The organism is Rhodococcus sp. PSi06, from assembly GCF_054960675.1.
Window position 1 is genome coordinate 1 of sequence record NZ_JBHNYO010000003.1, and the last position, 112,055, is coordinate 112,055.

Below are 112,055 nucleotides of genomic sequence, written 5' to 3' on the forward strand. Positions count from 1 at the left end.
AACCCCAAATTTGGTGACCCCCCCGCGACCGACCGGGCTAGGGCTGCAAAGTTCGGTAGACGAGGCCGCCGCGGATTCGCCCCAGAGCCACACCGATCAGCAGTCCACGCTCTTCGGATGCGAGTCCGCGTTTGGTGCCGAGCCACACGATCTCACCGAGCAAGCGGATGAGGCTTTGCTTGGAGATGCCGCTGTCCGGAAAATTCAGCCCGAGTCGAGCGAATCCGATTCCACGGGGAATGCCCTGTTGGAAACCTGAACGAAAACCGACTCGGTAGCGATAGGCCACCAGTGCCTCGGGTAAGTACTCCACACGGTAACCGGCGTTGAATGCCCGCCACCCCAATTCGACCTCTTCGTTAGCTCGATATGTTTCGTCCATACCGCCGAGGGCGGAGTACGCCTGCGCTGTGCACCCGAAACTGCATCCCACGACGATCGGAGCGAAGAACTGTGGTGCCTGGAATTTGTCAGGGGGAGCGATTTCGGCTATTTTCCTGCGACCGTTCGGATTGAGTGTCATACCTTCTACCGCTGAAGTGATCACATCAAAATTGCCGCTGGCCTGGAAGTCGGCCATCTTGCGGACCCAGTCGGGATGCACCGCGTCGTCTGCGTCGCAGAACAGGAGTAGTTGCCCGGATGCGACGCGGGCACCGGCGTTGCGCGCGTAGGCCGGTCCGACCCCGTCGTTGGCTCGCACGATGCGTAGATCGAAGCGAGAGTAGAGCGAGGTGTCGAGATCCTCGATCGCGCCATCGGTCGAATTGTTGTCGACCAGGACGACTTCGAAATCTCGGTCGATATCTTGTCTCGTCAGAGCAGCAAGTTGAACAGCCAAGTAGTCCCCGGCGTTGTGCACCGGAATCACTACGGTGATTTCAGCAGTAGCGGGCATCGTAGCCTTTCTCCTGGTCGCACGCGTCCAGCGGGCGCTTCAACGGGCCAGCACCGACTGCGGTGCTAAGCGCAGGGAGCCGGGTGATCGCGCCCGTACTGGGCATCGAGTCCCGAAAGCACCATATACACCGGTTCGGGGTCTGCGACCAAGCCGAGGTGGCTGGTCGTCGCACCGGGACATACATCCTGAACCCAGACGTTGTGCACTGAAGATCTATCGGTGGACTGGAGAAAGGTCAGCTCGGGAGGCGTGGATATCTGATCGTCACGGGTAGCGATCACGGTGTAGTCGACGCCGGGCAGAACGTCGCCGCCAGCGTTCAAGTTGACCAACACCGGGGAAGCGATGAGCTGCTGAGCTCCTGCCATGTTCCAAGCAAGAGGGGTGATGGCGTCGCCAGGGAGACCGAGCGAGGTAACTACCTTTGCCAATTCCTGAAGCCCACCGAATGTCGTTCCGTGGTTGGTTGCACCCAAGGTGATGAGACTGTGGACCTTGTTTCGGGCCGGGTCGGCCGGGTCGGTGCCGCCGTCGAACTTCATGTACTGCCGAGCAACGATTCCGCCCTGCGAGTGTCCGACGATATCGACCTGAGAGGATCCCGTCTCGGTCAGAACTCGATCGATGAAGTCGCCGACTTCACGTGCCGATTGCGGAATGTCGCCCGAGCCCCACACAACTTTGCCGGGCTCGAACAGCAGCCCGACGGCACCGTAGTTGGGTGCGAACACGCAGTAGCCCTGTTCGATGAGCTGCGGGGCCAGCACAGACCACGTGGTGGAGTCCATTTTTGTGCCATGTATCAACACCACCGGACGAGGGTGCTCGGGGCTGGGAACACAACTGAAGTCGTTCGTCCCCTCGACGGTTGGGATAGCAGGTTGGGGAGCGGCAGGGTCAGCGGAAGCGACAGAGCTCCCGGTGAAAATCACGGCGGACATTGCTAGGAGCGCGCAGAAGATACCCGCAACTCGGGTGGTAATCGCCATGGCCTCTTTCCGGTCGGCTCACCGCGTCGTTCGACGCCGGCGACAGCATGTGGTTGACATGACCGTAACATTTTTGCGGCGAGAAGCCTTTTGGGCAAATGCGGAACTACAGCGCCAGTAGTTGTGCGGGACCGTCCCGTGTGGCAATCCTCACGTCGACCGGCAATTCGGATACCAGCAGAGCGTGCAACGTCCGGCGCCACCGCTTTCACTGCCTCGGATCAAGAAAACGCGTAGCAGTTGGCCGATCACCCGGTCGAAGATGCCTTCTTGTACCCCCGGATGGCAGGGATCAGAAACACCACTGCCATACCGAGTGACCACGCAAAGGTCCGCAAGACCGGCGTCAGCACCGGACCACCCTCGGCAAGATTGCGCATCGCATTGACCGCGACCGACATGGGCTGTGCCGCGACGACAGGTTGAAGCCACGGCGGGTACGCCAGTACTGGAACAAAGCCGGCGTTGAAGAACATCAGTAGCGTCGCAAAGATCGACACGACTTCGACCAGGGGTGCGTCGCCGGCGACCGTTGCCAGGAATGTGATCATCACCGCGAACCCGATACCGAATACGACGGGCAACAAGATCAGCAAGATACCGGCCGGAATTCCCTGGGTGAATCTGAACCCCAGTGCCACACCGGCGCAGGTGATGACGATGGTGGTGACGAGCACCCGGACGGCTTCCGCGATGATTCTTCCCAGCAGACCGGCCGCGCGGTGAGTCGGCGTCGTCCAGAACCGCGACAGTAAACCCGTCTTTCTTTCGCCCTTGAGGCCGACAGCGCTGACGATGGACCCGAACATGGCCCCGACCAGAGCGATCATCGGCACCTGTCCGTAGATCGCCGGCGAGCCGGTGGCCGCGGAAATCGAGTTTCCGAGTACGACACGGAACATGACCAGCATCAATGCGGGGTACAGCAGCGCTTGAATCATTGTCGACGGATCGCGCATCCAGCGCGTCAGCAGCCGCTTCGCTTGAATCAGACTATGAGTCCCGAGCGCACGAATCGACCCTTCTCGCAGGACCATGTTGGGTTCGGGGAAGGTCAGGTTGGATACGCGCGTGGTGTTCACCGACGCCTCTGACATCGTCATTTCGGCCTCGTCATTCCGGTCTCGAGCTCGCCCAGATTGCGAGCGGGACGAAGAACAGGATCAGGCCGACCACCCACGCGAGCGACGGCCACAACACCTGGAAGCTGACTCCGCCTTCGGCCATATCCCGCATCGCGAAGGAGAACTGCGAAATCGGCTGGTTGCGTACGAACGGTCGGATCAGTTCCGGAAAACCACTTTCCGGAACGAACCCGCACGACGCCATACCGAGAATGAGCTGGGGGAGAGTCAACACCTGACTGGTCGCTTCGGGACTCTTCGAGAGTGTGCCGATCGCATCGGCACCGATCGACAGCGTCGTGCTGATCAGCATGGCGAGTGCGCAGAACAGCAAGGCTTGACCGAATCCAGCAGTGAAGCGAAAACCGATGATGTAACCGAAGCCGAGCGCCGATACCAACGACACCAACGAACGGACCACACCGCTCGAGATTCGCGAGACCAGCGGGACACCGCGTACGACGGGCATCGTTTTCAACCGAGAATTGAGTCCACTCATCGACTCCGTCGAGGCCCTCTGCGCGGCGGATATAGCAGTGAACGCCATTGCCTGCAGCACGATGATCGGCATCAAGAATTGGGCGTAATTGATCCCCTGTAAGCCCATCACGAACTTGAGTGGAAGGTAGAAGCCGACAGTGAAGATCAGCGGAGCGATGACTGCGATCAGTAACTCGCCCTGGGTGAGCATGGTCCAGAGCGAGCGACCGGTGAGCGCCTGCCATTGAACGAAGCCGGAGGGTTTGGTCCTCGACCGCCGCTTGGGCTGCTGTGTTGTGGTACCGGCACCGGTCCGCTCGACAAACCTCGGCTGCGTCTTGGATACCCCCCGCGTCGTGGCCGTCATGACGTCGAACTCGTCGCCTGCGAGTGGCCCGTGAGAGTGAGGAACACATCGTCCAACGAGGGACGACGCAGTGCGATGTCGGCCAAGACGATTCCCTCCGCGTCGACGCGGCGCAGGATCTCGGACAGCGTCGCTGCGCCGTCGGGTGCCGGCACCGAAAGTCGGTCCGATGTAGCGGTGATCTCGGCGTGCACGGCCGACGGGACCATGTCGCCCAGTGCGCGGGCGGCCGCTCGGAGCTGACCGGGATCGAGCGGCACCACTTCGCAGTAGCTGCCACCGGTCATGGCCTTGAGCTGATCCGACGTGCCCTCGGCGATGACGGTGCCCTTGTCGATGACGATGATGTTGTCGCTGAGGACGTCCGCCTCTTCGAGGTACTGCGTCGTCAACAGCACGGTGATGCCCTGCGCCTTGAGTGCTTCGACGAGCGACCACACGCCCTGCCGGCTACGAGGGTCGAGTCCGGTCGTCGGCTCGTCGAGGAACACGACCTCGGGTCGCACGACCAAGCCGCAAGCGATGTCGATACGGCGTCGCATACCGCCGGAGTACCCGCGTACGGGCCGCTTGCCGGTATCCGAGAGATCGAACTCGTCGAGCAGGGCTTTGGCGCGGGCTTTGGCGGCCTTCTTGTCCAGCCCCATCAAACGGCCGAACAACTCGATGTTCTCGCGGCCGGAGAGCGTGTCGTCGAGTGCCGCGTACTGCCCGGTCATCATGATCGAGCGTCGTACCGCCGGGGCGTCGGCCGCAACATCGTGTCCGGCGACGAATGCTTTGCCACTGTCCGGTGCGATCAGGGTGGAGAGCACCTTGACCGTGGTGGTCTTGCCGGCACCGTTGGGACCGAGAATGCCCAGGACGGTTCCGCGCTCCGCGGAAAAGCTGATGCCGCGCAGCGCATGCACATCACCGAAGGACTTGTGTACGTCCTCCACGTGTACGGCTGCGTGTTGAGCTGACGACATCGAGTCTCCGAGCTGTCGGGGTGGATGGTGGGACCGGACCCCTGGAGTCGAGGGCCACTACTTGATACCGGAATTCCCCGAGAATGTTACCTGCGGGTCGACGCCGGGTGACCTCCGCAGTCAGCCCCAATCGATATCGATGCTGTCCTCGACGTCGAGTTTCCGACACAGCGACCGAAGCCCGCTGTAATCCTGAACCAACGCACGGCGACTCTTGTCCTGCTCGACGTCTGCCAGCATCTCCTCGGCACCGCGGACGCCCTCGAGTTCGAGGATGCGCCGCCACGTAGAGAAATCGCTGCTCGAGAACGCGTCCATCCCATCTACGAGGCCGTCGAGGAACTTCTGTCGGTCGTTGGCTCCGAGCCGATCGAAGACGATCGCGGCCATGTCGTCGGCGATCGACGCATGGCAGTACTCGTCACGGTTGTGCAGTTTCACCGTCGCCCGATTGATGGGCTGAATGATGTCGTCGTCCTCTATCAGGTCCAAGTAGGAAGTGATGGAAATCTCTGCGACCGTCATGAAGGCGAGAGAACTGATTGCCGCGGACCACGAGTCCTCGCTGCCTGCTTGGGCAGTACGTTGCCTACGCACAGTGGAGCTGAACGGCAACGAGCGCTCGGACAGCGCCCATCCACGTCCCCTGCGAGTCGCTGCGCTCGCGTTGAGGTGCATCAGCGTGTGGTACTGCTCGTCCACCATGGCCTGAGTGACCGCCACTGCGAGCGTGTCTCCCATTCCGGTCTCGAACACGTCCTGTGCCAGCAGCGCGAAACCGGGGTGTACGACGTGCTGTTCGACATCCATCACGTTCTTGTTGAACGCGATCCAACCCCACGCGCGGAGCCGATTCTGCTGCTCCGGTGTGGCGCCTGCGAACGTGTCGTGCTCGCCGAAGGGGATCAGAGCGTCGGGGAAGTCCTGCTTGGCCGTGTCGAACAAGTCGTCGAGTTCGGGCTCGGGCTTCTTCACCGTCGCGCGCTGCGACCAGTTCTTCGCCAGCCTCGAGACGACCGCGCTCTCCACGACGTCGTCGGCGTCGAATTCCGGCAAGGACGGCTGTTCCAGCATTGCGTGCCTCGCCTTCGCGATGTTGTGAGTGGTCATCGGTTACTACTATTACCTCGAACGATACCGAACATCTCTGCACAGACGGTGCGATACCGATCGCCGCTGCCGCTCAGGGCGGACCCGGCTTCGGTCAGCAGTCGAGCGAACTCGGACTCCGAACCGGAATCGACTGCCTCGTTCAATGTCTTCGTCGCCCGACGCAAGGCCGATCTGGCCTCGCCGGCGTGTGGATTGCCGGCCTGGACATCCCAGTAGACCTCGGGTTCGCCGCCCGTGATGCGCGCGAGCAGCGCCAGCAACGTGGTGTGTGGAGGAGGCGCAACGGCGTCGATGTCGCCGAACGGCAAACCGAGTTCGGCCAGTGCCAACCCGAATGCCAGCACACTGGCGTGCGTGAGAGCCTGCGTCGCGGCGGCGAGGCGATCGTGGCGTTCGGCGTCGAGAGGTACGACGCGGCCACCCCACCGCGCGATTCTGTCGAGGAAGGCGTCCACGGCGATGCCTTCGCGGTGTACGACAGCGGCTACCGGACGCCCGGCCATACCCAGGGACGGGGCGAACATGGGATTGATACCGACAACGGCACCGAGGCGGTCGGTGGCAGCCACGTGGCGAGCGAAGCCAGACTTGACCGACAGGGTCTCCACCAGTAGCGCCTCGGGCCGTACTGCCGTCAAGTCTGCTGCCAACGCCACTGATTCGGGCACCGCCAGGATCACCGTCGCGGCACGCCCCAGCGCCGCTTCGAGATCGTTGTCGGGCGAGGTGATGTCTCCGACCGTGACGGGCAAGGCTGCGTCGGGACCGGCATTGACGTCGACGACCGTCACGGCTACGCCGTCGTTGCGCAACAGATCGACCATCAGGCGGCCGACAGCCCCCGACCCGCCGACCACTACTACCGAGTCATCGGACTCCGACTGCATCTCCCGGTTCATGGCTCGAGTATGTCAACGGGACGCGGCGGACACCCAGATGGTGATGTCCGCGTGCACCACTTCGACACTTGCGGTGTCGCGTATCGACACCGGCACGACGAGTTCGAGCCCGTCGGTCACGGTGGAGAAATCCGGGATCGAGTCGAGTTCGGCAACGGCGCGGAGCGAGGTGGTCGCCTTCGTCAGATACGCGACATTCATCGATTTGGGGATCCAGCGATGCGACGTCGGCACCGTCGCCTCGGCGAGCATTCCCATCGCAACCTCCGCGAGATTGCACGCTGCGATGGCGTGGAACGTGCCCAAATGATTCCGAATGCCGAACCATTTCGGAGCCGTCACCTCGCAGCGCCCCGGTTCGAGCGCCACTACCCGCGGCAGCACAGACGCGAAGTAGGGGACCCGAAGACACATGCCGACGGAGAACACGGCGGACCCGATAGTGTTGTGTGGGAGCTTGGACCAGGCGCGATAGGTGATGCCGGTGGTGCTCTCGACTGCGGTCATGGCGCTACCTTACTGCTCGGTAAGGTAGCGCGGTGGACATCGTCGGACCCCGAGTTGATCTGTCGCCCTGTCTGCGGCATACTGGTCGGGTTGCCTGGACACGGGACGCGCATGCGTGCGGCCTGAAACAGGTGAGTCTGCCGAGAGGCCGGCTGAGCAAGACATGAGACCAGCGCTCCACGTGAGCGCGTCCGGAACACCAGCTCGATCGGTGCGGGTTTCCCTCGGTACGGATGGTTGAAGCGAAAGTTTCAGCGCAGAAGTATGAGCGGGATCGCGACACGCCCGACCGCGTGGACCGGAGAACCATGACAGATGAAGAGCGGCAACGGATGCAGGCCACGCCTGGGTCGTCAACGTTTTTCACTGTCGTGTGTGCACGAAGGCAGTTCGGGTCGGTGGGTTCCACCGGCTCGGGGACTGTGCAGACGAGGTGGAGCAGGCCGAACGGCCCGTTCTACGACCAAGCGGCAAGAAAAGGACACTAAGCGTGGCGGGACAAAAGATCCGCATCAGGCTCAAGGCCTACGACCATGAGGCGATCGACGCGTCAGCGCGCAAGATCGTCGAAACGGTCACCCGTACGGGTGCCCGCGTCGTCGGACCGGTGCCGTTGCCGACAGAGAAGAACGTGTACTGCGTCATCCGTTCGCCGCACAAGTACAAGGACTCGCGCGAACACTTCGAGATGCGTACTCACAAGCGGCTCATTGACATCCTCGACCCGACACCGAAGACGGTGGACGCGCTCATGCGCATCGACCTCCCGGCCAGTGTCGACGTCAACATCCAGTGAGCGCGGAGACAACGATGACTGATAACAAGAACCGGCCTGCGACAGGAATTCTGGGCACCAAGCTCGGAATGACCCAGGTCTTCGACGAGAACAACCGCGTCGTTCCGGTGACCGTGATCAAGGCAGGCCCCAACGTGGTCACCCAGATCCGCACCCAGGAACGTGACGGCTACAGCGCCGTCCAGGTCGCATTCGGTGCGATCGACCCGCGCAAGGTGAACAAGCCCACCACCGGCCAGTTCGAGAAGGCAGGTGTCACGCCGCGTCGCCACATCGTGGAGATTCGCGTTGCCGACGCCTCGCAGTTCGAGGTCGGCCAGGAGCTCACGGCTGCAGTGTTCGAGGACGGCGCATACGTCGACGTCACCGGCACCAGCAAGGGCAAGGGCTTCGCCGGAACCATGAAGCGTCACGGCTTCAAGGGACAGGGCGCGAGCCACGGTGCACAGGCTGTGCACCGTCGTCCCGGATCCATCGGTGGCTGCGCAACTCCGGGCCGCGTGTTCAAGGGAATGCGCATGTCCGGACGTATGGGTGGCGACCGTGTCACGACGCAGAACCTCTCGGTCCACAAGGTGGACAGCGAGAACGGTCTGCTGCTGATCAAGGGAGCGATCCCGGGCCGTCGCGGCAACGTCGTGATCGTCAAGTCTGCATTGAAGGGTGGTGCACGAGCATGACCAGCCTCGAGAAGAACACCGAGACCAAGCTGACGCTCGATGTCAAGGAAGCCGGCGGCAAGACCAACGGCACCGTCGATCTCCCCGCGGAGATCTTCGACGCACCGGCGAACATCGCGCTGCTGCACCAGGTCGTCATCGCACAGCTGGCTGCTGCTCGTCAGGGAACCCACTCCACGAAGACTCGTGGCGAGGTTCGCGGCGGCGGCAAGAAGCCGTACCGGCAGAAGGGCACCGGCCGCGCCCGTCAGGGCTCGACTCGCGCTCCTCAGTTCGTCGGCGGTGGCACAGTCCACGGACCGCAGCCGCGCGACTACAGCCAGCGGACCCCCAAGAAGATGAAGGCCGCCGCTCTGCGCGGAGCCCTCTCCGATCGGGCCCGCAGCGAGCGCTTGCACGTCATCACCGAATTGGTTGCCGGACAGGTTCCGTCCACCAAGGGTGCGAAGACGTTCCTCGCCGAGATCTCGGACCGCAAGAAGGTCCTGCTCGTCGTCGGCCGCGAGGACATCGCAGCCTGGAAGAGCGTTCAGAACCTGGACGGCGTGCACCCGATTGCACCCGACCAGCTCAACACGTACGACGTGCTCAACGCCGATGATGTCGTCTTCAGCGTGGAAGCGCTGAACACCTTCATCGCTGGGCCTGCAAAGAACGAGGAGGCAAGCAAGTGACCACGATCGCCGATCCCCGCGACATCTTGCTGGCACCGGTCATCTCCGAGAAGTCCTACGGACTGATCGAAGAAGGCACGTACACGTTCCTGGTGCACCCGGACTCGAACAAGACGCAGATCAAGATTGCCGTCGAGAAGATCTTCGACGTCACCGTGACCAGCGTCAACACGATGAACCGTCAGGGCAAGCGTAAGCGGACCCGGTTCGGTTACGGCAAGCGCAAGGACACCAAGCGCGCGCTCGTAACGCTCTCCGCCGACAGCAAGCCCATCGAGATCTTCGGAGGTCCGGTCGCGTAAGCGACTGGGACTCTTCGGATATAGAGGACGAGAAGACTCATGGCAATCCGTAAATACAAGCCGACAACCCCGGGCCGTCGTGGCTCCAGCGTGTCCGACTTCGCTGAGATCACGCGTTCGACCCCCGAGAAGTCGCTGATCCGCCCGCTGCACGGCCGCGGTGGACGTAACGCACACGGTCGTATCACCACCCGGCACAAGGGTGGCGGTCACAAGCGTGCGTACCGTCTCATCGACTTCCGTCGCAACGACAAGGACGGCGTGCCGGCCAAGGTCGCTCACATCGAGTACGACCCCAACCGCACCGCGAACATCGCCCTGCTGCACTTCGCCGATGGCGAGAAGCGCTACATCGTCGCACCCAAGGGCATCGCCCAGGGATCGCCGATCGAGCAGGGTGCCAATGCCGACATCAAGCCCGGCAACAACCTGCCCTTGCGCAACATCCCCACGGGTACGACCATCCACGCGGTCGAACTCCGTCCGGGTGGTGGCGCGAAGATGGCCCGCTCCGCCGGAGCGAGCATCCAGCTCCTCGGTAAGGAAGGCCCCTACGCCACGCTGCGTATGCCGTCCGGTGAAATCCGTCGCGTCGACGTGCGCTGCCGCGCAACCGTCGGCGAGGTCGGTAACGCCGAGCAGTCGAACATCAACTGGGGTAAGGCCGGCCGCATGCGGTGGAAGGGCAAGCGCCCGACCGTCCGTGGTGTCGTGATGAACCCGGTCGACCACCCGCACGGTGGCGGCGAGGGCAAGACCTCCGGTGGACGCCACCCGGTCAGCCCTTGGGGACAGCCTGAGGGCCGTACCCGCAAGAACAAGGCGAGCGACAAGCTCATCGTCCGTCGTCGTCGTACCGGCAAGAACAAGCGCTAGGAGGGAGTTCAGAATGCCACGCAGCCTGAAGAAAGGCCCGTTCGTAGACGATCACCTCCTCGCGAAGGTTGACGTCCAGAACGACAAGGGAACCAAGCAGGTCATCAAGACCTGGTCCCGTCGATCGACAATTCTCCCCGACTTCATCGGTCACACTTTCGCCGTCCACGACGGTCGCAAGCACGTGCCGGTGTTCGTGTCCGACTCCATGGTCGGCCACAAGCTCGGAGAGTTCGCACCGACCCGCACGTTCAAGGGTCACATCAAGGACGACCGGAAGGCGAAGAGGCGATGACCAACTTCACCCCCACCGCCAATCCGACTGCCAAGGCCGTAGCGAAGCACGTTCGCGTCACGCCGATGAAGGCACGTCGCGTCGTGGATCTGGTTCGAGGGCGCTCCGTCGAGGACGCGCTCAACATCCTCAAGTTCGCGCCGCAGGCAGCGAGCGAGCCGGTCGCCAAGGTGATCGCGTCCGCAGCGGCCAACGCCGAGAACAACCTGGATCTCGATCCCAGCACGCTGATCGTCGCCACTGCTTTCGTCGACGAGGGTGCAACCCTCAAGCGATTCCAGCCGCGCGCTCAGGGCCGGGCTTTCCGGATCCGCAAGCGCACCAGCCACATCACGGTGATCGTCGAAAGCCTGCCCAAGACCGGCGGAACGTCTCGTAACCGTCGTAAGGGCCAGGCGTCCAAGGAAGGGGCTCAGTAGTGGGTCAGAAAATCAACCCGCACGGCTTCCGCTTGGGTATCACCACTGACTGGAAGTCGCGCTGGTACGCAGACAAGCAGTACTCGGAGTACGTCAAGGAAGACGTCGAGATCCGCAAGCTCCTCGCCACCGGCATGGAGCGAGCGGGTATCGCCAAGGTCGAGATCGAGCGCACTCGTGACCGTGTTCGCGTGGACATCCACACGGCGCGTCCGGGCATCGTCATCGGTCGCCGTGGTGCCGAGGCCGACCGCATCCGCGGAGCTCTCGAGAAGCTGACCGGCAAGCAGGTTCAGCTCAACATCCTCGAGGTCAAGAACGCCGAGTCCGAGGCTCAGCTCGTGGCTCAGGGTGTTGCCGAGCAGCTCAGCAACCGCGTCGCATTCCGTCGCGCCATGCGTAAGGCCATTCAGTCGGCCATGCGTCAGCCGAACGTCAAGGGCATTCGTGTTCAGTGCTCGGGCCGTCTCGGTGGCGCAGAAATGTCTCGCTCGGAGTTCTACCGCGAGGGACGCGTTCCCCTGCACACGCTCCGTGCCGACATCGACTACGGGCTGTACGAGGCCAAGACCACCTTCGGCCGCATCGGCGTCAAGGTCTGGATCTACAAGGGCGACATCGTCGGCGGACGGCGTGAACTCGCTGCCGCAGCGGCTCCGGCCGCCGGTGCAGACCGTCCCCGTCGTGAGCGTCCCACTCGGCCGCGTCGCAGCGGTGCCTCGGGCACCACGGCGACCAGCACCGAGGCCGGCCGCGCGGCATCCGCAACCGAGGCCCCGGCCTCGACCGAGCCCACTCAGGAGGGCTGACGCATGTTGATCCCCCGCCGGGTCAAGCACCGCAAGCAGCACCACCCGAAGCGTTCGGGTGCCGCCAAAGGCGGAACTCAGGTGACATTCGGTGACTACGGCATTCAGGCCCTCGAGCCCGCCTACATCACCAACCGTCAGATCGAGTCCGCTCGTATCGCGATCACTCGCCACATCAAGCGTGGCGGCAAGGTCTGGATCAACATCTTCCCGGACCGCCCGCTCACCAAGAAGCCTGCCGAGACCCGCATGGGTTCCGGTAAGGGTTCGCCCGAGTGGTGGATCGCGAACGTCAAGCCGGGTCGTGTGCTCTTCGAGCTGTCGTACCCCGACGAGACCATCGCGCGTGAGGCACTGACTCGCGCCATCCACAAGCTGCCCATCAAGGCACGCATCATCACCAGGGAGGAGCAGTTCTGATGGCTACCGGAACCCCAGCCGCAGAGCTCCGCGAGCTCACCGGTGAAGAGCTGGTCACCAAGCTGCGTGAGTCGAAGGAAGAGCTGTTCAACCTTCGTTTCCAGATGGCTACCGGCCAGTTGGACAACAACCGTCGACTGCGCGTGGTGCGCCACGAGATCGCGCGTATCTACACGGTGCTCCGCGAACGTGAGCTCGGCTTGGCCTCTGGTCCTTCCGAGGACACAGCAGGTGACGCAGCATGAGCGAGGAAAACACTGTGACTGAAGAGCGCAACAACCGTAAGGTCCGGATCGGCTACGTCGTATCCGACAAGATGGAAAAGACGATCGTGGTCGAGCTCGAGGACAGGGTCAAGCACCCCCTCTACAGCAAGATCATCCGTCGTACCACCAAGGTCAAGGCACATGACGAGAAGGGCGACGCCGGCGTAGGCGATCGCGTTCAGCTCATGGAGACCCGCCCCCTGTCCGCCACGAAGCACTGGCGACTGGTCGAGGTTCTCGAAAAGGCCAAGTAAAATCTGCACGAAAATGCCCGCCCCCATTCTGGGGGCGGGCATTTGTGCGTTCTGGTCGCGGGCTTATCGGCCCAGCAAGCCGCCCAGTGCCCCGCCGACTCCGGCCTGCTCGCCACTACCGCTGCCGCCGATCAGTCCGCCCGGTGGCTGTTCCGACGGCTGTACGACGACGAACCCCTGGCCGGCGAACTCCAGGGTGAAGCGTTCACCGGTCGAACGTCCGATCAGTGTCCCGAGTCCGAACGAATCGTTCTTCTTCACTCGTGTCTGCAACGAGGACGACCATGCAACGGCAGCTTGCGGGTCTGCGAAGGTCGGCTGATCGACGTTCAGCACCACAGGGACGCCGTCGGTCGTGATGGCGATGCGTCCGCGCCCGGTGAACACGCAGTTGAAAAAGCCTGCGTTCCCGCCTGCTGCCGCTCCCTGGACTCGCTTGATGTCGTAGCTCAGCGAGGACTCGAAAGCCAGGACGTTCGCACCGTTGATCGTCAGTCCGTCTGAGCCGTCGAGGTCTATCAGATGAACGTCTTGGGCAGCGTTCGCGAGAAAGAGGTCGCCCTGACCCGTGACCTTCATCAGCGGGACACCCTCTCCGGACAGAGCTTGCTTGAGGGCTCGACCTATACCCCCTGAGCCCTTTGCCTCGAACTGCAGATTGCCCTGGTACGCAACCATCGAACCGGCCCGAGCCATGATCTCGCCGCTCATGCCGACCCGGCACATCTTGCTGCCCTGTTTCTGAATGCCGGACCCGGGAACCTCGGCGTGGGCGGGTGCGAACAGCTCACTTCTCATGGCCAGAACTCCTTGGTGGGCAGGGGATTGCACGGGCGGTGCGGTCTCGAACGATGGGACCTGCGTCGGGACGTCGGGTGGCGGCTGCTCGTCGTCTTCGATACTGATACCGAAAGCGGTTGCAAGACCGCCCAATCCGTCCGCGTACCCCTGGCCGACGGCGCGGATTTTCCAAAGCTCGCCCCGCCGGTAGAACTCCAGGACGACAAGAGCGCTCTCGTCACCGAGAGCGTCGGCCGCGAACCCGACCAGTGCCGTGCCGGACCCGTCGGACACTATCGCCGAAGTAGATCCCGCGGCGGCAAACGTGGCCGGACCGCTGCCGTCCAGCGAGGCCGCAATGACGACGGTCTCGACGTCCTGCGGAATGGCCGACGAATCAACGCGGACGAGATGGCCGGACGGGGCACGCTGGTACTCCACGCCCGCACCCATGGGTTGGTTGTAGAACACCAGATCCGCGTCCGACCGTACAAGACCGTCCGGCCCCAGCAGCAGGGCGGATACGTCGACGGAGGCCGAGGCGGCGAGCGTCACCGTCAGGGGACCGGGCGGAGCGGGGCAGTTCTCCCCGCGAGCGAGGCTTTTCATCGGATCCAGTGTGCCAGTGTCCGCCGCCCGCTGTCAGGAACGTGCGAGTTCGATGACTTCTTCCTCGGTCGGTGGGCTTTTCGGGTGGTAGGACAGGCACAAGGGAGTGGCGGTGCGCCGGAACTCCGCGCCCTCCACCGCGGCGTAGAACTGTCCCGCAGGCAGACGCCCTACATCGGGAACCGAACCGCCCTTGACTCGCGCCATCTCCTTGGCTGCGTCGACCTGCGACGGGCTGTTCAGCAGTCCATAGAACTGAGTGGACGCGTTGCCGGCGATGCGATTGTGCAGGCCCTTGGGAGCCTGGGTGGCGAACACCAGCCCGAGCCCGTACTTGCGTGCCTGCGACGCGAGAGCAAGCGTGCTGTGTGTCGCCGCGGTCGTCCTGTCCGACGGCGCAAAGTTCTGCGCCTCGTCCATCACGAACAGTCCGCCCAGGGGCCGGTCGCCCGCTGGGTTCTTCTTTATCCAGGCGAACAAACCCATCTGCAGTTGGTTGACGAAACTCTGCTTCTGCTCGTCGGTGGTCAGACCGGCCAGGTTGATCACCGACACCCTGGCCTTCTTGCCCTCGGCCGGCGTCAGTAGAACAGCTGGATCGACCGGCGTACCTGCCCCGGCGAACATCGGGTCGTTCGCGGCAGCGGCTTTGAGATTCTCGGCCAGGCCGGCTGCGATTCGTACGGCGTCGCGCATCTCGCTGGCATCCTCGGGGAATTCTTCGAGTAGGTCGATGAAGTCGGTGAGATGTCCACCGTGCGGCCGTCGACCGAAGAGATCGAGTGCCGACTTCAGCACGGCCCGACCATGTTTGGCCTTCTGGGACGTACCGAGAACGCCGGCGGCCGGTTCGAGCGATGCCAGAGCGGACTCGACGGAGGCCTCGAACTCGTCGGCGTCGCCGAGGACGCTGACGAAATCGGGGAGTGGTTGGAAACTGAGCGGGCGACCAGCAGACTTACGCGGCGTCCAGACCACGACATCGGTATCGCGCAGGTATGCCGTTGCTTTGGCTTCGTCTCCGGGCGGCCAGGTTCGCTCGTCCTCCGGCCAGGCGGTTCCGAGCCGAGCCAGGTCGTTGTTGACATCCAGCACGATTGCCGAAACACCCTGCAGCGCACACTCTTCCACCAGGCAACGGATGAGTACCGTCTTGCCCGAGCCGGAGCCGGCAAAGATGGCCGTGTGCTTACGCAGCGCCTCGAGTGGAACCGCGACGTCTGCACCGGTGCTCAATTCCGCACCGACCACGATGGACGGCCGACGCGTGGCCGCAGGTGCCGAGGCGGAGACCGTGGTTTCGGGTTCGATGAGCGCCGTGTCGTCGTCGACGACACTCACGGCAGGCAGCACCGTCCTGAACAGTTCGACGGCGTGTGCCGGCTTGCGCGCGAGTAGCCAAGACGTGAGCGCAGGGGAGTTCTCACTCAGCAGGGTCGACAGTGCTGCCAGTGCCCGACGGTCCTCGTCGCTCAAGGGCACCACGACGCCACCGGCGCGACGCAGGGCCGCGATGGTCTGCTCGGTCTTCGCTCCGTTGGGCCACGGGTCGTTCCTGATCAGAATCAGCCGTCGTTTGGGCATGTCGACACGCAAGCCCGCCGTGGTCACAGCGCGCTCCACTCTGGCCAGTGCGGCCCGCGCGTTGCCGGACGTCACCGCACGGAAGCACCAGTGCTCTTCGTCGTCGGTATCGGTGTCGACGGTGTGGCGTAGCCGGGCGTGCAGAGCAGGCTTGCCACTGGGCGGCGGGTCCTGTGCCAGGCTGTCGTCGGAAGACTGGTGCTCGTGAATCCACGCGGTCAGGCCCGCGGACAGCAGAGCGGGAGCGATCGAGTCCTCGCTGTCGGGTCGGAGCGGAACAGAGACGTCCACCTGTTCGCGCAGTTGCCGGTAGCGCTCGTCGAGCGTGTCGAGTTCGTTCACCCGCGCCGTGGGAAGTTCCGGTACATCCGCAGGCCCGGACTTGTCCGTGAAACTCGCAAGCTCCGAAGCGACGCCGGTGTCGAGGCAGTGCCTGATGTGACGGTCGACGGCGATGAGCAGCTGTCGCGGAGTGAAGTCAGGGGCTTGCTCGAACGCGTCGGGGGCCACCGGCCACGTCGGGTGCGGGGGAGTAAATCCGGCTTCGAGGAAGCATGCGGCCAGGCGTCGCCCGAGCAACAGGCGGCCGACGTCCGACGATGGAATCGGCTTGAGCGACTGCGTGACTCGGAAGCGGTCGCGCATGGGAGCCACTCCACGGGCGGCGATCAATTCCCATGCACTCGACAGAGCCGACAGGACCGAGGCAGTGCGGGGGAGTGTTTCGCGGAGCGACATCAGCCCGTGCGCGAGCTGTTCGACGACCTTGTCCTCCTGCGCGTCCGCGAACTCCTGATCGGATCCGGTGCGTGACTGGGCGACGAGTGTGTCGATCTGGTCGATCGCGAGGATCGTGGGGCCGGTGATCGCGAGCAGGCGGGAAATGTTCTCGGCGATGCCCTGATGTCCGAGTTCGGCGCGGCGAATTCCCCACCCCGAGAATTCCTCGGGATCGACGTCGTCGATGGACTGCAGGTAGGCGTCACCCAAGTCCTGCACTGCCGAGTCGGGGGCAATGGACAGCACCAGCGCGCGCAACGTGTGCTGCGACGTCCGGCGGTGGCGAGGGTGGACCTTGTAGACCGCCGTGACGAAGGCATCGAGCGTCTCGGCATCGATCATGTTCTCGCCCATGACCTTTGCGCGCTGATCCTCGGAGATGTCGCCGATCTCGCACAGGCGTCGGAGTAGCAGACCGAGCTGACTGTCCGATCCTCGACCGGACGGCCGCATCAAGTCGTCGAGCATCCCCATCAGCGTCGAACGCCAGAATCCAGCGGCGTCGAGGAGCCGGATCAGGAAGAAGTAGCCCCCCTTGAGTTGTACCTCCTCGCGCACCTGGCCCAACAGGTGTGTCTTGCCCGAGCCGGCGGGGCCCCGCACGACAACCCCGAGGGGGCTGGCGTCGTCGGACGCGTCGGCGTCGTCGTACGCACTCATCACTTCGAGGAACACCCGCTCGTGCATCCCCGGCACGTGCACGTTGGATTGGGAGCGCCACACGTCGTCGGGTGTCGGTGCCCAGCTCAGCCGCACCGACTCGAGTGCTCGGATCTGCTCGCTGTCCGTCATCGTCGACTCAACGCCCATCATGCTTCGATCGAAAGAAGGTGGTTGTGCTGATTACCTACGACGACGGCTGCAGCCCGTTCCTCGTCGGTGAGTGTTTTCTGATTTTCTTCGGGGATCAGTGAAACGTCCGAGGCTCGTCGGAGGCGTGCGAGAGCATCGTCGAGATCGGTTCTGGGTATGTCTCGCAACTCGTTTCGCAGTCGCGAGAGTCGGACCGTGCTGCCGGGTTCACGTGCGAGCCGCGCGTAGGCACCGCGAATGCTGGCTTCGATGTCGGCGCTGTCGTTGGTCTGGTCGGGCTTTTCTTCCGCAGCAGGTTCGTCACCGCGGGGCGAGAACACATCCGCCGGACGACTGTCGGAGCGATCGAGCCATCGACGTAATCCAGCCAACACGGTGAACATCGCTTTACCGGCTCCGGTGGATCGAGCCGGGGGTTCACCACCGATGAGTTCGCCGCAGGTGCGCCATCCCTTGTCGGTCAGTTCGAGTGTCATCGGGCGTACCGAGGAGTTCACCTCGATCAGACCGGCGTTCTTCAGCCTGTCGCGAGAAGGCTTCGCCAATTCGGGGCCCATCGACTTGAGCTCGGAATTCTTGACCGGACTCGCTTCGGCCATCAGAACCAGCAGGACTGCTGCTTCGGTTCCGTTCAGGTCTTCGGTACTCATCGAGGATCCCCCTTAGATCGTCTTCTCGATACTGCCTCGCGGATGGTAGCGACAGCGCGGTGCGGGTCGTCCAGCACCTGAGCGTTGGTGAACCGCAACACCATGTAGCCGTCTGTCTGCAGCTGGTTGTCGCGCACTCGGTCCTCGGCGAAACGCTCGGGAGCCCGGTGTTCGCTACCGTCGATTTCCACGACAACTTTCTCGGTGCGCCAGAGTACGTCGACTGTGAACGGTCGGCTGAGCTCGCCGAGCCGGATCGCGCGATTGTGTTCTCGCCCGGTGGCCCACTCGTGCACGTCCAGCGCTCGATACAGACGCTTTTCCGGATCACTGGCCGGGTGCGGATGTCCGGCGATCGGCGGGTAGCTCAGAGGGCGAAATCGGTCGAGGACGGTGCTGACGCCGATGGGCACTGCGGGTGCACGAACCGACACCGACGGGAACCGATCCATGGCGGACGCTCCGTCACCGGTGACCCACACCGCCGTCCCGGCGTGCGTGCACAGCCACTCCGATGCGGTCGCGGCAACACCGGCATCGACGCCCTCGGGTACGACCAACACCAGTGCGGTCGAACTGCGTTGTTGAGCAGCAGCGAGTACTCGCGCCGAACCCGCGGCCCTGGTTTCGACGGTGAACGCTGCTCGGCGAGATGGTCGCCCGGCGACGGCGGCGTCGGCGAGGGCTCCGATGTAGGGGCCGAAGTGCACGGTGTCGGCGGCCAATCGCACAGCTGCCGTGCGCGCCGCGCGCCGATCCAACGTGGACGTACCTGCCCGGTGGTCGAATTCCGGAAGCCATAGCTCAGCCGAGTCCGCCGCCGCGTTCTCCATTTCGCCGACCACGGCATCCACGAGCTCGGCCGTCCGTTTCGCAGACGTAGGCTCGATTGCGTAGAACACGATCGCGGGAGCAGCGGCGGGCAGTGGATTCACCGAATCGGCCAGCTCTCGTGCGGTGGCACCGTGTATTCGAACAGCTCGATCGGTGGGCAGACCGGACCACCAGCCGGCCGCAACATCGTTCGACGTCATCGCGGTGCCTCGCCGATTCGGAGATGTCCCATCTCCGAAACCGTACCGAGAGTCTCGGGTCCGCAGGCAGCAGCCGGAGCGCGGGCGACCGCGATTTGGATCCGACGAACCTGTTCCCCTACACTTGACCGGTTGCCTGTGGCAGCGGTGTGCCCTCGTGCGCCCGCACCCGGCAGCCGACCGCGCGTGTCGGGACGGAAATCCGGCACGTACGTACATCCAGGTCAAGGAGAAGTGAGTGATTCAGCAGGAGTCGCGAGTACGCGTCGCTGACAACACCGGCGCGAAGGAAATCCTTTGCATCCGCGTTCTCGGTGGCTCGTCACGTCGCTACGCCGGAATCGGCGACATCATCGTAGCTACGGTGAAAGACGCCATCCCCGGTGGAAACATCAAGAAGGGTGAGGTCGTCAAGGCCGTCATCGTCCGCACAGTCAAGGAGCGCCGCCGTCCGGATGGCTCGTACATCCGCTTCGACGAGAACGCTGCTGTGCTGATCAAGCCGGACAACGATCCCCGTGGAACCCGCATCTTCGGCCCGGTCGGCCGTGAGCTGCGTGAGAAGAAGTTCATGAAGATCGTCTCGCTCGCCCCGGAGGTGCTGTAAATGAAGGTGCACAAGGGCGACACCGTTCTCGTGATCGCAGGCAAGGACAAGGGTGCCAAGGGCAAGGTCATTCAGGCCTACCCCGCTGACTCCAAGGTTCTGGTCGAGGGTGTGAACCGCATCAAGAAGCACACCGCGGTCTCCGCCAACCAGCGCGGCGCATCCTCGGGCGGCATCGTCACACAGGAAGCCCCGATCCACGTATCGAACGTTGCAGTGGTCGACTCGGACGGCAACCCCACTCGCGTGGGCTACCGGACCGACGAAGAATCCGGCAAGCGCGTTCGTGTTTCCCGGAAGAACGGGAAGGACATCTGAGATGACTACCACCGAAAACATCGCGGGCGAACAGCCCCGCCTCAAGGCGCGCTACCGCGCCGAGATCAAAGACGCCCTGAACACCGAATTTGCATACGAGAACGTCATGCAGATCCCCGGCATCGTCAAGGTCGTCGTCAACATGGGTGTCGGCGACGCCGCCCGTGACGCCAAGCTGATCAACGGTGCAGTTGCCGACCTCGCTGCCATCACCGGCCAGAAGCCGGAGATCCGCAAGGCTCGCAAGTCCATCGCACAGTTCAAGCTGCGCGAAGGAATGCCCATCGGCGCCCGCGTCACCCTCCGTGGCGACCGCATGTGGGAGTTCCTCGACCGTCTGGTCTCCATTGCCCTGCCCCGAATCAGGGACTTCCGCGGCCTGTCGGGCACGCAGTTCGACGGCAACGGAAACTACACGTTCGGCCTCAATGAGCAGTCGATGTTCCACGAGATCGACGTGGACAAGATCGACCGTCCGCGCGGCATGGACATCACCGTAGTAACCACCGCAACCAACAACGAAGAAGGCCGCGCGCTGCTCAAGCACCTCGGCTTCCCGTTCAAGGAGAACTGAGTCCATGGCGAAGAAGGCATTGGTCAACAAGGCCAACAAGAAGCCGAAGTTCGCGGTGCGTGCATACACTCGCTGCAACCGCTGCGGCCGTCCCCATTCCGTGTTCCGCAAGTTCGGCCTCTGCCGTATCTGCGTGCGCGAGATGGCACACGCCGGAGAGCTTCCCGGAGTTCGCAAGAGCTCCTGGTGATCTGAAGCCCCCGGGCTTCACCACACCATGCTGATGAGCGTGGGTTCCGAAGGGAACCCACGCTCATTTTGCATTGCTCGAGTCCTGATGGTCACACCGACCACACGTCGTGTCGAAGCTCCAGCGAGCGGACCAGACGTATAGCCGAAGGACGATCCTGCCTGTCGACGATCAGCAGCAGGCCACGCTCGGACATCGCCGACGCGACAGCGTCGGTCGAGACGGTTCGACATCCGGGCGGCATGTCCGGGCCCCCGAGTTCCCGATAGGTGTCACCGATCGCTATCACGTCCGCGATCGGGTCGAATCCCCAAACGGTCACGAAATGTCCGACGTTCCACTCGAATTCGGTCAGCTTCCCGGTATGCACATTCGCCACCAGGCCGAATCGGAACGGCCTGTCGCCGAGGCAGTCGAGAAGTGCGCGCAGTCCGTCGGTAGCGGGTCCCATGACCGGAACCACGGCGACGCGATAATCGGTTGCAGTCTCGATGCCTTCCGCGAGACCTGCCGCAGTGGTGCCGGCCGAATCGATCGATGCGGCCCTCGGCAGTACATCCCACCCGTCGGTGAGTCGAGGGGTTCCGGGAGGGCGGCCCGAGTCGATCTCGCCCGGCCAGATCGCAGACCTCGATGCGACCGCGAGTGCCGTCACGTCCGGTGCGTCGTCGTCCATAACTGCCGTCAGTGCCACCGAAGCCGAGAACGGCCCGCAGAGTTGATCCGGTTGCGGCAGAACATGATCGAGAGTCGAAACGATGTCGCTTGCCCCGGCAAACCGTCGCAGCATCTCAGTAGATCCAGCGCAACGATTCGAGCAGTTCGTCCTCGGTGTGGCTTGCCGCCCACGCGGCGTCGGCGTCCCGGCAGGCAACGAACGCACCCCGAAGTTCCTCGCCCAACACGTCTCGTACCAGTACGGACGACAGTAGGTTGTCGCGCTGCTGGGCGTGGGTCGTTGCGAGAGGCGAGATCCCGGCGGCCTCGCGACGAGCATCGTCCCAGCCGCCTACATCCTCCTGAACCGGTGACGGCAACTGCGCCGAATCTGCCACTCCCGACAAGCCGGCCGCGATCGTGACGGCCAGCGCCAGATAGGGATTGGCGGACGCGTCGCATGCCTTCAACTCGACGTTCGTGTGTTCGGGGCCGAGAAGGGGTGTGGACGGTACGAGTCGCACTGCAGCCTCCCGGTTCTCGACGCCCCAGAATCCGAAGGCACCCGCCCAATACCCCGGTCGACGACGCAGCAGCGATCCCGAACTCGGTGCCGTGATGGCAGTGAGTCCCGGGAGTTCTCGAACGAGGCCCGCGATGTACGCCCGCCCGGTGTCGGACAGTCCGTACTCTCCGTCCCCGGTCAATGCGTTGTGACCGTCACGAACCAACGACGTGTGCAGGTGCCACCCGTTACCCGCACTGCTCGACGAGGGCAGGGGAGCGAAGCTTGCCCGCAGGCCCTGAGCTTTGGCCGCTGAGTGGATGGTCTGCCGTGCGAGTACTTGCGCATCGGCTGCAGAAAGTGGATCGAGTGGACTCAATGCGATCTCCAGCTGGGTGCCGCCGTACTCGGCATGAATCTGACCGATGTCGAGGCCGTTCGCAGACAGCGCCTCGAGCAGCAGGACCACGAATTCGTCGACATCGCGAAGTGCATTGGCGGAGTACGCAGGGCCGCGATGAGCGGACAGTCCGTCCGATTCTCGGGTCAGGGCGAACTCGATCTCGAATCCGGCCCGCACCTCGAAACCGGCATCGGACGCCTTCTGCACCTGCTGTTCGAGAACAGCACGCTGATCGTAGGGCCACGGTGTGCCGTCCGCCGAGACCTGTCGTCCGTGTGCCCACGCAAGCCCCGGCTGTCCGGACAGGGCGACCACGCTCGACGCGCTCTCGACCACCGGAATCAACCGCACATCGCCGGATGGCGTCGACAGTCCTTCGTGGGCAAACGTGATCCCGTCGTGCGAATCGAACACCGCGAACACCGCGGTGACTCCTACTCCGCGTCGTGCGACGGCGGTCAGTTCCGCTGTGGGTACGGTGCGCGATCGGACAATGCCGTTGTTGTCGACCCAGCCGATGGTCACCCCGGCGATGTTGCGGTCGCGCAGAGTGTGGGTGAGGTGGTCGATATCGACTGCCTTCGAGTCCGTCATGGTCCGACGTTAGCGAAGAAGTGGGAGTTCGGGTGCCAACTGGGTCTGCGGATTGCGAAACGACTGGGCTACGCGTGTGCCGCGCCGAACTGAGCGGTTGCCCGCGCTTCATCGTCTCTGCGGTTGAGCCCAGGGCGGCGTCAATGCGGCGAGGAGTATTGCGCGCGACATCGGTACAGAGTTTTGAACGTGATTTTCGTAAAAGGTCTGTACGCAAACCTCTTGGGCCGCGTCAGGCCGCGTTGTGGCGGGGGTTCTCCTTGGATCAGTCCGCGAAGAGGCCTACGAAGTAGGTGCAGTCGAAGTCGATCAAGAACTCGACATCGATATATGGCGCGAACTTTGCCAAGCCCGCGGGCGCGACCTCATGCATTGCGGCTTCAACTGGTCCGTATCCTTCGTCTACTTCGATCAACTCTTTAATGATCCTGGTGGTAGCACCCCGAAGCGGGTAGCTCTTGGTAAGAAGCTCGGATTTTTTCTCGTACGCGTCCAGGTACCACATTTGTCATCTCCGTGGTTTTCGGCCGGGCACCGGCGCTTTTGTCATATCGCCGGTGACTGGGTCGAACTTGTCGAGGCGGTGCCCGTTCCTCGTGTGCATTCGGACCCCCGTGTCGGTAAGTGCATACGAATAGATATCTTCTGCTGCCTGTCCGATGTGGCCGATCGTCCGGTGGACGTTCATCGCTGAGGTGCGGACACTGAGATTGAGATCCGACCAGAGCGATGACGATACCGAGGTCGACGCTGTAGGACGTGTTGTTGGTGATCGTCAATCTGAAGAATAGCCAACTTTGTACTCGCATTCTCGTCCAGAGTGAAGGCTTCGTTCAGGAAAGCTGCAAACTCTGACGCCTTGGACAGCGGAACGTCGTGTTGACGAATCCCAATGGGAAGTTCGTTCTCTTCGTCTGCTATTCCGAGAATCCTCCCGATTATCGTGGCTGACATGTCGTGAAGGACATATTCGCCCATAAGGAGATGGGTAGTCTTATCGAATTTCTCTAGGTGCCACATCTTAGTTTTCAGAAGTTAGTGAGAGCAAGCGCGTGCCGTGTGACCGGTAATCGCTCGATCAGTCGATAGATTCTGGTATCACGTGTGCTCCACTCTTGAGCAGTCCGCCTCCCACGTATCGCATTGCCCATTCCTCAGTCGGTGAACAGGCCGATGAAGTATTCAAAATCGGAACTGATTCTCAAATTGCCATCTATGTACTTCGCGAATTTCGGTACGTCGGCCAATGTGACGGGGTACGGTCCCATCTCTAACGGATGTTCACTTTCGTCGACGTCCATTATCTCTCTGATTTTGTCTCCCGTAATAGCGAGCAGAAGATAGCTGTCCGCGATCGAATCGGTTCGGCCATTGTACGATTCCAAATACCACATGCCGTCTCTTGGTTCCTGATGCGATCGATCTGGTAGGTCTTCGTCTTCCCTCGACCGCAAACGCTCGGCCATGGACGCGGAGTGTGAAGCCTCATTTCGGTTCGGCGCGGAACGAGACTTCGTACGAGTGTCCTTCTTTGGCTTGGAACGGGATTTGTATGAACTGAGCAAAGTCGGGTACCTTCTCCGCCGGTACGTCGTTCTGGCCGACTGCAACGGGTAGGTCGAAGTCGCTGTCGTCGATCTGTAGCGTGTGTTTGACGAATTCGACCGTCATATCGTGCAAGAGGTATATCTCTGTTGCCAATTCGGTTTCATCATTGAATTCTTGCAGATACCACACTGGATTTTCCTCTCATGCCACAGTCTTAAGTGTTATGGATTGGCGTAAACGAAGGTGGACAATTCCAAAGTCTTCACTCGGCGAGGAATGAAACCTCGTACGAATGTCCTTCCTTCGCTTCGAACGGTATTTGCATGAACCGAGCAAAGTCGGGTACCTTCTCCGCTGGAACGTCGTTCTGTCCGACTGCAACGGGTAGGTCGAAGTCACTGTCATCGATCTGCAGCGTATTCTTGACAAAGTCGACCGTAATACCGTGCAGAGGGTGGATCTCTGTTTCCAATTCGGTTTCGTCATCGAATTCTTGCAGGTACCACATGGCGTTCTCCTTTCGAGTGTATATTCTACTGTTGTGGTTCATTTCGGAGCTGTTGTGACCCAGCGTCATGTCAGGTTCGAGCAATCCAGATGTCGGAGCCGATTAGTCATCGACCTGGCCTTCTGGTTGGATCTGGGGGTTTCGTCTGAACGCCAGTATTGGGGTCGTATTCCCCCAAATGTTTACCGCTCTTGCTGTACTTTTCGACCGCGCCGTGCTGATAATCCCACTCGTAGATGTTTCCTTTCTCGTCGACCCAACGCGTCCGCCGGTTCATTCTTTTTGCTAATTTTGCGTTAGGTATGCCTGGAAGATCCCTTGTTGGCGGAGGATTGTAATGCCAACTACCTCCACCAGTATTCGCGTTGAAAGTCGTCGGACTTGCTTGTAGGAGCGGTTGCACGTCCGATGCGATTCCAATGGCCGCCGCCCCGGTTGCCACGGTGACACCGACGGCAATTGCCGACGCCGCTTCCACTCCGGTGAGGACGGCGATGACACTTCCGGCGATGACGCTGCCCGTCGCGCCGGTAACGGCGACCGTTCCCACGCCGAGTGTGAAGAAGCCGGCAACTGCACCGGCGATCGTGCCGGCAACGATGGCCGTCCCCACGATATCGATGACGCTCTGGTGAGCCTCCTGAATGGTGGTGGCCCATTCGCCGCAAGCGCTCGCAAGGGTGTCGAATTGGTCGGCGGTGTTCTGCGCAGCGATGTAGACGCCGTCCATCTGGGCGAGGACCTGCGGAATTTCGTCGGAGGAAAGGTCCTCGATGTCGGTCCATGCGGAGTTCGTGGCGTCGCTCGCTCGGCGTAGCCCCTCGGCGGCGGTGCGCCACGCGCTTCCGAGACCCCGGAGCTTGTCCGGATCGCCGTTGGCCCACATGTGGCCCTGTAGCCATCGCGTGATCAGGCCCCACCCCATCGGAGCGTCGGTGTCGCCGCCGTAGGAACCGTCGAAGCGCGGTGTATCCGTATGAGGAAGTTGTGGGGGAGCGGGTAGCGGTGGGGGCGGCGGAACGGTGTTCGCATTCTCCGCGTTGGCGTGGTTGACGCCGGTTGCCGCCAGCAGATCATGAAGTTTGCCGAACGCATTGGTGATGTCGGTCCCCGCGGTGACTGCGTCGAATGCCGCGGAATCGTAACTGTCTGCCCAAGACTTTCCGGCGTTGTCGGTGCCTGCGCAGCCCCAGTTGCGGTCGAGTTCCGCGGCGAGTGCCGCTATCGCGCCGCTGGATATGGTCTTGGCGCTGCCGTACCGGGAAGCCGCATCGGCAAGGATGTCCGGGTCGACGCTGATCGGGGCCATCAGGGCCACATTCGCTTGTTGTGGTCCACGGCTGCGCGGTAGCGATCATGGGCGCCTCGTGCCAGCGAGCCGAGTTGGGCGAGCGCGGTTCGCATATCGTTCAGTTCCTGCCGGAGTAGCTCGTGCTTCGAGCGGTGCGCCTCGGCCGCTTCGCCCTCCCATTCGATGCCGAGATCGTTGACCTCCCGCTCGACACCTGCGATAGCGGATTCGATCGTGGCTCCAACTACATGCGCGCGATCGACGAGAGCGAGAATCCGCTCGACATCGGCGACATAGCGTGCCATCAACGGTCCAACCGCAGGCCGGAATCCATCAGGTGCGCGTCGATCTTCTTGTCCGCTGCGGCGTAGTCGATTGCAACGCGATCGAGCAGCGCAGCGTCCTCGGTCAGCGCGCCACACATCTTCCGAGCCGAATCGACCCACTCCGCCCACAGAACTGCATGGGAATCGGCCGCATTGCCCGTCCAGGAGGACTCCATCAACTCGTCGGCGTCTCGGCGGATGAGGTCGATGTCGTCCCAGAGCGCATCGGCGAGACCGGACATTCGGGCTGCGGCTCGACGGATGCGGTCCGGATCGGCTCTCACAGCGTCGTGCGGGACGAACCCGGCAATGGTCGGACGCCGACCGTCTCGGCACTGGAATCAGTTGTACGCATCGAACCCCCCGGAGCGATGGAATGATGTCGGAAGGCTACTGCATCGAACCCACGAACTCGTCCGTGTCTGCGCGGGGTGCTCCTCGAGCACTACCACGATCGATTTTGAGAATGGCACCCGGTTCCCTACACTAGAGCGGTTGCCCGGGCTTCGTCGTGCCTGCACGCGAGTCCTTGCTACAACAAACGCAACCTCGAGTTCTCCGTACGTCAGCATTGAACATGCGGAAGCTCGTAACACCTGGCAGTGCAGCGATGCATTGCTTGGAGCGCAACCCCTGACCGGCAACAGTCGGTCAGGACATGTTCACTTCGCTGTAGGCCCACGATGTGACGAGCCAGGCCCGACGGGTTCTCCGGAACCCACAGGCACCAGCCCGCGCGTGCTGCATGGGAACCGCTGCGAGAAAGGTGCACAGGTCACACCATGACGATGACCGATCCAATTGCAGACTTCTTGACTCGTCTGCGCAACGCCAACTCGGCGTACCACGACGAGGTGAAGCTTCCCCACTCGAAGCTCAAGGCGAACATCGCCGAGATCCTCAAGCGCGAGGGCTACATCTCCGATTACCGCACGGAAGACGCCGAGGTGGGCAAGACCCTCATCGTCGATCTGAAGTACGGCCCGAGCCGTGAGCGCAGCCTCGCCGGCGTGCGACGCGTCTCCAAGCCCGGTCTCCGGGTGTACGCAAAATCCACCAATCTGCCCAAGGTTCTCGGCGGCCTGGGCGTGGCGATCATCTCCACGTCCACCGGTCTGCTCACGGAGCGTCAGGCTGCCAAGCAGGGTGTGGGCGGAGAAGTCCTCGCCTACGTCTGGTAGGGGAGGCCACACCATGTCACGTATTGGAAAATTGCCGGTCGCAGTCCCCGCTGGCGTCGATATCACCATCGACGGCCAGGACGTAGCGGTCAAGGGCCCCAAGGGTGCCCTGAGCCTCACAGTCGCCGAGCCCATCAAGATCGCTCGCGCCGACGACGGCACCATTGCCGTCACCCGGCCGGACGACGAGCGTAAGAGCCGCTCGCTGCATGGCCTCTCGCGCACACTCGTTGCGAACCTCATCACCGGTGTCACCAACGGTTACACCACCAAGATGGAGATTCACGGCGTCGGTTACCGCGTCGTACTCAAGGGCAAAGACCTCGAGTTCGCACTCGGTTACAGCCATCCCGTGCTGATCGAAGCACCCGAGGGCATCACGTTCACGGTCGAGTCGCCCACGCGATTCACCGTTGTCGGCATCGACAAGCAGAAGGTCGGTCAGATCTCTGCCAACATTCGTCGTCTGCGGCGTCCGGACCCGTACAAGGGCAAGGGCATCCGCTACGAGGGTGAAGTGATCCGCCGCAAGGTCGGAAAGACGGGTAAGTGATATGAGCCAGCAAACAGCAGACAAGGCGAACGTCGTCAAGCGCACCCCGCGCGGCACCGACGTCTCGACGAAGCGTCGCCTGTCGAAGGCACGTCGTCACTTCCGCCTTCGCAAGAAGATCTCCGGAACGCCCGAGCGTCCGCGCTTGGTCGTCAACCGGTCCTCGCGTCACATCCACGTGCAGTTGATCGACGATCTCGCGGGCCACACGTTGGCCAGCGCGTCGAGCATCGAAGCCGATGTGCGCGCACTCGAGGGCGACAAGAAGGCCGTCAGCGCGAAGGTAGGCGAGCTCATCGCCAGCCGTGCGAAGGCAGCCGGCGTCGAGGCAGTCGTGTTCGACCGCGGCGGCAACAACTACAGCGGCCGCATCGCGGCACTCGCAGACGCTGCCCGCGAAGGCGGGTTGACGTTCTGATGATGACAATGACTGACAACGGAAGGACAGCCTGATGCCGGGACGTCAACGGCGTGACGGCGGAAGCGGCCCCGCCGGACAGAACAGTGGCCCCAACGCAGGTGGCGACAACAACCAGCGCGGCGACAACCGCGGTGGCGGGGGTCGTGACCGTCGTGACAACGGCCGTGGCGGAAACGCTGCGGACAAGTCGAACTTCATCGAGAAGGTCGTCACGATCAACCGTGTCTCCAAGGTGGTCAAGGGTGGTCGACGCTTCAGCTTCACCGCCCTGGTCATCGTCGGTGACGGCAACGGACTGGTCGGCGTCGGCTACGGCAAGGCCAAGGAAGTTCCCGCGGCCATCCAGAAGGGTGTCGAGGAAGCACGCAAGAGCTTCTTCCGCGTCCCGATGATCGCCGGCACCATCACGCACCCCATTCAGGGCGAAGCCGCAGCCGGCGTCGTCATGTTGCGTCCGGCCAGCGCCGGTACCGGCGTCATCGCCGGTGGCGCTGTGCGCGCAGTGCTGGAGTGCGCCGGTGTCCACGATGTGCTGTCGAAGTCGCTCGGTAGCGACAACGCCATCAACGTCGTGCACGCGACCGTCGCAGCCCTCAAGGGTCTGCAGCGTCCAGAGGAAGTCGCGGCTCGCCGCGGCCTGACCCTCGAAGAGGTTGCACCCGCCGGAATGCTGCGCGCACGCGCACAGGCAGGAGCGGTGAAGTAATGGCTCAGCTGAAGGTCACTCAGATCAAGAGCACCATCGGCCAGAAGGCGAACCAGCGTGACAGCCTGCGTACTCTCGGGCTCAAGGGCATCCGTCAGACGGTCGTCCGCGAGGACAACCCGCAGAACCGCGGACTGGTCAACACGGTGCGCCACCTCGTAACTGTTGAGGAGGTCTAACCATGACCATCAAACTGCACCACCTGCGCCCCGCAGCCGGATCCAAGTCGACGAAGATTCGCGTCGGCCGTGGTGAAGGTGGCAAGCGCGGCAAGACCGCAGGTCGCGGTACCAAGGGAACCGGCGCACGCAAGAACGTGCCGGCACGCTTCGAGGGTGGCCAGATGCCCCTCCACATGCGGCTCCCGAAGCTCAAGGGCTTCACCAACCGCAACCGCGTCGTGTTTCAGGTCGTCAACCTGCGCGACATCGAGCGCCTGTTCCCCGAGGGTGGTCAGATCGGCATCCCCGAGCTGATCGCCAAGGGAGCTGTTCGTAAGAACGAGCTCGTCAAGGTTCTCGGAGACGGAAACCTCACCGTGAAGGTCGATATCTCGGCCAACAAGTTCACGGGCTCGGCCAAGGAAAAGATCGCCGCTGCCGGCGGTTCTGCAACCGAGGTATGAGCACTGCTTCGATGCATTGAGTATTCGATGTACTGAGTAACAGCGCATCGAGCAACAGTTCGTGACGATGGCCGCAGCCACAGCTCTCGCAGCTGAGCTGCGGCCATCGTTGCCTACACGCAATGTCGTGTGTGCCGACCGAACGGCCAGGGTCCAACACTGACCGTCGGGCCGTTCGATACGCACTGTTAGAGTTCTAGAGTTCCGAGAAGTTCGTATCGATGCGGTCGACGCATGTCGTCCGCAGTCCATGCTCGTGAGGCTCACGGGAGCGCCTGTCGCTCTCGGTGAAGCACTTGCGGCGTCAACGCAGTCGTGCCAGGAGGATCTTTGCTTTCCGCCTTCGTGTCGGCCCTCAGGACTCCTGACCTGAGACGGAAGATCCTCTTCACGCTCGGTCTGGTGGCCCTGTATCGCTTCGGTGCAACGCTGCCGTCGCCGGGTGTCGACTACGCCAATGTCCGAGCATGCATCGACCAGGTCTCCGGTGGAGATTCGGCGGGCATCTACTCGCTGATCAACCTGTTCTCCGGTGGAGCGCTCCTTCAGCTCTCGGTGTTCGCGATCGGCATCATGCCGTACATCACCGCCAGCATCATCGTGCAGCTGCTCACCGTCGTCATCCCCAAGTTCGAAGAACTCCGCAAGGAGGGTCAGTCGGGCCAGGCCAAGATGACGCAGTACACGCGCTACCTGTCGATCGCACTGGCCATCCTGCAGGCGACCGGCCTGGTGGCCCTCGCCTCGCGGGGCCAGCTGCTTCAGGGATGCCAGCAGGACATCATCGCCGACCAGTCGATCTTCGGCCTCGTCATCATCGTGCTGGTCATGACTGCCGGCGCAGCTGTGGTGATGTGGTTCGGCGAGGTCATCACCGAGCGCGGTGTCGGCAACGGAATGTCGCTGCTCATCTTCGCCGGTATCGCCTCGCGTATCCCATCCGAAGGCAACTCGATCCTCGAGAGCCGCGGTGGATTGGTGTTCGGGTTCGTCTGCCTCGCAGCGTTCCTCATCATCACCGGTGTCGTCTTCGTCGAGCAGGGCCAGCGTCGTATTCCGGTTCAATACGCCAAGCGCATGGTGGGCCGGAAGATGTACGGCGGCTCCTCGACCTACCTTCCACTCAAGGTCAACCAGGCCGGTGTCATCCCGGTGATCTTCGCTTCCTCGTTGCTCTACCTGCCGAATCTGATCGCACAGCTCACCTCTGCGAGCACCGCGGCGGATCCCAGCTGGTGGCAGCGCATCATCAACGAGTACCTGGTGAACCCGGCCAACCCCGTCTATATCGCGATCTTCTTCGGGCTCATCGTCTTCTTCACGTACTTCTACGTGGCGATCACGTTCAACCCCGAGGAACGCGCCGACGAAATGAAGAAGTTCGGCGGATTCATTCCTGGCATCCGTCCGGGCAAGCCGACAGCCGATTACCTGAACTACGTCCTCAGTCGCATCACGTTGCCCGGCTCCATATATCTGGGCACCATCGCCGTGCTTCCGAATCTGTTCCTCGACATCGGCAGCTCGGGCGGAGGCCAGAACCTTCCGTTCGGCGGAACTGCCGTACTGATCATGGTCAGCGTCGGCCTGGACACCGTCAAGCAGATCGAAAGCCAGCTGATGCAGCGTAACTACGAAGGGTTCCTCAAGTGAGACTTGTTCTGCTCGGTCCCCCCGGTGCCGGCAAAGGCACTCAGGCCGTCCTCCTCTCCGAGAAGCTGGGCGTGCCGCACATCTCGACGGGCGATCTCTTTCGCGCGAACATCGGGGAGAAGACGCCGCTCGGGCTGGAAGCGAAGAAGTATCTCGACGCCGGCGATCTGGTTCCCAGTGAGCTGACTGTCGACATGGTCCGCAGTCGCCTCGCCGAGCCCGACGCTGTCAACGGTTTTCTACTCGACGGATTTCCGCGTTCGGTCGGTCAGGCCGAAGCACTCGTGGAGATCCTGTCCGATCTGAACGCGAAGCTCGACGCCGTACTGTCGTTCGTCGTAGACGAGGACGTCGTTGTCGAACGGATGCTGGCGCGCGGTCGTGAGGACGACAAAGAGGACGTCATCCGTAACCGCCTCAAGGTGTACCGGGACGAGACGGCACCGTTGCTCGATTACTACGCCGACGAGCTGGTCACGGTCGACGCCATCGGTGAGGTAGACGAGGTCAATGCTCGCGCGCTGAAGTCCATCGAGGATCACGGCAAGTAATGGCGTTCGGCCGTAAACGCAAAGTCGTTCCGTTCCGCAGCGCGGGTGAGCTGGACGCCATGGCGGCCGCCGGCGCGGTCGTGGGTGCTGCGTTGGTTGCTGTGCGAAACGCAGCGGTTCCGGGTGTGTCGACACTCGAGCTCGATCGAGTTGCCGAAGCCGTGATTCGCGATGCCGGGGCAGTTCCGTCGTTTCTGGGTTACCACGGCTTCACCGGGAGCATCTGCTCCTCGGTGAACGATCGAGTGGTGCACGGCATCCCGTCCGCTGACGAGGTTCTGGTTGCAGGCGACCTGGTGTCGATCGATTGCGGTGCCGTGCTCGAGGGGTGGCACGGCGACTCGGCATGGACATTCGGTGTCGGAGACATCATCGAGGCCGATGCGATGCTGAGCGAGGCGACGAGGCTGTCGATGGAAGCCGGTATCGCGGCAATGCTTCCCGGTAACCGGTTGACCGACGTGTCGCACGCCATCGAGTCCGGAACCCATGCGGCGGAGAAGGCGCACGGCCGCAAGTACGGAATCGTCGACGGTTACGGCGGCCACGGCATCGGCCGTGAGATGCACATGGATCCGTTCCTGGCGAACGAGGGTGCGCCGGGCAAGGGTCCTGAGTTGGTGGTCGGATCGACCCTCGCGATCGAGCCGATGTTGACTCTCGGGACCTACGACACCGACATCCTGGAAGACGGATGGACTGTCGTCACGACCGACGGGTCGCGCTCTGCGCATTGGGAGCACACGGTTGCTGTCACCGAGGACGGGCCGCGGATCCTCACACTGCGCCCCTAGGATCTCGGGTTCGCCTTGACCATCGGTACGGTCGCTGCGCTGCGACGCAGGTCAAGGCCTGCGCAGCGCATCCATTTGGCCACCCGGGGCTTTGCCGGTAACATTGACCGACGGTGCGTGCTGCGTACCGGATGTTTGCGTGCCTCAGTGGCCCGCGAGCTGTCCGGCGACACGCCGTCTCGTTCACGCGAGCCGGTCAGTAGGCATCACGGTAACGGAAACAGATGCAATCAACCAGGTGTGAGAGCCAGGATCGCGGAGGATATGGCCAAGAAAGACGGTGCTATCGAGGTAGAGGGCCGAGTAGTCGAACCACTGCCCAATGCGATGTTCCGCATTGAGCTCGAGAACGGCCACAAGGTACTCGCTCACATCAGCGGAAAGATGCGTCAGCACTACATCCGCATCCTTCCCGAGGATCGCGTCGTCGTGGAGCTTTCGCCCTACGACCTCACGCGTGGACGCATCGTTTACCGCTACAAGTAAGAGCTTCCCCGGCCACGTCCGGTCGGGGGGAACCATGCTGGGAACCGCTGTCCGCAGCGGAGCCGAGCTACACACAGGAGATCAACGACGTGAAGGTTCAGCCGAGCGTCAAGAAGATCTGCGAAAAGTGCAAGGTGATTCGTCGTAACGGACGCGTCATGGTGATCTGCGACAACCTGCGTCACAAGCAGCGTCAGGGATAACCACCGAGCTTTTCGCACGTCGGCTTGGCAACAGCTAGAAGATGACCTCCCAGCACCAACCGCGACACACGCGTTGCGGCATACCCCCGGCACGGAGGCCGGGGCCCCACTGAGTTTGTTGAAAGACGCTTGTCACCCCTGCGGTGAGAAGGACACAGGGGACGGACTGGGAGCAGACCTCCGGACAAGAAAAGGAATGCCACATGGCACGTCTCGCAGGTGTGGATCTGCCGCGCGAAAAGCGCATGGAGATCGCACTGACTTACATCTACGGCGTCGGCCGTACCCGCTCCAAGGAAATTCTCGCAGCAACCGGCGTCAGCGCCGACCTGCGCAGCAAGGATCTCGGCGACGACGATCTGCGCAAGCTCAGCGATTACATCAACGAGTCCCTCAAGGTCGAGGGCGACCTGCGCCGCGAGGTTCAGGCCGACATCCGACGCAAGATCGAAATCGGCTGCTACCAGGGTCTTCGCCACCGTCGTGGTCTGCCCGTCCGTGGACAGCGCACCAAGACCAATGCGCGTACCCGTAAGGGACCCAAGCGCACCATTGCCGGCAAGAAGAAGGCGAAGTAATGCCCCCCAAAGCACGCGGTACCGGTCCGAAGAAGACGCAGAAGACGCGTCGCAGGGACAAGAAGAACGTCCCGCACGGATCTGCGCACATCAAGAGCACGTTCAACAACACGATCGTGTCGATCACCGACCCCGCCGGCAACGTCATCTCGTGGGCGTCCTCGGGACACGTGGGCTTCAAGGGCTCGCGTAAGTCGACTCCGTTCGCCGCACAGCTCGCAGCCGAGAACGCTGCGCGTAAGGCTCAGGAGCACGGCGTCAAGAAGGTCGACGTCTTCGTCAAGGGTCCCGGCTCCGGCCGCGAGACCGCTATCCGCTCGCTTCAGGCCGCTGGCCTCGAGGTCGGCACCATCTCCGATGTCACCCCTCAGCCGCACAACGGCTGCCGTCCGCCCAAGCGGCGTCGGGTCTAGCGGGAAGGAAAGGTTTAGAAAATGGCACGTTATACCGGTCCTATCACCCGCAAGTCGCGTCGTCTGCGCGTCGACCTCGTCGGAGGCGACCAAGCGTTCGAGCGTCGTCCCTACCCGCCGGGCCAGCACGGCCGCGCGCGTATCAAGGAGAGCGAGTACCTGCTCCAGCTGCAGGAGAAGCAGAAGGCCCGCTTCACCTACGGCGTCATGGAGAAGCAGTTCCGTCTGTACTACAAGGAAGCCAACAAGACCGTCGGCAAGACCGGCGAGAACCTGTTGACCATCCTCGAGAGTCGCCTCGACAACGTCGTCTACCGCGCTGGACTGGCACGGACACGTCGTCAGGCCCGTCAGCTGGTCACGCACGGTCACTTCCTGGTGAACAACAAGCGCGTCGACATTCCCAGCTACCGCGTCTCGCAGTACGACATCATCGATGTCCGTGAGAAGTCCGCGCAGACCCTGCCGATCCAGATCGCCCGTGAGAGCTACGGCGATCGTCCGGTCGCACCGTGGCTGCAGGTCGTTCCCAACCGTCTTCGCATCCTGGTGCACAGGTTGCCGGAGCGCGCACAGATCGATGTGCCGCTCCAGGAGCAGCTCATCGTCGAGTACTACTCGAAGTAAGGCGCAGCACGCATGTGAGTCTCCCCGCGAGGCTCACATGCGTCTTCGCCTCCACACGTGGGCGTCAAATAGCGGACGCCCGTACAGGAGGAATACACAATGCTCATTTCACAGCGCCCGACGCTGACCGAAGAGGTCATCGCCGACAACCGCTCGAAATTCGTCATCGAGCCGCTCGAGCCCGGCTTCGGTTACACACTCGGCAACTCGCTCCGCCGCACCCTGCTCTCGTCGATCCCCGGCGCTGCTGTCACCAGCATCCGTATCGACGGCGTTCTCCACGAATTCACTACGGTCCCCGGTGTGAAGGAAGATGTCACCGACATCATCCTGAACCTCAAGGGCCTCGTCGTGAGCTCCGAAGAAGACGAACCGGTCACCATGTATGTCCGCAAGCAGGGCCCCGGCGCTGTCACCGCAGGCGACATCGTTCCCCCGGCCGGCGTGACGGTGAACAACCCTGATCTGCACATTGCGACCCTGAACGACAAGGGCAAGTTGGAGATCGAGCTCGTCGTCGAGCGCGGTCGCGGCTACGTCCCCGCCGTCCAGAACAAGGCGTCGGGTGCCGAGATCGGCCGTATTCCGGTCGACTCGATCTACTCACCCGTGCTCAAGGTCACCTACAAGGTGGAAGCCACCCGCGTCGAACAGCGCACCGACTTCGATCGGCTCGTTCTCGATGTGGAAACCAAGAATTCCATCACCGCGCGGGACGCGCTCGCTTCGGCGGGCAAGACCCTGGTTGAGCTCTTCGGCCTCGCCCGTGAGCTGAACGTCGAAGCAGAAGGCATCGAGATCGGACCCTCGCCAGCCGAGGCCGATCACATCGCTTCGTTCGGACTCCCCATCGAGGATCTGGACCTCACAGTCCGCTCCTACAACTGCCTCAAGCGCGAAGGTGTTCACACCGTCGGTGAGCTGGTTGGTCGTACCGAGTCCGATCTGCTCGACATCCGTAACTTCGGGCAGAAGTCCATCGACGAGGTGAAGGTCAAGCTGCATTCGCTCGGCCTCTCTCTCAAGGACAGCCCCGCGTCGTTCGATCCGACCACCGTGCCTGGCTACGACGCCACCACGGGTACGTGGAGTGACACCGACGCCGGCTCCTTCAGCGACACCGAAGGTGCCGAGCAGGACTACGCCGAGACAGAACAGCTGTAATCAGCTCGCTGGAGCTCTTACTAGGAGATTCATCATGCCCAAGCCCACCAAGGGCCGCCGTCTCGGCGGGTCGGCGTCGCACCAGAAGGCCATCCTGGCCAACCTGGCGACGTCACTCTTCGAGCACGGCCGCATCACCACCACCGAGTCGAAGGCCAAGCGCCTTCGTCCCCACGCCGAGAAGCTCGTCACCCACGCCAAAAAGGGTGATCTGGCGCATCGTCGTGAGGTTCTCAAGACGATCAACAACAAAGATGTCGTGCACAAGCTCTTCGCCGAGATCGGGCCTTTCTTCGCCGATCGCGACGGTGGCTACACGCGCATCATCAAGACCGTCCCCCGCAAGGGTGACAACTCGCCGATGGCCATCATCGAGCTCGTCAACGAGCAGACGGTGTCCAACGAAGCTGACCGCGCACGTCGCGTGAAGGCATCGAAGGCTGCTCCCGCCGCCGAGTCGTCCGCGGACAACGTCGTCGAGGCTGTCGAAGCCGACGCAACGGATGCCCAGGTCGCCAACGCCGACGCAGTGGTCGACGGTATCGAGGACAAGGACGCGCATGCGTCCAACGCCGAGGATGCTGCCGGCAGCCACGCTGTACTCGAAGATGGTAGCCAGCCCGAGGGGTTCCCGATCAAGGGCAACGCCGACTCGATGCTGTACCACGCTCCCGGAAGTCGTTTCTACGAGTCGACTGTTCCCGAGATCTGGTTCGCCACCGAGGCTGACGCCGAAGCAGCGGGTTACTCGCTGCCCAAGTCACAGCAGAAGTCCCACGACGCCTGATTCAGGTGCCCGAGGAACAACGTTCCACGCACGAGCCCGTCACCCCTAGGGGTGACGGGCTCGTGCGTCTGTCACCAGGGTCCACCGGGGTCGTCCGTGTGCGACTCGATATCTCCTACGACGGCACGAACTTCTCGGGCTGGGCACGACAACCGGGTATCCGCACGGTCTGCGGAGTGCTGGAAGAAGCGTTCTCGACTGTGCTTCGCCAGCCGATCGAGCTGACGGTCGCCGGCCGAACCGACGCGGGTGTGCACGCGAGCGGTCAGGTGGCACATTTCGACGCAGTCGGTGTGCCGGACGAACACGACCGGCTGATCCGAAGAATGGCGCGCTTCCTGCCCTCGGACGTCCGGGTTCGATCCATCACCGAGGTCTCGCCGGACTTCGACGCACGTTTCTCTGCCTACCGCCGTCACTACGAGTACCGGTTCGGCACAGCGCTCTACGGAGTCGACCCATTGGATGTTGCCGGGGTCGTGTCCTGGTCGCGGCCCATCGACCTGGAGGCGATTCGCGAAGCATCATCGGCGCTGCTGGGGCTGCACGACTTCGCGGCTTTCTGCAAGCGGCGCGAGGGTGCCACCACGGTGCGGGAATTGCAGCGTTTCGACTGGGAGCGCGACGGCGATCGGCTCACTGCGTACGTGAGCGCCGATGCATTCTGTTGGTCGATGGTTCGCAGCCTCGTCGGTGCCATGCAGGCAGTAGGAGAAGGACGTCGCACAGCGGATTGGGCGCGCTCTCTGCTGAGTCGACGTGAACGCTCCAGCGAGGTGACGGTGGCCCCGGCACACGGGCTCTCGTTGGTTCGCGTCGACTATCCGCCGTCCGACATGCTGGCCGCGCGAAACCTGGCCACTCGAGAGACGCGCACAGCGATTTCGGCCGACGGATGCTGCGGGGGAGAGGGCTGACACATCGCGACCCGGGCTACTGTCGGACCGATGCAGCCGATACTACTAGCGGTCGTCGTCGGTAGCGTCCGCGCCGGGCGCGTAGGCCCTACCGTCGCGGCCTGGGTCCGCAGCGTTGCAGCGCAGCGCTCGACGATCGAGGTGGTCGAGGTGGACTTGGCCGATTTCGATTTGCCCGCCGGCCTGATCGCGAACGACGACACCGAGCGCTTCACCAGGACGATCGGGGCGTGCGACGCGTTCGTGCTAGTGACACCCGAATACAACCACGGCGTTCCTGGATCGCTGAAGACGGCACTCGACACCGTGAAGTACGAGTGGCGCGCCAAGCCGGTGGGTTTCGTGTCCTACGGAGGGCTCGGCGGTGGCATCAGAGCGACCGAGCAGCTGCGACAGATCACTGCGGAATTGCACATGGTGTCCGTTCGCGACGCCGTATCGCTGCATCGTGTACGGAAGCGGTTCGACGACCAGGGTGGTATCGACGACGCCGCTGCCGTCGACGCCTTGGGGCGACTACTCGATCAAGTCGAGTGGTGGGCCGGCGCAGTGGGCGACGCACGACAGCACAGCGACTATCCAGGTTGAGGATCCGTCAGGCGCGCACGGCCGAACGCAGACTTCGCGGTCGACCGATGAACGCCGTTTCCTCAGGAATTGTCACCAGGGTCAGCTCTACGTCGAGCTGACCCGAGAGCACCCGGATCCGATCGCCCGACGCATGAGGTTGAACTATCGACACGTCCCATTGCGGGCGCAGCAGGCCCGGTGCACGTTCGGTTTCGTCGTCGCGCGGCACGTGCTCGAACAACGACACGACGGTCACCCCCGGGAGTGCCTGCTGGTCGGTCGGTTCCGATTCGTTCGCGAAGTCGATCAGAACCACGTCGTACGACGAGCGTGAACGGATCGTGTGGCCGTCGACCGATAGGCGATCGGGGGCACCTATCGAGTCGACGAGCGACCTCCACGCGTGCGGACGGTCGGTGCGAACGAGTGCCTTGGCTCCGGTAGCGATCGCGCGAAACAGTAGTTGCTGAGCCAGATAGAGTTCCCCGGCAATCCGGACTCGGACGAGACCTGGTCCGAACAGTCGCATCGCAACACCGTGTCCGGCTGCGTCGGAACCCAGAAGCTGGCCGCAACCGCTCACCGGAAGGTGCAAGGCGTCGAGCCGCGAAACGTCGAGTGTTCTGTTGGGAGACAAGAACTTCAGTCCGGGTACGGCCAGCGGTAGTTGTGCGAACATGCCGTCCCGTTGGCTTCCGCTCATGGAGGTCATTCTGCGGACGGGAGGTTTCGCGACTGAGGCTCGGGCGGCGAACCGGCACGATCCACTGACGCGAAGCTTTCCGATATCGCGGGTCGGCTCCAGATGGAAAGTCAACGTCGTTCCCAGAGACCGAGTCGACCACAGAAGGGCGATGTCCTCGGCAGTTGTCGAGCTGAAGTCGATTCCGAATCCAACGCTGGACACGCCCGGCAACGGTGCCGTCGTCCACGTCTGGGTCAGATCGTCCGTACCCACGCTCCGACATAGGTGCAATACCGCCGACCGAAGTTCTGCACTCGAGAGCAGTCGCGAGTTCGAACCTTCGGCCTGCAGAGCGCGCGCGACGCGTGTCGTGGCCACGACGGCGGTGCGTGCCGCCCCCGCCCGATCTCCTCCTCGGGCCTCCACTGCCCGGGCATTGGCCCGCACGTCGAGAGTCACTGCCACCCATACCGTCCGCGTCGCCACAGCGGGGAGCGGACCGATGAGGCTCTCGTACACCTCGGTGGCGGCATGACCCTGAGAGCTGCGGAACCCGAGTGCGGTGATGTCGATCGACGAGACAACGATGTCGTGTTGGTGCAGACACGACGCCAGCGTCTCGATGGGAACCGAGTACGGCGTGTCTGCGCTCGCTCTGCCGAGGACCGTCGTCACGTGCTGGGGCGGGTGGATCTCGATGACACAGGTGACCGTGTTGCGCTGCCAGTGAACACCGACGGATCGGCCCGCGAGGTCGTCGTGATCGGTCGTCACACCGATATCGGGGAAGCGGTTCGCGAGAAATCTCCACAGGACCCGGAACCAGTCGATGATCGGTCTGCGACGAACGGTCGCGAACGGAACGAGCGCCACCGCGGCGGCAGCGACCAATGCCCACAGGGGCCGCACCTGCGCTGCGAGCAGCACCAGAGACGTTGCTACGGCAGCGATCTCGGCGATGATCACGCGCCGGAGCGCGGGCACTGCGACAGGCGTCGCCATTCGGCCGATCCCCACCGAACCCGAACGTGCCATCTCGAACCCTCCCCCCGAAGGTGCACACCGATCGATCGCCGCCGATGCGGTCGCCGAGGTGTGCGGACGAACTGTACTGTGTCGCCTGACCCGAATGGGGATCGGGTCCGATCGATCCTGGGGAGGAACTGTGGCGTCCACGCCCACAACGAAGTGGCAGGTTGGCGGCTACCGCTTTCTCGTTCGCCGCATGGAACATGCTCTGATCAGACGTGACGCCCGAATGCTGCACGATCCGATGAAGTCGCAGTCCCGTGCGCTGCTGGTCGGTGTCGTCGTCGCATGTATCGGTTTGGCGGGATGTGCTGCGCTTGCATTGTTTCGGCCGCAGGACAAGATCGGTGACGCCTCGATCGTGGTCGGCAAGGATTCGGCTGCCATGTTCGTGAAGGTGGACGACGTGTTCCATCCGGTCCTCAATCTCGCGTCGGCCAGGCTTGTGGTCGGCAAGCCCGACGACCCGCTGACGGTCAAGGAATCCGAGCTTGCGTCCAGGCCCCGCGGAGCGCTGGTCGGCATTCCCGGTGCACCGTCTGCGCTGCCACACGATGCCGACGGCCGAGCCGAACTATGGACTGTGTGCGACACACTCGATCCGATCGCCGGGGTCACCTCCACCACGGTCGTCGCGGGCGACCTTCGGTACGGCGACACTGCAACCGCACTTGCCGACAACGAGGCATTTCTGTGGACCTCGAACGGAATGGCATACCTCGTCCACGACGGCACGAAGTCTCCGGTCGATCTGTCCGATCGGGCAGTGGTTCGTGCACTCGGGTTGGAGGACGCCACACCGTCGCCGGTGAGTGCCGGTCTACTCAATTCGGTGCCGCAGGCACCGGCCGTCGCGGCACCGTTCATTCCCCGAGCAGGCGAGCTTGCGCAGTTCCCGTTCGACGGTCGACCGATCGGTTCGGTCGTGAAAGTCGCCGGTCGCGACGTCCAGTACTACGTGGTGCTCGAGGACGGAATTCAAGCAATCAGCGAAACTGCTGCCCTGCTCATCAAGTTCACCGACTCGCAGGGAAGTCCTGATATCGCGGCGATCAACCCCGATGTTCTCCGCGCTGCGCCGAAAACATCGGTGGGACTGTCGGTTTCGACCTTTCCGCCGACTACTCCCGTGATCGTCGACATCGGTGAGCGGCCCGTGAACTGTCTGACCTGGGAACCGCTCGCGGTGGCCGACGGTGGGCCGTCGGCTCGACTCGTGGAGTCCGCCGGCCGCGGGCTGCCGCTCGAGTCCGGCGCGCAGCCGGTCACCCTGGCTCAAGCCGATGGCGGCGGCGACGCAGTGGACCAGGTCTTCCTGCCACCGGGCAGCGGCGGGTTCGTCCGCGGCACCGGAATCTCGACATCGAGTACCCGTCAGGACAGTTTGTTCTTCGTGGCCGACACCGGGGTTCGCTACGGAATCGACGGTAGCGAAGCCGCGTCGGCGCTGGGGTTCGGGCCACCCGCCCCCGCGCCGTGGCCGATCCTGCAACTACTCGGCACCGGTCCTACTCTCGGGCGCGGCCAGGCTCTGACGATGCACGACGGGATTGCTCCCGACCCACAGGCCGCAGCACTTCCGTCGAAGTAGCGACACTCAGTCCGGCGGACTCCGTCGTCGCAGAGGTACCGACAGCGCCAGACCGACCGCCAGAATTACCGCGACCATTATCGAACCTGTCGCCGCGATAGTCCGCGGGCGATGATCCGGTACAGGGGGTGGGAGTGGCGCGCTCATAGCGACACTCTCGGCAGGCACGGCCGGGGGAGCCGGCACCACGAGATCGGTCACTGCGGCCAGTGGATCGACGACGCCGTGACCGACCGACGGGTTCCATCCCTCGGCCGGCGCGTGGGCCGTTCGCTCGATTCGGTCCATCACTTCGAGCGCCGTCAGTTCGGGGCGGTGGGCACGCACCAGAGCAGCGACGGCAGCTACCAGCGGTGCCGCGAAACTCGTTCCGGACATAGGGTTTACGCCGTCGTTGCCCGCAGTGCCGTTCGCCAATCCGCTGCCCGTCGGCGAGAGCGACGTCATGTTCGAGCCCGGTGCGGCGACGTCGACCCATGGACCCGCGAGACTGAACGAGGACGGCGTGCCATCCGCTTCGACAGAACCGACCGTGAGAACGTCGTCGAACCAGGCCGGGGTCGCGATCGTTGCAAAGCCGTTCCATGGATCTGCGTCGGGCCGAAGGGGGTCGGTGCGCGGATTCTGCGCCTGGCAGGCTGCGCTGCCCAGGTTGCCCGCTGCGGCAACGACGACTCTGTTCATCTCACGGACGGCGTACTGCACCGCGGCCCCGAGCGAACCATCGGCCACACCGCCTCCGGCGGGTACGCAGGCCACCTCCGATATGTTGATGACCGATGCCCCGGAGTCCACCGCGGTTCTGATTGCCATGGCCATCGTGCGCACGTTCCCGTAGCCCGCGGCGTTCTCCGGTTCGGCGGACTTCTCCTCCTCGGGGCGGTTGTCGAAAATTTGAAACACATTGCTGGACTGGCGAATCGACAGAATGCGTGCGTCCGGCGCGCCGCCGGCAAATCCGCTGCCCGGCGAGGTCTGCGCGGCGATCAGACCTGCGACCATGGTGCCGTGCGCATCGCAGTCGAACAATCCGTCGCCCGCACTGACGTAGTCGCCACCCGGAATCAGGCCGGGCAACCGCGGATGCGCCGTGACGCCGGTGTCGATGACGGCAACCAGCTGACCGGCACCGCGGGTGATGGGCCAGACCGAAGCGAAGTCGAGCGCCTTCTGTGCGGTCGGCACTTCTTGCGCGTCGGATGTCTCGGACGGAAGGGTGCAGGCGTTCTTCTGCTCCGTGGGCTCGAGCGGGGCGGGAGCGCTCGGTTCGGGTAATTGAGCGGGATCGATCACGGGGCGTTCGGCACGAGCTGGAGACAAGCCGAAAACTGCGTTCGACAACACAGCCAGAGTGGTCAGCACAGCGAGGGCGATGGTGTGCCGCATACGCGGCGTCACAGACCGCGGACGACGCTGTACAGCCCACACACCCACACGGCGATCGGGATGACCAGGGCAATGACGGCGTACTCGAGAAGCTCGGCCGATCGGCGCATCACGGGCGAGTAGGTCCTTGTCGGCACGAATGCGCCGAAGATCGATGCCGTCGCGGCTCCGGCCACGGTCACTCCGAACAACGTGAGTCCGTGTTCGGGCAGCGCGATCACTGCGCCGACGAGCAGTGACAGACCGATGGTCGTTCCGCCTGCGACCAGCGGAACAGCATGTGCCACAACTGCATACGTGCGACCGCGCAGTAGCAGGACGAGAGCGCACAGGGCCGCGAGCGCAATTGCAGGCCACTGGGTGCCGCCGGTCTCGTCGGCCGCTGCAGCGAGCACACCCGCGACGACGACGACGGTGAACGCCATCAGCAGACCGGTCAGGTATTTTCTGGCTCGCGCTGCGGACTCCTGCAGATCCTCGAACGAGATCGCGTCGAGTTCGGCTTCCTCCACGGTGTCCAACGGTGCACCCGCAGTGGGAACCGGTGGGAGCGGTAGTTTGGCCTGCATCATCGACACGCGCGCGGAAAAAGCAATTCCCGCGAGACCGATGAGGGCCGCTGCGGTACCGATCGACGGTTGCGGAAGCGTGGTGAACAGCGTGCACACCGCCGCGAGGAACGTCAGCAACGCCAGCACGACAGCGGCGGTGAACAACGCGAAGCCGGTTCCGCCGATGCGCAGGGACAGCAAGGCAGTGGCGCCAGCCATGGCCGAACCCAACATCACCTGCGCCGCACCGAACTGTCCAGGCACGAGCAGAGTTCCGCCGGTGAACATCAGCGCAACGGCGCACCCGCCCAACAGCACCGCCACCGCGTCCTGCCGATACACCCGCCCCAGAATCACCCCTGCGATCGCGAAGAGAATCGACACGGTGATCACCGCCAGTCCTGCCACGAGATCGCCGACGTTCTCGGCGCCCGCGCTGATCGGCGCGCGCAACACCACTGCGCACGCCAACAACACCATCGCTGCGGTGATGACCGAACCCACGGTGCGCGCAGTGTTCGCAGTCCAGTGCGGCACGTCGTCACTGCCCGCGCTGGCAACGGAATACATCAAATCGTCGAACAGCGGAACCGGCACAGGCCGATCGGCGACGCCCAAGACGAGTAACTCACCGTCGCGGACCGACAGCTCGGCCAACGTCGCCGTCGGTGCCAGCGGAGGCCGGCCGATACGCGCAAGCGTCCACGCCACGGGCATGCCCTCGGACCCGGGATCCCCAGACCTCGAGCTAGGTTCCGCAGGCTCCACACCGGCTCTTCGGGGTCGTTCCGCAGGCTCCACTCCGGCTCTTCGGGGTCGTTCCGCAGGCTCCACTCCGGCTCTTCGGGGTCGTTCCGCAGGCTCCACACCGTGCAACCCGCGTCGTTCCGCAGGCTCCACTCCGGCTCTTCGGGGTCGTTCCGCAGGCTCCACTCCGGCAATCATGTCGATGATTCCCGGGACCAGCAGGGAGACCGGAACGTCGACAGGCAGCGCCATGTCCACCTGAGTGGATCGGGCCAATACCGTCACCCGGCACACTTCCTGCGCGAACACCGGATGAGTACCCGATGCTCGACGGTTCACCTCTGGTGCGGTGGTCGACGGCAGTGGGCCGACCGATGGACGGATGTCGGCGCGTGTCATGAAGATCCCCCCGGATGCCTGCTGTTGGTGTGCAGATGCCCGCCCCACCGTGCATCTGCGTGCACACCTTACGACATCACGATGACACGCAACGGCCCGTTGCGCCGCTCGCCGAGGACGTCGGCGTCATGCCGGAACGAGGTTGCTCACCTGTGCCAGCAACTCGAAGGAGCGGAGCCAGGATGCGCGGTCGGACATCCCGGAGGCGACGATCAGCTCGTCGGCACCCGTGCGCTCGGCGAATCGATCGAGATAATCCTTGACCATGTCCGGCGTACCGACTGCCGAGTATTTGGTCATCTTCGTGATCTGTTGTCCGGCGGGCGCTTCGAGAACCATGTCGGCTTCTTCGTCGGTGAAGGTCCGGCCGCGGCCGAGCAGAAGGCTGACTCGGCTTCGCTTGGTGCGGAGGAACTGCGCCTGCGCATCGGCGAGCGTATCGGCCGCGATCACGTTGACACCGACGATAAGGTGCGGCTCGGCCAGCTGTGCCGACGGCCGGAAATCCCGTCGGTAGATCGTGACAGCCTGTTCGAGCGCATCGGGTGCGAAGTGCGAGGCGAAGGCGAAAGGCAATCCGAGTGCAGCAGCGAGTTGAGCACCGAACAGTGACGATCCCAGAATGTAGAGCGGCACTTCGGTGCCGGCACCGGGCGTGGCGCTCACACCGGGTACCAACGACTCGGTCGACAGGTATCCCTGCAATTCCTGGACGTCTTGAGGAAAACGATCGGCGGACTCGGGATTACGGCGCATCGCGCGCATGGTCACCTGATCGCTTCCTGGGGCGCGGCCCAGGCCCAGGTCGATCCGGCCCGGGTACAGGGTCGCCAGCGTGCCGAATTGCTCTGCGATGGTCAGCGGCGCGTGATTGGGGAGCATGATGCCGCCGGAGCCGAGCCGGATCTTTTCGGTGTGGGCAGCGACGTGGGCAATGAGTACCGACGTGGCGGACGATGCGATCGTCTTCATGTTGTGGTGCTCGGCGTACCAGATGCGTCGGTACCCCCAGTTCTCGGCGTGCTGAGCGAGCGTGACGCTCGCGTCGAAGCTGTCGCGGACTGATTCGCCCTCGGCCACGTGTGCGAGATCGAGGATGGACAGGGGTACGGACACGGTAGGAGCCAGCCTTTCGTTCGTCGAGCGTGCGGCAAGAGAAGCCGCTTCTACTGCAACGGTGTCGTGCGGTGTTCTATTTCTCGAGTCCTCGACGCGCAGTTCAGCCCCTTCGGCGGTGCGAAATCGCGCAAGCGTGGACCACTCGATCTTTCATGCGTTAGCCTGTCGTCCACGTGGCCTCGGGGGGAGGTCGCAGCGAGTGCAGTTGTGGGGGCGCAGCCGTGGGGGCGGATCGATGAGTACCGTGCGCTTCGTTCGCGGTGCGCGCAGACAAGTGCCGCGGTCGCCGGGCGGTGAGCTGGATCTTCAGCCGCCACCCGCGATTCCGCGCGCGGTTCCCGGCAACCTGCTGATGAAGTTGATGCCGTTGGTGATGGTCGCTGCGATGGTCGGGATGGTCGCGCTGATGTTCACCTCGGGTGCGGCAGCCAATCCGATGATGCTGATGTTTCCCGCCATGATGCTGATGTCGATGGTGGGAATGCTGGCGGGCGGCGGCAAGTCCGGTGGGGCACGGACCGCCGAGGCGAACGAGGACCGCAAGGACTACCTTCGATATCTCGATCAGCTGCGTCGCGACGTCGCCGATACCGAACGTGCGCAGCGTAAGGCCCTCGAATGGAGCCACCCGGCACCCGAGACTCTGTGGTCGGTTGCCGGTACGGATCGGATGTGGGAACGGCGGCAATCGGATCCCGATTTCGCTCACGTCCGCGTCGGCTGCGGTGACCAAAGACTGGCCACCCGTCTCGTGCCGCCCGAGACAGGGCCCGTGGAGGAGCTCGAGCCAGTCTCGGCGGTGTCGCTGCGCCGCTTCGTTCGGGCTCACTCGGTGGTGTCTGCACTGCCTACCGCGGTATCGCTGAGGGGGTTCGCAGCGCTGTCGATCACAGGTGATCGCGACTGTGCCCGAGCGATGGTGCGCGCAATGTTGGCCTCTCTGTGCAGCTTCCACGGTCCCGACCATGTTGCGCTCGCGATAGTGTGCGGTCCGGACACGGTGGCACAGTGGGAGTGGACGAAGTGGCTTCCACACACTCAGCACGACGCGATGCGTGATGTCGCCGGCTCGTCTCGGATGATCTTCGGGAGCGTCCTCGAACTCGAGGGTGCGCTGGGCGATGTCCTCGCACTGAGAAACCGGTTCGCCCGCGGGGTGATCCCGGTTGCCGGTGTCGTCCAGTTGGTGATCGTGGTGGACGGCGGACTTCTCGACAACCGGTCGACCGATCTCACCGATACCGGCCTGGATTCCGTGACGATCATCGACTTGTCCGGTCTTTGCCCCCGACTCGCTGCATCACGCGGTCTTCAGTTGTTCGCCGAGAACGGATCGATCGGCGCGGTGAGCGGGACCACGGTCGAGGTGTTCGCCGTCGCAGATTCGATGAGTACCACTCAGGCGGACGCCGTTGCGCGACGCCTGTCGCCGTTTCGCGCTCCGTCCGCGTCGTCGGTGGTCGATGCCGTGGACGACGACGGGATCCGAGTCTCGGGATGGAACAGTCTGGTGGGTATCGCCGATGTGGGTGCTCTCGACACCGACCGGGCCTGGACGATGCGTCGCGGCCGCGACAGGCTGCGGGTGCCGATAGGTGTTGCGCCCGACGGTAGCGCAGTGGAGATCGACTTGAAGGAGTCGGCCGAGAACGGTATGGGTCCGCACGGATTGTGCATCGGTGCAACGGGTTCCGGGAAATCGGAGTTCCTGCGTACGTTGGTGCTCGGATTGGTGGCGACACATTCGCCCGAGCAATTGAACTTGGTGCTCGTCGACTTCAAGGGTGGCGCGACGTTCGCGGGCCTCGAGTCCGCACCCCACGTCGCCGCGGTGATCACCAACCTCTCGGAAGATTTGGCCTTGGTGGACCGCATGCGCGACGCCTTGGCCGGCGAGATGAACCGCCGGCAGGAGTTGTTGCGCTCGGCCGGAAACTTCGCGAACGTCACCGACTACGAGAAGGCGCGCGCCGCGGGCGCGGATCTGGCACCGATGCCCGCTCTGTTCGTGGTGGTCGACGAATTCTCCGAGTTGCTCAGTCAGCAGCCGGAATTCGCCGAGTTGTTCGTGGCGATCGGCAGGCTCGGACGGTCCCTGCACATGCACTTGCTCCTCGCCAGCCAAAGACTGGAAGAGGGTAAGCTGCGCGGACTGGACAGTCACTTGTCCTACCGCATCGGCCTGAAGACGTTCTCCGCGAACGAGTCTCGCTCGGTGCTCGGCGTTCCCGACGCCTACCACCTTCCTGCGCAACCCGGTGCGGGCTACCTCAAGTGCGATTCATCCGAAATCGTCAGGTTCGCTGCCGCGTACGTCTCCGGTCCCTACACACCACCGCGCGCGAGTTCCGGCGCGCGAGCCGTGCTGGGAGCCGACGTCAGACCGAGGCCCTTCACCGCCTATGCGGTGCCACTCGATTCCGTCGATGTGGGTCGTATCGCGGCCGCAGAGGTACCGGTGGACGAACCGGAGCCGGTCGACACCACCGGTGACACGGTGCTCGATGTGGTCGTCGGAAGAATCCGCGGGCGCGGGACGCCGGCCCACGAAGTGTGGTTGCCACCGCTCGACACCGCCCCCACGTTGACTCAGCTGCTGCCCCGGTCGGTCCTGACCGATCGCCTCGATCCGCGGACCACTCTGCGTGCCCCGATCGGCATCATCGACCGGCCTTTCGACCAGCGTCGCGATCTGCTGACCGTCGATCTCTCGGGCGCAGCAGGTCACGTTGCTATCGTCGGAGCGCCGCAATCGGGCAAGTCGACGGCACTGCGATCATTGATCCTGGCGCTGGCCATGACGCACTCACCGGCGCAGATTCAGTTCTACTGCTTGGATTTCGGTGGCGGAACACTGGCCGGTCTGGCCGGTCTGCCGCACGTCGGATCGGTGGCCAACAGGCTGGACGTCGATCGAGTTCGGCGGACCGTGGCCGAGGTTGCGAGCGTGGTGCGACAGCGAGAGAAGACCTTTCGTGATCGAGGAATCGATTCGATGGCCGAGTTTCGGCGTCGCCGTGCCACGCAACCCGTCGACCCCGTCGATCGCTTCGGGGACGTCTTTCTCGTCATCGACGGGTGGCCGTCCATCCGGTCCGACTTCGAGAGCCTGGAACAGTCGATCGCGACGCTGGCCACCCAGGGCCTTGCCTTCGGTCTGCATCTCGTCCTCACTGCGTCGCGATGGGCCGAAGTTCGGCCTGCGACGAAAGATCTGATCGGCACCCGGTTGGAATTGCGGCTCGGCGATTCGTCCGATTCGGACATCGGGCGTGCGAAGGCGGCGAGCGTGCCGGAAGGTCGGCCCGGGCGAGGAATGACCAGGGAAGGGCTGCACATGTCGATTGCCCTTCCTCGAGTGGACCAGCGCGCGTCCGTCGACGATCTGTCCCGTGCTGTCGGTGAATCGGTCGCTGCAATCGCCGCCGCGTCCACGGGAACCCCAGCGCCGCCGGTGCGGATGCTGCCCGAGATGCTCGATCGGTCGGCAATTCTCGCCCAGCTCGGCGATGCGTGGCCTCGAAGCCGTGGCGGCACTCCCGAACTCGGAGTTCCCATCGGAATCGACGAGGCCGAGTTGGCACCGGTGGTGCTCGATTTTGCAGAGAATCCGCACTTCGTGGTGTTCGGTGACAGTGAGTGCGGCAAGACGTCCCTGTTGCGCGGTATCTGTCGCTCACTGGCCCAGGCCAATTCGTCCGATCGGGTCAAGATCATCGTTGCCGACTATCGCAGAACGCTGCTCGGTACAGTCGATTCCGATCATCTTGCCGGCTACGCAGCCTCACAGGCGGCCTTGACCAGCATGATCGTCGATCTCGCCGGTCGTATGAGCGACCGCATGCCCGGATCCGATGTGACCCAACAACAGCTTCGCGACCGATCTTGGTGGGACGGACCCGAGGTGTTCGTCATCGTCGACGACTACGACCTGGTGGCCACGTCGTCGGGAAACCCGTTGGCACCGTTGGTGGAACACCTGCCGCACGCACGAGACATCGGGCTGCACCTCGTTGTGGCGCGTCGCTCGGGCGGTGCCGGCCGGGCGTTGTTCGACCCGGTCATCGGACGGCTGCGGGATCTGGTGACGCCGGGTCTGGTGATGAGCGGTAACCGCGACGAGGGGAACCTGCTCGGGACGGTACGGCCGAGCGGAATGCCGCCCGGACGAGGTGTGTTCGTCGATCGATCGGGTCAGGCTCTCGTTCAACTCGGGCATTCCAGTTGACCGACTCGTGGCGCTATGCGGCAGTACATCTGGGGTACACCGAGGTCTCGGTCGTCGCCACGAGCAACCCGCTCGAAGGGCCGAGAGAGCACACCGGGTCGGCATTCGCCACGGCAGAGGGTGGCCGTCTCGTGTTCGGTCGACACGACGTAGCGGGCGAGATACCTCCTCTGCTGTGTATCGACGACCCGTACATCGCAGTGGGAGCCTCGGTGTGGAACCGAGGCGAAGTGCTGCACGGAATCGTGTGGGCGGCACTGCAGAGCGCCGGGGTGCACGACCGACTCGACGTACTCGAGATCGCATATCCGTCCGCCTGGGGTGACGAGCGCACGGCTGTCCTGCGCACAACGTTCGCGGCGTCGGCGAACGAGGTCGTGCTCGTGGAAACGGCCGCAGCCGCGATCGAGACTTCGGGTGAACGCGCGCCGACTGCCGCGGTCGTCGTCGAAGTGGGTGCGCTCGACACGTCCGTGTTCGTCGTCGACGCATCGGGGTTGCACGGTGGTGACACCGGCGCCGTCGTCCGCTTCGGTGCCGGCGATGACGATGATTGGCGTCGAGCGGTCGGTGACTACGTTCGTTCGTCGGTCTCACCCTGCCCGGACGCGGTGTTCGTGGTGGCGTCGATCAATGGCGGAGCGGACCCCGTCTTCGATCGCCACACGAGGTGGCTGACCGGACTCGATGTCGCGAGGTCGCTGTACAGGCGGGCCGGGGCGGATCTCGAACCGGCACCGTCGGTTCCCGCCGCGACGACTCGGTCGGCGGCATGGCTCGACGACGTCACGGTGGTGCCTCCTCGACGGAATCCGTTCTCGTCTTCGATCGCAGTCGCGGCCGTTGCCACGGTCGCCGTCGTATCGGTCTGTGTAGGTGTGTATTTCACTTCTGTGTCGTCGGATGAGATCGACACCGCGGTGGCACAGCCCTTTTCGCCGGCCGTTGCGCCGAGCAGCAGTGCGTCGACGCCTCCCGCCGATGGACAACAGTCGGCGCAATCGACGGCGGAGTCGACGGCGGAGTCGACGGAGGCACCTCCGCCGGTCCGAACGGTGACGTTCGTATCGGGACGGGCGTCGATGCGGCTGCCGGCCACCTGGGCGAGGCTGGACGACCCGGACCGCATGGTGTTGATTCCGCCGACACCTCCGGAACGACGCATCGTCGTCACGGTGGCGGACCTGACGCCGGGTTCGACTCAGGAACAGGTAGCTGCCGAGCTTCGGTCGGCAGTCGATGCCCGCGGCCCGCAATCGACGATCGGATCGCTCGAAGCCGTCCGTGATTTCGGTGGTCGGGTCGGGATCGCCTACACCGAGACACCCGTCGACGACTCGACCGTGCTCTGGCGCGTGTTCGTCGAGTCCGATCTGCAGGTCAGTATCGGTTGCCAATTCGAGGGCGTCGATTCGGCCGTGATCGACGCCGAATGCGACCAGGCGACCCAAAGCCTGGAGATCGTCCCGGCCACGAGATGACGGACCAGAGTTTCTCGCGTGCAACCGGAACCGAAACGAGGGGTTGCTGCGTCCAAGGAGATGTAGGGGAGTGAGCAGGCCGATCACGGCCTCTCGGTCGAACAGCACGTGCGCCGCGGGTTCGCGTGATTCGAGTAACGAGTACAAGGAGTCGAAGTGGGATATCCAGGGGGACCGGAATCTACGGGTTCGTCGAACGGCGTCACAGTCACACCGCAGGAGCTCGTCGCTGCCGGAGCCACGATCGAGGGGCTGAGCGCGTCGATCAACGCCTCCAATTCGGCGGTTCGCTCCATCGTCGAACAGACCGCCGAAGCCTGGGTCGGCAAGGCGGGCAAATCGTTTCAGGACGTCATGGCGCAGTGGGACACCAGCGCGCAGAAGATGCGCAGCGCACTGGAACAGATCTCCGCGGACATCAAGACCAACGGCCACGGCTACTCCGACGCCGACGACGACAACGTGTCGGCCGTCAACCAGGTGGCCGGGTCCCTCGGCTCGGGCCTGTCCTCTTTCAAGTAGACCGTCGCATCCGGTGACCACGAGGCAAACCCATACAACCGAGCTCGACCAAGGAGAATGATCCGACATGAAATACGACTTCGCGCAGATCGCGGCGTTGACCGAGGCGATGAACAAGCAGGCGAACGTGACCAAGGACCTCCTCGGGGACGTGGACAGCACTGCGAAGCGGCTCTACGAATCGTGGGAGGGTGACGCGATGACGTCCTACTACGAGCTGCAGCGCCAGTGGAACTCTGCATCCGACGAACTCAATCTCATCTTGTCGAGCCTCGTTGCGGCCGCCCGAACCGGTGGCGAGACCATGCACGGCGTCGAGATGGCCAACAAGGCGCGAATGGCTCGCTGACGATTTCGCGGACCATGTCTGCCCCGACCGAAAGCTCGGTCGGGGCAGATGCCGTTTCCGGGGCATCCGAGCTCACCTCGGGGTCTACTGGAGCGATGACGGAGTTCGGGGGAGCACTCGAGGCCGAGTGGTCTCGCTCCGAACATCGACTCCAATCTCTGCGGGAAGAATTGGCATCGGTGATCGAAGGATCGCGCTGGACCACCGACGACGACGAGCACGATCCGGAAGGATCGACGATCGCGTTCGAGCGAGCGAAGATCGCGGCCCTGATCGGCGATGCGGAATCCGAGCTACGCGAGCTCGACGCGGCTGCTGCGCGGCTCGCCGCCGGGACGTACGGTGTCTGTGACCGGTGTGGCACCGCGATTCCGGCGATCAGGCTCGAGGCGCTGCCGGCCGCCCGCCGGTGCGTGCAGTGCGTTCGTCTGCGCTGAGGCGTTTTGACCTGGGGGACCACTGCCGGTATCGTCTCCCGTTGGCGTGTATGGGCTCGCCGCGCTTTCGAGCGCGGGTCGAGCTCTTGTCCTCGGGTCTCAACTGGCCGCCGAGGGCATCCACTCGTCTTGGCCAGCAGCGACATCATGAAGACAGGAATTTTCTGTGTCTACTTACGCCCCGAAGGCCGGGGACACCACCCGGACGTGGCATGTGATCGACGCCACGGACGTCGTGCTGGGACGCCTCGCCGTCCAGGCCGCGACTCTGCTCCGCGGTAAGCACAAGCCCACCTACGCACCCAACGTCGACGGTGGCGACTTCGTCGTCATCATCAACGCCGAGAAGGTTGCCATCAGCGGCAACAAGCTCGACGGCAAGTTCCACCACCACCACTCCGGCCACCCGGGCGGTCTGAAGTCGCGCTCGACTCGCCAGGTGCTCGAGAACAATCCCGATCGTCTCGTGGAGAAGGCCGTCGTCGGCATGATCCCCAAGAACAAGCTCGGTAATGCCATCGCGAGCAAGCTGAAGGTCTACGCGGGCCCGAACCACCCGCACGCCGCCCAGCAGCCCGTTCCGTTCGAGATCAAGCAGGTGTCCCAGTGACGGCGCCGGAGGGAAATGACGTGACGTCGCAGGAGAACATCGAAGAGATCGCCGCCGACGAGTTCGTGGCCGTCGAAGAGCCCGAGGTGACCTCGGACATCGAAGCCGCTGCTGCTGCTCCGGCCCCGATCGTGTTCGACCGCCCGATCCAGACCGTCGGTCGCCGTAAGGAAGCCGTCGCTCGTGTCCGGATGTCCTCGGGCTCCGGCGGATTCAAGCTCAACGGCCGCACCCTCGAGGATTACTTCCCCAACAAGGTGCACCAGCAGCTGATCAAGGCTCCTCTGGTCCTCGTCGATCGCGCAGAGTCCTTCGACATCGTCGCGCTGCTGCACGGCGGCGGACCGTCGGGACAGGCAGGCGCATTGCGCTTGGCCATCTCGCGCGCACTGATCGAGCTCACTCCTGATGATCGTCCGGCGCTCAAGGCAGCCGGCTTCCTCACCCGTGACGCCCGTGCAGTCGAGCGTAAGAAGTACGGCCTGAAGAAGGCCCGTAAGGCGTCGCAGTACTCCAAGCGCTGACGCGTCTCACCCGTTTCATCCTCGAGGGCAGGCCTCCCGCAGTATCGGACGCCTGCCCTCGAGGCATTTCCCACGACATTCTCTCCGCTCGAAGGAGTTCTTGTTTCATGGCGCGATTGTTCGGCACCGACGGGGTCCGGGGACTGGCGGGCGGGCTTCTGACCGCCGAGCTGGCATTGCAGATCGCACGAGCTGCGGCCACCGTGTTGGCACCGAACGTCGACGGCGACAGGCGCGTGGCGGTCGTAGGTCGCGATCCCCGCATCAGCGGAGCAATGCTGGGTGCCGCCGTGTCGGCCGGGCTCTCCGCCTCGGGTGTCGACGTGATCGACGTAGGGGTCCTACCCACGCCTGCGCTTGCCTACCTGACCGCCGAATACGGCGCAGCGCTCGGGGTGATGATCTCGGCGTCCCATAATGCGATGCCCGACAACGGAATCAAGATCTTTGCTGCGGGCGGGCACAAGCTGGACGACGACGTGGAAGACCGCATCGAGGCCGCGCTCGGCGACGGCACCGGAAGCGACGAACGCCCGCTGGACGCGACCGGTGCCGCGATCGGTCGAATCGAGCTCGCCCGAGACGCGGCCACCCGGTACATCGAGCACCTGGCTGCGTCGGTTTCGCATCGACTCGACGGTGTCAAGGTCGTGGTCGACTGCTCGCACGGCGCGGCCTCGGTCGTCGGGCCCGAGATCTATCGCCGGGCCGGCGCGACGGTCGTGGCCATCAATGCCGAGCCCAATGGACTCAACATCAACGACGGCTGCGGTTCCACTCATCTGGAAGGCCTGCAGAAGGCCGTCGTCGAACACGGGGCGGACCTCGGAATCGCGCACGACGGTGACGCGGACCGCTGCCTTGCGGTCGATGCGTCCGGTGCGGTGGTGGACGGGGACGCGATCATGGCCGTGCTGGCCATTGCCATGCGTGACGCGAATCAATTGACCGACAACACCTTGGTGGCCACGGTCATGAGCAATCTGGGTCTGCACATTGCGATGCGTGAAGCCGGAATCACGTTGCGCACCACGGCAGTCGGAGATCGCTACGTGCTCGAGGAATTGCGTCGTGGTGGATTCGCGTTGGGCGGTGAGCAGAGCGGACACGTGGTTCTTCCTGCCGTCGGCACCACGGGCGACGGCATCGCGACTGCGCTGCGACTGATGGAACGGATGGCGCAGACCGGCAGCAGTCTCGCGGACCTGGCGTCGGCGATGCGGACCCTGCCGCAGGTGCTCATCAACGTGCGAGTGACGGACAAAGCAGCAGTGGCGTCGGCCCCGTCGGTATCGGACGCCGTCGCCGTGGCCGAGCGCGAACTCGGCGAGTCGGGCCGAGTTCTGTTGCGGCCCAGCGGTACCGAGCAGCTGGTGCGAGTGATGGTCGAGGCGTCCGAGCTGGACGTGGCGACCCGGCTCGCAGAAGAGCTCGCGGGCCGGGTCGCATCGGTCTGAGGTCTCAGGCGGTGAGTTCGCGCAGCGCTGTCAACTGCGCGACGCGTCCCGCGGTGTTCTCGGCCAGCGGCGCGACGTTGAGAGTGGTGACGCCCGCTTCGGCGAAGGCAGCGACCCGCTCCTTGACGTAGCTTTCCGGGCCGATCAGGTTCACTGCGCGAGCCAGTTCGTCGGGGACCGCAGCGGCCGCTTCTTCTTTCTTGCCCGCGAGATACAGATCCTGGATCTTCTCGGCTTCGGCCTCGTAGCCGTAACGCTGAGCCAGCGAATTGTAGAAGTTCTTGCCCTTGGCACCCATGCCGCCGATGTACAGCGCAAGGTGTGGCTTGACCCAGGGTAGGTACTTCTCGGCGTCCTCGCCGATGGCCAGGGTGGGACTTGCGAACACCTGTAGTTCGCCGAGCGACGGATCACGCTTGGCCTTGCCCGCTGCAAGCGATTCACCCCAGACGTCGGCTGCCTTCTCGGGGAAGTAGAAGATGGGCTGCCAGCCCTCGGCGATCTCGGCAGTGAGCTCGACGTTCTTGGGTCCCAGAGCTGCAATGACCACTGGAATACGATCGCGCACAGGGTGATTGATCAGCTTGAGGGGTTTACCGAGGCCGGTGCCCTGGTCGGCCGGCAGGGGAATCTGGTAGTGCTTGCCCTGGTACTGCACCTTCTCGCGACGCCAGACCTGACGGCAGATCTCGATGACCTCGCGGGTTCGGGCGATCGGTGCGTCATATTTGACGCCGTGAAAGCCTTCGACGACCTGCGGCCCGGATGCGCCGAGCCCGAGTACGAAACGGCCGTCCGATACGTAGTCGAGACCGGCGGCGGTCATGGCGGTCAGTGACGGTGTCCTGGTGTAGATCTGAAAGATGCCGGACGCGATCTTGATCGTGCTCGTCTTTGCGGCGAGGAACCCGAGTTGGCTGACGGCGTCGAACGAGTAGGCCTCGGGCACGAAAATGATGTCGAGACCTGCCTTCTCCAGCTCGGCGACCTCGGCAACGGTCTCGTTGAAGCCACCGCTGTAGTTCAGCATCGTTCCGATGTGCATAGGACTCCTCGTTCGGTGAGCAGCTGGTGCAGCTACTTCAGGTACCTGTTACTGACATTTCACATCGGGACGTTACCGCTCGCTGGGGAACCGATGTGCGTCGGCGCACGTCATAGTGAGAAAGGGGCACATCGAGGGCGAGACGGGGACGTATGAGTGAGGGATTCTGGGTGGACGCGGTCCGCGTTCGCAGCGTTGCAGAAGCCTTGGCGGTATCGGCAGACGCACTCGCCGACGCGACAGAGACGCTGGCCGAACCCGGCTTCGGTGCGGCGGGAGCCGGACGGAACTACGGCGACCTCGGCTCTGCGTACACCGAGGCTCACCATGGCCTCGCACGGGCTGTCGAATCGTGGAGGACCTCGGTCGAGGACGTCTCCGATGCGATCTTCGCTGCTATCGACGACTACGAAGGCCAGGACGACAGCACAGCGGACGCTATCGAGTCGCCTCGATGACTACTCCTTCCGTGTCGCCGGGGCAGAGCTCGTCCATAGACGAAATACTCGATGCGAAGGCGATGGGGCTGCTGTACTTCGAGCGCTTCCTGCCACTCGTCGCACGGGTACGGAGCAGTCAGGAGTTCCCGACGTACGAGCAGGTCTGCGCGAGGTACGACGAGCAACGTGGCTTGAATCTCGGTGCGCTGAGCCGAGATGCTGACGCCCTCGAAGCGTTGACGGTGACACTCGGCGATCAACACGAAGAACAGGTCCAATTGCGCCGAGTTCTGCAGATGCGGTGGTTCGGCGAGGCAGGCGACGCCGTACAGACCTATCTCTCGTCCGAAGAGCAGGCAGTGGCCGAGTTCCTGACATCGATCGAGGGTGCCCACCAAACGATGTCCGCGTGCGTCGATGTTCTTCGCGACGCGGTCACCGACAAGGCAGAACTGGTCGGGAGTCTCGACATCGAGGCCGTGGACGGGAAGAGCGCCGACGAGATCGACGCCATCGTGCTCGCGTCGGGAATCGAATGCGTTCCGATCGATCGAGGGTCGGTGTTTCCTCGGTTGGCGACAGCATTCGAGGAGCTGGCCGAACGCGCGCGTAGTACAGACGTATCGGACGAGTTCGCGGCCGAGGCGGGACAGCAATGCAGGGACTGGATCGCCCAGCAGTTCGTCCCGAGAATGAAGGCCACCTGCGATGCTGTGCTCGACGCGTGCGCAGCGACGGACACGGCTGTGAGAGACAGCATGGCGTTGCTGGTCGAGGGTGTGGGCGGAGTACACGACTTGTCGTTCGGAGATCTCGACGAGCGTCGTTGGATGATCGCAACCGGGCCAGCGGTTTCCGATCCGTGGCCACCGTCCTACGGCCCGTGGTCACCGCCTGCCGCCACGCAACCTGCTCCTGCGGAACCGGCAGCCATCGACGCGCCGGGGAATGCGGATCCGATCACCGGCGCACCCAAGGCCCACGGCGGGACGGATTCGTCGGATCCACGCCGAAGAGAAGATGCACCCGCCAGGGAGGCGGGCGATCCGCTGGGCGCACTCGTGGACCGGGTGGTTGCCGAGATCGTCGATCGCGTCGACGAAGCGTTGAGTGGTGCAGTCCCGGACGAGGACAATGCAGACGAGGAAAATGCAGACGAGGACTACGCAGATGAGCGAGGTGCTGACGATCGGTCTGCAGATGAGCGCGGTCCTGATGACTCGCGTGCCGACCATCGCAGTGTCGGCGACGCGACGGCTCCGCCCGCTGCAGAACCGGAGGGTGGACCGGCACCGCGCGACGATTCTGTCGGCTCGCGAACGGAGCCGATGCCAACGTCGCCGCCGGAGCTGTCGACTTCGGCCGATCCGATGGTGCCCGGGGCCACCGCCGAGCGCGGCCACCTCGAGGCCGAGCTCGATGGGCATCGCGCCCGCATCGCACTCGAACACGACGGTGCGCTCTCGCTCCAACTCGACACCCCGGGGCTCGGGGTTCGGTCGTTCCAGTTGAGAATCGGTCCGTTCGGGCTGCCCGAGATCGTCGAGATACCCGGTGCTGCAGACAATGTGGATGCGGACCAGTCATCGATGCAGGCTGTTCTACCGCCGGACCGACCCGCACCGCCGGCCGACTCTCCTCCTGCCGATCCTCCTCCTGCCGACCCTGCTTCGACCGACCCTGCTCCGACCGACTCGGCTGGATCCGGTTCGACACCGCCCGAGCCACCAGCACCTGGCCCCGCGCCGAGCGAGCCCGCACCCAGCGAGCCTGCACCGAGCGAACCTGCACCGACCCAGCCTGCACCGCCCGGGCCAGTACCGACGGAGGGATCGTCCGGCGCACACTCGGACGAAGTGCAGGCGCAGTGTGAGCCGGAATCGTCGACGGTCGACTCGCCCCCTAGCCAGAACCCGAAGGAGGACCCGAATGAAGGCCGTCTATCTCCCGCCCAGCACCCCGTGTCGGCGGACCTCCCGCGTCCTCCGGCCGTATCGCCAGATCCGGCCACCGGTGCCGGCTTGAGTGAGGCGGGAACACTGTGAGCGCGGACAGCGGTTGGCGGCGCGAGTTGCACCGAATTCGCGACGAACATCGCGACGCCATGGCACGCGCGTCAGAGGCGGTGCGGCAGGCTCAGACCCCCACTATCGGTTCCGAGCAGCCTCGTGCACACCCTCTGGCCACGTCGGATCCGGAGGCCGAGCCGGAGCCGGGCCCGGTGTTGCAGCCTGCTCATCTCGACCGGCGAGAACCCGTCCCGCATGTCGAGACCGAGCCCGAAGAACGGCCGCGAACCTGGCTGGTCTGATCCGGGACGGCGTCGAACAGAAGTCGAGCAGAATCAGCCCCGGCCGAGCAAGGCCTTGATGGAAGCGGACGCCTTGGGCTTGGGCTGGGCGTCGAGGGGCGCATGCGGATCGACCGCGCGGGTGCCATCGATCTCACCGGTGGATCCGGCCAGCTCCTCGTAATCGGAGTCGCCCGTCAGGTGGAACAGCAAGAACGCGGTGAGGACCGCACGGGTGCGTTGCTGGGTCTTGCGATCGGGCTTGTTGATGCCCAGTGCGCCCAGAATCCGCCGGCCCTCGACGAATCCGTCTGCCGTCGAACCGTCGACCCGTCGGAGAACGGACGGTCCGTGCCACGCCTGGGCGAGCGCGAGAGAATTATCGGTGAGGGAATCGGCGTTCGAGTTGTCTCCGACGACGAGCCCGGGAACGGTCAGTCCGGCCGCGGCGTGCTCGGACGACGGTGCCGTCGGTGCCGGGAACAGTGCGGCGACGGCTTTGATGTCCGAGCGTCGCTCGGCAGCGAGCACGGCGGTCCCGGCTCCCATCGCGTGACCGACAGTGGCGAGTTTCTCCGGATGCACGCTGATGTTGCCTGCGCCCAGGCGCACGCCGGTCATGATGTCGAGCACAGTGCCCAGGTCGGTGGCGAGTCCGCGGTGCGAAGGTACGGGGCCACGCTCGGTGTCCGGCGCCGCCACGACTAGTCCCCAGGACGCCAGGTGCTTCAGTGTCTCGGTGTAATTGCCGGGTCGGAGCATCCAGCCGTGCGCGAACGTCACCCCGGGCAGGCCGAAGCCCTCGGCAGGGGTGTAGACGACGCCGGGTTGCCCGGCCAGGGCAAGATTGCCTCGGAGCACCTTGTGCGGGCCACGCTTGGAGAGAGCAGATGCCAGCTTCTTCGGTTTCGCCACGAGAGAAGACGCTACCGAACGCGAGCCGGTGAGGGGTACGGGGACACGTGGACCCGAGCGAATGGGTCGTGCACGCCCAGCCGAGTACCCTGAATCACCATGTGCGGAATCGTGGGTTACGTCGGACACCGCCCAGCTCTGGGTGTGGTGGTCGAAGCGCTTCGGCGTATGGAATATCGGGGTTACGACTCCGCGGGTATTGCAATTCTCGACGGTGCGGGAACCACTGCCGTCGAACGCAAGGCGGGTCGGCTGGCAAATCTGGAAGCCGAACTGGACGACATCGGTACCGACACGTTCGTCGGCACAACCGGAATGGGTCACACCCGGTGGGCGACGCACGGCCGTCCTACCGACCGCAACGCGCATCCCCACCAGGACGTTTCGGGCACCGTCGCCGTGGTGCACAACGGCATCATCGAGAACTTCGGTCCGCTCCGGGCAGAACTGGAAGCTGTCGGGGTGGAGTTTCTGTCCGATACCGACACCGAGGTGGCCGTGCATCTCGTGTCGCGGGCCTACGCGGACGGCCCGACCGCGGGCGATTTCGTGGCCAGCGCCAAAGCTGTTCTGCGTCGACTCGAGGGCGCATTCACCCTGGTGTTCACGCACTCCGATCACGCCGACACGATCGTTGCGGCACGCCGGTCCACGCCGCTGGTGCTGGGCGTCGGAGCGGGCGAGATGTTCCTCGGTTCCGACGTCGCGGCATTCATCGAGCACACGCGGGACGCCGTCGAACTCGGTCAGGATCAAGTTGTCGTCATCACCGCGGACGGATACGAGATCAGTGATTTCGACGGCAACGAGGCGCAGGGACGCCCGTTCCGAATCGACTGGGATCTGGCGGCCGCCGAAAAGGGCGGTCATGACTACTTCATGCTCAAGGAGATCCAGGAGCAGCCGGCCGCAGTAGCCGATACTCTGCTCGGCCACTTCGACAACGGGCGCATCGTGCTCGACGAACAGCGACTGTCCGATCAGGAACTGCGCGACGTCGACAAAGTGTTCGTCGTGGCCTGCGGCAGCGCGTACCACTCCGGTCTGCTCGCCAAGTACGCGATCGAGCACTGGACAAGGCTGCCGGTCGAAGTGGAACTGGCGAGCGAATTCCGCTACCGCGACCCAGTTCTGGATTCATCGACTCTGGTGGTGGCCATCTCCCAGTCGGGAGAGACGGCGGACACCCTCGAAGCCGTTCGGCACGCGAAGGATCAGAAGGCACGTGTGCTGGCGGTGTGCAACACCAACGGCTCCCAGATCCCTCGCGAGGCCGACGCCGTCCTGTACACCCGGGCAGGTCCGGAGATCGGCGTCGCGTCGACCAAGGCTTTTCTCGCTCAGGTGACCGCGAACTACTTGGTCGGCCTCGCTCTGGCGCAGGCCCGCGGCACCAAGTACCCGGACGAGGTCGCCCGTGAATTCGCCGAACTCGAGGCGATGCCCGAGCTGGTGCAGCGGGTTCTCGAGACGGTCGAGCCGGTTCGGGCGCTCGCCCGAGAGCTTTCGACCGCGACGACCATTCTGTTCCTCGGTCGACACGTGGGGTACCCGGTTGCTCTGGAGGGCGCGCTCAAGCTCAAGGAGCTCGCGTACATGCACGCGGAAGGGTTCGCGGCGGGCGAGCTCAAGCACGGACCGATCGCGCTGATCGAGGACGGTGTCCCGGTCATCATCGTGATGCCCTCACCCAAGGGCCGTGCGGTGTTGCACTCGAAGATGTTGAGCAACATTCGCGAGATCCAAGCGCGTGGCGCGCGAACCGTCGTGATCGCCGAGGAGGGCGACGAGGCAGTGCGGCCGTTCGCCGACAACCTGATCGAGATACCGGCCGCGTCGACGTTGTTGCAGCCGTTGTTGTCGACGATTCCGTTGCAGGTGTTCGCCGCCGAGGTCGCCCAGGCGCGTGGTTACGACGTGGACAAGCCGCGCAACCTGGCCAAGTCCGTCACCGTCGAGTAGCGGCCGGTATGCGCGGCTACTACACACCCGAGCAGATTCGGAATGCGGAAGCGCCGCTACTGAATTCGTTGCCGGACGGTGTTCTCATGCGGCGCGCCGCCTACGGCTTGGCCACCGTGGTGGCAGCCGAACTCGCCTCCCGCACAGGCGGCGTCGCCGGGCGGCGCGTCACTGTTCTGGTGGGCTCCGGTGACAACGGCGGCGACGGTCTGTGGGCGGGCGCGTACCTACGTCGTCGGGGCGTGTCCGTGTCTGCGGTACTCGTCGACCCGGCGCGGGTGCACGCCGAAGGGCTTGCAGCCCTGCGCTCGTCGGGTGGGCGGGTGGTGACGCAGTGTGGCACGGCCGACATCGTCATCGACGCCATCGTCGGTATCTCCGGTAGCGGGCCGTTGCGACCCGCCGCAGCGGCGATCGTTCGGCAGATCACCGCCCCCGTCGTGGCCGTGGACGTGCCCAGTGGTGTGGACCCCGAGACCGGTGCGGTGTCCGGTCCGGCCGTCACCGCGGACGTGACCGTCACCTTCGGCGGCCGTAAGCCGGTACACGTTCTGGCCGTACCTCGTTGTGGCCGAATCGAATCGATCGATATCGGGCTGGCGCTTCCCGAGCCGGCGATGACGTCGTTCGAGCCGGTCGACGTCGGCCGGCTCTGGCCGATTCCGACAGCGTCGGACGACAAGTACTCGCAGGGCGTGGTGGGCATCCTGGCGGGCAGTGAAACGTATCCCGGTGCTGCGCTGCTCTGCGTCCGCGCTGCAGTGGCGGCTACCTCGGGAATGGTCAGATATGTGGGAAGTGCCGGCCCGCAGGTGGTTTCACACAGCCCCGAGGTCGTCGTCGCCCCGGATCTCGACGCAGCCGGGAGAGTTCAGGCGTGGGTGATCGGTCCAGGGTTCGGCACCGACGAGCACTCGACGGAGATCGTGCGTCTGGTCCTCGAGTCGGATCTCCCGGTCGTGTTGGACGCCGATGCTCTGACGATCCTCGCCGGTCACCGGCAGTGGGCCATCGAGCGCTCCGCACCGACGCTGCTCACCCCACACGCCGGGGAGTTCGAGCGCCTGACCGGATCACCCCCCGACCCCGACAGGGTCGCCGCGGTTCGAGACCTGGCGTCTAGCTGGGGTGTCACCGTTCTTCTCAAGGGTCGCGCGACGATCATCGCCGATCCGGACGGCACCACCGTGGTCAGCGACGCCGGGGGATCGGCTGCGTCGACGGCCGGATCCGGCGACGTTCTGTCCGGCATCCTCGGGGCCTTGCTCGCGTCGGGAATGTCGCCGTCCACCGCGGCTGCCTGCGGGGCGAGGGTCCATGCGCTCGCCGCTGCGCGTGCGGCACACGGGCCCGGCGGGGAGTTCGCCGCACCGGTGTCGGCAAGCCCGCTGTGCGCGTCCATTCCGGACGCGATCCGTACGGTGCGCTCGCTCACGGACGAATCGGGGTAGTTCTGGCTCGAGGGAACCGGGTGTGTCACGAGTTGTGCCACCCTGATCCGTCGTATCGCCGGTTCGGATGGCACTATCGGATGTTGTGAGTATCGGCTGTGGAGACGAGAGGACCGATTCGGGCGCGGTCGCGTCCGTCGACCTCGACGCCGTAGGCCACAACGTCGACGTGCTGCGGCAGTTCGCCGGCGACTCGGCTGTGATGGCGGTGATCAAGGCCGACGGATACAACCACGGTGCCGTCGAGGTCGCACGAGCTGCAATCGCTGCAGGAGCGCTGGAAATCGGCGTCACCACTATCGGCGAGGCCCTCGAACTCCGCGCAGCGGGCATCGACGTTCCCATTCTGGCGTGGCTGCATCGAACGGATTCCGATTACGACTCGGCGATTTCTGCGCGGGTGGGGATCGGGGTGTCGACGGCAGCCCAGCTCGACGCGGTGGTGGCTGCGGCGCGCCGCGTCGGTCGCGCCGCGGACCTCTCGCTCAAGATCGATACCGGACTCAACCGCAACGGGGTCGCGGAAGCAGATCTCGATCTGGTTCTCGACGCGACGGCGTCCGCCGTCGCGGAGGAAGCTGTCCGGTTGAGGGGCATGTTCTCCCACCTGGCCTGCGCCGACGAACCGGAGCATCCTGCCAACGACGCTCAAGCTCAGCGATTACGCGACGCGGTCGGCCGGGCCACCCGACGCGGAACGCCCCCCGCTGCGGTGCATTTGTCGAACTCGGCCGCCACCTTGACCAGACCCGATCTCGGTTTCGACATGGTCCGCCCGGGTATAGCCCTCTATGGTTTGTCGCCCGTGCCCCAGTTGGGGAAGTTCGATTTGCAGCCGGTGATGACCTTGTCGGCGCAGGTGGCGAACATCAAGAAGGTGAGTGCAGGTGAGTCGGTCTCGTACGGATACACCTGGACCGCCCAGGCCGACACTATGGTCGCGCTCATCGCTCTCGGATATGCCGACGGCGTTGTCCGTCGGCTCAGTGGGCGGTTCGAGGTGACGATTGCAGGTCGGCGTTTTCCTTCGGTGGGACGAGTGTGCATGGACCAGTTCGTCGTCGACCTCGGCGGCGACGGTTCGGGTGTCGCGGTCGGCGACGAGGCGTTACTCTTCGGGCCGGGGGACAGGGGAGAAGCGCACGCCCAGGATTGGGCCGATGCGCTCGACACGATCAGCTACGAGGTCGTCACCGGCATTCGTGGACGTGTTCGACGACAGTTCGTCGGCGCGCGCTCAGGGGAGGCGACGGAATAGATCATGCTGGGACTGCTGGAAAGTATTGCAATTGTGGTGCGCGAGACGGCGTTTCGGTCCAACAAGGACCCGCTGGCCACCGAGAACCTCGATCTCATGGATGCGGACCGCGGCAGTATCGTCATCGCGGACGACGGGGTTCCGTTGGCGGTACGCGAAGTCGGCCCGACCGACGCCGAGCTGACCGTGGTCTTCGTGCACGGCTACTGCCTGCGCACGTCTTCCTGGCATTTTCAACGCCGTGCGCTCGAACAGCACTGGGGTTCGATGGTTCGGATGGTCTTCTACGACCAGCGCGGCCACGGTCGTTCGGGGGTTCCGAGCCCGGAGAGTTGCACCATCGGCCAACTCGGCCTCGACCTCGATGCCGTCGTTCGCTCGGTGGTTCCCAAGGGGCGCATCGTTCTGGTCGGTCACTCGATGGGCGGAATGTCGATTCTGTCCATGGCGCGGCAACGGTCGGACATGTTGCGTCAGAGAGTCATCGGCGCTGTTCTGATTTCGACGACGGCTGCCGGCCTCGCGCAATCCGGGGTCGGTCGCAGTCTGCAGAATCCGGCGGTCGACGCATTCCGCCTCGCGGTGCGGACGTCGCCCGGTGTCGTCCAGTTCGGCCGTGGTGCCGTGCGCGCACTCATCTCGCCGGTTCTGCGAGCGGCGTCGTACGGGACCAGGGTGTCTCCACGTTTGGTGGCATTCTCCCAATCGATGATCGACGACACATCCGTTGTCACGATCGTCAACTTCCTCGAGACACTCGAGTTGCACGACGAGTCCGAGGCGCTTGTCGAATTCGAGAACATCCCGGTATCGGTGGTGTGTGGGGACGAGGATTGGATCATCCCGTTCGCCAGTTCCGAGGCGCTCGCGCAGGCTCTGCCACGTTCGGAGACAGTGCGCGTCCGGCAAGGCGGACACCTGGTGCAACTCGAGTTTCCGGAGCAGGTCAACGGCGCAATTCTGCGGCTCGTGACCCGAGCTACGGAAGCCGCAGGCAAGAAGCGGCGGTGGGGCGTTGTCTGACGAGCCGCTCGTCTTGCCTGTTTCTGCCGAGTTGGTCACTGCTGCAGACACTGCCGAGTTCGGCGCCCGGCTGGCGGGAGTTCTGGTGGCAGGCGATCTGGTGATTCTCGACGGTCCTCTGGGCGCGGGGAAGACCGCGATGACACAGGGTATTGCGGCGGGACTCGGGGTGCAGGGCCGCGTGACGTCGCCTACCTTCGTCATCGCCCGTGAGCATCGGCCCGGGCCGCGGCCGCACGGCCTACCGCCGGTTACCCTCGTGCACGTCGATGCCTACAGACTCGGCATGACCGGACAGTCGGCACTCGACGAACTCGATGCCTTGGACTTGGACACCGACCTCACCGATGCGGTGGTCGTGGTCGAGTGGGGCGAAGGGTTGGTCGAGAAGCTGACCGATGGACACATCTCCGTTCGCTTGACGCGCGATCCGGAATCCGATGTTCGACGCGTGAGCGTCCGCCGTGTCGGCGACGTGCCGGTCAGCCCGCTGCCGGCGTGAGCAGAGCCACCAACTGTGCTCGCCCCCGGCTGATTCGGCTCTTGACCGTCTGAATCCCCACCCGCTGGTGGGTGGCGATCTCCGAATACGACAGATCGGCGAACTCTCTCAGCACGATTGCTTCGCGGAAGTCTTCCGGAAGCTGGGCCAGGGCCGATCGAACAGCGTCGACGTCTGCTACCCGGTCGGCCGTGGGCGACGAGAGATCGGGCAGGTCGATTCCCTCCGGCGAATAGTCGAGCACTTCTTTGCGACGCCGGATCAACGAGAGCGACGCGTTGGCCGCGATGCGATGCAGCCACGTGCTGAACTTGGCGTCACCGCGGAATCGGTGCAGATTCTGCCAGGCCGAGGTGAGAGTGTCCTGAAGTGCATCCTCGGCGTCGTGTCGATTTCCGGTGATCTGCAGGCAGACTGCCCAGGCATGAGTGCGATGTCGACCGACCAGCTCGCCGAACGCAGCACTATCGCCCTCCCGGCACAAGGCCAACAAAGCACCGTCGTTCATACATGCTCCCCCAAACACAGGACTAGTCGGTCTGTTTGTGTTCCTGAGCTAATGGTATCGCCCGTCGGACACATCGTCTCGCCGCCCCCTGAGGCAGATCGACTCGATCGATCACAGTCCGAAACCGGAGCCGTCGCCCATGTCGATGTCGTCCGCGTCCCAGTGCCCGTCGTGGTCGGACTCGTGATCGTGCGCCGGGGTGTGATGATCACTGCCGTCCAGGTGCAATGACGAATGATCCGGCAGACCGTCGTCCGAGGGGTCGTGGCCCCCTGAGGTATCGGAATCGTCGTCGTCCGTGTCGAGCAGCAGCGCGTCCTCGGCATCGAAAACCATATCCGTGTCGTCCATGATCGGGACCATCACGTCGTCGACGGGGGGAGCCTCGGGATCGAGCGCGTGCGCCAGTGCCGCCGACCAGACATCGGCAGGTGGTGCCGGCAGGACGGCCGACCGATCGAGGCCGAGAATGTCGAAGACGCTGTCGCCGTCGCTGCTCACTTCACAATCCCTTCGTCCCTCACGAGTATGCACTCATATTCAGACAATCAGGTCAGCGGGATGAGGGCCCACGGCTTGGGGGCCAGGGCTGCGAGATCGGGATCGACCGTGGTGGTGTCGGCGAGATCCGGATCGGTCGCGTCCGCCACCAGCATTTCGTGATCGGAGTCCGCCCACGCGTTGTCGAACTCGTCGATGGAGATCTCGAATTGGTTTCCGTCCGGATTGCCCGGATCGGAGAGAATCACCACACCTCGGTCCTCGTCGATGCCGGCAACGACCAATGCGTGATCGGGCGTGTTGTCCTCGTAGGTTTCGGTACCGGGGTACCAAATCTCACCCGAGTCGACCATGGCGATGACGCCGTACCCCTCGGACAGCTTTGCTTCCAGGTCCTGCATCGAACTGTTTTCCAGATGGCACGGAACTCCCTGATCCTCCATCAGGATCTCCATGTCCGCGGACGTCATACCCATGGACGGATCGTTGTTGGGGAACAGGCCAAGTTCGAGGGCTCGATCGACCAGCTGCTGGGGGTCGGTGATGTTCAGTCCGGTGTACTCGGACACCACCTGAGCGATGGACGAGGGGCCGCAGTAGCCGTCCACCTCCTGGAAGAACCAATCGGCAGTCCACGCCGTGGGAGTGCCGTAGGAGCCGTCCTCGGGTACCGGAACACCGTCTGCGGGCGGCGGAACGTCGGCGGGCTCGGGCGCAGGAGGCGGGACATCGGCCGGCTCGGGCACGAGTGTCGGATCCGGATCGGTAGTGGGCTCGGGAACCACTGCAGGCGAGGGTGATTCCGTCGGAGGTTCGCTCAGGTCCGGGACCGAGGGATCGGGCACCCCAGGTGCGGCGTCCGGGGTCATCGTGGGCATGTCGGGCATGTCGGGTGCCGACACCGCACTCGGCGAATCGTCGTAGTCCATCGAGGGCATGGTGGGCATCGACGGTGCTGCCAGGCTGTCGCCGAGCGCGTGGTCGACGTTGTCCGAGTAGTCGTCGGTGTCCGTGACCGATGCTGCGTCGTGGTCCACGGAGGTGTCGGTGAAATCGAAGTGCTCGTTCATCTCGGTCTCTTTCGTCTGGGATCAGGAACGAACGTGGGGAATCAGGCCAGATCCGGCGTGGGATTGAAATCGCCGGACTGATCGGTGTCGATGTAGACCTCGTCCGCGTATCCGTCGCCGTCGGTGTCGACTCCGAGGTAATCGAGGGTGCCGTCGCCGTTGGTGTCGAGAAAGACGGTGTCGATCACGCCGTCCCCGTCGGTGTCGAGATCCACCTCGTCCGCCGTGCCGTCGCCGCCCAGATCGAAGATGGCGGTATCGGCTTTGCCGTCGCCGTCGGTGTCCATGCGGGTCTCGTCGGTGACACCGTCACCGTCGAGATCGGTGTCCACGATGTCGAAGCGACCATCGCCTGCACTCGACGTCTCGACTACGTCGGCCACTCCGTCTCCGTCGTAGTCGTGCAGGATCTGATCGACGGTTCCGTTGCCGTCCAGGTCGATCTGCGTGGTGTCGACGACGCCGTCGCCGTCGAGATCACGATGCGAGACATACGAATTGCTGTCGGCTGCTTCGGGTGCCGAGCTCGCGGGCTCCGGGTTCGTAGGCTCCGATTTCGCAGGTTCTGGGCTCGTGGGTTCTGGGGCAGTGGCCTCCGGCGCAGTGTCGGGGGCAGTGGCCGGTGCCGCTGGAGCCGGGGTGGAGGGCTCGGGGACGGTTGCGGCCGGCTCGTCGGTGCTCGGCTTCGCCGGCACCGTGCCCGGTTCTACGAACTTGGCGTCGTCCGGGTTGCCGGTCACCTGAGGGTTGTTCGAGGCGGGTGTGGTGGGTTCGCTCGAGGTGGGTTCCTGGGGAGGCATGGCCTGCTCCTGTTCCGTGGTGGTCTTCGCGGGCAATCGGTAGTGAGATGCGCCGATCGATCGCAATGTTCCCGCCGCGTTCGACATTCGTTCGCGACCGGCGGTTTATCGGAGCAGACCGATTGCCCGCAGAAATTCGAGCGCGTTGTCGTCGGTGGTGAAATTCGGGAATCGTGCGGACAGTCCGGTGTTCGGGTCGAAGTACTCTGCCGTACTCGTCGACGCGCCGTAACTCTTTCCGTAGACGATCTTGGAATTGCTTGCTGCGCCGTCTATTACGGTGTCACCGGGGGCGAGCGGGTAGTCGCGGATGCCTGCGAGTCGGCGCTTGACCTGTTTGACGTCGACGTACGACGTGAATGTGGGAGCGTCTCCGTAGGTTGGGTCGAACAACGGGGCGAACGTGCTCGGCGATGCGAGGGTGCAGGATGCGATCAGTCCGCCTGTGTCGGTGAAGTCGGAGTTGACGCACTTGTCGACCGCACTGTTCAGTGCGCTCGGCAGTGCCGAGCGGATGGCATCCACATCCGATGCGAACGCGGCGGCCCCACTCGAAGTGGTGGTGGTTCCGCCGGAATCCGCTGTGCTCGAGCTGTCTGCATCGTTGCCGAAGACGATGAACCCTGCGATCAGGGCTGCGATCACCACCACTGCTGCGATTGTCGAGGCCACCACGGTGCGGGCTGCCGGCCTTCGCCGGGCACCCGGCGCCGATGCCGTCTCGGCGACCGGTCTGATGGCGGGTGCTGGTTCGGTGCGGTTCGGTGCAGTTCGGTGCGCGGTGGCGATCAGTGCACCCTGCGCGACAACTGTTTTGGGGTCGTCGAGAGTGGCGATGGGGCCGAGCGCGGCGAGCCGGTCGTGCACTATCGGGACCCGTGACGACCCGCCGGTGAGGTACAGCGCAGAGAGGCGGTTGCCGACGTCGACACCGGCGTCGACCAGGGTTTGACGCGTCAGCTGCACCGCCCGCTCCACATCGTCGGCGATGAGTTCGTCGAACTCGTCGCGGGTGATGTACAGCGTTTCCTGTTGACCGTTGCCTGCAACGGTCACCGATGCCGATGGGGTCGACGACAGCAGCTCCTTGGCCCGCCGAATGGAGTCCTCGAGGCTGCGGGCCACGTGCATGGGCGCACTGCGGCGGATGAAGTCGAGTAATTCCGGGTTGCGGTCGAGTAATTGTTCGTCCACCCAACGGCGCAGCCTCGAGTCCAGCGACTTTCCGCCCAACGTGTTGTCTCCCCGCGCGGCGATCACCTCGAACGAGTGCTCGGTGGCTCGCAGAACGGCGACATCGAGTGTGCCGCCACCGAAATCGAATACCGCGATCTCGGTTCCGGGCGGCATCGCGCTCGATCGTGAGTAATAGTGCGCTGCTGCTCTGGGCTCGGACACGGTTGCAACCCTGTCGCGCGAGTAGCCCACGCGGGCCGCCGCGTCGAGCAGTATGTCGATCTCGCGGGGCGACCACGCCTCCGGATGAGTGAGGATCAAGCGATCCGGTGGAACTCCGCGCCGTATCGTGGTCGCGGCCGTGATGACCGAATGCAGTACAGCGGCTGCAGGCAGAGCCGACGGAATGTCGTAGCCGTTGACGTTGAGTACCTGTTGGCCGATGACGCGCTTGGGCGACGGCACGAATGCCGCGGGGTTGGTCTGCGCTCGGTTGATCGCCACGTCGCCGACTTCGATCGACTGCGGGGACTCGACGAACACCGCCGACGGCATCAGGTTTCCCTGGTGCGTCAACGGCACGACCTCCGCCGCGTCCGAGCCGTTGTCGGCATGTGCCGCAGCGGTATTGGAAGTACCGAAGTCGACGCTGAGCATCCAACCGGCCATTATGTGCTTACCTCGAATTCGTCTGTGGTCGATGCGGCTGCGTCGACGGAAGTCACTGGATCGTCTGTCGGCAGATGCGCCATTGGCCCTCTTCTCGACCGAAGTCGAAAGCCAGGATCTCGCCGTCCCCTTCTTCTGTACTCGGCTGACCGTCGACCGTCGCCTGCAGTCGGATCCTGGTGCTGGCCTTGTCCCCGTAGATCGACGTCCCGATGAATTCGGCGGCCGTCAGTTCGAGGTCGCCGCTCGCGCCGGTCGGGGTGGGGGAGGGAGTTGTACTCGCGCGCTTCTCCCTGTTCGCCGCGCACCAGAACGATGTCATCGCCGCATCATCGTGGGCGGCAACGGCATCGAGGTAATCGTTGGTCACCGATTCGAGTGCGGCTGTGTCGTCTTGCCCGCTCGCAGTGCTGGGCTCCGGGTCGGACGAGTCCCACGGTGCGAGGAACACTGCGGCGATCACGACAGCCACCACCGCGACCACGCCCACTGCGGCGGCCACCAGCCGACCACGACTGCGCGCTGGTGGCGTAGGGGAGGGCCTGTCGGCGACGACGGGAGCCGGTTGGGTACCCGGCGCGCGGTGAAAGTCGTGGGATCTCTCCACCGGTGCGGCTGCGCGCCGGTCCGACAGTGCCAGCAACGCTCCCTGTGCCACCACGGTCTTGGGATCGTCGAGTGTCGCGATCGGGCGACCGAGGGACCCGAGGGCGCGGTGCACCAGAGGTATTCGAGACGATCCTCCGGTGAGGTAGAGCGCGTGGACCGCAGTGCCCGTCAGCGCATGTGCTTCCGCGAGGGTGGCATGTGTCAGAGCGACCGCACGTTCGATCTCGCGCGTGATGATCGTCTCGAATTCTCCACGTGTGAGAGTCAGTATGTGTTGGCGATCGGTCCGACTGTCACCGATGGCGATGGTCGCCGACTCGGTGGACGACAGCAACTCCTTCGCGCGACGGATCGAATCGTCGAGAGTTCGGAGCGTGTGCAGTGCCGCGTCCGAACGCAGAAAGCTCAGCAATTCCGGGTTCTCGTCGTCGAGTCGACGATCGACCCACCGACGAACGGACGCATCGAGATTCTTGCCACCCAAACCGTTGTCGCCTCGGGCGGCGACGACGTCGAAGGTGCCGCGAGTCGTAGCAGACAGGACGGCGACATCGACGGTTCCGCCGCCGAAATCGAACACGGCGATCGATGTACCCGGCTCCAGAATCTCACTGCGACTGTAGAAGTGGGCAGCAGCGCGCGGCTCCGACAGTGTGGACACCGAACCCGGGCCGTAGCCGGCGCGGCTCGCAGCCTCCTCCAGTACCGCGACTTCGCGGGGAGACCACGCCTCCGGGTGGGTCAGAATCAAGTCCGATGGAGGTTGTCCTCGACGGTAGGCAGTCGCCCGATCGATCACCGACCGCAGAACGGCGGCGATCGGGACGGCGATCGGCAGCTCGAGGCCTGCAGCCCGAACGCTGCCCTGCCCAACCAGTCTCTTGGGGGAGGCGATGAAGGAAGCCGGGGCCGTCTGTGCCCGGTTGAGCGCTACATCACCGACGTCGATTCGATCCGGACCATCGACGAACACCGACGACGACATCAGGTTTCCCTGATGGGTCAGTGCCACGGCCTCGACTCCGGTGCGTCGTGCGGAGCGTTGGGCCGCAGCGGTATTCGATGTACCGAAGTCGATCGACAGAGTCCAGCCCGGAGTGGGTGCGGGGTGCGTAGGGTCGTTCATGCCGTACTCCGAATCGTGGTGTAGAGACGTAACAGTTCCCCCAGGGCGGCATCCTCGGCGGCGGTTCCGGCCGAGATGGAGCGCCCTGCAGCCCAGTCGATGCGCTCGCTCGCCACCGCGACAACCTGTGCTCGCTGGGCGTGGACGTCGAGTCCGAGACGTTCGGAATCGTTCCGCCCGGTGAGTACGCGCATCAACTCGCCCACCACCGGTGAGGAATCGTCGGCGAGAAGCATGCCGCGCAGCGCCTGGAACAGCAGTACCGGCTGCAGGGCCGGATCGCGTCGAACGGTGTCGGTGATCGCCCTGATCCGGTCCCTGAAGGTGTGCGTGAACGCCAGTGAATCCAGCTCGGTGAGAACACGACTCGCTCTGTGCAGGGTCGCGAAGTCGCGCAGCGCAGTGTGCAGCACGCCTCTGAGCGGGTCCACCCCCGACCGCGAGATCAGCCACTGGCTCAGTGCGTAGGCACCCCCCGCCGCGGCGGCTCGTCCACCGACCATGCCGTACTCGCCGATCAGGTCGAGTAGTCGATCTCTGGTCGGTGGATCGAGGGGAGCGGGGTCGTCGGATTCCAACAGGTCGAACAGTTCGAGCGCATTCAGGTGCGCCAGGCGGTGCAGTGCACGCGCATCCGCTTCGGTGACTCGACCGGTGTGGGACGTCTCGGCCAGCAGTCCGGAAATCGGAATGACGGTCGCGACGGAGGAGGCCAACGTGGCCGCCAACGTCACCGAGTGCGCCCTGGCGTGCTCTATGGGATCGACCCGGCCGAGAGCGCCCTCGCCGAAACCGTCGGCTCGGGACAGAACGCCCAGCGTGTTCAGCGGTGTGAACCCCAACTGCTGCAGGAACTTCATCTCGTCGGCGCGCGGGGTCGAGTCGAACAGAAAGATTGCGGCGTCGGCGTCGACACTGGCGGCTCGGGTCTGCTCGTAACCGTCGATGAGCGCCCGGTGTGTGGCCTTTTCGTTCTCCACAGTCAGAGTTGCCAGCCCCGGTGTGTCGATGAGCGTGACATCGGACAACGCTTCCGACGGAAGGTACCGATGCACGTACGCCACATCGGCTGCCGGAATTCCCAGGTCCGCTCGATATCCCTGTCTCAGTTCCACCGCCCGACGCTGTCCGTCCGGGGTCACGACGTCTGCGCGCGAGGGCATTCCGTTCTCGTACACGGTGACCACATTGGTGGCTTCGAGCGCCGCGGTCTCCGCGATCGGTGCACCGATGAGCGCATTGACCAAGGTCGACTTGCCGGCCTTGAGCCGGCCCACCACCACGATGCGCGGCGGACCCCACAGAATGGCACCTATCCGGTTGGCCTCCTGCACCAGATCCGGTGCCAACGCGGCAAGGCCGTGCAGTCCGCGGTCCAGCGCGGAACGCATCTCGATGTTGCGCGCGGCCAACGGTGTCGCGGACGGTTGTGGCACGTTCACCTATGCACCTGCCGACGCTGGTCCGTACACCGATACCTCGGTGTATCGAATGATGCCGCCGGGACCGGTCCACCCCGGCCGAACTGCCTCTGCGATCGTGCCCACCCGATCGGGAGTCGGCGCAGCGAGGCTGTGCACGGCTTTCTGTGAGCTCGAATCGAACGGTGTTCCGGGCTGTGCGTCCAACCGGACGACACCCACCCGGTGTAGTTCCTCGCAGATGCGATCGGTCGCCGACACCCCGTCACCCAGGTCGTGCACACCGATGAGCGCGTCGACCAGGCGGCGGTCCGGCATTCCGTCGGGAGCAGCCGAATCAGGCAGAGCGACTGCGGGATTGGATGCCGGGGAGCCGGGTACCGGTCCGCGGTCGGGGCGGGCAGACATCGAGCGAGCAAGCCAGCCGCCGAGCCCACCGAGGAGCAGGGCGGCGACGATCAGCGCCGAGGCGATCGACATGTTCACGAGTTCGTCTCGCTTTCGGTGGCGTCGAGCGTGGGCGATGCAGGGGATACCGATTCGGGGCTACGACCGGCCGACCGAACGAGCGCATTGTCTATCTCGGACATCGTGGCAGTGACGACTCTGAGGTTGTTGGACAGGCGCTTGAGAGTGGCGTCTCGTCCGGCGGCATCCAGACGCGCCGCGTCCTTGGCGTCGGACATCTGTTGTTGCACAGCATCTATGGAGGTTCGGATGTAGTCGCGATAGCGTACGACGATCTCCGGCCGCCCCAGCGCGAGCGCGGCCTCGAGCATGCGTGCGGTGCTGGCCTTGGCGCTTCCGGTCGTTTCTCGCAGCCAGTTCAACAGGTTCTGTTTGCCGGTACGCATCGCCTTGTATCCCAGGTTGACGCCGATCCAGACCACTCCGGCCACGGCTCCGACGCCGATGAGTGCGCCGAGCATCGAGGTGCCGATCATGCCCATCGACAAGATGCTGGGATCGAGCAGGCCCTGACGCTTGCTCGCCACCTCACCGGTGGTGAGCGATTCTCCGGACATCGACGCGGCGATGTTGTGCTCGATCTGTTCCCAGATTCGAGGTGACTCGAACAACGGTTCCGCGACACGGCGCAATTCGTCGAGGAACAGCCGAACCGTGCCGGTCATGGCGGCCAGGAGGTCGGCTTCGATCTCGGCGGTGAACACCTGCGGGTTCTTCCGCAGCACTTCCATTCCGGACTTGTTGATCCGTGTCGTCCACTTCGTCCGGACACGATCGAGTTCACCGTCCAGATGTGTCAGCGCTCGCTGGCGCGCCAGCGTGAGGTCGCGTCCGAGCCACTGCTCCCACTGCGCACTGGTGTCCTTGAGTTCTTGTAGCCGGTCTCGCTGAGCGGTCAACTCGGGCAACGCATTCGAGCCCTGTTTGGTGATGTCGATGTCCGCGGTGATCTTGGCGTGGACCTTGCGCAGACCTTCGAGTGCCGTACGCAAGCCGTCTCGGACGCCGCGTTCGGTGCCGTCGCCCAACCCGGCCGAGATCATCTGCCTCAGCTCGACGATTCCCGAGGACACTTCCCCGCGGTGTCGCGCCTGCTCGTCGGCCATTTCCTGCGCCACCAGCGCACGGACACTGGACACGCCGATCACGGGAACCGAACGTCGAAGGTGCTTCTGGAGCAGGCGCTTGTTCTCATCGGCCACCGCCCGCCAGCGGCGTAGGTTCTTGTCGGTCTTGCTGACGACGACGATGACGGAGTCGACCGTCGAGGCCACGTCCCGAACGAAATCCATCTCGGGTGCGGTGAGCGTGGTGCTGGCGTCGCTGACCACGACCAGAACGCTGGCCTGCTGCGCCGACTGAACGGACAGCTGTGCGGCCAGCGAATCCAATCCTCCGGACCCCGGCGTGTCGACGACGACCACATCGCCCATCGGTGAGTTCGCGACCGGGACGAGCGCGCGGGTGGGTAGCGACTGAGTCGCCGGATCCCGCACGTGCGAGCCGTTCACGGTCACCCATTCGGGTAGTTCCTCGATGCTCACTCGGCGAGTTCCACCGGGAAAGACCAGTTCGGCCGTCCCCGGCCCCCGTTCGGGTTCGGTGGGGACCAAGACCAGTGACGCGGACGTGGTCGCTTCGACTCCGACCGGTGAGACACGGCTCGACACGAGGGCATTGACCAGCGAGCTCTTGCCGCGCTTGATCTCCCCGACGACGACCACGCTCTGGCGTCGATCGACCGTGGAGGACTTCTCCTCGGCCAGCGCAGCCGTGGCCTCGAATCCGTACATCCTCAATATCTTGGTGGCCCCGGCCAGTGTCTTGGCGGTGGCAGCATCCGAGCCGGCACCGGTGCGACGCTCGGGCGATAGCGGTGTAGCGGTCTCGGGCACGTATCGGCGCTCCGTTCTTTCTCTGCGTTCGTGTGCGGTTGTCGTGCGGCGAACGACCGACGCGCATTGGACGCTCGGGGTGGTGGCTTTGTTCCCGGGCAGCTCGAAATGTGCCCAGCGGGAACAATGACACGATTCCCGGCGTCGGATCGCCGACTTCGACTCTCTCGAGAAGGGCTTACCATGCGTTCGATGTGGACACGATCGGTACTGGCGACGCTGACGGTGGTGACGCTGGTGACGGGTTGCTCCTCCGGTGGCGACGGCCCGTCGAACGGCTCGGGTCCGACGACCAGCGAAGCCGCTGCTCCCGGGGAGATCGACCCGGGTAACTTTCGCACGACACCTCAGGCACCGTTCGGGACGGTCAGCGACGAGAAACAAGGGCAAGTGATCGAGGGCCAACGGCTCGCGGAATTCGTCGTCCTGCCCAGCGAAGTAGATCCCCGTCTGTTGAACAACTACAGGCTTTCTACTGGAGCGTTCGCGGGAGCGAACTCCGTCCGAGGAGTTCTGTACACCGACGGTCAGGTCGATGTACTGGCTCGCGAGAACATGATGTTGGGTTTCTCGTCCGACGCCAGCTACCGAGTCGATGAGCCGGGGGTCGATCCGGGTACCCGAAATGCGTTGCATGTCATCGTCATGCGGTTTCCGGACCCGGAGTCCGCCGGACGCGCCGCGCAGGGGTTGATCGAGCAGTCCTACCTCCCGACCGAGTACAGCCCGGCGGCGGAGGCCACCCCCATCGACGTTCTGCCCGATACCCTCGTCTCGTCCAAGCCCACCGCACTGGGCGGTGTGTCGAGTGACTCGTTCACCGCACGGGGTGACTACGTGATCTCGGTCGACGCCGTTGCGCCCGCGGGCCAGCAGGATTGGGTGGCGCGCTCGATCGCGATCGCCGTCGACCGGCAGGGAACGTTGCTGGACCGATTTTCTCCGACCCCGTCGGACCGGTTCACCGAACTGCAGATCGACCAGGACGGAGTGTTGGTTCTGACTCTGGAACAGGACGATGACGATCGCGATCGCGACCGGCGCGCGGTGTACGGCGCTCGTGGTGCCGCGCACACGTCGACCGATTCGACGAAGACGCTCGAGGAGTTCGAGAAGTCGAACAGCGATCGGATGGCCACCGACGGAACCAACGTCTACCGATCCGCCGACGCATCCGGGGCCGCCGTCATGTACGACATGCTCAAGCAGGAATATCTCCGCATGGGGTTCGAGCCCTCGGCCGGATCACCCGGTGTACCGGACTCCAGCTGCTTCTCCAAGGACACAACGGTCGGGGTGCAGACGGCATGTCTTCTGCACAAGGATCGCTACACCGCCGAGCTGTCCACGCTCGAGGACGAGACGAAGGCCCATCGGATGACGGCGGCACAGTATCTGGTTCTCGAGACCGCAACCGGATCCTGACTTCGATCCCGCGGTAGCGCGCCACGGCAGCCCCTCGCAACGTCATCGATGCAGAACGGCCCCGGATCTGTCGATCCGGGGCTGTTCGTCGTCGAGAGTGAGGTCCGGGTGCCTACTGCGGATCGACGCGGCACACCTTCCACGTTCCATCTTCCCTCAGGTAGTCCAGGCCGAGGATGGTGCCGTCGCCGCCGCCCAGGCTGGGTGCGCCGTCGACGGTGGCACCGACCACCACTCGTGCGGTGGCGTGATCGGGCCCGTAGAAATTCTGTGTCAGCTTCTCCGCGACCACCATGTCCACCCCATCCGGGAACGGAGGGCCCGGCGGTGACTTTTCGGCCCGCTCGATCGCCTGGGCGCACCGCACGGGGGCCAGCCCTTCTCGTCCGCCGTTCGATCCGAGGATGCTCAGGTACTGCGAGGTCAGGGCATCGATGTCCTGCGCGTCTTTGTCCTGGTCGACCACGGCCGAGGGGGCGGCGGCGGTATCGACGTTCCCGGACTCGGAATCGGACAGACCAGGAATTACGATCGCCGCGGCCACGGCAGCGACCGCGATGACACCGATCGACGCTCCGACGATCAGTGCACGCTTCTTGCCGCGCCCTGCGCCGGGCTCCGGCTCGGCCGGGTTCGGTGGTGCGGGTGAATAGTGTCCGTAGTCCGTCATCGAGTTCTCCCCATCGTCATGTTCGTTCCGAAGAATCGTTCTGTGTTCGGTAGCCGATGCGCCCGGACTGCGGCCACTGCGCAGTACCGAACGATGCAGCGATCGGACGCCGACCGATCGCCGTTTGTTCCCGCGGCGGGCAATCGAATCGTTCGGTCGTCGCGGCGGGAACATTGTGGTGCGTCGCCGCGTCTGATGTCCGACGCAGCGAAAGGACAGCTATGAGAAGACGATTGGGACCCGGTGTGATCGCGGCCGCAGCAGCCCTGGCGCTGGTGGCGGGATGCGGATCGGACACCGATGGATCGACTCCCGAGGCAGTTGCCGTAGAGGCCACTGCCACCGGGGAGAATGCCGAGAGCGGGGCACCGGCAGCGGAGGGTGCGCTCGATCCCGGTGACAACAGGACATGGCCCCGGGCGGAATACGCACAGGTTCGGGACGAAACACAGGGCTACATGATCGAGGCGCAACGCCTGGCAGAGTATGTCGCCCTGCCGTCGACCATCGACTCTTCCCTGGGCAAGAATTCGACACTCGGAGTCCTGAAAGGTCCCGAGGCCACCGATTTGATCCTGCCGCAGGACGCCGTTCCGGTCCTCACCGATGCTGGGATGCTGTCCGGGTTCTCCACCGGTGGGTCCTCCGATACCGCGCCCGATTCGGCACCGGATCCCTCCGGACGCGCGTCGAGCGCCAACGTGCTGAGCATCTCGGTGCTCAGATTTCCCGACGCGGAGGCCGCCGCCGATGCCGCCCGCGGCGTACACGAGGTGTTGATCACCGAGGGCGCTCCCGACCAGTACACCGGCACACCCCGGCCGGCCGACACCGAGACCGCCATCGATGTACTTCCGGAAACCTTGGCATCGTCCAACACACAGAACGACGCGTTGTCGGTCAATACCCTGACCGCACGTGGAGACTTCGTGATCTACGTCAACGGGTACTCCGGTTCGGGTGACGAGCAGTGGGCTGCCCGAACCATCGCCCGTGCAGTCGACGAGCAAGGGACGCTGCTCGACCAGTTCCCGGCCACGCCGGTCGGGGAGTTCGACTCGTTGCCCATCGACGTCGACAAGGTCCTGATTCTGACGCTTCCGGCCGAAGAACGCACGGTCAACCAGCTCAGTGTGTACGGGGCGCGCGGACTCAAACACTTCACCGTCAGCGGCGACCTCGATGCGGTACTGGACGAGACCGGCACCGATCGCGTCGCGATCGACGACTCGATGGTCTACCGCAGCGCGGATGCAGAGGGTGCGGAGAAGCTCTACCAAGCCATGAACGACGGCGATCTCGAAGACGGAGTCTACGAGGAATCCGCACCCGCTCCCGGAGTTCCAGAATCGTCCTGCATCACCAAGGAGTCGACGACGGACACCACCATCCGGTGCCGGGTGCACGTCGGCCGCTACACCGCGATGGTCGACACGAAGGACGACGAACTGGCGGCGCACCAGCGCATCACCGCTCAATACATGATTCTCGACGCGGTCGCCTGACTCGGGTGCGCGGACCTCGAACCAGCAGTCGTAGCGAAGGGGCGAGGTTCCGCGCACGACGGGAGTGCTCCGGTGGGTGAGTGAGCGAGTAATCTGAACCCTCGTGCTTGTACTTGCCGTCGACACCTCGACCCCCGCCGTCACCGCAGGTGTGGTGCGCCTGACGGAGGCTTCCGGTACTTCGGTGGAGACCCTCGCCACGCGGGTGCGGGTTGACGCGCGATCGCACGCGGAGATCCTGACGCCCAACATTCTCGAGTGCTTGACCGACGCCGGTCTCACCGCGGCCGATCTCGATGCGGTCGTCGTCGGCGTCGGACCCGGCCCGTACACGGGGTTGCGGGTGGGGATGGCGACGGCCGCCGCCTTCGGTGACGCGCTCGGACTGCCGGTGTACGGGGTTTGCAGCCTCGACGCCATAGCGGCCGATGTTGAAGAGCCGGGGACCCTGCTGGTGGTGACCGACGCCCGTCGTCGTGAAATCTACTGGGCCCGGTACGAGGCGGGGGTGCGCACAGCAGGACCCGACGTGCTCGCACTCGCTGAAGTCGATCGTCTCGGGGTGGATGCGGTTGCAGGCTCCGCCCTCCATGCCGCGCAGTTCGACCTCCTTGTTCACGATGTGCAGGCACCGTCACCGGCCGGTTTGATCAAGGCCGCGGCGCACGCCATCGCGAGCGGAGTCGCACCGGGTCCGCTCGTTCCGCTGTATCTACGCCGTCCCGATGCCAAGACGCTCGACGAGCGCGCCGCGGCGAAGGCTCGGCAATGACGGTGTCGATCGAACCCATGACTGTGCAGGACGCCCCTCGATGCGCGTACCTCGAGACCGTCCTCTTCGAGGGCGACGACCCCTGGTCCGAGGATGCATTCGTCGCGGAACTGGCTGCGCCCCACAATCATTACGTCACGGCGCGCGAGGGCGGCGAGGTGGTCGGCTACGCGGGCATCGCCCTGCTGGGGCAGCCGAGCCGCGGTGCGTTCGTGGTCGGCGAGTCCGAGGTGCACACCATCGGTGTCGATCCGGCTCATCATCGAAAAGGAATCGGTGGGCAACTGCTCGACGAGCTGCTACGTGCAGCCGACGAGCACGGTGGACCGGTCTTCCTCGAGGTCCGCACCGACAACGAGCCTGCTATCGAGTTGTACCGACGCGAGGGGTTCGAGATCGTGGGGACCAGGGCGAAGTACTACCAGCCGAGCGGAGCCGACGCCTTCACCATGCGTCGGCCGGAACGAGAAGGATCAGCCCGATGATCGTCATGGGTATCGAAAGCTCCTGCGACGAAACGGGAGTCGGGATCGTCCGGTGGAACGCCGGACAATGCGAGCTGCTGGCGGACGAGGTGGCGTCGAGCGTCGACGAGCACGCGCGGTACGGCGGAGTGGTACCCGAAGTGGCGTCACGGGCGCACCTCGAGGCCATCGTGCCGACCATGCGGCGAGCTCTGTCCGCCGCCGACATCGATCGTCCCGATGCCGTCGCGGTGACGATCGGGCCGGGATTGGCCGGGGCATTGCTGGTCGGCGTCGCTGCTGCCAAGGCGTACGCCGCGGCATGGGGCGTGCCCTTCTATGCGGTGAACCATCTCGGGGGACACGTCGCTGTCGACACACTCGAACACGGTCCGATGCCGTCGTGCGTCGCCCTGTTGGTCTCCGGTGGGCACACTCATCTGCTGCACGTGGACGACCTGTCTCGGCCGATCGCCGAGCTCGGCACCACGGTCGACGACGCTGCCGGTGAGGCCTTCGACAAGGTCGCGCGACTGTTGGGATTGGGCTATCCGGGCGGGCCGGCTCTCGATGCTGCTGCGCGCGAGGGTGATCCGTCCGCAATCGCTTTTCCCCGGGGAATGACCGGCCCTCGTGACGCCCGGTACGACTTCTCGTTCTCCGGAGTCAAGACCGCGGTCGCCCGATTCGTCGAGGCCAGGCAACGCGCAGGCGATCCAGTTCCGGTCGCGGACATCGCCGCATCCTTTCAGGAGTCCGTCGCCGATGTGTTGACGATGAAGGCGGTGCGTGCAGCATCCGACGTGGGCGTCGACACGATCGTTCTGGGCGGCGGTGCCACAGCCAACTCGCGAATCCGGTCGTTGATCGAAAGTCGTTGTGCAGAAAAGGGTTTGACGCTGCGAATACCCAAGCCGCGGCTCTGCACGGACAACGGCGTCATGATCGCGGCTCTGGGTGCGCACCTTGCGGCCGGCGGCGCGGTGCCGTCGGCGCTCACTGCGGTGACCGATCCCGGGCTGTCGGTTGCGATCAGTCAGGTTCCCGGCTGAACAGTCGGAACGGATCCGGAAGTCAGCGGCGCAGCCGTGTCCTGTGACGTGCGGGGTTCGACGCTCTGGGCGGACACCGCGGGCGGTGGGGACCAGACGATCGGCGGAGGCGTCAGTTCCGGTGTGGAGTCCGAGCCACGGACGACTGTCGTCGGAACGGTGGCCGATTCGGTCGGTTCCACAGTCCTGGGTTCCACACCGCTGGGTGCCTCGCCGCCGTTTTCGGTACCGATCTGAGGCACCGCCTCGGCGGACGGTCGAGGCGTCGGTGCGGGGCTGAGTTCGGTGGGGCCGGACGGCGTTGTCGGACCCGGCGTCTCGCCCGAATCGGAATCGGTGGGCGAGGTGGGTGACGTGGTAACCGGTGCGGGCGTCGTGGTTCCGGGAGTCACCGGTGTCGGCGGCTCCGCGGTCACAGTGGCACTGAATTCGGGTGACGACTCCGGCAGCGGGCCGATCGGCCATTCGATGCGCGGGAGGTCGGGAGCAGGTCGCAGCGTCGGCGTGGTCGTCGGCACGGTGGACATCGTGAGTCCGGACGGGGAGTCGTCCGACTCCACTGTGGTTGCCTCCGGGCCGACCGTATCTCGCGAACCTCGGGTGGACGTCGACGCGTCGCTGGGCGAATACCCTTCGGCTATGGGCCGTCCCGCATCGCCGGAGCCCGAGCCCACGCCCGGATTCGTTGCGGTACCGGCGGGGGACACGCTGGGGTCGTCTGCGGGGGCCATCGTCTGAAGGCCGTAGGCGAGCACCAATCCGCCTGCGACGACAGCGGCAGCCACCGCACCCGAGTAGCGACTCATTCGGCCTGCGTGTCGGCGTGCCGCCGAGACCATCGGGTAGTCATTGTCGGTCACCGACGCAGCGACCGAGGCCGCTCCCACCGCGAGCACTGCGTCCGGCTCGGGTAGGCGGACGACGCGGGCATGGAACGTGTCGGTCATGGACTTGGACAGCAGGGGGATGTGGGCACCGCCGCCGATGAGCACGATGGCCTCGGGTTCGTGGGTGCTCTCGTCGAACACGCTGCGGACGAAACGGGCCGCGTTGTCGAAGTGTGGCGATGCAGCGGTCTCGAACGCGCTGCGGTCGACGGTGAGCGGTACCCCGCTGTAGCGCTCGATCCGGACTTCGTCTCGAAAGGAAAGTTGTTCCTTGATCGATCGGTACCGTGCCGATCCGATTCCGCGGTCGTCGCGGATGTCGTCTCGGAGGTTGTCGCGGGTCATGTCCTGGACGAGATCCTTGACGAGAGCATCGAGTGCGTTGCCGCTGACGACGTCCGAACGGCCGTGCGCCGACACGGTTCCGGTGGTTCGGTCGGTGACCGTGACCGACAGACCGGCCGCGCCGAGATCGACCAGAGCGATGGTGTCGTAGCCGTCGATCAGGCCGGTGGTCGACAGGTCCGCAACTGCCGCCGCGGATTCGGGCACCAGCCGAACGTCGCGGGTGGTGTGCGTCAGCGCGCTGCGAATTCTGGCGGCGTGTTCGTCCGTGCGGTAGGTGACGGCGATTGCGTCGGGCGATCGACGCCCGGGAACGAGCGAGGCCATGAGCTCGACGGCAGAGGTGACGAGTTCACCCAAGTCGGTGTTCGCCTGGCGATCGGCCGATACGGTCCGATACTCCACCGTGCGACTGCCGTCGTGGTCGACAGTGACGAGGGCTGCGCACACGACCTCGGATCCGGTGGACACTCCCACTCCAACCCGCATGGTGCACCTCCCACCCCGTCTGCTCGTCCGTTTCGACTGCTCTTGTGTCTCCTGTCGTGACACAGCTGTCGATCGTTCTCGTTCGGACAGCCCCGTTATCGTAACGTTACTTCCGGTGTTTATGCGAGCGTTATATTCCATGCGGTCGGTTATCGGGTAGGTGTTCGGCGTCGCTCACCTGGCTTTTCGATCGCAGACCGCACATTCGGAAATCGCCGAGAACGGTGGCGGTATTCGGCGTTTCGGGCCGTGAATTGCAGCATTTTCCGTTGCGTGGAATGGAAGAAACGGCGCGTCCTGCATTGCGGGCGAGCGCCGGTGTGCGCTCCGGCGCGACTCTGGCGAACCCAGCCCTTGAGTGCTGGCACTCTCGTGTATAGAGTGCTAGTTGGCATCGAGCGAGGTCCCGGCACCCGCGACGACGGGAACTAGTTCGAGCCGTGTTTGTCAGGACCGCACGAGAAGTACTTACACACAGCTGTCCGGGGATCCGACCCCGGACGCGTACCCCATAACTTTGGAGGGCTCAACGTGGCGAGCGTGAAAATCAAGCCGCTCGAGGACAAGATCCTCGTCCAGGCCAACGAGGCCGAGACGACGACCGCCTCCGGTCTGGTCATCCCCGACACAGCCAAGGAGAAGCCTCAGGAAGGCACCGTCGTCGCCGTTGGCGAAGGCCGTGTCACCGAAAAGGGCAACCGCATCCCGGTCGACGTCAAAGAGGGTGACACCGTCATCTACAGCAAGTACGGCGGCACCGAGATCAAGTACGCCGGCGAGGAGTACCTGATTCTGTCGGCACGCGACGTGCTGGCTGTCATCGCCAAGTAGGCCACAACGCACCCCGCCCCGGAAGCCGATCTCGTGTCGGTGCCGGGGCGGTGTGCGTTCGATCGAGTTTCTTTACTCGAAGGAGTAACACCGAAACATGGCAAAGCAAATCCAATTCAACGAGGAAGCGCGCCGATCACTCGAGCGCGGTGTCGACAAGCTCGCCGACGCGGTCAAGGTCACTCTCGGACCACGCGGACGCCACGTGGTGCTGTCCAAGGCATTCGGTGGACCGACCGTCACCAACGACGGTGTGTCGATCGCTCGTGAGATCGACCTGGAAGATCCGTTCGAGAACCTCGGCGCACAGCTGGTCAAGAGTGTTGCCACCAAGACCAACGACGTCGCAGGCGACGGAACCACCACCGCGACCGTTCTCGCCCAGGCACTGGTGCGCGGCGGACTCAAGAACATCGCCGCCGGCGCGAACCCGATCGCACTGGGCGTCGGGATCTCCAAGGCTGCCGACAAGGTCGCCGAGGCCCTGCTCGCCGCCGCCACTCCGGTCGAGGGCAAGCAGGCAATCGCTCAGGTCGCCACCGTGTCCTCGCGCGACTCCGAGATCGGCGAACTGGTCGGTGAGGCGCTCACCCGCGTCGGTGCCGACGGCGTCGTCACCGTCGAAGAGTCGTCCACCTTGCTCACCGAACTCTCGGTCACCGAGGGCGTTCAGTTCGACAAGGGCTACCTGTCGCCGTACTTCGTCACCGACGTCGACACACAGGAAGCGGTTCTCGAAGACGCGTACGTCTTGCTCTACCGCGAGAAGATCACCTCGCTTCCCGACTTCCTTCCCCTGCTGGAGAAGGTCGCCGAGAGTGGCAAGCCGTTGCTCATCCTCGCCGAGGACACCGAGGGCGAAGTTCTCTCGACACTCGTCGTCAACTCGATCCGCAAGACCATCAAGGCAGTTGCCGTGAAGGCACCGTTCTTCGGTGATCGCCGCAAGGCATTCCTGGACGACCTCGCGGTCGTGACGGCCGGACAGGTCATCACTGCCGACGTCGGCCTGAGCCTGAAGGAGGCCGGCCTCGAGCTTCTCGGGCGCGCTCGTCGCGTCGTCGTCACCAAGGACGACACGACCATCGTCGACGGTGCGGGTTCCCAGGAAGACATCGATGCTCGCGTCGGCCAGTTGCGCCGCGAAATCGAGAACACCGAGTCCGAGTGGGATCGCGAGAAGCTCGAAGAGCGGCTTGCGAAGCTCTCGGGCGGCATCGCCGTCATCAAGGTCGGCGCAGCCACCGAAACCGAGCTCAAGGAACGCAAGTTCCGCGTCGACGACGCAGTAGCAGCAGCCAAGGCGGCCGTCGAAGAGGGCATCGTCCCCGGCGGCGGCTCCGCTCTGACGCAGGCAGCGTTGTCGTTGTCCGATGATCTCGGACTGACCGGCGACGAAGCGACCGGTGTCGCCGTGGTGCGCGCTGCGCTCAACGCACCGCTGTTCTGGATCGCCACCAACGCCGGCATCGACGGTTCTGTCGTCGTCAGCAAGGTGGCCGAGCTGCCGAAGGGACACGGATTCAACGCCGCGACCCTGACGTACGGTGACCTGCTGGCAGACGGCGTCGTCGACCCCGTGAAGGTGACCCGGTCCGCCGTGGTCAATGCCGCGTCGGTTGCACGGATGATCCTGACGACGGAGAGCTCGATCGTGGAGAAGCAGGAAGAGGCCGTCGAGCCTGCTGCCGGGCACGGTCACGCTCACTGACGATCGGTAGAACGACGAAGCCCCCAACCCGTCTCGGGTTGGGGGCTTCGTCGTGTGTGTACTCGCGAGTTGTGGCGCTCACACCGCGATGCGGCGACGGTTGTGACGTGCGTGGAGCTCTCGCTCGGTTTCGGACATCCCGCCCCAGATGCCGTACGGCTCGCTGACGTTGAGCGCGTGAGTGCGGCATTGCGCGAGCACGGGGCAGCTGCGGCACATTTCCTTGGCGCGCATCTCGCGCTGTGCTCGTGCGCGGCCTCGCTCGCCGTCCGGGTGGAAGAACATGGACGAGTCGACTCCACGGCACAGGCCGTGCATCTGCCAATCCCAAATATCGGCGTTCGGCCCAGGGAGGTGATTCGGCTGCGGCATGAAAACTCCTAGGGTGGTGTGGCTTCTCGAATTCGTGATCCGAATGCCGACAACGTTATGTGGGTCGAGGAAATCGAGTCAATAGTTCTTCGTCGTGGGCAAATGCATAGTTATGGGACCAAGAATTAACACAGGCGATATTTACTTGGGCCTTCCCTCGTGCGTGCTCTTCCTGTTGAAGAATCCGCCGACAGGGGAGACGATAGGGGAAGTCGCGGCCCTGGGCACTTCTCGCCGATGCCCTTCTCCGGTGCCGGGAACGATGGGCCAGGTGGACTACTCGTCCTTCCGTACGCGATGAATACTGCTGGTCGAGGGCTCGAGTCGGCGTCGGCGCGCCGTTTTTCAGCGGGTATTCGACGCGGCGTTCGCGGTGGGAACGACGCCGTACGGTGACGGACTCACTAAGGGCGTTTCGAAGGCCGGGGGAGTCCGGGAAGAGCGCGGTGCCCGCGCGCGGGGCTCGGCGAATCGATACGGCGTTTAACCTATTCGCCACACAGCGTTCAGATTGTCGTTTCCTGCGAGGTCCTTTCATTCATTGTTAATTCCTTGAAAACTGCATTTCGTTCAGGGAAGACAAGCCGCATCCGGTGCCGGAGACAGGGTGTGAATCCTCGCTGCACGACGTCGTTTCCGGGTCGTCGTACCGTTACCCCCGCAGCGAGAGTCCGACGCCGTCGAGCAAGGCTCTACCCTTGCCTCGTGTCAGCAGAGCAGATCTCGGTGACCGCGACGCCGTCCGGACTCCGCAACGTCGCCTTCGGTTCCGACCCGGGGCGATTCCCGCTACCCGCGGCGACCGATCCGCGCGAGAGTTGGCACCGCAGTGTGGCGTTGGCAGGTCAAGGTCGGTACGGTGCCGCGGACGTCGAGTTGAGGCGGCACCGGCCTCATACCCCCGAACTCGAGTCGCTGCACGCCTCGACCAGAGCGTCATGGCTGCGCCAACTGGGTAGGCACGAGCGAGCGCGCCACTTCGACGGCAGAGCGGTGTTTCTGATCCGTCTCACCGGACCTCCGAGATCGCAGGACTCGGTCGAAGCCCGTAGCGATGCATTGGTCGGCCTCGCTGCCGACGCGCTCGGCATCGGGCGGTTCGAGTTGGCGCAGACGCTGCTCGCGCGCAGCGAGAAGCATCGGCACGGGCCGAACGGTGAGGGCCTGTGGCGACCGGCTCTACGGGCCGCGTGGGTATCGGCCGAACTGGCGATGATGCGCGGCGACGGCCCCGGTGCCGTCCGACACGCCGAATCCGCACAGGCGCTCGCCAACGATGCCGATTCGTTACGCCACAGGATCAAGACGGACCTCGTACTTGCGGCCGCGCTCAGTTGCGCGGGGCAGACCACCCGCGCACACGAATCGTCGCTACAGGTGGTCGACGCTGCGGCTACGCACGGTCTGCTGCCGCTGCGGTGGGCCGCGACGATGCTGTGCGAGGGAACCGGAATCGCCGCCGAAGGGCTGGTGGCTTCCGTCGATCTGGCCGCCGTGATCCGTCGTCTGGGTGCTTCGTCGATCGACTGACCAGCAACGCGGTCGGAGACGGACCGAGTGGTTCGGTTGGTCGGGGTGGGTGTCGCTATCCTTGGTCACGTTCCACCACCACGTGGAAGCGCTCCCAGGCGGGTGCGTACCTGTAACGCGGGGAAAATTGTCGACGATGAACACAGCGGGTGAGGAGTTGGACTCTTTCGTCGTTGCCGCAGCGCAAGGCGATCGACTGGCTCTGTCCCGGGTCTTGGAGTTCATCCGACCACTCGTAGTCCGGTACTGCCGGGCGCGAGTCGGATCGGCCGAACGCGGTCAGCTATCGGCCGACGACGTGGCGCAGGAGGTCTGTTTGGCAGTCATGACCGCCTTGCCGCGTTACCAGGACCAAGGTCGTCCGTTCATGGCATTCGTGTACGGCATCGCGGCTCACAAGGTCGCCGATGCCCATCGCAGCGCCTCGCGTAACAAATCGGACCCGGCCGCCGAAGTACCAGATGTCGTGTCGATGGAACACGGACCGGAGCAACGTGCTCTCGAATCCGAGTCGAGTCGTCAGATGACTGCCCTGCTGGACACCTTGCCCGCCAAGCACCGAGAAATCCTGGTGCTCCGACTCATCGTCGGATTGTCGGCCGAGGAAACAGCCGCGGCAGTCGGCAGCACTGCAGGCGCTATCCGCGTGGCTCAGCACCGAGCTATCGCAAAACTGAAGAACGAAGTTGTGAGAGCAGGTGAAATGTATGGCTAGGGACAATGGTCACGGTGGCTCCGGCGAGACCCCGCGTCGCGGAATCTCGCGAATCGGTGAGCAAGTGAACCCCACTGGACCGAAGCAGAACGATCCCTATGCCGACATCGGCGCAGACGGTGGTCCCGTGGACCTCGTCGCCGTACGTCGTGACGATGCGTTCATCGACGCGATCAGTGGTGACGGACCGATCGCCACCGATGACGCGGACGAATACCAACTTGCCCTTCTACTCGCGAACTGGCGAGCAGAAGTGGTGTCGCCGGCGATGCCCGCCGGCCCTTCCCTCGACGTGGTCGTGGCCTCGGTGGAGCGCGAGAAGCTCGCCGCCGACATGTCGCGTAGGAGCTCGGCGAATCGTGGTGGACGAATGCGTCTGCTGCGTCCCATCGCCGGAGCTGCTGCCGCGATCGCTGTGGTGATGGGTGGCTTGGTGGTCATCTCCTACAACTCGACGCCCGACGATCCGCTGTGGAGCGTCAAGTCCGTCGTGTTCTCCGAGCAAGCCGATTCGACTGTGGCGCAGATCGATACGACGTCCAAGCTGCAGGAGGCCGAGAACCTCCTGTCGTCGGGTGACGCCGATGCGGCTCGGGCTCTGCTGGACGGTGCATCCGATCGCAGCTCTGCTGTGTTGGACGGTTCCCAGCGCGCCGAGCTCGACCAGTGGTTGGCGCGGCTGTTGCAGGAGCTCGAGGCGTTGACAGTGCCCGCACCGATCCCGGCCCCGGCGGCGGTTCCCAGCCTGCCTGCTCCCGCACCGAGCACAGACGCGATAGCTCCTCAGGCTCCGGTGGACGCAGTGGTGCCGGACACCAGCGCGGCCCCGATCACGCCGAACCCGGAAACGACCACACCGGTCAGTCCTCCGGTGACGACGAGCCCGAGTCCTACCACGACGGACGTCACGCCGACCGCTGTTCCGGACCCGAACGAACCTACGGCTACCGCCGGTGGCAGTACATCGGAGAATCGCGATCGCATGTCGGTTCCGTCCGGCGGAAGCTGAGCGAGAACCGAACTGCTCCACCGACTCCGGTCACGAAGAAGCCCGACACGATCATCGTGTCGGGCTTCTTCGTTACGAGGTGGTCGGACGTGAACTCAGCTGTCGAAACCGTCGCCGTGCAGAGCGTCGTTCATGGAGGCGTCCGCGAAACCGCGGCAGTAGTCCCAGGTGACGTACGCGTCGGGAACGGGGTCGTATGCCGGCTCGTGTGGTCTCACGGTGCCGTCGACCAGTAGCTGCAGCAGGTTCGCACGCAGCATGTCCCAGTCGTGGTAATGGTCCTGCTGGCAGTCCTCGCAGCACACGACGAGCCCGCGGATACCGCGGTGGCCCAGCAGTGCTTCGTAAACAGCGAGGTCCGCCAGATCTTCCTCTACGGCCAGCCGTTCCTGGGGATCGAGGGGTTGGCCCGGCTCGATGGCGTCGAGGGCGGCCGACGGGTCGGCGGGGTCTCCGGCGAAGGGGTCCGGGGGTAAACCGGGAGGCAGTTGATCGCGCACGCCTCCACGGTACGCAGGATTGGTGGGTCTGCGCCAGCCGTTCGAACGCGACATGCCGGACGTGAACGCCGTGGACACCTGCCGATTGTCGAGATCAGCGGGCCCAGGACAGGCCGTAGTGGGAGGCATTCGCACTGGTGGTGCCCTAGCCGATACCATGGTTCCCGGCGCTGAACAGATGAGTGCAAGTGCCGAAACTCCATCCGTTCTCCAACACCGCACGTGGTGCGCCTGCGAGCTCTCACCGGCCGCACGCCGCGCCGAAGTGCAACCAGGCTCCAGGGAGGGCCAGATCCGCATGAGTAGTCCCGGAGCCCACGTCCGCACAGGCGGCGACGATCCCAACAAGGTCGCAATGCTCGGCCTCACGTTCGATGACGTCCTGCTGCTGCCGGCCGCTTCGGATCTGATCCCCAGCTCGGTCGACACGTCCAGTCAGATCACCCGTGACATTCGCTTGCGGGTGCCGTTGGTCAGCTCGGCCATGGATACCGTCACCGAGGCGCGGATGGCCATCGCGATGGCCCGCGCGGGCGGAATGGGCGTACTGCACCGCAACCTGTCGTTGCAGGATCAGGCCTCCCAGGTCGAAACCGTCAAGCGCTCCGAAGCCGGCATGGTCACCGACCCGGTCACGTGCAAGCCCACCGATTCGTTGGCCGAGGTCGACGCGATGTGCGCGCGTTTCCGCATCTCGGGATTGCCCGTCACCGACGAGACCGGCGCGCTGGTCGGCATCATCACCAACCGCGACATGCGCTTCGAGGTGGATCAGAACCGCCGCGTCGCCGATGTCATGACCAAGGCTCCGCTCATCACCGCGCAGGAGGGCGTCACCGCCGAGGCTGCCCTCGGCCTGTTGCGTCGCCACAAGATCGAGAAGCTTCCGATCGTGGACGGCAAGGGCGCGCTCACCGGTCTCATCACGGTCAAGGACTTCGTCAAGACGGAACAGCACCCCAACGCCACCAAGGACCGTGACGGCAGATTGCTCGTCGGTGCCGCTGTAGGCGTCGGGCAGGATGCTTGGGCACGTTCGATGGCGTTGACCGATGCCGGGGTCGACGTCGTCATCGTCGACACCGCGCACGGCCACAACTCGCAGGTGCTCGAGATGGTCAGCAAGCTCAAGGCCGAGGTCGGCGATCGGGTTCAGGTCGTCGGCGGAAACGTCGCCACTCGCGCAGGCGCACTCGCCCTCGTCGAGGCCGGTGCAGACGCGGTGAAGGTCGGCGTCGGACCAGGATCGATCTGCACCACCCGCGTGGTCGCAGGTGTCGGTGCCCCGCAAATCACTGCCATCCTCGAAGCCGTCGCGGCGTGCAAGCCGCACGGTGTGCCGGTCATCGCCGACGGCGGTATGCAGTTCTCCGGCGATATCGCCAAGGCGCTCGCCGCCGGGGCGTCGACCGCCATGCTCGGATCGTTGCTGGCCGGTACCGCCGAATCGCCGGGTGAGCTGATCCTCGTGGGCGGCAAGCAGTTCAAGAGCTACCGCGGAATGGGTTCTCTCGGGGCCATGCAGGGACGCGGAGGAGCGAAGTCGTTCTCCAAGGACCGCTACTTCCAGGACGACGTGCTGGCCGAGGACAAGCTGGTGCCCGAGGGCATCGAAGGCCGTGTCCCGTATCGCGGACCGTTGAACCAGGTCATTCACCAGCTCACCGGTGGTCTGCGAGCTGCGATGGGCTACACCGGGTCCAACTCGATCGAAGACCTGCAGAAGGCTCAGTTCGTGCAGATCACTGCGGCGGGGCTCAAGGAGAGCCACCCGCACGACATCACGATGACCGCAGAGGCCCCGAACTACACCACCCGATAGTCGACTCGGCTCCATTCGGCCGACTCGATTCGCTCTCGAAGTAGAAAGGTGCGCGCGTGCGCGACCTCGTTGAAATCGGCATGGGCAGAGAAGCCCGCCGCACCTACCAGCTGGACGACGTCGACATCGTGCCGTCCCGTCGTACTCGGTCGTCGAAGGAGGTGTCGACGGCGTGGCAACTCGACGCGTATCGGTTCGACATCCCGGTGCTCGCCCATCCGACCGATGCTCTGGTCTCGCCCGCGTTCGCGATCGAGTTGGGTCGTCAGGGTGGACTCGGGGTGATCAACGGTGAGGGGCTGTGGGCCCGCCACTCCGACGTGCAGGCCAAGTTGGATCAGTTGATCCATATCGCCGAGACCGATCTCGATCCCGACGCGCCCATCGCATTCCTCCAAGAACTGCATGCTGCTCCGCTGCAGCCGGATCTGTTGGCTGCTGCGGTAGGTCAGGTCCGTGATTCCGGGGTGACCGTCGCGGTGCGAGTGAGCCCGCAGAACGCCCGAGCACTGACGCCCGCCCTCGTGGCGGCGGGACTGGATCTACTGGTAATCCAGGGCACCATCATTTCGGCCGAGCACGTGGCACACGGTGACGAGGAGCCGCTCAACCTCAAGACGTTCATCGCCGAACTCGACGTTCCCGTCATCGCCGGCGGCGTCAGTGATCACCGCACCGCACTGCACCTGATGCGTACCGGGGCGGCGGGTGTCATCGTCGGTTACGGCTCCGTCGAAGGCGGCACCACCACCGGCGAGGTACTCGGTATCGGCGTTCCGATGGCCACCGCGATCGCCGATGCGGCGGCCGCACGTCGCGACTACCTGGACGAGACGGGTGGGCGTTACGTGCACGTCATCGCCGACGGCGACATCACCACCTCCGGTGCGTTGGCCAAGGCCATCGCGTGCGGTGCCGATGCTGCGGTTCTCGGTGCCCCGTTGGCCGTCGCCGCGGAGGCTCCCGGCGGTGGCTGGTACTGGCCGTCCGCTGCGGCGCACCCGTCGATGCCTCGTGGTGCGTTGCTGCCGATGTCGGCCGGAGAGCGTCCGAGCCTCGATCAGGTGCTGCACGGGCCGTCGCGCGAGTCCTACGGGTCGATCAATCTCGTCGGCGGACTGCGTCGGTCGATGGCGAAGTCGGGTTACTCCGATCTCAAGGAATTCCAGAAGGTGGGCCTGAACGTCAGGGCCTGATCCAGCGTGCTCGTCAGGGCGCGCACTCCTCTCACATGGGGGTGCGCGCCCTTTCTGCTGCGTGCGGTCGACATAAGTCCACCCTGGGTTGGTGATACCTCCGGTAACAGCTAGAATCGCTTGTGGCGGTAGTCACACGTCGGTGTGCATACTGTTCGACAGCATCGGATGTAGCGGAGGTCACCATGGGTTCAGCTGGACGCGCAACGGACTACGACGTTCTCGTCGTCGGCTCGGGCTTCGGTGGAAGCGTCACCGCGCTTCGGCTGGTGGAGAAGGGATACCGCGTCGGGATCCTCGAGGCCGGGCAGCGATTCGAGGACAAGGACTTCGCCAAGAACAGCTGGGATCTCAAGCGCTTCCTGTGGGCACCGAAGCTGGGCCTCTACGGTATTCAGCGCGTGCACCTGTTGCGCGATTGCCTCATCCTCGCCGGTGCCGGCGTCGGCGGCGGTTCACTGAACTACGCGAACACCCTGTACAAGCCCCAGGCTCCGTTCTTCGAGGACAAGCAGTGGGCCCACATCACCGACTGGAGCAGTGAGCTCTCCCCGTTCTACGACCAGGCCACGCGCATGCTCGGCGTCGTACGCAACCCGCACATGACCCCGGCCGACGAGGTGATGAAGTCGGTGGCCGAAGACATGGGCGTCGCCGATACCTTCATTCAGACCCCGGTGGGCGTCTTCTTCGGCGACGAGCCCGGCAAGACCGTTCCGGACCCGTACTTCGGCGGTGCCGGCCCCGACCGCACCGGCTGCATCGAGTGCGGCGAGTGCATGACGGGGTGCCGTCACGGAGCCAAGAACACCCTGCTGAAGAATTATCTCGGGCTGGCCGAACGCGCGGGAGCCGAAATCGTCCCGATGACGACGGTCACCGGCCTGCATCCTCGGTCCGACGGCACCTGGGACGTCGACACCGAGCGCACCGGAGCGCGGCTACGCAAGGGGCGAAAGACGTACAGCGCCGCGAATGTCGTTCTGGCAGCAGGCACGTGGGGCACACAGAACCTGCTGCACAAAATGAAGGACACGGGCGCGCTGCCCAAGTTGTCTGACACTCTCGGCGAGCTGACCCGCACCAACTCGGAGTCGATCGTCGGGGCGGCCAAGCTGGCGGTCGATCCGAACATGGATCTCACGCGCGGAGTCGCCATCACGTCCTCGTTCCACCCCAGCCCCAACACCCACATCGAACCGTGCCGCTACGGCAAGGGCTCCAACGCGATGGGCATGCTGCAGACCTTGATGACCGACGGCGGGGGCAGGATTCCGCGGTGGCTCAAGTTCGTGTTCGCGCTCATCGCACATCCGGTGCAGTTCGTTCGAGTGGTCAACGTTCGGCACTGGAGCGAGCGCACCATCATCGCTCTGGTGATGCAGAACCTCGACAATTCGATCACCACGTTCACCAAGCGTGGGCCGTTCGGCCGCAAGATCTCCAGCAGGCAAGGCCACGGTGAGCCGAACCCGACGTGGATCCCCGAGGGCAACGACGCCACCCGACGCATCGCCAAGAAGATCGGCGGCGTCGCAGGCGGCACGTGGGGAGAGCTGTTCAACATCCCGCTCACCGCACACTTCCTCGGCGGCTGCGCCATTGCCTCCGATTCTGCGCACGGTGTCATCGATCCCTACCACCGCGTTCACGGATACCCGACGCTGAGTGTGGTCGACGGTGCGGCAGTGTCGGCCAACCTGGGCGTCAACCCGTCGCTGACCATCAGCGCGCAGGCCGAGCGGTCCGCAGCGTTGTGGCCGAACAAGGGCGAGCTGGATCTGCGTCCGGCGCAGGGTCTTCCGTATCAGCGGCTCGACCCGATCGCACCGAACTCGCCCGTGGTTCCGGTCGATGCTCCGGGTGGTCTGAGGCTGCCGATCGTCGAGATCAGGTCCGGCTCTGCGGCGATGCACGTCGAGCATTCGGGTGTTGCGTGAGCGCTGCAGCAGTCCCACTAGACTGACCCGGTGACCGACTCCACTGCACCCGATCCCGCACACGCACGCCCGGTTCTCGTCGTCGACTTCGGTGCTCAGTACGCGCAGTTGATCGCCCGCCGTGTCCGTGAGGCAAATGTGTACTCCGAGGTGATCTCGCACTCCGCGACCGCCGAGGAGATCGCCGCGAAGGATCCGGTTGCGTTGGTGCTCTCCGGTGGACCGTCGAGCGTCTACGCCGACGGTGCACCCGAGCTGGACTCCGCGCTCCTCGACCTCGGTATCCCGGTGTTCGGAATCTGCTACGGATTCCAGGCTATGGCCCAGGCCCTCGGCGGAACCGTCGAGCACACCGGAACGCGGGAGTACGGTCGCACTCAGCTCAGTGTCGACGGAGGTCGTCTGCACGACGGTTTGCCTGCTACCCAGCCGGTGTGGATGAGCCACGGCGACGCGGTCACCGCGGCTCCGGAGGGCTTCACCGTCACCGCCACCAGCGCGGGTGCACCGGTTGCCGCCTTCGAGAACCAGGCCAAGCGGATGGCCGGAGTGCAGTATCACCCCGAGGTGCTGCACTCCCCGCACGGACAGCAGGTGCTGAGTCGCTTCCTGCACGAGACGGCAGGCATCGCTCCGGACTGGACGGCGGCCAACATCGCCGACGCTCTGGTCGAGGCGGTCCAGGAGCAGGTCGGTCCGACGGGTAAAGCCATCTGTGGTCTGTCCGGTGGTGTCGACTCCGCTGTGGCGGCGGCTCTGGTGCAGCGGGCGATCGGCGATCGGTTGACCTGTGTCTTCGTCGACCACGGATTGCTGCGTGCCGGCGAGCGCGAACAGGTTCAGCAAGATTTCGTGGCTGCCACCGGTGCCAAGCTCGTCACCGTCGATGCAGTGGACACCTTCCTCGGAGCGCTCGAGGGCGTCTCCGATCCCGAGGAGAAGCGCAAGATCATCGGCCGCGAGTTCATTCGTAGCTTCGAGGGTGCCGTCGCCGAGGTGCTGGGTGAGAACGCCGAGCACGGCGACTCCGTCGAGTTCCTGGTGCAGGGCACGCTCTATCCGGACGTGGTGGAGTCCGGTGGTGGTTCGGGAACCGCCAACATCAAGAGCCATCACAATGTGGGCGGTTTGCCGGACGATCTGCAGTTCGCTTTGGTCGAGCCGTTGCGCGCGTTGTTCAAGGACGAGGTTCGCGCTGTCGGGCGTGAACTGGGACTGCCCGAGGACATCGTCGGTAGACAACCCTTCCCGGGACCGGGCCTGGCCATTCGCATCGTCGGAGAGATCACTGCGGACCGGTTGGCCACGCTACGTCACGCGGATTCAATTGTGCGAGAAGAACTTACGGTCGCCGGCTTGGATCAGCAGATCTGGCAGTGCCCGGTGGTGCTGCTGGCGGATGTGCGCAGCGTCGGAGTGCAGGGAGACGGTCGTACCTACGGTCATCCGATCGTGCTGCGTCCGGTGTCGAGCGAGGACGCGATGACTGCGGACTGGACCCGGTTGCCGTACGACGTTCTGGAAACGATTTCGACTCGGGTGACCAACGAGGTTCCGGAGGTCAACCGAGTCGTTCTCGACGTGACGAGCAAGCCGCCGGGCACCATCGAGTGGGAGTGAACGTGTCAGCTCTTTCTGCTCGGCCCCAGTAGTAGCGCGACTCCTACTGCGACGGCAGCGATCACGAAGACCCAGCGAAATTGCACGTCGCCCAGTGCGGCGATCGCATCCTGGCCGATGATGGCTGCCACCGAGACGACCATGGCGGCCAGTCCTGCCAGCAACAGCAGCGCCGACGGTCCCCGGCGGTTGGAGTTCTGCGTCTCGGTGTCGGAATCGCTGTCGCCGTAGTCGTGGCCGACACGGTCGGCATTGTTCTTCTTCACTGCTTCTCCACCTTCAATTCGCCGAGTGCCACATCTCCCACGATCGTCAGGACTGGAGCGTCGTCGCTCGGTGCCGGGCCGAACCGTGTCTCGAAGGGGCACGAACCGACCAGCGCATCGCACTCCACCGCGACGCTCATCGAATCGGGCACGGTGACCGTCGCACTGCCCAGCGCCACATCGATAGTGACGGTGCGATTCTCGGTCAGTGTCATGCCGGTGAGGTCGAGGCCCAGCTCGCCGGTACCGACGTCGTAGGACGAGGCGAGCGCGGCAGCGGTCAACGGGGCGATCTGCCGACTGCCCGACGTGTCGCTGCCCAGATCCACCGGCCCGACCGCCGACGCCAGGACCACGAATCCGGCCAGGGGTGCCGCGACCACCAACAGTCCGTAGCCCTTGCGGAGAAAGGCACCGAGGATCAGCCCGACCGCAACGATCGACAACGCGACGGCTCCGACGCGGCCCGCTGTGGCCCAGTCGCCGCCGGATGCGGCTCCGACCGCGGCGGTGATGCCGGCAGCAAGCAGAGCTAGGCCGAGAAAGCTTGCCGTCCAACGTGATCGGCGCTTACGCTCGATCGCTGCCGGCGGGAATGCCGGTGCCGGTTCCGGCAGATCCCAGGCGAACGGAGCCACTCCGAGGGGGTCCCACGACGGGGGAGTGGCCGTCGGCGTCTCGTCCGGCTTCTGTTTGCTCAGATCCACGGTGCGGGCGACCCCGGCGTCCGCACCATCGGAGCTGTCGGCTGCTTTCGGTGACGGAACGTAGCTTTTCGGTAGCGTCGTGTACGGGCTGTACTGCTCCTGCTGAAACTGCGGCGGCCGATACTGCGCGGCAGTCCACTGCTCCGCTGACGCACCGTAGGATCCGAAAGGCTTCGGCGCGTAGTAGTTTCGGGAAAACTCTTCCGTCCGCAGGTACGGTGGCGGCTCGGGGCAACGCTGATGCAGCAACCACAGACCGCCGAGCATGGCCAACAGTGAGATGAGCCCCGAACCGCCGAGCCCCACCCCCACCGGACCGATCGTCGACACCGCAATCACCAACGCCACCGCGACGACCACCATCTTGGTCGTCGAATCGGAGCTGCTGCCGCGGCCGACGAGCGATTCTGCACCAGACGCCGTGTCGCCGGCTCGGTTGAGCACCAACCACGCCGCCAGGTACAGCACGATGCCGGTACCGCCGAACACAGTGGACACGACGAACGCGACCCGAATCAGAACGGGGTCGACGTCGTAGCGATAGCCGATACCGGCTGCAACACCCGCCACATGGCCGCGTTGCGGCAAGCGGTGCGGACGGGTGCGCCACATCTGCTGAATCTGATCGGAGACGGTCACGTTGCTCATGACAACCATCGTGGCGTTCTCGATCGTGAAACACATCAGGGATACCCCTGATATCGACCCCGAGCGTGATCGGACGTCGGCGAACGGCCGAAACATCAGGGCGAACCCTGATGCGACAGCAGCCCCGTCCGTGCCAGGATCGAGGCGTGCACCCTGTCGACAATCCCGCCGTTGACGCCGCCCGCAACACACCACCCGCAGCCGGCGACGCGCCGGTCGCCCCTGTCACGTTTCCTGTCGCTCCTACACGCTCTGCTCCCGCCCCCTATCGACGACGCGGCGGCGGACGCATCGTGGGCGGCGTCGCCGGAGGTCTGGCCGACCATCTCGGCGTCGATGTCTTCAAGATCCGGGTGGCTTTCGCGCTGCTCGCGGCGTCGGCCGGTGCCGGAATCGCCGCGTACGGCCTGATCTGGATGTTCACGCCAGTCGGCGACGACACGGCGCACCCGAGTGCTGCCGAACGTCAGCGTGCACTGGGTTTGGCTGCCATCGGTCTCGGCCTCGCGGTGGGGCTTGCCTGGCTTCTCAGCGGTACTGCCGCATCGGTCATCGTGCCGGTCATCGTCGTGGTGGTCGGTGCAGCGCTGGTGTGGCGTGAGTTCGATGTCGAAGGTCCACGGACGGCGTTGGGACTACCCAAGCATCCGACCGTCCTGAGCTGGGCTCGGGTGGTCGGCGGCGTGACGCTGATCGTCCTCGGGCTCGGGGTGGTGGTTCTGGCCCGCGTGGATCTGGCTGCGCTACGTTCCTCGCTGCTGGCGGTGGTGGTCACCCTCGTCGGGGTCGGGTTGTTGACGGTTCCCATCTGGTTGCGGACCTGGCGTGCGCTCGGTGCCGAGCGATCTGCGCGCATCCGGAACGACGAGCGTGAAGAGATCGCCTCGCACTTGCACGACTCCGTGTTGCAGACACTGGCCTTGATCCAGAAGCAGTCCGATCGGCCGCAGGAGGTGATGCGGTTGGCGCGCGGGCAGGAGCGGGAGCTACGCAGGTGGCTCTTCGATGGCGGCGACACCGACAACTCCAGCTTGGCCGACGCCCTCGCAACCATCTCCGGTGAGGTCGAGGATCAGCACGGGGTGACCGTCAGACCCGTCACGGTCGGAGACGTCCATCTTCTGCCCGACGACGTCGAATCCGGACTGTCCCGGGAAAGTTTCACCGCGCTTCTCGGTGCCACGCGAGAGGCGCTGGTCAACGCGGCCAAGCATTCCGGTGAGACCAACATCGACCTGTTCGCCGAAACCGAGGCGGAGCAGGTCGGCATCTTCGTCCGCGACCGCGGAATCGGTTTCGACGAGACCGAGGTACCCGAGGACCGGCAGGGCCTGGCGAAGTCCATCAGGGGTCGTGTCGAACGCCGCGGCGGCACCGTGCAGGTGCGGTCGACCGTCGGCAAAGGCACCGAAGTACGCATCTTCATGCCCCGCAACGGCAGTACTGTGTCCACAGAATCGCCCGAAACCGACCAGCAGGAGAAGCCGACGTGACCGCCCCTTTCCGAGTTTTCCTGGTCGACGACCACGCGGTCTTCCGTTCGGGCGTGCGAGCCGAGCTCGGTAGGGAGGCGGACATCGAGGTGGTCGGAGAAGCCGGTGGCGTCGCCGAGGCGGTATCGGGCATCGACGCGACAAAACCCGATGTGGTGTTGCTCGACGTGCACATGCCCGACGGCGGTGGCGTGGCGGTGCTCGAGCGCATCGCCGATGGGCCGGTGTGCCTGGCGCTGAGCGTGTCCGACGCGGCCGAGGACGTCATAGCCGTCATCCGTGCGGGGGCCCGGGGGTACGTGACCAAGACGATCGCCGGCTCGGAGCTCGCCGACGGTGTTCGACGGGTCGCCGGGGGAGACGCGGTGTTCAGCCCGCGGCTGGCCGGTTTCGTCCTCGATTCGTTCACCGGTCGTAGTGCCGCGCCGGAGCCTCCGCTGGATCCGGAACTGGATTCGTTGACGCCCCGTGAATTGGAGGTGTTGCGGCTGTTGGCGCGCGGATACACCTATCGCGAGATCGCTGAGGAGCTGTTCATCTCCATCAAGACTGTCGAGACCCATGCGTCGAATGTTCTGCGAAAGACGCAGCAATCCAACAGGAATGCGCTGACGCGGTGGGCGCACAAGCGGCGAATCGACTAGGTGTCACCGGTCCGCGCTTGACCTTCGACCAACGCGAAGCCTCAAGATTTCGCCATGACTGATTCCGACGAAGAATTTCTGACCATCGGTGTGTTCGCTCGCTCGAGCGGGCTGACCCCCAGTGCCCTGCGCTTCTACGACGACTGTGCTTTGCTCGTCCCGGCGTCCATCGACGCGAAGTCCGGTTATCGCTACTACACGCGCGCATAGTCGAAGCGAGCCAACATCATTCGGCAACTGCGCGAGATCGGGATGCCGCTGGACAAGGTGGCTGCCGCCCTCGACGGCGACGGCGCAGCGGCGGTCGAGATCGTGGATCGACATGTCGAAGAGCTTGCCGCGAACGCGCGCGCGGCAGCCGAGGCAGCGGTGTCGATCCGCCGGATGTTCGACGAGAAACACTGCACGGCAACGCTGTCTGCCGCCGAATTCGCCTCCGCAGTGGAGCAGGTCTCGTCGGCAGCCGGGACGAGTGACGATTTCCCGGTGTTGCGCGGCGTCCTGATCGAGGTGGACGGCGGCTCGGTCACGCTCACGGCGACGGATCGGTATCGACTGTCCACCCGAAGTCTCGTCGCGCACTGCTCGTCCGGCACCTCCTGGTCGAGAATCGCAGCGGTCGGCTCACTTGCGAACTTGCATGCGTCGGGCACCCTCGTGCTGACGGCGACGGACGACTCGGTGGTGATCGACTCCGACGGTGGCCGGGCCGAGGTGGACCCGGTCGACGGCGAGTTCCCCGACTGGCGGTCGGTCATGGACGGTTTGGCGCCGACCGTGACGAGGGTTGTGCTGCAACGAGATCGTGTGCCGCTCGATGGCGGCACCCTGCGAGTGGCTGCCGGGCAGAACGGCATCTCGATCGATGGTGTCTCGGTTCCCGGGCAGGTGACCGGTTCGGACAGTGTGGTGTTCTTCGACGCGGCCGTTCTGCAGGCGGCGCTCGCCTCGGCGGTCGGACCCGACGTGATGCTCGACATCGCCGCGCCGGATCAGCCCATGCTGGTCCGCTCCGCGCTGGACGGCGCTCTGACGACGCTGGTGATGCCGGTTCGCGGCTGATGGAGAGCTGCCTGTTGCCCGAAAGTCGGCGAATTGTCGACTTTCGATGACTGGGTACCAGGTCCGGCTGTCGATACCGTGAGGGTATGGACGACAAGATGATGGGGGAGACGCCGCCGGCGGTGCTGTGGTTCTCCCGCGGCGATCGGCTCTTCCTGATCACGGGTGCCGTGTTGATCGGTGGGTTGCTGGGGTTCGCGGTGCCGTACGTGGCGGAGTGGGGTGCATCGCTCACCTGGATACCGTTCCAGGGTCCGTTGGAGTTGATCGCGTCCTGGTCGCAGTGGTGGGTGCGGTACGTGTGCATCGGGGTGGGGGTTCTCCTGGGGCTGGCGCTAGTGGCCGCCGCGTTCTACGACACTGCGCGGGTGGAGGTATCGGAGGCGCACGTACGCATCACCGAGAAGGGCGACACCGCCACGGTGTCCCGATCGCAGATCGGTACCGTGTTCGTCGACGGTAAGGAGCTGGTGGTGCTCGACGCGGCCTCGCGTCAAGTGGTGCGAGTGCAGAGCGAGGAGAAGCGCGAGGCGATCGAGGCGGCATTCGAGCAGCGGGGCTACCGGGTTGCGCCCGGTGATCCCTACGACGACCTGTACCACCTGTGGGTGCCCGGGACGCCGGGACTGGCACCGGAGGTCAATGCGGTGCTCACAGCTCGGGACATGGCGTTGAAGAAGAAGGCGGGTTCGGATGCGCGCGAGTTGCGTTCGGAGCTCGACAGACTCGGGGTAGTGGTGCGGGACAAGAAGACCAGCCAATACTGGCGTCCCTTGGTTCGATCGTGAAACGTCGATGACGACTGTGTTGCGACGGCATCGAGAACGCGTCTGGGATGTCGCCGCCATCGTGTTCGCACTGCTGTTGGTGCTGGCGGTAGCCGTGGACACCGAAGGTAGGACTCACACCAGCACCGTTGTGGCGGTTGTCGTCGGCGTCCTCGGTGCCGTGTTGCTGTGGTGGCGACGACGGTGGCCGATCGAGATTGCAGTAGCGCTGGCGGCGTGCACGGTCCTGACCGACGCGGTCGGAGGAGCCGAACTGGTGGCAGTCTTCACAGTGGCGTCTCGAAAGTCGTGGCGGGTCACCGCGGCGGTGGTCGTTCTGCATGTACTCGCGCCGGTGATCTGGACCAGATTGTGGGGCGAAGACTCGATTCTGTACACCGCGATACTCAGTCTTGCCTTCGTGAGCATTCCGGCAGCGTGGGGCATCGTCGTCAAGTCGCGGCGGGAAGTGATCGATTCGCTGCGTGAGCGGGCGGAGCGGGCAGAGTCGGAATCGACGTTGCGCGCCGAGACCGTTCGCGGACTCGAACGGGAGCGGATCGCACGTGAGATGCACGACGCTCTCGCACATCGGATTTCGTTGGTCAGTCTCCATGCGGGTGCGCTCGAAGTTCGGCCGGATGTCGGTGCGCGTGAAGTCGAAGCGCTCGCGTCGACCATCAGGTCCAATGCCCACGGTGCTCTGGAGGATTTGCGGGAAATTCTGGGAGTGCTTCGATCGGGGGGCGTGAACTCGTCGCGTCCACAACCGGGTGTGGCCGATATAGCTGCACTGATCGAGGATTCGGAGAAAGCCGGTTCGCAGGTGACGTTCGTCGACGAGATGCCCGCGGATGTCTCGCTGCCTGCCTCCACGTCACGCACCGTCCACCGCGTGATTCAGGAAGGTCTGACCAATGCCAGGAAACATGCGCCGGGATTGCCGGTGTTCTGCGGGATCGTGCCGATGGACAACGAGATTCGAGTATGGCTCGAAAATGAATTGAGCACAGGAGAATTGGCGGCAGTACCCGGTTCCCGCTCGGGGATGATCGGCCTCACCGAGCGAATCGAACTGGCAGGAGGGCGAATCGAATATGGAATCGCCCGCAGCAGTAGTGGAGTGGTCTACCGTTTGGACGCGTGGCTACCATGTCCGAAGTGACCGATGGTACCGACGTGGGCAAGGTGCTCGAGGTGTTACTGGTCGACGACGACGCATTGGTGAGGGCCGGGTTGTCGCTGATTCTGAGTTCGGATCCGGGTATCGCCGTGGTCGGTGAGGCGTCCGACGGGCGCAGCGGTATCGATGCAGTGCACGCGCTGTCTCCCGATGTGGTGCTGATGGACGTGCGGATGCCCGTCCTGGATGGTCTGGCCGCCACCGAAATGCTTCGGGCAGAGCAGAATACGACGGCAATCGTAGTGTTGACCACCTTCGATACAGACGAATATCTACTGCGGGCACTGCGGGCCGGAGCGAACGGTTTCTTGCTCAAGGACACGCCACCACGTGACATCATCGACGCCGTCCGTCGCGTCGGAACCGGGGAGTCGATGCTGTCGCCGACGGCCGTCGGACGCCTGGTTGCTCACTGGCGCGAGCAGGACGCTCGTTCACACGACTCCGCCACGGAGCGAGCGCGGGCGATGCTCGATTCTCTCACCGATCGCGAACGCGAGGTGGCAGTTTCTGTGGGATCCGGGAAGTCCAACGCGGAGATCAGCGCAGAGTTGTACATGAGTGTGGCGACGGTGAAGACCTACGTGTCACGGATCCTGACGAAGCTCGAGTGCAGCAACAGGGTTCAGATCGCGATCATCGTGCACGAGGCGCGCTGACGGAGCCGGCCCGAATCCGATTACAGCGCAACGGTGATCACCAGGATGAGCACGATCACGACGGCGAGGATCAGTGCGGCGAGGATGGCGGGCGCTGGAATCGACGTCCGATCGCCGACGGCGTCGTCGATCTGCATCAGCACCTTCTCGATGGGGTTCTTCTTCTTTCGGGGGAGATCGAACGGTGGGGGAGAGTAGGTCGAGGGAACCGGATTCGCTGGGTTCTCACCGGGTTGTACGGCAGGGAGTCCCGCGACGGTGCTACCGAATTCTCGGGACGGTCGACGAGACTCGGACACCGGGGTCGAGCGTCGGGCCCATGCCGGAACCACGCCGTCCGCAGAAGTCAGGGGAACGCCGCGTAGCTGAGCTATGGTGCCGCGCTTGCTGATCGCGGCGAGGATGATCTCGTCGCGGGCCTGGGCCATGGTGGGACGCCGAGCAGGATCGGGCTCGAGCATGTGCAGCAGCGGGCCGGTGAGATCTCCGCTTCGGGTAGGGGAGATGATCTGTCCCTTGGCAACTCGATGCAGCAGGGCGATCGAATCGTGATCGATGTCGAACGGAGGTTTTCCTTCGATGGCGGTGTAGAGCGTTGCGCCGAGGGAGAACACGTCGCTGGCTGCGGTGGGATCCTGTCCGCGGGCCACCTCGGGAGCGAAATACGCAGGGGTGCCGGTGATCACGCTGTCGTCGGATGCCTCGACGTCTCCTTTGGCGCGGGAGATGCCGAAATCGCTGATCTTGACGATGCCCAGATCTTTGCCGCGATCGGCGATCAGGATGTTGCCCGGCTTGATGTCGCGGTGCACTATTCCTGCCTCGTGCGCCTCGGTCAGTGCGTCGGCGATCTGAGCACCGATCTGAGCGACCTCGAACGGTGGTAGTGAATCTGTGCTGCCGAGTGCCTGCGCGAGACTGCGCGAGGACAGGTATTCCATGATCAGCCACGGCTCGCCGTCGACGAGAGCGACGTCGTGCATCGCGATGGCGTGGGGGCTGGAGAGGCGGGCGGCGATGCGCCCCTCGCGCATGGCCCGATTGCGTACCTCGACGGCTTGCGCAGGGCTCAGCTCGGTGGTGGACGTGACCTGTTTGACGGCCACCTGTCGGTGCAGAAGTGTGTCGGTGGCGAGCCATACTGCGCCCATTCCGCCGCCACCGAGCTTGCCGGCGAGGCGGTACCTGCCGGCCAGGAGGTAGTCGGGTCCGACTCCCCGTCGAACACGCTGCTGATCGGTCACGCCCACAGGTTAGTTGACGATGGCGGGGTGTGCCCGCAGCCGCGGAACGGGAGTCCTCACCAGCGGCTTCGGCACCACCTTGACGAGTTGCCGTCCGAGCGGCTTTACTGAGTGCAGATCGAAATTGTGTTCGAATACGCCACTTCCCGCGTTCGCCGAACACCGATGTTTCGGCTCGATTTTCCACACCGCGAAGGGGAGTGACATGACTGTATCGGGAGCTTCTGTCACGCCGGATGTGCTCGACGGGTTGTCGCTGCCGGATCGTGTCGCGTTGCTGCGTAGCCGGATGGCCGCCGTGCCTTCCCGAGGCGAAACGGCATCGGTGCGCATCGAGAATTCGGACCCGGACCCCGCTCGTTCCGATGTCGGCGAGGCCGAGCCGATACGTGCGGTCCGTCAGCGGGCCGTTCTTCCGGTGCCCTCTGCGCTGATCGACGTGCTGCCACACGGTGGCTTGGTGCGTGGAACGGTGGCTTCGGTGTCCGGTGCCGGCTCGTTGCTGATCGGTTTGGTGGCTGCAGTGACCGGTGCCGGTGGGCATGTCGCCGTCATCGGGCAACCTCGTTTCGGACTTCTCGCCGCGGTGGAAATGGGCGCACAGCTGAGCAAGCTGGCCCTGATTCCGGATCCGGGCCCCGATCCGGTGGAAGTGGCGGCAATCCTGCTCGACGGTGTCGATCTCGTGGTACTCGGTCTCGGTGGTCAGTCGGTATCGCCCACTCGAGCCAGAGCCGTGGTGGCCAGGGCTCGGAGCAAGGGCTCGACGCTGCTGGTGACCGATGGGCACTGGGACGGAGCAGAGCTACGACTGGACGCCTCCGTGCACGGTTACGACGGTCTCGGTACAGGTCGAGAGCTGGGGCGTGGCCGGCTACGCGGCGTCCGATTGTCGGTGTGCGCACGCGGCAAGGCGATGCGCCCCCGCACCGTTCGACTCGACCTGCGTTCGGAGAACGGCCGCATCGAATGGCATGCCGAACAGCACGAGCAGAATCCGTTGTCGATCGCGGTCTCGACATGAGTGCCGCTCCGTCGACTCGGGTCCTGTCCAGCCGTGTTCTCGCTCTGTGGTGTCCTGATTGGCCCGCGGTTGCAGCAGCTGCCCAGGCCGATCTGCCTGCGACACATCCGGTGGTCGTCACGTCCGCGAATCGGGTCGTCGCGTGCTCGGCGACGGCACGCGCGTCGGGCATCAAGCGCGGACTACGGCGTCGGGAAGCTCAGGCGCGGTGCCCGGATGTGCATGTCGCTCTCGCCGATACCGATCGCGATGCACGACTGTTCGAGCCCGTGGTCTCGGCCGTTGCCGCCATCGCACCGGGAGTCGAGGTGCTGCGGCCGGGTCTGTTGGTTCTCGCCGCTCGCGGTGTCGGACGGTATTTCGGTACGGAGCATCGGGCAGCGGAACGGCTGATCGACCAAGCGTCGGCTGCCGGTGTGGAATGCCAGATCGGTATTGCCGACGAATTGTCCACTGCGGTGGTTGCCGCGCGGTACGCGCAGGTGGTGCCTCGCGGCGGGGGCGCCGGATTTCTCGCTCCGTTACCGGTGGCAGAACTCTCGGCCGAACCGAGTATGTCCGCCGCCGATCGTGGTGAGTTGGTGGACCTGTTGCGCCGCTTGGGTTTACGAACCATCGGCGACTTCGCTGCACTGACTCCGGGTGATGTCGCGTCGCGGTTCGGTACCGATGCGGTGTTGGCGCATCGCAGTGCCAGGGGCGAGCCCGAGCGTCCGCCGTCGGCCCGAGCGCTACCGCCGGACCTCGATGTGGAATATCGGTGCGATCCGCCGATCGATCGAGTCGACGCCGCTGCATTCGCCGGTCGCGGGTTGGCCGAACAACTGCACACCAAGCTCGCCGCTGCTGCCGTTGCCTGTACTCGTCTGCTGGTGCACGCCAGTACCGGTAACGGTGAGAATCTGTCGCGGATATGGCGCTGCGCCGAGCCGTTGACGCCGGAGGGAACAGCCGATCGCGTGCGGTGGCAACTCGACGGCTGGCTCACCGGGCGCAGTGAGAACAAGCCGACGTCCGCGATCACCGTTCTGAGGCTCGAGCCGATCGAGGTGGTGGCAGCCGGTGAGCTGCAACTGGGGTTGTGGGGCAGTGTCGGCGACGAGGACGAGAGGGCTCGCCGGGCATTGGTGCGCGTTCAGGGTCTGCTCGGTGGCGAATCGGTTCTGGGCGGTGTTCTCAGTGGTGGACGCGGGCCGGCCGAACGGATAACGCTGCGCCCGCTCGGAGACGAACTGGTACCGATGTCCGATCCATCCCATCCATGGCCGGGGCGGTTGCCCGAGCCTGCTCCGGCTGCGGTGATCGAAACACGTCCGACGGTGACGCTGATGAATCGGACGGGTACGGGAATCGGCGTCACCGATCGCGGTGTGTTCGACGCGCCACCGTCCCGCTTGCGCTGGGGCACCAAGGAATGGGAACTGACGGGATTGGCCGGGCCGTGGCCGGTGGACGAACGGTGGTGGGACAGCGGCAGCGCGTCGACGGGTCCGACGGCGCGGGCCCAGGTGGTGCTCGACGACGAACGGGCTCTGTTGCTCGTGTTCGACGAAGGTCGATGGCGGGTGGAGGGAATCTACGAATAGCGGCACCGCTACATTCGAGCGAATGCAGATGATGTCGGAGACGGTCGACCTCGGTGGCGTCGCTATCTCGTACCGCTCGTTCGTCCCGCTGGAACACCGGGGTGCGACGCCGGTGCTTCTGGTGCACGGCATGGGCGGCGACAGTGGCACCTGGGACCGCTTCGCTCGGGCACTGACGACGCGTGGTCGCCGGGTGATCACTGTCGATCTGCGCGGTCACGGCAAGAGTGCCCACACGCCCACGTACGAGTTCGACTCGTTCGGCAGTGATCTGCTCGCCCTGATCGATCACCTCGAGCTCACGGAAGTAGATCTCGTCGGACATTCCCTGGGGGGATACGCCGTCTCTCTCGTCGCGCAACTCCGGCCGCAACTGGTCCGACGGCTGGTTCTCGAAGAGCTTCCGATACCGATCAGGCCGGGGGACGCGCCGCCGACGTTGACCGGCCGGTTGCCGTCGGTCACCGAACTCTGGCACGCCGCAACCAGTGTCGTTCTGCATCCCCGCGCGGTACTCGCGTTCGACAGATCGATGACCGCCACAGCCCTCGAGCAGTTTCGTCGGCCGAATCCGCGGTGGTGGAAGTCGTTGGCCGACATCACTGCTCCGACGTTGATACTGCGCGGAGGTCCCGGCGGCATGGTCGATCCGGTGAGGCTCGAGGCGATGGTCGCCGAGATCTCGACCTGCCGCGTCGAGGCGTTCCGTACCGGTCACAGCATCCATCGCGACGGTTACTCGGCGTTCGAGGCGGCTGTCCTTCCGTTCCTGACGCAGTAATCTGCACCCATGCATCTGAGCGCGCTCGATCGAAAGCTGGTGGCGTGGTCCACACTGTTCGTCGTCTCGCAGGCCAACATCGCTCGGCTGCTCGGACCTTCTGCCCCGAAAGTACTGGCAGTGCAGACGGCCTGGTCCGAGCAGCGCTACCGGCAGATCCTCGCGAGCATGGACGACGCCGGGATCGCCAGATTCCGCAGCCATTATTTCCCTGATTTCGTCCATCCGGCGATCTACGCAATTGCACTGCGGGCCGGTGCACGCAGCCTGGCCACGAAGACGCCGCTCAGCCCAGCGGCGACGACGGCATTGGCCGTCGCACCCGTGGTCTCCGCCGCCGGTGACTACATCGAGAACATCGTCGGACTGATGTTGGTGGACAACCGAGAACAGATCACCGACACCGTCGTCCGCGCGACCACCGTGGTCAGCACCACCAAGTGGATACTGGCGATCGGCTCACTGGCGTACCTGAGTCAGGGGTTTCTGCGTGTGTGGGCACAGGCTCTGGTGCGCTGAGACGCACCGAGGTTAGAAAACGAAGGGCACCAACCGTTTCGAGTGAGCCATGTACTCGGCGTACGCGTTTCCCAGTCCCTCGAGCATGGCTGCCTCCTCCGATGGGATTCTGCGTACGTATCCACCGGCCAGAAACGTCACCATGACGGGAGAAAGCCAGTTCCCGTACGCAATACAGAAGCCGAGAGCGCAGATCAGTGCGCCGGTATAGGACGGGTGGCGAACGAACCGATACGGGCCTGTCCGAACCACGGGTTGATCGGGGTGCGTGTGGACCACGAACGTGAAGGACTCTCCGAGTGTGCGAGCCGCCGAGATCCGAAGCGCCTGCCCGAAGGCCGCGGTGGCCAATCCCGTCAGAAAGGCCGCTCGGCGGTGGCGGGTGCAGGCAGTGGCCGGCGAGATCACGCTCATCAGTAGGCCTCCGCCGTAGGAGAGCACGAGGCCGCGGCCGACGGCGCGGCCGGAACCGTTGTCTCGATTCGAAGAGCCGGTCCGCGGCTTCTGCATCCCCATCTTGTATTCCGACCACACGAAGCCGGCGAAGGCCGTTGCCAGAACAGCAGCGGCCGTACGGTCGGTCACGAACAACGGCAGCTTCTCGGCGATCACGCGAGACAGCTTCTCAGACGCTGACCCGTCAGGAAACATCACCCGGACCGACACGTTCCACGATCGACTGTTCGATATCAGTGGGCTGATCGAACGCGATCGCTGGACTCTGTGGACCGCCGTGGCACCGTGACGCGCAGGTCACCAACTGGTGCCGGGAACCAGTCTGCCCACGCGCCGGATGACCTTGCCGATACGTGCACTCGGTGTCTTCGGGTTGTACGGTCGGACTCGATAGGGCACCTTTCCGTCTTCGACGGGTACCGGCATTTCGCCTTTGGCGGCAGCGGTTTCGGCGAACTTCCGGTAGTGCTGATGCATGGTGCGGTCTTTGCCCTTGGGGCTGAAAATGGCACCGAACTGTCCGAGTGTTCCCAACGGTGTGTCGATGCGTTTGGGTTTGTCGCTCAGGGCGCGGATCACCATTGCGGCGGCCTTTTCCGGTGAGAACACGGGGCCGACGTTCTTGTCACCGGTCGGGGTGATCATCGGGGTGTCCACCAGGGGCATGTGGATGGTGGTGTAGGTAATCCCGTCCGAGAGTGTTTCTGCAGCAGCAACATCGGTGAATCCGTCGAGTGCGGCCTTGCTGGCCACATAGGCGGAGAAGCGTGGAGGG

General features: G+C 64.5%; 121 protein-coding genes (1 of these 121 running past the window's edge). 75 read left to right on the plus strand and 46 right to left on the minus strand.

All coding sequences use genetic code 11. The features are described from left to right. Positions 1-37: 37 nt before the first annotated feature. The 8 genes from ACFI9K_RS04650 to ACFI9K_RS04685 all read right to left on the minus strand — a co-directional run bounded on the left by ACFI9K_RS04650 (position 38) and on the right by ACFI9K_RS04685 (position 7,351). Positions 38-898, minus strand: coding sequence for a glycosyltransferase family 2 protein (locus ACFI9K_RS04650; protein WP_462662459.1), 861 nt, complete (start codon positions 896-898; stop codon positions 38-40). A gap of 65 nt (positions 899-963) precedes the next feature. Then, entirely contained in the window at positions 964-1,890 is a 927-nt protein-coding gene (locus ACFI9K_RS04655; protein WP_462662460.1) for an esterase/lipase family protein, read from the minus strand. Between the two features lie 248 nt (positions 1,891-2,138). Beyond that, the gene (locus tag ACFI9K_RS04660; RefSeq protein WP_462662461.1) at positions 2,139-2,993 is read right to left on the minus strand and encodes an ABC transporter permease; all 855 of its coding nucleotides are present in this window, start codon (positions 2,991-2,993) and stop codon (positions 2,139-2,141) included. A gap of 10 nt (positions 2,994-3,003) precedes the next feature. Continuing rightward, the gene (locus ACFI9K_RS04665) at positions 3,004-3,861 is read right to left on the minus strand and encodes an ABC transporter permease (protein WP_462662462.1); all 858 of its coding nucleotides are present in this window, start codon (positions 3,859-3,861) and stop codon (positions 3,004-3,006) included. Then, on the minus strand, positions 3,858-4,832 hold the full coding sequence (locus tag ACFI9K_RS04670; RefSeq protein ID WP_462662463.1) for an ATP-binding cassette domain-containing protein: 975 nt from the start codon (positions 4,830-4,832) through the stop codon (positions 3,858-3,860). Before ACFI9K_RS04670 ends, ACFI9K_RS04665 begins: the two co-directional genes overlap by 4 nt. Before the next feature lie 120 nt (positions 4,833-4,952). Continuing rightward, on the minus strand, positions 4,953-5,906 hold the full coding sequence (locus ACFI9K_RS04675; protein ID WP_462662735.1) for an AurF N-oxygenase family protein: 954 nt from the start codon (positions 5,904-5,906) through the stop codon (positions 4,953-4,955). A gap of 32 nt (positions 5,907-5,938) precedes the next feature. Next, complete coding sequence (locus ACFI9K_RS04680) at positions 5,939-6,844, minus strand: prephenate dehydrogenase dimerization domain-containing protein (protein ID WP_462662464.1); 906 nt, start codon at positions 6,842-6,844, stop codon at positions 5,939-5,941. Positions 6,845-6,856: 12 nt separating this feature from the next. Then, positions 6,857-7,351 carry a hotdog fold domain-containing protein gene (locus ACFI9K_RS04685; RefSeq protein ID WP_462662465.1) on the minus strand — a complete coding sequence of 165 codons (495 nt, stop codon included), beginning with the start codon at positions 7,349-7,351 and terminating at the stop codon, positions 6,857-6,859. Positions 7,352-7,841: 490 nt separating this feature from the next. On the opposite strand from ACFI9K_RS04685, the gene rpsJ reads away from it, so the two are divergent. From rpsJ to rpsQ, 11 genes are read left to right on the plus strand one after another with little or no spacing between them, the layout of a single operon-like run. Then, positions 7,842-8,147, plus strand: coding sequence for a 30S ribosomal protein S10 (gene rpsJ / locus ACFI9K_RS04690; protein ID WP_003938093.1), 306 nt, complete (start codon positions 7,842-7,844; stop codon positions 8,145-8,147). Positions 8,148-8,161: 14 nt separating this feature from the next. Beyond that, complete coding sequence (rplC, locus tag ACFI9K_RS04695) at positions 8,162-8,827, plus strand: 50S ribosomal protein L3 (RefSeq protein WP_027496309.1); 666 nt, start codon at positions 8,162-8,164, stop codon at positions 8,825-8,827. Then, complete coding sequence (gene rplD, locus ACFI9K_RS04700) at positions 8,824-9,501, plus strand: 50S ribosomal protein L4 (RefSeq protein ID WP_008718317.1); 678 nt, start codon at positions 8,824-8,826, stop codon at positions 9,499-9,501. The genes rplC and rplD overlap by 4 nt, the downstream gene beginning before the upstream one ends. Continuing rightward, positions 9,498-9,803 (plus strand): 50S ribosomal protein L23, encoded by a 306-nt coding sequence (gene rplW, locus ACFI9K_RS04705; protein WP_027496310.1) that lies wholly within the window; start codon positions 9,498-9,500, stop codon positions 9,801-9,803. Before rplD ends, rplW begins: the two co-directional genes overlap by 4 nt. Before the next feature lie 39 nt (positions 9,804-9,842). Next, on the plus strand, positions 9,843-10,679 hold the full coding sequence (gene rplB, locus ACFI9K_RS04710) for a 50S ribosomal protein L2 (RefSeq protein WP_008718311.1): 837 nt from the start codon (positions 9,843-9,845) through the stop codon (positions 10,677-10,679). Positions 10,680-10,692: 13 nt separating this feature from the next. After that, positions 10,693-10,974: a 30S ribosomal protein S19 gene (gene rpsS, locus ACFI9K_RS04715; RefSeq protein WP_008718309.1), complete on the plus strand. Its 282-nt coding sequence runs from the start codon at positions 10,693-10,695 to the stop codon at positions 10,972-10,974. Continuing rightward, a complete protein-coding gene (gene rplV, locus ACFI9K_RS04720) occupies positions 10,971-11,393 on the plus strand; it encodes a 50S ribosomal protein L22 (RefSeq protein ID WP_037188319.1) in 423 nt (140 codons plus the stop codon). Before rpsS ends, rplV begins: the two co-directional genes overlap by 4 nt. Further along, positions 11,393-12,202: a 30S ribosomal protein S3 gene (gene rpsC, locus ACFI9K_RS04725; protein WP_027496312.1), complete on the plus strand. Its 810-nt coding sequence runs from the start codon at positions 11,393-11,395 to the stop codon at positions 12,200-12,202. Before rplV ends, rpsC begins: the two co-directional genes overlap by 1 nt. A gap of 3 nt (positions 12,203-12,205) precedes the next feature. Beyond that, on the plus strand, positions 12,206-12,622 hold the full coding sequence (gene rplP, locus ACFI9K_RS04730) for a 50S ribosomal protein L16 (protein WP_027496313.1): 417 nt from the start codon (positions 12,206-12,208) through the stop codon (positions 12,620-12,622). Next, positions 12,622-12,867: a 50S ribosomal protein L29 gene (gene rpmC / locus ACFI9K_RS04735; RefSeq protein ID WP_032376634.1), complete on the plus strand. Its 246-nt coding sequence runs from the start codon at positions 12,622-12,624 to the stop codon at positions 12,865-12,867. Before rplP ends, rpmC begins: the two co-directional genes overlap by 1 nt. Continuing rightward, positions 12,864-13,142 carry a 30S ribosomal protein S17 gene (gene rpsQ, locus ACFI9K_RS04740; protein WP_032376635.1) on the plus strand — a complete coding sequence of 93 codons (279 nt, stop codon included), beginning with the start codon at positions 12,864-12,866 and terminating at the stop codon, positions 13,140-13,142. Before rpmC ends, rpsQ begins: the two co-directional genes overlap by 4 nt. A 63-nt stretch (positions 13,143-13,205) precedes the next feature. Here rpsQ and ACFI9K_RS04745 read toward each other — a convergent pair whose 3' ends face one another. From ACFI9K_RS04745 to ACFI9K_RS04760, 4 genes are read right to left on the minus strand one after another with little or no spacing between them, the layout of a single operon-like run. After that, the gene (locus tag ACFI9K_RS04745) at positions 13,206-14,531 is read right to left on the minus strand and encodes an AIM24 family protein (protein WP_462662466.1); all 1,326 of its coding nucleotides are present in this window, start codon (positions 14,529-14,531) and stop codon (positions 13,206-13,208) included. A gap of 33 nt (positions 14,532-14,564) precedes the next feature. Next, positions 14,565-17,687: an ATP-binding protein gene (locus tag ACFI9K_RS04750; RefSeq protein WP_462662467.1), complete on the minus strand. Its 3,123-nt coding sequence runs from the start codon at positions 17,685-17,687 to the stop codon at positions 14,565-14,567. A gap of 17 nt (positions 17,688-17,704) precedes the next feature. Further along, positions 17,705-18,358 carry a hypothetical protein gene (locus ACFI9K_RS04755; RefSeq protein ID WP_462662468.1) on the minus strand — a complete coding sequence of 218 codons (654 nt, stop codon included), beginning with the start codon at positions 18,356-18,358 and terminating at the stop codon, positions 17,705-17,707. Beyond that, positions 18,355-19,392 (minus strand): endonuclease domain-containing protein, encoded by a 1,038-nt coding sequence (locus ACFI9K_RS04760; protein WP_462662469.1) that lies wholly within the window; start codon positions 19,390-19,392, stop codon positions 18,355-18,357. Before ACFI9K_RS04760 ends, ACFI9K_RS04755 begins: the two co-directional genes overlap by 4 nt. Positions 19,393-19,630: 238 nt before the next feature. Between ACFI9K_RS04760 and rplN the strand changes: the two genes are divergently transcribed. The 4 genes from rplN to ACFI9K_RS04780 are packed head-to-tail and all read left to right on the plus strand — an operon-like array spanning position 19,631 to position 21,081. Continuing rightward, positions 19,631-19,999, plus strand: coding sequence for a 50S ribosomal protein L14 (gene rplN / locus ACFI9K_RS04765; protein ID WP_008718280.1), 369 nt, complete (start codon positions 19,631-19,633; stop codon positions 19,997-19,999). Beyond that, positions 20,000-20,317: a 50S ribosomal protein L24 gene (gene rplX / locus ACFI9K_RS04770; RefSeq protein ID WP_008718278.1), complete on the plus strand. Its 318-nt coding sequence runs from the start codon at positions 20,000-20,002 to the stop codon at positions 20,315-20,317. A 1-nt stretch (position 20,318) separates the two neighbouring features. After that, positions 20,319-20,891, plus strand: a complete 573-nt coding sequence (rplE, locus tag ACFI9K_RS04775) for a 50S ribosomal protein L5 (protein ID WP_008718275.1) — start codon at positions 20,319-20,321, stop codon at positions 20,889-20,891. 4 nt (positions 20,892-20,895) lie between these two features. After that, a complete protein-coding gene (locus ACFI9K_RS04780; protein WP_008718273.1) occupies positions 20,896-21,081 on the plus strand; it encodes a type Z 30S ribosomal protein S14 in 186 nt (61 codons plus the stop codon). A gap of 91 nt (positions 21,082-21,172) precedes the next feature. Here the strand turns inward: ACFI9K_RS04780 and ACFI9K_RS04785 are convergent, their stop codons facing one another. The 10 genes from ACFI9K_RS04785 to ACFI9K_RS04830 form a co-directional block, all read right to left on the minus strand. Next, positions 21,173-21,871 carry a DUF6885 family protein gene (locus ACFI9K_RS04785; protein ID WP_462662470.1) on the minus strand — a complete coding sequence of 233 codons (699 nt, stop codon included), beginning with the start codon at positions 21,869-21,871 and terminating at the stop codon, positions 21,173-21,175. Between the two features lies 1 nt (position 21,872). Beyond that, positions 21,873-23,240, minus strand: coding sequence for a type I glutamate--ammonia ligase (locus ACFI9K_RS04790; protein WP_462662471.1), 1,368 nt, complete (start codon positions 23,238-23,240; stop codon positions 21,873-21,875). 265 nt (positions 23,241-23,505) lie between these two features. Beyond that, positions 23,506-23,745 (minus strand): DUF7683 domain-containing protein, encoded by a 240-nt coding sequence (locus tag ACFI9K_RS04795; protein ID WP_037176575.1) that lies wholly within the window; start codon positions 23,743-23,745, stop codon positions 23,506-23,508. Between the two features lie 179 nt (positions 23,746-23,924). Then, entirely contained in the window at positions 23,925-24,260 is a 336-nt protein-coding gene (locus tag ACFI9K_RS04800; RefSeq protein ID WP_462662472.1) for a DUF7683 domain-containing protein, read from the minus strand. A gap of 134 nt (positions 24,261-24,394) precedes the next feature. Continuing rightward, entirely contained in the window at positions 24,395-24,706 is a 312-nt protein-coding gene (locus tag ACFI9K_RS04805; protein ID WP_462662473.1) for a DUF7683 domain-containing protein, read from the minus strand. Between the two features lie 19 nt (positions 24,707-24,725). Next, complete coding sequence (locus tag ACFI9K_RS04810) at positions 24,726-24,977, minus strand: DUF7683 domain-containing protein (protein ID WP_462662474.1); 252 nt, start codon at positions 24,975-24,977, stop codon at positions 24,726-24,728. Positions 24,978-25,050: 73 nt separating this feature from the next. Beyond that, entirely contained in the window at positions 25,051-25,296 is a 246-nt protein-coding gene (locus ACFI9K_RS04815) for a DUF7683 domain-containing protein (RefSeq protein ID WP_462662475.1), read from the minus strand. 106 nt (positions 25,297-25,402) lie between these two features. Next, entirely contained in the window at positions 25,403-26,605 is a 1,203-nt protein-coding gene (locus tag ACFI9K_RS04820; RefSeq protein WP_462662476.1) for a colicin E3/pyocin S6 family cytotoxin, read from the minus strand. Next, entirely contained in the window at positions 26,605-26,892 is a 288-nt protein-coding gene (locus ACFI9K_RS04825; RefSeq protein ID WP_037176582.1) for a WXG100 family type VII secretion target, read from the minus strand. The genes ACFI9K_RS04820 and ACFI9K_RS04825 overlap by 1 nt, the downstream gene beginning before the upstream one ends. Next, on the minus strand, positions 26,892-27,197 hold the full coding sequence (locus tag ACFI9K_RS04830; protein ID WP_462662477.1) for a WXG100 family type VII secretion target: 306 nt from the start codon (positions 27,195-27,197) through the stop codon (positions 26,892-26,894). Before ACFI9K_RS04830 ends, ACFI9K_RS04825 begins: the two co-directional genes overlap by 1 nt. Before the next feature lie 498 nt (positions 27,198-27,695). On the opposite strand from ACFI9K_RS04830, the gene rpsH reads away from it, so the two are divergent. The 18 genes from rpsH to ACFI9K_RS04920 all read left to right on the plus strand — a co-directional run bounded on the left by rpsH (position 27,696) and on the right by ACFI9K_RS04920 (position 39,160). Continuing rightward, positions 27,696-28,094, plus strand: a complete 399-nt coding sequence (rpsH, locus tag ACFI9K_RS04835; protein WP_008718266.1) for a 30S ribosomal protein S8 — start codon at positions 27,696-27,698, stop codon at positions 28,092-28,094. A gap of 13 nt (positions 28,095-28,107) precedes the next feature. Beyond that, a complete protein-coding gene (rplF, locus tag ACFI9K_RS04840) occupies positions 28,108-28,647 on the plus strand; it encodes a 50S ribosomal protein L6 (protein ID WP_027496323.1) in 540 nt (179 codons plus the stop codon). 1 nt (position 28,648) lies between these two features. After that, on the plus strand, positions 28,649-29,065 hold the full coding sequence (rplR, locus tag ACFI9K_RS04845) for a 50S ribosomal protein L18 (RefSeq protein ID WP_032365631.1): 417 nt from the start codon (positions 28,649-28,651) through the stop codon (positions 29,063-29,065). Positions 29,066-29,099: 34 nt separating this feature from the next. Beyond that, positions 29,100-29,774, plus strand: coding sequence for a 30S ribosomal protein S5 (gene rpsE, locus ACFI9K_RS04850; protein WP_032365630.1), 675 nt, complete (start codon positions 29,100-29,102; stop codon positions 29,772-29,774). Further along, complete coding sequence (gene rpmD / locus ACFI9K_RS04855; protein ID WP_008718256.1) at positions 29,774-29,953, plus strand: 50S ribosomal protein L30; 180 nt, start codon at positions 29,774-29,776, stop codon at positions 29,951-29,953. The genes rpsE and rpmD overlap by 1 nt, the downstream gene beginning before the upstream one ends. 2 nt (positions 29,954-29,955) lie before the next feature. Next, positions 29,956-30,399: a 50S ribosomal protein L15 gene (rplO, locus tag ACFI9K_RS04860; protein ID WP_027496326.1), complete on the plus strand. Its 444-nt coding sequence runs from the start codon at positions 29,956-29,958 to the stop codon at positions 30,397-30,399. Between the two features lie 330 nt (positions 30,400-30,729). After that, complete coding sequence (secY, locus tag ACFI9K_RS04865) at positions 30,730-32,052, plus strand: preprotein translocase subunit SecY (protein WP_462662478.1); 1,323 nt, start codon at positions 30,730-30,732, stop codon at positions 32,050-32,052. Then, a complete protein-coding gene (locus ACFI9K_RS04870; RefSeq protein ID WP_462662479.1) occupies positions 32,049-32,603 on the plus strand; it encodes an adenylate kinase in 555 nt (184 codons plus the stop codon). The genes secY and ACFI9K_RS04870 overlap by 4 nt, the downstream gene beginning before the upstream one ends. Beyond that, a complete protein-coding gene (map, locus tag ACFI9K_RS04875; RefSeq protein ID WP_222092853.1) occupies positions 32,603-33,397 on the plus strand; it encodes a type I methionyl aminopeptidase in 795 nt (264 codons plus the stop codon). Before ACFI9K_RS04870 ends, map begins: the two co-directional genes overlap by 1 nt. A 264-nt stretch (positions 33,398-33,661) precedes the next feature. Then, a complete protein-coding gene (infA, locus tag ACFI9K_RS04880; RefSeq protein ID WP_005140011.1) occupies positions 33,662-33,883 on the plus strand; it encodes a translation initiation factor IF-1 in 222 nt (73 codons plus the stop codon). 89 nt (positions 33,884-33,972) lie between these two features. Next, the gene (gene rpmJ / locus ACFI9K_RS04885; protein WP_025347279.1) at positions 33,973-34,086 is read left to right on the plus strand and encodes a 50S ribosomal protein L36; all 114 of its coding nucleotides are present in this window, start codon (positions 33,973-33,975) and stop codon (positions 34,084-34,086) included. Positions 34,087-34,289: 203 nt separating this feature from the next. Continuing rightward, positions 34,290-34,664 carry a 30S ribosomal protein S13 gene (gene rpsM, locus ACFI9K_RS04890; RefSeq protein WP_057475660.1) on the plus strand — a complete coding sequence of 125 codons (375 nt, stop codon included), beginning with the start codon at positions 34,290-34,292 and terminating at the stop codon, positions 34,662-34,664. After that, positions 34,664-35,077, plus strand: coding sequence for a 30S ribosomal protein S11 (gene rpsK, locus ACFI9K_RS04895; protein ID WP_019663574.1), 414 nt, complete (start codon positions 34,664-34,666; stop codon positions 35,075-35,077). The genes rpsM and rpsK overlap by 1 nt, the downstream gene beginning before the upstream one ends. A gap of 21 nt (positions 35,078-35,098) precedes the next feature. Continuing rightward, positions 35,099-35,704, plus strand: a complete 606-nt coding sequence (rpsD, locus tag ACFI9K_RS04900; RefSeq protein ID WP_222084134.1) for a 30S ribosomal protein S4 — start codon at positions 35,099-35,101, stop codon at positions 35,702-35,704. A gap of 99 nt (positions 35,705-35,803) precedes the next feature. Further along, a complete protein-coding gene (locus tag ACFI9K_RS04905; protein WP_032376654.1) occupies positions 35,804-36,868 on the plus strand; it encodes a DNA-directed RNA polymerase subunit alpha in 1,065 nt (354 codons plus the stop codon). 34 nt (positions 36,869-36,902) lie between these two features. Further along, on the plus strand, positions 36,903-37,655 hold the full coding sequence (gene rplQ / locus ACFI9K_RS04910; protein WP_462662480.1) for a 50S ribosomal protein L17, sunset domain variant: 753 nt from the start codon (positions 36,903-36,905) through the stop codon (positions 37,653-37,655). A 62-nt stretch (positions 37,656-37,717) separates the two neighbouring features. After that, positions 37,718-38,572 (plus strand): tRNA pseudouridine(38-40) synthase TruA, encoded by an 855-nt coding sequence (gene truA, locus ACFI9K_RS04915; RefSeq protein ID WP_462662481.1) that lies wholly within the window; start codon positions 37,718-37,720, stop codon positions 38,570-38,572. A gap of 30 nt (positions 38,573-38,602) precedes the next feature. Beyond that, positions 38,603-39,160 carry an NADPH-dependent FMN reductase gene (locus ACFI9K_RS04920; RefSeq protein WP_462662482.1) on the plus strand — a complete coding sequence of 186 codons (558 nt, stop codon included), beginning with the start codon at positions 38,603-38,605 and terminating at the stop codon, positions 39,158-39,160. Between the two features lie 7 nt (positions 39,161-39,167). Here ACFI9K_RS04920 and eccE read toward each other — a convergent pair whose 3' ends face one another. Continuing rightward, positions 39,168-40,862 carry a type VII secretion protein EccE gene (eccE, locus tag ACFI9K_RS04925; RefSeq protein ID WP_462662483.1) on the minus strand — a complete coding sequence of 565 codons (1,695 nt, stop codon included), beginning with the start codon at positions 40,860-40,862 and terminating at the stop codon, positions 39,168-39,170. A 130-nt stretch (positions 40,863-40,992) separates the two neighbouring features. Here eccE and eccB point away from each other — a divergent pair, with 130 nt between their 5' ends. Continuing rightward, the gene (gene eccB / locus ACFI9K_RS04930; protein ID WP_462662484.1) at positions 40,993-42,447 is read left to right on the plus strand and encodes a type VII secretion protein EccB; all 1,455 of its coding nucleotides are present in this window, start codon (positions 40,993-40,995) and stop codon (positions 42,445-42,447) included. Positions 42,448-42,453: 6 nt separating this feature from the next. Here the strand turns inward: eccB and mycP are convergent, their stop codons facing one another. From mycP to ACFI9K_RS04945, 3 genes are all read right to left on the minus strand, one after another. Beyond that, a complete protein-coding gene (gene mycP / locus ACFI9K_RS04935; RefSeq protein WP_462662736.1) occupies positions 42,454-43,833 on the minus strand; it encodes a type VII secretion-associated serine protease mycosin in 1,380 nt (459 codons plus the stop codon). Between the two features lie 8 nt (positions 43,834-43,841). Continuing rightward, complete coding sequence (gene eccD, locus ACFI9K_RS04940; protein WP_462662485.1) at positions 43,842-45,530, minus strand: type VII secretion integral membrane protein EccD; 1,689 nt, start codon at positions 45,528-45,530, stop codon at positions 43,842-43,844. A gap of 126 nt (positions 45,531-45,656) precedes the next feature. Next, positions 45,657-46,646 (minus strand): LLM class flavin-dependent oxidoreductase, encoded by a 990-nt coding sequence (locus tag ACFI9K_RS04945; protein WP_462662486.1) that lies wholly within the window; start codon positions 46,644-46,646, stop codon positions 45,657-45,659. Positions 46,647-46,884: 238 nt separating this feature from the next. On the opposite strand from ACFI9K_RS04945, the gene eccCa reads away from it, so the two are divergent. The 8 genes from eccCa (at position 46,885) to glmM (ending at position 56,257) form a co-directional block, all read left to right on the plus strand. Then, complete coding sequence (gene eccCa, locus ACFI9K_RS04950) at positions 46,885-50,877, plus strand: type VII secretion protein EccCa (RefSeq protein WP_462662487.1); 3,993 nt, start codon at positions 46,885-46,887, stop codon at positions 50,875-50,877. Then, entirely contained in the window at positions 50,874-52,358 is a 1,485-nt protein-coding gene (locus tag ACFI9K_RS04955; RefSeq protein ID WP_462662488.1) for a type VII secretion-associated protein, read from the plus strand. The genes eccCa and ACFI9K_RS04955 overlap by 4 nt, the downstream gene beginning before the upstream one ends. Before the next feature lie 156 nt (positions 52,359-52,514). Next, the gene (locus ACFI9K_RS04960; RefSeq protein ID WP_462662489.1) at positions 52,515-52,880 is read left to right on the plus strand and encodes a WXG100 family type VII secretion target; all 366 of its coding nucleotides are present in this window, start codon (positions 52,515-52,517) and stop codon (positions 52,878-52,880) included. A 67-nt stretch (positions 52,881-52,947) separates the two neighbouring features. Continuing rightward, positions 52,948-53,229, plus strand: coding sequence for a WXG100 family type VII secretion target (locus tag ACFI9K_RS04965; RefSeq protein ID WP_032376663.1), 282 nt, complete (start codon positions 52,948-52,950; stop codon positions 53,227-53,229). A 95-nt stretch (positions 53,230-53,324) separates the two neighbouring features. Next, positions 53,325-53,666 carry a TraR/DksA C4-type zinc finger protein gene (locus tag ACFI9K_RS04970; protein WP_462662490.1) on the plus strand — a complete coding sequence of 114 codons (342 nt, stop codon included), beginning with the start codon at positions 53,325-53,327 and terminating at the stop codon, positions 53,664-53,666. Between the two features lie 166 nt (positions 53,667-53,832). Continuing rightward, the gene (gene rplM, locus ACFI9K_RS04975) at positions 53,833-54,276 is read left to right on the plus strand and encodes a 50S ribosomal protein L13 (RefSeq protein WP_027496344.1); all 444 of its coding nucleotides are present in this window, start codon (positions 53,833-53,835) and stop codon (positions 54,274-54,276) included. Then, complete coding sequence (rpsI, locus tag ACFI9K_RS04980; RefSeq protein ID WP_222092864.1) at positions 54,273-54,800, plus strand: 30S ribosomal protein S9; 528 nt, start codon at positions 54,273-54,275, stop codon at positions 54,798-54,800. The genes rplM and rpsI overlap by 4 nt, the downstream gene beginning before the upstream one ends. 107 nt (positions 54,801-54,907) lie before the next feature. After that, positions 54,908-56,257: a phosphoglucosamine mutase gene (gene glmM / locus ACFI9K_RS04985; RefSeq protein ID WP_462662491.1), complete on the plus strand. Its 1,350-nt coding sequence runs from the start codon at positions 54,908-54,910 to the stop codon at positions 56,255-56,257. 4 nt (positions 56,258-56,261) lie between these two features. Here glmM and ACFI9K_RS04990 read toward each other — a convergent pair whose 3' ends face one another. Then, a complete protein-coding gene (locus ACFI9K_RS04990) occupies positions 56,262-57,302 on the minus strand; it encodes an LLM class F420-dependent oxidoreductase (RefSeq protein WP_222092866.1) in 1,041 nt (346 codons plus the stop codon). Positions 57,303-57,454: 152 nt separating this feature from the next. On the opposite strand from ACFI9K_RS04990, the gene ACFI9K_RS04995 reads away from it, so the two are divergent. From ACFI9K_RS04995 to ACFI9K_RS05005, 3 genes are read left to right on the plus strand one after another with little or no spacing between them, the layout of a single operon-like run. Beyond that, a complete protein-coding gene (locus tag ACFI9K_RS04995; RefSeq protein ID WP_462662492.1) occupies positions 57,455-57,760 on the plus strand; it encodes a type VII secretion target in 306 nt (101 codons plus the stop codon). Beyond that, positions 57,757-59,787 carry a hypothetical protein gene (locus ACFI9K_RS05000; protein ID WP_462662493.1) on the plus strand — a complete coding sequence of 677 codons (2,031 nt, stop codon included), beginning with the start codon at positions 57,757-57,759 and terminating at the stop codon, positions 59,785-59,787. The genes ACFI9K_RS04995 and ACFI9K_RS05000 overlap by 4 nt, the downstream gene beginning before the upstream one ends. Beyond that, positions 59,784-60,053, plus strand: coding sequence for a hypothetical protein (locus ACFI9K_RS05005; protein ID WP_462662494.1), 270 nt, complete (start codon positions 59,784-59,786; stop codon positions 60,051-60,053). Before ACFI9K_RS05000 ends, ACFI9K_RS05005 begins: the two co-directional genes overlap by 4 nt. A gap of 33 nt (positions 60,054-60,086) precedes the next feature. On the opposite strand, the gene ACFI9K_RS05010 is transcribed toward ACFI9K_RS05005, so the two are convergent. Next, positions 60,087-60,947, minus strand: coding sequence for a dienelactone hydrolase family protein (locus tag ACFI9K_RS05010; protein WP_462662495.1), 861 nt, complete (start codon positions 60,945-60,947; stop codon positions 60,087-60,089). Between the two features lie 99 nt (positions 60,948-61,046). On the opposite strand from ACFI9K_RS05010, the gene glmS reads away from it, so the two are divergent. From glmS to tsaE, 5 genes are all read left to right on the plus strand, one after another. Then, positions 61,047-62,909: a glutamine--fructose-6-phosphate transaminase (isomerizing) gene (gene glmS / locus ACFI9K_RS05015; RefSeq protein ID WP_462662496.1), complete on the plus strand. Its 1,863-nt coding sequence runs from the start codon at positions 61,047-61,049 to the stop codon at positions 62,907-62,909. Between the two features lie 8 nt (positions 62,910-62,917). Beyond that, complete coding sequence (locus ACFI9K_RS05020) at positions 62,918-64,360, plus strand: NAD(P)H-hydrate dehydratase (RefSeq protein WP_462662497.1); 1,443 nt, start codon at positions 62,918-62,920, stop codon at positions 64,358-64,360. Between the two features lie 85 nt (positions 64,361-64,445). Then, on the plus strand, positions 64,446-65,618 hold the full coding sequence (gene alr / locus ACFI9K_RS05025; protein WP_462662498.1) for an alanine racemase: 1,173 nt from the start codon (positions 64,446-64,448) through the stop codon (positions 65,616-65,618). A gap of 3 nt (positions 65,619-65,621) precedes the next feature. Continuing rightward, positions 65,622-66,641 (plus strand): alpha/beta fold hydrolase, encoded by a 1,020-nt coding sequence (locus ACFI9K_RS05030; RefSeq protein ID WP_462662499.1) that lies wholly within the window; start codon positions 65,622-65,624, stop codon positions 66,639-66,641. Further along, complete coding sequence (gene tsaE / locus ACFI9K_RS05035; protein WP_462662500.1) at positions 66,634-67,143, plus strand: tRNA (adenosine(37)-N6)-threonylcarbamoyltransferase complex ATPase subunit type 1 TsaE; 510 nt, start codon at positions 66,634-66,636, stop codon at positions 67,141-67,143. The genes ACFI9K_RS05030 and tsaE overlap by 8 nt, the downstream gene beginning before the upstream one ends. Here the strand turns inward: tsaE and ACFI9K_RS05040 are convergent. The 9 genes from ACFI9K_RS05040 to ACFI9K_RS05080 form a co-directional block, all read right to left on the minus strand. Beyond that, a complete protein-coding gene (locus ACFI9K_RS05040; RefSeq protein ID WP_462662501.1) occupies positions 67,124-67,651 on the minus strand; it encodes an RNA polymerase sigma factor in 528 nt (175 codons plus the stop codon). The two genes, tsaE and ACFI9K_RS05040, sit on opposite strands and share 20 nt — an antisense overlap. Positions 67,652-67,762: 111 nt before the next feature. Further along, complete coding sequence (locus ACFI9K_RS05045) at positions 67,763-68,152, minus strand: hypothetical protein (protein ID WP_462662502.1); 390 nt, start codon at positions 68,150-68,152, stop codon at positions 67,763-67,765. Positions 68,153-68,199: 47 nt separating this feature from the next. Beyond that, positions 68,200-69,222, minus strand: a complete 1,023-nt coding sequence (locus ACFI9K_RS05050) for a C39 family peptidase (RefSeq protein ID WP_462662503.1) — start codon at positions 69,220-69,222, stop codon at positions 68,200-68,202. A 41-nt stretch (positions 69,223-69,263) separates the two neighbouring features. Beyond that, positions 69,264-70,022 (minus strand): hypothetical protein, encoded by a 759-nt coding sequence (locus tag ACFI9K_RS05055; protein WP_462662504.1) that lies wholly within the window; start codon positions 70,020-70,022, stop codon positions 69,264-69,266. A gap of 105 nt (positions 70,023-70,127) precedes the next feature. Beyond that, positions 70,128-71,867, minus strand: coding sequence for an Hsp70 family protein (locus ACFI9K_RS05060; protein WP_462662505.1), 1,740 nt, complete (start codon positions 71,865-71,867; stop codon positions 70,128-70,130). 52 nt (positions 71,868-71,919) lie between these two features. Then, the gene (locus tag ACFI9K_RS05065; protein ID WP_462662506.1) at positions 71,920-73,602 is read right to left on the minus strand and encodes an Hsp70 family protein; all 1,683 of its coding nucleotides are present in this window, start codon (positions 73,600-73,602) and stop codon (positions 71,920-71,922) included. Further along, the gene (locus tag ACFI9K_RS05070) at positions 73,599-75,044 is read right to left on the minus strand and encodes a dynamin family protein (protein WP_462662507.1); all 1,446 of its coding nucleotides are present in this window, start codon (positions 75,042-75,044) and stop codon (positions 73,599-73,601) included. The genes ACFI9K_RS05065 and ACFI9K_RS05070 overlap by 4 nt, the downstream gene beginning before the upstream one ends. Then, positions 75,045-75,509: a hypothetical protein gene (locus tag ACFI9K_RS05075; RefSeq protein WP_462662508.1), complete on the minus strand. Its 465-nt coding sequence runs from the start codon at positions 75,507-75,509 to the stop codon at positions 75,045-75,047. Continuing rightward, entirely contained in the window at positions 75,506-77,386 is a 1,881-nt protein-coding gene (locus tag ACFI9K_RS05080) for a dynamin family protein (RefSeq protein WP_462662509.1), read from the minus strand. The genes ACFI9K_RS05075 and ACFI9K_RS05080 overlap by 4 nt, the downstream gene beginning before the upstream one ends. 192 nt (positions 77,387-77,578) lie before the next feature. Between ACFI9K_RS05080 and ACFI9K_RS05085 the strand changes: the two genes are divergently transcribed. Then, complete coding sequence (locus tag ACFI9K_RS05085) at positions 77,579-78,811, plus strand: DUF7373 family lipoprotein (protein WP_462662510.1); 1,233 nt, start codon at positions 77,579-77,581, stop codon at positions 78,809-78,811. Between the two features lie 112 nt (positions 78,812-78,923). On the opposite strand, the gene ACFI9K_RS05090 is transcribed toward ACFI9K_RS05085, so the two are convergent. Beyond that, positions 78,924-79,481 carry a hypothetical protein gene (locus tag ACFI9K_RS05090; RefSeq protein ID WP_462662511.1) on the minus strand — a complete coding sequence of 186 codons (558 nt, stop codon included), beginning with the start codon at positions 79,479-79,481 and terminating at the stop codon, positions 78,924-78,926. 221 nt (positions 79,482-79,702) lie between these two features. Here ACFI9K_RS05090 and ACFI9K_RS05095 point away from each other — a divergent pair, with 221 nt between their 5' ends. From ACFI9K_RS05095 to tsaD, 4 genes are all read left to right on the plus strand, one after another. Continuing rightward, entirely contained in the window at positions 79,703-80,986 is a 1,284-nt protein-coding gene (locus ACFI9K_RS05095) for a DUF7373 family lipoprotein (RefSeq protein ID WP_462662512.1), read from the plus strand. Positions 80,987-81,089: 103 nt separating this feature from the next. Then, positions 81,090-81,758: a tRNA (adenosine(37)-N6)-threonylcarbamoyltransferase complex dimerization subunit type 1 TsaB gene (gene tsaB / locus ACFI9K_RS05100; protein ID WP_462662513.1), complete on the plus strand. Its 669-nt coding sequence runs from the start codon at positions 81,090-81,092 to the stop codon at positions 81,756-81,758. Beyond that, positions 81,755-82,243: a ribosomal protein S18-alanine N-acetyltransferase gene (rimI, locus tag ACFI9K_RS05105; protein WP_462662514.1), complete on the plus strand. Its 489-nt coding sequence runs from the start codon at positions 81,755-81,757 to the stop codon at positions 82,241-82,243. Before tsaB ends, rimI begins: the two co-directional genes overlap by 4 nt. Further along, positions 82,240-83,274, plus strand: coding sequence for a tRNA (adenosine(37)-N6)-threonylcarbamoyltransferase complex transferase subunit TsaD (tsaD, locus tag ACFI9K_RS05110; RefSeq protein WP_462662515.1), 1,035 nt, complete (start codon positions 82,240-82,242; stop codon positions 83,272-83,274). The genes rimI and tsaD overlap by 4 nt, the downstream gene beginning before the upstream one ends. On the opposite strand, the gene ACFI9K_RS05115 is transcribed toward tsaD, so the two are convergent. Next, positions 83,259-84,995 (minus strand): Hsp70 family protein, encoded by a 1,737-nt coding sequence (locus tag ACFI9K_RS05115; RefSeq protein WP_462662516.1) that lies wholly within the window; start codon positions 84,993-84,995, stop codon positions 83,259-83,261. The two genes, tsaD and ACFI9K_RS05115, sit on opposite strands and share 16 nt — an antisense overlap. Before the next feature lie 531 nt (positions 84,996-85,526). Here ACFI9K_RS05115 and groES point away from each other — a divergent pair. Together groES and groL are read left to right on the plus strand one after the other, a co-directional pair. Continuing rightward, positions 85,527-85,826 (plus strand): co-chaperone GroES, encoded by a 300-nt coding sequence (gene groES / locus ACFI9K_RS05120; protein ID WP_008718149.1) that lies wholly within the window; start codon positions 85,527-85,529, stop codon positions 85,824-85,826. Between the two features lie 97 nt (positions 85,827-85,923). After that, a complete protein-coding gene (gene groL / locus ACFI9K_RS05125) occupies positions 85,924-87,537 on the plus strand; it encodes a chaperonin GroEL (protein WP_462662517.1) in 1,614 nt (537 codons plus the stop codon). A gap of 78 nt (positions 87,538-87,615) precedes the next feature. On the opposite strand, the gene ACFI9K_RS05130 is transcribed toward groL, so the two are convergent. After that, positions 87,616-87,909 carry a WhiB family transcriptional regulator gene (locus ACFI9K_RS05130; protein ID WP_027496361.1) on the minus strand — a complete coding sequence of 98 codons (294 nt, stop codon included), beginning with the start codon at positions 87,907-87,909 and terminating at the stop codon, positions 87,616-87,618. Positions 87,910-88,614: 705 nt separating this feature from the next. Here ACFI9K_RS05130 and ACFI9K_RS05135 point away from each other — a divergent pair. The 3 genes from ACFI9K_RS05135 (at position 88,615) to ACFI9K_RS05145 (ending at position 91,163) form a co-directional block, all read left to right on the plus strand. Continuing rightward, entirely contained in the window at positions 88,615-89,439 is an 825-nt protein-coding gene (locus tag ACFI9K_RS05135; RefSeq protein WP_462662518.1) for a hypothetical protein, read from the plus strand. Positions 89,440-89,575: 136 nt separating this feature from the next. Then, entirely contained in the window at positions 89,576-90,154 is a 579-nt protein-coding gene (locus tag ACFI9K_RS05140) for a sigma-70 family RNA polymerase sigma factor (protein ID WP_032376740.1), read from the plus strand. Then, complete coding sequence (locus ACFI9K_RS05145) at positions 90,147-91,163, plus strand: anti-sigma-D factor RsdA (protein ID WP_462662519.1); 1,017 nt, start codon at positions 90,147-90,149, stop codon at positions 91,161-91,163. The genes ACFI9K_RS05140 and ACFI9K_RS05145 overlap by 8 nt, the downstream gene beginning before the upstream one ends. Before the next feature lie 95 nt (positions 91,164-91,258). On the opposite strand, the gene ACFI9K_RS05150 is transcribed toward ACFI9K_RS05145, so the two are convergent. Next, positions 91,259-91,663: a DUF5319 domain-containing protein gene (locus ACFI9K_RS05150; RefSeq protein ID WP_032378069.1), complete on the minus strand. Its 405-nt coding sequence runs from the start codon at positions 91,661-91,663 to the stop codon at positions 91,259-91,261. Between the two features lie 298 nt (positions 91,664-91,961). On the opposite strand from ACFI9K_RS05150, the gene guaB reads away from it, so the two are divergent. The 4 genes from guaB (at position 91,962) to guaA (ending at position 98,241) form a co-directional block, all read left to right on the plus strand. After that, entirely contained in the window at positions 91,962-93,485 is a 1,524-nt protein-coding gene (gene guaB, locus ACFI9K_RS05155) for an IMP dehydrogenase (RefSeq protein ID WP_222092881.1), read from the plus strand. A 56-nt stretch (positions 93,486-93,541) separates the two neighbouring features. Beyond that, the gene (locus ACFI9K_RS05160; protein WP_462662520.1) at positions 93,542-94,681 is read left to right on the plus strand and encodes a GuaB3 family IMP dehydrogenase-related protein; all 1,140 of its coding nucleotides are present in this window, start codon (positions 93,542-93,544) and stop codon (positions 94,679-94,681) included. A 185-nt stretch (positions 94,682-94,866) separates the two neighbouring features. After that, positions 94,867-96,621 carry an FAD-dependent oxidoreductase gene (locus tag ACFI9K_RS05165; RefSeq protein ID WP_462662521.1) on the plus strand — a complete coding sequence of 585 codons (1,755 nt, stop codon included), beginning with the start codon at positions 94,867-94,869 and terminating at the stop codon, positions 96,619-96,621. 30 nt (positions 96,622-96,651) lie between these two features. Next, positions 96,652-98,241 (plus strand): glutamine-hydrolyzing GMP synthase, encoded by a 1,590-nt coding sequence (gene guaA / locus ACFI9K_RS05170; RefSeq protein WP_462662522.1) that lies wholly within the window; start codon positions 96,652-96,654, stop codon positions 98,239-98,241. A 5-nt stretch (positions 98,242-98,246) separates the two neighbouring features. Here guaA and ACFI9K_RS05175 read toward each other — a convergent pair whose 3' ends face one another. Together ACFI9K_RS05175 and ACFI9K_RS05180 are read right to left on the minus strand one after the other, a co-directional pair. After that, positions 98,247-98,507 carry a hypothetical protein gene (locus ACFI9K_RS05175; RefSeq protein ID WP_462662523.1) on the minus strand — a complete coding sequence of 87 codons (261 nt, stop codon included), beginning with the start codon at positions 98,505-98,507 and terminating at the stop codon, positions 98,247-98,249. After that, positions 98,504-99,862 (minus strand): PspC domain-containing protein, encoded by a 1,359-nt coding sequence (locus tag ACFI9K_RS05180; RefSeq protein WP_462662524.1) that lies wholly within the window; start codon positions 99,860-99,862, stop codon positions 98,504-98,506. The genes ACFI9K_RS05175 and ACFI9K_RS05180 overlap by 4 nt, the downstream gene beginning before the upstream one ends. Before the next feature lie 146 nt (positions 99,863-100,008). On the opposite strand from ACFI9K_RS05180, the gene ACFI9K_RS05185 reads away from it, so the two are divergent. The 7 genes from ACFI9K_RS05185 (at position 100,009) to ACFI9K_RS05215 (ending at position 105,670) form a co-directional block, all read left to right on the plus strand. Next, positions 100,009-101,355 carry a sensor histidine kinase gene (locus ACFI9K_RS05185; RefSeq protein WP_462662525.1) on the plus strand — a complete coding sequence of 449 codons (1,347 nt, stop codon included), beginning with the start codon at positions 100,009-100,011 and terminating at the stop codon, positions 101,353-101,355. Next, positions 101,352-101,999, plus strand: coding sequence for a response regulator (locus ACFI9K_RS05190; protein ID WP_462662526.1), 648 nt, complete (start codon positions 101,352-101,354; stop codon positions 101,997-101,999). The genes ACFI9K_RS05185 and ACFI9K_RS05190 overlap by 4 nt, the downstream gene beginning before the upstream one ends. 54 nt (positions 102,000-102,053) lie before the next feature. Next, positions 102,054-102,209, plus strand: coding sequence for a MerR family DNA-binding transcriptional regulator (locus ACFI9K_RS05195; protein WP_462662527.1), 156 nt, complete (start codon positions 102,054-102,056; stop codon positions 102,207-102,209). 42 nt (positions 102,210-102,251) lie between these two features. Continuing rightward, positions 102,252-103,061, plus strand: coding sequence for a DNA polymerase III subunit beta family protein (locus ACFI9K_RS05200; RefSeq protein ID WP_462662528.1), 810 nt, complete (start codon positions 102,252-102,254; stop codon positions 103,059-103,061). 86 nt (positions 103,062-103,147) lie between these two features. Then, positions 103,148-103,849 carry a YqeB family protein gene (locus ACFI9K_RS05205; RefSeq protein WP_462662529.1) on the plus strand — a complete coding sequence of 234 codons (702 nt, stop codon included), beginning with the start codon at positions 103,148-103,150 and terminating at the stop codon, positions 103,847-103,849. Positions 103,850-103,856: 7 nt separating this feature from the next. Then, positions 103,857-104,993 (plus strand): sensor histidine kinase, encoded by a 1,137-nt coding sequence (locus ACFI9K_RS05210; protein WP_462662530.1) that lies wholly within the window; start codon positions 103,857-103,859, stop codon positions 104,991-104,993. After that, positions 104,990-105,670 (plus strand): response regulator transcription factor, encoded by a 681-nt coding sequence (locus tag ACFI9K_RS05215; RefSeq protein ID WP_462662531.1) that lies wholly within the window; start codon positions 104,990-104,992, stop codon positions 105,668-105,670. The genes ACFI9K_RS05210 and ACFI9K_RS05215 overlap by 4 nt, the downstream gene beginning before the upstream one ends. A gap of 20 nt (positions 105,671-105,690) precedes the next feature. Here ACFI9K_RS05215 and ACFI9K_RS05220 read toward each other — a convergent pair whose 3' ends face one another. Continuing rightward, the gene (locus ACFI9K_RS05220) at positions 105,691-106,914 is read right to left on the minus strand and encodes a serine/threonine-protein kinase (protein WP_462662532.1); all 1,224 of its coding nucleotides are present in this window, start codon (positions 106,912-106,914) and stop codon (positions 105,691-105,693) included. Between the two features lie 205 nt (positions 106,915-107,119). Between ACFI9K_RS05220 and ACFI9K_RS05225 the strand changes: the two genes are divergently transcribed. The 4 genes from ACFI9K_RS05225 to ACFI9K_RS05240 are packed head-to-tail and all read left to right on the plus strand — an operon-like array spanning position 107,120 to position 110,824. Continuing rightward, on the plus strand, positions 107,120-107,938 hold the full coding sequence (locus ACFI9K_RS05225; protein ID WP_462662533.1) for a hypothetical protein: 819 nt from the start codon (positions 107,120-107,122) through the stop codon (positions 107,936-107,938). Next, complete coding sequence (locus tag ACFI9K_RS05230) at positions 107,935-109,524, plus strand: DNA polymerase Y family protein (protein WP_462662534.1); 1,590 nt, start codon at positions 107,935-107,937, stop codon at positions 109,522-109,524. The genes ACFI9K_RS05225 and ACFI9K_RS05230 overlap by 4 nt, the downstream gene beginning before the upstream one ends. Positions 109,525-109,546: 22 nt before the next feature. Continuing rightward, complete coding sequence (locus ACFI9K_RS05235; protein ID WP_462662535.1) at positions 109,547-110,305, plus strand: alpha/beta fold hydrolase; 759 nt, start codon at positions 109,547-109,549, stop codon at positions 110,303-110,305. A gap of 9 nt (positions 110,306-110,314) precedes the next feature. Next, positions 110,315-110,824 (plus strand): hypothetical protein, encoded by a 510-nt coding sequence (locus tag ACFI9K_RS05240; RefSeq protein WP_462662536.1) that lies wholly within the window; start codon positions 110,315-110,317, stop codon positions 110,822-110,824. A gap of 12 nt (positions 110,825-110,836) precedes the next feature. On the opposite strand, the gene ACFI9K_RS05245 is transcribed toward ACFI9K_RS05240, so the two are convergent. After that, entirely contained in the window at positions 110,837-111,436 is a 600-nt protein-coding gene (locus ACFI9K_RS05245; RefSeq protein ID WP_462662537.1) for a methyltransferase family protein, read from the minus strand. Between the two features lie 141 nt (positions 111,437-111,577). After that, positions 111,578-112,055, minus strand: the 3' end of a protein-coding gene (locus ACFI9K_RS05250; protein ID WP_462662538.1) for an SDR family oxidoreductase. It continues 1,523 nt past the right edge of the window; only the last 478 of its 2,001 coding nucleotides appear in the window; its start codon lies beyond the right edge, outside the window; it ends in the stop codon at positions 111,578-111,580.

What these genes read in the sequence shown, in the direction of transcription:
- ACFI9K_RS04650 (WP_462662459.1), bottom strand. Translation starts at nt 898, where the DNA reads ATGCCCGCTACTGCTGAAATCACCGTAGTGATTCCGGTGCACAACGCC.
- ACFI9K_RS04655 (WP_462662460.1), bottom strand. Translation starts at nt 1,890, where the DNA reads ATGGCGATTACCACCCGAGTTGCGGGTATCTTCTGCGCGCTCCTAGCA.
- ACFI9K_RS04660 (WP_462662461.1), bottom strand. Translation starts at nt 2,993, where the DNA reads ATGACGATGTCAGAGGCGTCGGTGAACACCACGCGCGTATCCAACCTG.
- ACFI9K_RS04665 (WP_462662462.1), bottom strand. Translation starts at nt 3,861, where the DNA reads ATGACGGCCACGACGCGGGGGGTATCCAAGACGCAGCCGAGGTTTGTC.
- ACFI9K_RS04670 (WP_462662463.1), bottom strand. Translation starts at nt 4,832, where the DNA reads ATGTCGTCAGCTCAACACGCAGCCGTACACGTGGAGGACGTACACAAG.
- ACFI9K_RS04675 (WP_462662735.1), bottom strand. Translation starts at nt 5,906, where the DNA reads ATGCTGGAACAGCCGTCCTTGCCGGAATTCGACGCCGACGACGTCGTG.
- ACFI9K_RS04680 (WP_462662464.1), bottom strand. Translation starts at nt 6,844, where the DNA reads ATGAACCGGGAGATGCAGTCGGAGTCCGATGACTCGGTAGTAGTGGTC.
- ACFI9K_RS04685 (WP_462662465.1), bottom strand. Translation starts at nt 7,351, where the DNA reads ATGACCGCAGTCGAGAGCACCACCGGCATCACCTATCGCGCCTGGTCC.
- rplC (WP_027496309.1), top strand. Translation starts at nt 8,162, where the DNA reads ATGACTGATAACAAGAACCGGCCTGCGACAGGAATTCTGGGCACCAAG.
- rplD (WP_008718317.1), top strand. Translation starts at nt 8,824, where the DNA reads ATGACCAGCCTCGAGAAGAACACCGAGACCAAGCTGACGCTCGATGTC.
- rplB (WP_008718311.1), top strand. Translation starts at nt 9,843, where the DNA reads ATGGCAATCCGTAAATACAAGCCGACAACCCCGGGCCGTCGTGGCTCC.
- rpsS (WP_008718309.1), top strand. Translation starts at nt 10,693, where the DNA reads ATGCCACGCAGCCTGAAGAAAGGCCCGTTCGTAGACGATCACCTCCTC.
- rplV (WP_037188319.1), top strand. Translation starts at nt 10,971, where the DNA reads ATGACCAACTTCACCCCCACCGCCAATCCGACTGCCAAGGCCGTAGCG.
- rplP (WP_027496313.1), top strand. Translation starts at nt 12,206, where the DNA reads ATGTTGATCCCCCGCCGGGTCAAGCACCGCAAGCAGCACCACCCGAAG.
- rpmC (WP_032376634.1), top strand. Translation starts at nt 12,622, where the DNA reads ATGGCTACCGGAACCCCAGCCGCAGAGCTCCGCGAGCTCACCGGTGAA.
- rpsQ (WP_032376635.1), top strand. Translation starts at nt 12,864, where the DNA reads ATGAGCGAGGAAAACACTGTGACTGAAGAGCGCAACAACCGTAAGGTC.
- ACFI9K_RS04745 (WP_462662466.1), bottom strand. Translation starts at nt 14,531, where the DNA reads ATGAAAAGCCTCGCTCGCGGGGAGAACTGCCCCGCTCCGCCCGGTCCC.
- ACFI9K_RS04750 (WP_462662467.1), bottom strand. Translation starts at nt 17,687, where the DNA reads ATGACGGACAGCGAGCAGATCCGAGCACTCGAGTCGGTGCGGCTGAGC.
- ACFI9K_RS04755 (WP_462662468.1), bottom strand. Translation starts at nt 18,358, where the DNA reads ATGAGTACCGAAGACCTGAACGGAACCGAAGCAGCAGTCCTGCTGGTT.
- ACFI9K_RS04760 (WP_462662469.1), bottom strand. Translation starts at nt 19,392, where the DNA reads ATGACGTCGAACGATGTTGCGGCCGGCTGGTGGTCCGGTCTGCCCACC.
- rplX (WP_008718278.1), top strand. Translation starts at nt 20,000, where the DNA reads ATGAAGGTGCACAAGGGCGACACCGTTCTCGTGATCGCAGGCAAGGAC.
- rplE (WP_008718275.1), top strand. Translation starts at nt 20,319, where the DNA reads ATGACTACCACCGAAAACATCGCGGGCGAACAGCCCCGCCTCAAGGCG.
- ACFI9K_RS04780 (WP_008718273.1), top strand. Translation starts at nt 20,896, where the DNA reads ATGGCGAAGAAGGCATTGGTCAACAAGGCCAACAAGAAGCCGAAGTTC.
- ACFI9K_RS04785 (WP_462662470.1), bottom strand. Translation starts at nt 21,871, where the DNA reads ATGCTGCGACGGTTTGCCGGGGCAAGCGACATCGTTTCGACTCTCGAT.
- ACFI9K_RS04790 (WP_462662471.1), bottom strand. Translation starts at nt 23,240, where the DNA reads ATGACGGACTCGAAGGCAGTCGATATCGACCACCTCACCCACACTCTG.
- ACFI9K_RS04795 (WP_037176575.1), bottom strand. Translation starts at nt 23,745, where the DNA reads ATGTGGTACCTGGACGCGTACGAGAAAAAATCCGAGCTTCTTACCAAG.
- ACFI9K_RS04800 (WP_462662472.1), bottom strand. Translation starts at nt 24,260, where the DNA reads ATGTGGCACCTAGAGAAATTCGATAAGACTACCCATCTCCTTATGGGC.
- ACFI9K_RS04805 (WP_462662473.1), bottom strand. Translation starts at nt 24,706, where the DNA reads ATGGCCGAGCGTTTGCGGTCGAGGGAAGACGAAGACCTACCAGATCGA.
- ACFI9K_RS04815 (WP_462662475.1), bottom strand. Translation starts at nt 25,296, where the DNA reads ATGTGGTACCTGCAAGAATTCGATGACGAAACCGAATTGGAAACAGAG.
- ACFI9K_RS04820 (WP_462662476.1), bottom strand. Translation starts at nt 26,605, where the DNA reads ATGGCCCCGATCAGCGTCGACCCGGACATCCTTGCCGATGCGGCTTCC.
- ACFI9K_RS04825 (WP_037176582.1), bottom strand. Translation starts at nt 26,892, where the DNA reads ATGGCACGCTATGTCGCCGATGTCGAGCGGATTCTCGCTCTCGTCGAT.
- rpsH (WP_008718266.1), top strand. Translation starts at nt 27,696, where the DNA reads ATGACGATGACCGATCCAATTGCAGACTTCTTGACTCGTCTGCGCAAC.
- rplF (WP_027496323.1), top strand. Translation starts at nt 28,108, where the DNA reads ATGTCACGTATTGGAAAATTGCCGGTCGCAGTCCCCGCTGGCGTCGAT.
- rplR (WP_032365631.1), top strand. Translation starts at nt 28,649, where the DNA reads ATGAGCCAGCAAACAGCAGACAAGGCGAACGTCGTCAAGCGCACCCCG.
- rpsE (WP_032365630.1), top strand. Translation starts at nt 29,100, where the DNA reads ATGCCGGGACGTCAACGGCGTGACGGCGGAAGCGGCCCCGCCGGACAG.
- rpmD (WP_008718256.1), top strand. Translation starts at nt 29,774, where the DNA reads ATGGCTCAGCTGAAGGTCACTCAGATCAAGAGCACCATCGGCCAGAAG.
- rplO (WP_027496326.1), top strand. Translation starts at nt 29,956, where the DNA reads ATGACCATCAAACTGCACCACCTGCGCCCCGCAGCCGGATCCAAGTCG.
- map (WP_222092853.1), top strand. Translation starts at nt 32,603, where the DNA reads ATGGCGTTCGGCCGTAAACGCAAAGTCGTTCCGTTCCGCAGCGCGGGT.
- infA (WP_005140011.1), top strand. Translation starts at nt 33,662, where the DNA reads ATGGCCAAGAAAGACGGTGCTATCGAGGTAGAGGGCCGAGTAGTCGAA.
- rpsM (WP_057475660.1), top strand. Translation starts at nt 34,290, where the DNA reads ATGGCACGTCTCGCAGGTGTGGATCTGCCGCGCGAAAAGCGCATGGAG.
- rpsK (WP_019663574.1), top strand. Translation starts at nt 34,664, where the DNA reads ATGCCCCCCAAAGCACGCGGTACCGGTCCGAAGAAGACGCAGAAGACG.
- rpsD (WP_222084134.1), top strand. Translation starts at nt 35,099, where the DNA reads ATGGCACGTTATACCGGTCCTATCACCCGCAAGTCGCGTCGTCTGCGC.
- ACFI9K_RS04905 (WP_032376654.1), top strand. Translation starts at nt 35,804, where the DNA reads ATGCTCATTTCACAGCGCCCGACGCTGACCGAAGAGGTCATCGCCGAC.
- rplQ (WP_462662480.1), top strand. Translation starts at nt 36,903, where the DNA reads ATGCCCAAGCCCACCAAGGGCCGCCGTCTCGGCGGGTCGGCGTCGCAC.
- ACFI9K_RS04920 (WP_462662482.1), top strand. Translation starts at nt 38,603, where the DNA reads ATGCAGCCGATACTACTAGCGGTCGTCGTCGGTAGCGTCCGCGCCGGG.
- eccE (WP_462662483.1), bottom strand. Translation starts at nt 40,862, where the DNA reads ATGGCACGTTCGGGTTCGGTGGGGATCGGCCGAATGGCGACGCCTGTC.
- mycP (WP_462662736.1), bottom strand. Translation starts at nt 43,833, where the DNA reads ATGCGGCACACCATCGCCCTCGCTGTGCTGACCACTCTGGCTGTGTTG.
- eccD (WP_462662485.1), bottom strand. Translation starts at nt 45,530, where the DNA reads ATGACACGCGCCGACATCCGTCCATCGGTCGGCCCACTGCCGTCGACC.
- eccCa (WP_462662487.1), top strand. Translation starts at nt 46,885, where the DNA reads ATGAGTACCGTGCGCTTCGTTCGCGGTGCGCGCAGACAAGTGCCGCGG.
- ACFI9K_RS04965 (WP_032376663.1), top strand. Translation starts at nt 52,948, where the DNA reads ATGAAATACGACTTCGCGCAGATCGCGGCGTTGACCGAGGCGATGAAC.
- ACFI9K_RS04970 (WP_462662490.1), top strand. Translation starts at nt 53,325, where the DNA reads ATGACGGAGTTCGGGGGAGCACTCGAGGCCGAGTGGTCTCGCTCCGAA.
- glmM (WP_462662491.1), top strand. Translation starts at nt 54,908, where the DNA reads ATGGCGCGATTGTTCGGCACCGACGGGGTCCGGGGACTGGCGGGCGGG.
- ACFI9K_RS04990 (WP_222092866.1), bottom strand. Translation starts at nt 57,302, where the DNA reads ATGCACATCGGAACGATGCTGAACTACAGCGGTGGCTTCAACGAGACC.
- ACFI9K_RS04995 (WP_462662492.1), top strand. Translation starts at nt 57,455, where the DNA reads ATGAGTGAGGGATTCTGGGTGGACGCGGTCCGCGTTCGCAGCGTTGCA.
- ACFI9K_RS05000 (WP_462662493.1), top strand. Translation starts at nt 57,757, where the DNA reads ATGACTACTCCTTCCGTGTCGCCGGGGCAGAGCTCGTCCATAGACGAA.
- glmS (WP_462662496.1), top strand. Translation starts at nt 61,047, where the DNA reads ATGTGCGGAATCGTGGGTTACGTCGGACACCGCCCAGCTCTGGGTGTG.
- ACFI9K_RS05020 (WP_462662497.1), top strand. Translation starts at nt 62,918, where the DNA reads ATGCGCGGCTACTACACACCCGAGCAGATTCGGAATGCGGAAGCGCCG.
- ACFI9K_RS05030 (WP_462662499.1), top strand. Translation starts at nt 65,622, where the DNA reads ATGCTGGGACTGCTGGAAAGTATTGCAATTGTGGTGCGCGAGACGGCG.
- ACFI9K_RS05040 (WP_462662501.1), bottom strand. Translation starts at nt 67,651, where the DNA reads ATGAACGACGGTGCTTTGTTGGCCTTGTGCCGGGAGGGCGATAGTGCT.
- ACFI9K_RS05050 (WP_462662503.1), bottom strand. Translation starts at nt 69,222, where the DNA reads ATGAACGAGCACTTCGATTTCACCGACACCTCCGTGGACCACGACGCA.
- ACFI9K_RS05055 (WP_462662504.1), bottom strand. Translation starts at nt 70,022, where the DNA reads ATGCCTCCCCAGGAACCCACCTCGAGCGAACCCACCACACCCGCCTCG.
- ACFI9K_RS05060 (WP_462662505.1), bottom strand. Translation starts at nt 71,867, where the DNA reads ATGGCCGGTTGGATGCTCAGCGTCGACTTCGGTACTTCCAATACCGCT.
- ACFI9K_RS05065 (WP_462662506.1), bottom strand. Translation starts at nt 73,602, where the DNA reads ATGAACGACCCTACGCACCCCGCACCCACTCCGGGCTGGACTCTGTCG.
- ACFI9K_RS05085 (WP_462662510.1), top strand. Translation starts at nt 77,579, where the DNA reads ATGTGGACACGATCGGTACTGGCGACGCTGACGGTGGTGACGCTGGTG.
- ACFI9K_RS05090 (WP_462662511.1), bottom strand. Translation starts at nt 79,481, where the DNA reads ATGACGGACTACGGACACTATTCACCCGCACCACCGAACCCGGCCGAG.
- ACFI9K_RS05095 (WP_462662512.1), top strand. Translation starts at nt 79,703, where the DNA reads ATGAGAAGACGATTGGGACCCGGTGTGATCGCGGCCGCAGCAGCCCTG.
- rimI (WP_462662514.1), top strand. Translation starts at nt 81,755, where the DNA reads ATGACGGTGTCGATCGAACCCATGACTGTGCAGGACGCCCCTCGATGC.
- tsaD (WP_462662515.1), top strand. Translation starts at nt 82,240, where the DNA reads ATGATCGTCATGGGTATCGAAAGCTCCTGCGACGAAACGGGAGTCGGG.
- ACFI9K_RS05115 (WP_462662516.1), bottom strand. Translation starts at nt 84,995, where the DNA reads ATGCGGGTTGGAGTGGGAGTGTCCACCGGATCCGAGGTCGTGTGCGCA.
- groL (WP_462662517.1), top strand. Translation starts at nt 85,924, where the DNA reads ATGGCAAAGCAAATCCAATTCAACGAGGAAGCGCGCCGATCACTCGAG.
- ACFI9K_RS05130 (WP_027496361.1), bottom strand. Translation starts at nt 87,909, where the DNA reads ATGCCGCAGCCGAATCACCTCCCTGGGCCGAACGCCGATATTTGGGAT.
- ACFI9K_RS05140 (WP_032376740.1), top strand. Translation starts at nt 89,576, where the DNA reads ATGAACACAGCGGGTGAGGAGTTGGACTCTTTCGTCGTTGCCGCAGCG.
- ACFI9K_RS05145 (WP_462662519.1), top strand. Translation starts at nt 90,147, where the DNA reads ATGGCTAGGGACAATGGTCACGGTGGCTCCGGCGAGACCCCGCGTCGC.
- guaB (WP_222092881.1), top strand. Translation starts at nt 91,962, where the DNA reads ATGAGTAGTCCCGGAGCCCACGTCCGCACAGGCGGCGACGATCCCAAC.
- ACFI9K_RS05165 (WP_462662521.1), top strand. Translation starts at nt 94,867, where the DNA reads ATGGGTTCAGCTGGACGCGCAACGGACTACGACGTTCTCGTCGTCGGC.
- ACFI9K_RS05180 (WP_462662524.1), bottom strand. Translation starts at nt 99,862, where the DNA reads ATGAGCAACGTGACCGTCTCCGATCAGATTCAGCAGATGTGGCGCACC.
- ACFI9K_RS05195 (WP_462662527.1), top strand. Translation starts at nt 102,054, where the DNA reads ATGACTGATTCCGACGAAGAATTTCTGACCATCGGTGTGTTCGCTCGC.
- ACFI9K_RS05200 (WP_462662528.1), top strand. Translation starts at nt 102,252, where the DNA reads ATGCCGCTGGACAAGGTGGCTGCCGCCCTCGACGGCGACGGCGCAGCG.
- ACFI9K_RS05205 (WP_462662529.1), top strand. Translation starts at nt 103,148, where the DNA reads ATGGACGACAAGATGATGGGGGAGACGCCGCCGGCGGTGCTGTGGTTC.
- ACFI9K_RS05210 (WP_462662530.1), top strand. Translation starts at nt 103,857, where the DNA reads ATGACGACTGTGTTGCGACGGCATCGAGAACGCGTCTGGGATGTCGCC.
- ACFI9K_RS05225 (WP_462662533.1), top strand. Translation starts at nt 107,120, where the DNA reads ATGACTGTATCGGGAGCTTCTGTCACGCCGGATGTGCTCGACGGGTTG.
- ACFI9K_RS05230 (WP_462662534.1), top strand. Translation starts at nt 107,935, where the DNA reads ATGAGTGCCGCTCCGTCGACTCGGGTCCTGTCCAGCCGTGTTCTCGCT.
- ACFI9K_RS05235 (WP_462662535.1), top strand. Translation starts at nt 109,547, where the DNA reads ATGCAGATGATGTCGGAGACGGTCGACCTCGGTGGCGTCGCTATCTCG.
- ACFI9K_RS05240 (WP_462662536.1), top strand. Translation starts at nt 110,315, where the DNA reads ATGCATCTGAGCGCGCTCGATCGAAAGCTGGTGGCGTGGTCCACACTG.